Genomic DNA, 114,566 nt, shown 5'->3' with positions numbered 1-114,566 from the left:
CGCGGTGGCCGGCGCTCCACGGCGTGGGGGGAGCGCGGAACGGCCGGACCACCGCGGGGCGTGGTGCGAGCGGCCACCGCCACTGCTGCGCGGGCGCAGCCACCGGGGAGGGAGCAGCCAGGGGAAGTCCGCTCGTCACCGGGCTGAGCGCCGCGACAGCGGCGAGGAGCATCACTCGAACCATGCCGTCAGCCTGCGCGATCGCCGCCAGCAGCCGCAGCACCGTCGCAGCCGGCTGTGGACAACGGCTCTCACTTCGCGCCTGTGGACGACCGGCGCGCCCGCCACCCGGACTCAGCCCAGGCGAGCCAACCCCGCGAGCCGCTCGGCCGCCGCCTGCAGCACCTCCGGCCGCTTGCAGAACGCGAACCGCACGAGCGAGCGCCCGGCCTCGGGGTCGTCGTGAAACACCCGCACCGGCACACCGACGACGCCCGCCAGCCGGGGCAGCTCGCGGCACAGCGCCAGCCCGTCGTCGTAGCCGAGCGCCGCGCCGTCCACGAGCACGAAGTACGTCCCGGCCGGCACGAACGGCTCGAGCCCGGCCGCCCGCAGTCCCTCGCAGAGCAGGTCACGTCCGCGCTGCAGGCGGCCGGCGAGGTCCGCGAACACCTCGTCGGGCAGCGCCAGCCCCTCGGCCACCGCGGGCTGGAACGGCCCCGACGCCACGAAGGTCACGAACTGCTTCACGGCGCGGACGGCGTCCACGAGCTCGCGCGGCCCGTGCACCCAGCCCACCTTCCAGCCGGTCACGGAGAAGGTCTTGCCCGCCGACGAGATGGTCAGCGTGCGGTCGGCGAGCCCCGGCCGGCTCGCCACCGGCACGTGCCGGCCGCCGGTCGGCCCGTCGCTGAAGAGCAGGTGCTCGTAGACCTCGTCGCTCACCACGAGCGCTCCGTGCTCGCGCGCCAGCGAGCCGACGAGGTCGAGCTCCTGCGGCGTGAAGACCTTGCCCGTCGGGTTGTGCGGTGAGTTGAGCAGCACCACGCGCGTGCGGTCACTGAAGGCGGCCCGCAGCGCCGCCTCGTCGACGGCGAAGTCGGGCGCGCGCAGCACCACGGTGCGCCGCACGCCCCCGGCCAGCGCCACCGCCGCGGCGTAGGAGTCGTAGTACGGCTCGAACATCACCACCTCGTCACCGGGCTCGATCAGCGCGAGCAGCGTCGTGGCGATGGCCTCTGTCGCGCCAGCGGTCACGAGCACCTCGGAGTCCGGGTCGACGTCCAGGCCGTAGAAGCGCTGCTGGTGAGCGGCGATCGCCTCGCGCAGCTCGGGCACGCCCGGCCCCGGCGGGTACTGGTTGCGGCCCTCGCGGATGGCCCGCACCGCCGCCTCGAGCACCTGTGGGGGGCCGTCGGTGTCGGGAAAGCCCTGGCCGAGGTTGATCGCACCGGTGCGCTGGGCGAGTGCGGTCATCTCGGCGAAGATCGTCGTGCCGAAGCCGCGCATGCGCTCGACGAGAAAGGGGTGGCGCGCAGGGACGTCCATGCGGCGACACTACGACCGTGAGCAAGACCAGCGAGCGCTTCGGCCCCCTCGGCGAGCCGGTGTTCCGTCGGTACTTCGCCGGGCAGGCGGTGAGCCACCTCGGCGACCGCATGACACCGGTGGCGCTCGCGTTCGCGGTGCTGCGGCTGACCGGCTCGGCCACCGACCTGGGCGTCGTCGTGGCCGCGGGCACGGTGCCCCTCGCGGTGCTGCTGCTCGTCGGGGGCGTGTGGGCCGACCGGCTCGACCGGCGCGTCGTCATGCTCACCACGGACGCCGTGCGCGCGGTCGTGCAGGGCCTGCTGGCGGTGCTGCTGCTCACCGGGACGGCGCGCGTGTGGCACCTCGCGGTGCTCGCGGCCGCGGCGGGCGCCGCCCAGGCGTTCTTCGAGCCGGCGGCCACGGGCATGGTGCCCCAGGTCGTGTCAGGCGCTCGGCTCACCCAGGCCAACGCGCTCGTGGGGCTGAGCCAGAACGCCGCCATGATCGTCGGCCCGCTGGTGGCGGGCGCCATCGTGGCCACCACCTCACCGGGTGCGGCCATCGCCGCCGACGCGGTGACGTTCGTGGTCAGCGCCGCCTTCCTGTGGCGCCTGGGCTCGGTCGCCGCGGAACCGGCCGCGCGCACGACGTTCGTCGCCGAGCTCGCGGGCGGCTTGCGTGAGGTGGCGTCGCGCCCGTGGCTGGCGGCGATGGTGGGTGGCTTCACCGTCTACCACGCCGTGGTGCTGCCCGCCGTGCTCGTGCTCGGCCCCGTGACCGCCGAGCGTCGCTACTCCGGAGCCGCGACCTGGGCGGTCGTGTCGGCGTCCTTCGGGATCGGGGCGGTGCTGTCGGCCGTCGTCGCGCTGCGGGTGCGGCCGCGTCGTCCCATCGTGTGGTGTGCGCTGCTGCTCGTCGGTGGCTCGCTGCAGCCGGTCTTCGTCGGCGTCGCGCTGCCCGTGGCCGCGATCGCGGTGCTCATCGCCGTGTCGGGTGCCAGCGTCAGCGTCCTGTTCGTGATCTGGGACACCACGCTGGCCCGGCAGGTACCGCGCACGGCGCTCAGCCGGGTGAGCTCGTTCGACTACTTCGGCTCCACGGTCGGCATGCCCGTGGGGTTCGCCCTGGTCGGCCCGGCGTCCGAGCTGTGGGGGGTGGCCCCCACCATGGTGGGGGCGTCGCTGATCGGCGTCTCGTGGGCGGTGATGACTGCTGCGCTGCCCTCCGTGCGCAGCCTGCGCGATGCCGGGCCGGTGGCGTCACCAGCACCCACGGCGCTGGCGTAGACTGTCGGCACGACCGGTCTCAGGCCGGTCGAATTCGCGCGTCCGCAGACCGGCACCTCGTGCCGGGGCGCACACCCGGTCCGGGCAAGCCCGGCTCAGTGCGTCGCGGTCGCCAGGCGTGGCGGCCAACCGGCCGACCACGAGACAACCGAGCGACAAGGACTACCGGCATGGCCGTCGTCACGATGCGCCAGCTCCTCGAGAGCGGCGTGCACTTCGGGCACCAGACCCGACGCTGGAACCCCAAGATGAAGCGCTTCATCTTCACCGAGCGCAACGGCATCTACATCATCGACCTGCAGCAGTCGCTGACGTACATCGACAACGCGTACGAGTTCGTCAAGGAGACCGTCGCCCACGGCGGCACGATCCTGTTCGTCGGCACCAAGAAGCAGGCGCAGGAGCCCGTGGCCGAGCAGGCCACCCGCGTCGGCATGCCCTACGTCAACCAGCGCTGGCTGGGCGGCATGCTCACCAACTTCCAGACCGTGCACAAGCGTCTGCAGCGCCTCAAGGAGCTCGAGGTCATCGACTTCGACGACGTCGCCGCGAGCGGCATGACGAAGAAGGAGCTGCTCGTCCTGCGCCGCGAGAAGGACAAGCTCGAGCGCACCCTCGGCGGTATCCGCGACATGGCCAAGGTGCCGAGCGCGGTGTGGATCGTCGACACCAAGAAGGAGCACCTGGCGGTCGACGAGGCCAAGAAGCTGAACATCCCGATCGTCGCCATCCTCGACACCAACTGCGACCCCGACGAGGTCGACTACAAGATCCCGGGCAACGACGACGCCATCCGCTCGGTCACCCTGCTGACCCGCGTCGTGGCCGACGCCGTCGCCGACGGCCTGATGCAGCGTTCGCGCGGCTCCGAGGCTGGCGCCGCCGAGGGTGACCAGGTCGCCGCGAACGAGCCGCTGGCCGAGTGGGAGCGCGAGCTGCTCGAGGGCCAGCAGNACCGAGGCTCCGGCTGCCACCGAGGCTCCGGCTGCCACCGAGGCTCCGGCTGCCACCGAGGCTGCCACCGAGGCTGCCACCGAGACCGCTGACGCCGTGGAGTCGACCGAGGCCACCGAGGCGCCCGCCGCCGAGGCCGCGCCGGCCGACGAGACCCAGGCCTGAGCCGTCCGGACCAGCCCACACCCCAGCACCTGCGAGAGGGAGTACCACCCGAATGGCGAACTACACCGCCGCTGACATCAAGGCGCTGCGCGAGCAGACCGGCGCCGGCATGCTCGACGTCAAGAAGGCCCTGGACGAGGCCGACGGCGACCGCGCCAAGGCCACCGAGATCCTGCGGGTCAAGGGCCAGAAGGGCGTCGCCAAGCGCGAGGGCCGCAACGCCAGCAACGGCCTGGTGGCCATCCACGTCGACGGTGGCGTCGGCACGCTGGTCGAGGTCAACTGCGAGACCGACTTCGTCGCCAAGGGCGACAAGTTCCAGGCCGTCGCCCAGCGCGTCCTCGACCAGGCCGTGGCGATCAACGCCACGGACGCCGAGGCGCTGCTCGACTCCTCCATCGAGGGGCAGAGCGTGCGTGAGGTGCTCGACGAGGCCAACGCGGCCATCGGCGAGAAGATCGAGGTGCGTCGCGTGGCGCGCGTGGAGGGTGCGGCCGTCGCGTCGTACCTGCACCGCACCAGCCCCGACCTGCCCCCGCAGGTCGGTGTGATCCTGGCCACCGACGGTGCTGCGGACGTCGCCCGTGACGTCGCCATGCACATCGCCGCCATGCAGCCGAAGTACGTCTCGCGCGACGACGTGCCGGCCGAGGTCGTCGAGACCGAGCGCCGGATCGCCGACGAGACGGCCCGCAACGAGGGCAAGCCCGAGGCGGCGCTGCCGAAGATCGTCGAGGGCCGTCTGCAGGGCTTCTTCAAGGAGAACGTCCTCGTCGACCAGCCGTACGCCAAGGACAGCAAGAAGACCGTGGGCGCCGTGCTCAGCGAGGCCGGCGTGAAGCCGGTCGCGTTCGCGCGGTTCCGGGTTGGCGCCGACGCCTGACGTCGACCCCCGGCCCTGCACGACGGCGCCCCGCTCACCTCTCGGTGGGCGGGGCGCCGTCGTGCTCACCCGTCTCACCCGTCCGGCGTTGGCTCTGCTACCCCTCGGTAGGGCAGACTGCATGGGACGCTCTGCCCCGGCGTGGGTGCGTCGTGCAGGGGGCCGGCACCGACGCGCCCAGCGAGTCAGACAGGGGAGCAGCGAGTGGAGAGCACCGTGAGCCAGACCGCACCGGATCTCGAGGTACGCACCGGGGCCGACCCGTTCGTGTACAAGCGAGTGCTGCTGAAGCTGTCGGGCGAGGCGTTCGGCGGCGGTCGCATCGGCCTGGACCCGGACGTCGTGCGCGAGGTCGCGCGCCAGATCGCCGTCGCCGTGCGCTCGGGCGTGCAGGTGGCGATGGTGATCGGCGGTGGCAACTTCTTCCGCGGCGCCGAGCTGCAGCAGCGCGGCATGGACCGCGCGCGCGCCGACTACATGGGGATGCTCGGCATCGTCATGAACTGCCTGGCGCTCCAGGACTTCCTGGAGAAGGAAGGCATCGAGACCCGAGTTCAGACCGCCATCACGATGGGCCAGGTGGCCGAGCCCTACATCCCGCGCCGAGCGATCCGGCACATGGAGAAGGGTCGGGTCGTGATCTTCGGAGCGGGGGCGGGTATGCCCTTCTTCTCCACCGACACCGTGGCGGCGCAGCGGGCGCTGGAGACCAAGTGCGACGTCGTCCTCATGGGCAAGAACGGCGTGGACGGCGTCTACTCGGCCGACCCCAACACGGACCCCACGGCCACGAAGTTCGAGACGCTCACCTACTCCGAGGCACTGCAGCAGGGCCTGAAGGTGGCCGACGCCACCGCGTTCGCCCTGTGCATGGAGAACGGCATGCCGATGGTGGTCTTCGGCATGGAGGGCGAGGGCAGTCTGACCCGCGCGATCCAGGGTGAGAAGATCGGTACGCGCGTCGTCGTCAGCTGAGCCTGCCCCGCGCCGCCCCAGTCCCGCCAGCCCGACCCAGCCCCACCGCTGACCCGCACGGCCAGACCCAAGGAGCCCGAGTGATCGACGAGACCCTCTTCGATGCCGAGGAGAAGATGACCAAGGCCATCGAGGTCGCCAAGGAGGACTTCGGGGCGATCCGCACCGGTCGGGCCAACCCGGCGATGTTCACCAAGCTGGTGGTCGACTACTACGGTTCCCCGACTCCGCTCATGCAGCTGGCGTCGTTCCAGACGCCGGAAGCGCGCACGGTGCTCATCACGCCCTACGACAAGAGCTCGATGAGCGAGATCGAGAAGACGCTGCGTGACAGCGACCTGGGCGCGAACCCGGCGAACGACGGCAACGTCATCCGCGTCGTGCTGCCGCAGCTCACCGAGGAGCGGCGCAAGGACTACATCAAGCTCGCCCGCCACAAGGCGGAGGAGGCGCGGGTGTCGATCCGCAACATCCGCCGTCGGGCCAAGGAGGAACTCGACCGCCTGGTCAAGGACGGCGAGGTCGGCGAGGACGAGGGCACGCGCGCCGAGAAGGAGCTCGAGGCCGTGACGAAGAAGCACGTGGATCTGGTCGACGACCTGCTCAAGCACAAGGAGGCCGAGCTGCTCGAGGTCTGAGCCCTGCTCGCCCTCTCGCTCGGACCGCCCGGACGCCCGTGAGTGACCTCAGCCCCAGCCAGCCGCCGCTGACCCGTTCGGCGGCGCGAGCATCCCGGACGCCGCCGCGCGCCGGCCGCAACCTGCCGGCTGCCGTCGGCGTCGGCGTCGGTCTCGGCGTCGTGGTGATCGCCTCGCTGTTCATCCGGCGCGAGGCGTTCATCGCCGTCGTCGTGGTCGCGGTGTGCCTGGCGGTGTGGGAGCTGTCGCAGGCGCTGGCGCAGCGCCACGTGCACGTACCGCTGCCGCCCGTCGCCGTCGGCGCCGTCGCCATGCTGGTGGCGGCCTACAGCGCCGGAGGCCAGGCGCTGGCGGTCTGCTTCGTCCTGACCGCCGTGGGAGTGCTGGTCTGGCGCAGCGCCGAGACGCCGCAGGGCGCGTTGCGCGACGTCGCCGGGGGCCTGTTCACCGCCGCGTACCTGCCGCTGCTGGCGGGCTTCGTCATCCTCATGCTGGCCGAGGACGACGGCGCCTGGCGGGTGCTCACCTTCATGGTCGTCACGGTGTGCAGCGACATCGGCGGGTACGCCTTGGGCGTCGTGGCCGGACGCCATCCGATGGCACCGGCGGTGAGCCCCAAGAAGTCGTGGGAGGGCTTCGCGGGGTCGGTGATCGCCTGCGTCGTCGCCGGTGCGGTGCTCATGCCGCTGGCGCTCGACGCGCCGTGGTGGAGTGGCGTCGCGCTGGGCGCGGCCGTCGTCGTCGCGGCCACGGTCGGTGATCTCGCCGAGTCGATGATCAAGCGCGACCTGGGCATCAAGGACATGGGATCGGTGCTGCCGGGGCACGGCGGCGTGATGGACCGGCTCGACTCGCTGCTCGTCAGCGCGCCGGTGGCCTGGCTGCTGCTCCACCTGCTCGCCTGAGTCTGGGACACTGGGAGAGCCATGGCCCCCGCTCAGCTGACCTTCACCGCCCCCCGCCGCGCCAAGCCGCCGCGCCACCTCGCCGACCTCGCACCGGACGAGCGAGCGGACGCCGTGCGCGAGCTGGGCGTGCCGGCCTACCGCGCGCGCCAGCTCTCGACCCACTACTTCGAGCGCCTGGTCGACGACCCCGAGGCGATGACCGACCTGCCGAAGGCCCAGCGCGGCGAGCTCGTCGAGCAGCTGCTGCCCTCGCTGCTCACGCCGGTGAGCGTCCGCACGGCCGACCACGGCGCGACGGTCAAGACGCTGTGGCGGCTGTTCGACGGCGCCCTCGTCGAGAGCGTCCTCATGCGCTACCCCGGCCGGGTCACGATGTGCGTGTCCAGCCAGGCCGGCTGCGGCATGAACTGCCCGTTCTGCGCCACCGGCCAGGCCGGGCTGACCCGCAACATGTCGACCGCCGAGATCGTCGAGCAGGTGGTCGCCGGCGCTCGCTCGCTCACGCGCGGTGAGGTCGGCGAGCACGTGGACGCGCCCCTGCGGGTGAGCAACGTGGTCTTCATGGGAATGGGCGAAGCGCTTGCGAACTATCGAGCCGCTATTGGCGCAATTCGTAGGCTCACAGACCCGACACCAGACGGCTTAGGCATGAGCGCGCGCGGCATCACGATGTCCACCGTGGGTCTGGTGCCGGCGATCGACAAACTTGCGGCTGAGGGAATTCCTGTGACTCTGGCGCTGAGCCTGCACGCCCCGGACGACGAGCTGCGCGACGAGCTCGTGCCCATCAACACCCGCTGGAAGGTCGGCGAGGCGCTCGATGCGGCGTACCGCTACTTCCAGACCACCGGCCGTCGGGTCAGCATCGAGTACGCGCTGATCCGCGACATCAACGACCAGGCCTGGCGCGCCGACCTGCTCGGCAAGCTGCTGAACGCGCGCGGCAAGGGCTGGGTGCACGTCAACCCCATCCCGCTGAACCCGACGCCGGGCAGCAAGTGGACCGCCAGCGACCCGCGTGTCGAGCACGCGTTCGTGTCGGCGTTGCGTGCACGGGGGATCCCCACCACCGTGCGCGATACTCGCGGCCAGGACATCGACGGCGCGTGCGGCCAGCTGGCTGCCACGCAGATCACGGGGAGTGGTGCGTGAGCGCGCCCATGAGGTTTCGCAAGGTCGGGGCGCTTGGGCGCGGGTACGACGTCGGTCAGGTCGACGCCTTCATCGCCCGGGCGCTCGGCGGCGGCGTCAGCTCAGCCGAGATCCGCAGCGTCGGCTTCGACCTGCGGCTCGGTGGCTACCAGGTCAGCGCCGTCGACGCCGCGCTCGACCGGCTCGAGGACGACGCGCTGAACGGTGAGCGCGAGGGCGACCGTCGCGGCCTCGGCGAGCGCGGCTTCGTCCGCGACGTCACGGCCCAGGCTCAGGTGCTGCGCGCTCGGCTCGCGCGACCGCACGGCGACCGCTTCGCGCGCGGATCGATGTGGGAGCGCGCGTACGACGTCGAGCAGGTCGACCTGCTGTGCGACGACATCGCGGAGTACTTCGACGGCGGCACGGCGCTGTCGCCTGACGACCTGCGCGGCGCTGTGTTCGCCACCCGCCGCGGCTCGCGGGGGTACAGCGAGCGCGCCGTCGACCGGTTCGTCGACCGGGTCGTGGCCGTCATGGGCCGGGTCAGCTGATCAGCTGAGCCCGAGCATCTCGTCCACCTGGTCGACGTCGTCGATCAGGTGGACGCGGGTGGCCATCTCGCGTCCGGCGGCGAGGGCGGTCAGCAGCGGCCAGGCGGGCAGGGTCGCCGTCCAGTAGTCGACGCCCACCAGCACGATCGGCGCGATGCTTCCGGCCGTGCCGTAGTAGGCGCGCGTCGCGTTCTGGAAGATCTCCTGCACCGTGCCGGCTGCTCCGGGTAGCACCACCAGACCGGACGTGCTGCGTGACAGGAGCAGGTCCTCGCGCTGGGCGTTGGAGAAGAACTTGGCGATGGCGCTGGAGAAGACGTTGCTCGGCTCGTGGCCGTAGAACCACGTGGGGACGCCGAGGCTGGTGAGCCGGGGGTCGTCCAGCCGCAGTCGATCGCGAACGGCGAAGCCCGCCCGGGCCCAGGCCGTGACGTCCGTGAACGCGGGCACCCGAGCCAGCTCGGCTGCCGCCGCGACGAGGTCGTCGTCGGAGTGCTCGTGCAGCGCGGAGCCGAGCGTGGCCGCCTCCATGGCTCCCGGGCCGCCGCCGGTCAGCACCAGGGCGCCGCTGCGGGCGAGCCGCCGTCCGAGCCGGGCGGCGGCCAGGTAGGTGGGCTGGCCGCGCTCGATCGCGTGGCCTCCCATGACGCCGACGGCGCGACGTCCGGCGAGCGTCTCGTGCAGCGCGTCGCTGACGCTGTCGTCGTGCACCGCGCGCAGCATGGTGGCGAGGATGTCGTCGCGCAGCGTGCGGTCGAGCCACCAGCGGTAGGCCCGGGCGTCCGGCGTCGCCGGGTAGCCGTCGTCCAGGCCGTCGTACAGCTCGTCGGCGGTGTAGAGGCTCGAGCGGTAGGGGTCGACCGGTACGCCGGGAACCTCGGGGAAGACCAGTGCTCCACCGCTGCGCAGGTGGGCGTCGAGGCGCTCGCTCAGCCGGCCGCCCAGCACCACCAGACCGCGCGGGTCGGCGGCGAGCAGGCGGTTTTCCCGGGCGGTGAGATCGAGCGCCTGCAGGCGCAAGCCGGCGAGCGGCCGGCCGGCGTCGAGCCAGGCGTCCAGGGCGTCCAGGCTCTCGATCTCCATGGGTGGGCATTCTGCCCGACCCCTGGTGGCCGGCCGCCTCAGGTGAGGCCGGTGACGCGGTCGACCTTCACGGCCAGGACGACGCGCGCGGGGTTCTCGCGCGGGGTGCGGTAGCGCTGGGCGTAGCGCTGCTCGCCCTCCCGCACGGCGTCCGGGTGCACGAGCACGGACACCACGCCCTCGAGCGTCAGCCAGCGGCGGCCGTCGACCTGGCAGAGGGCCGCGCGGCCACCGTTGATCGCGTTGCGAGCCTTCACGCTGTCGCCGCTGGTGATCACCCGCGCGACGCCGGCGTCGTCGTCCCAGGTGAAGCCGACGGGTACGACGTGGGGCGTGCCGTCACGGCGCAGGGTCGTCAGGGTCGCGAGGTGCCGCTCACGCAGGAACTCCAGGACGGCGTCCGGCAGGGCAGCGGGGTCGAAGCGCACACCCCTAGCCTCCCAGCCCGCGTCCTGTTGATCACGTTGAGTGGGCGACACACCGCTTCACGAGGGTTGCAGCCCTCGGTAACCGGGCGGAACCCTCGGCAAGCGAGGTGGCTCGGGGCGTCAGGGGAGCAGCCCACCCAACGCGGCGACGACGCGGTCGACGTCGTCGATGGTCGAGTACGGCGCGAGCCCGAGCCGCAGGCCGCCGGCGTCGCCGAGCCCCAGCCGGCGCGAGGCCTCGATCGCGTAGAAGTTGCTGGACGGCGCGTTGATCCCCTGCTGTGCGAGGTGCGCCGAGACCTCCTTCGCTTCGCGCCCGTCGAAGGTCAGCAGCAGCGTCGGCGTCCGCTGCGCGGCACGCGACCACGACCGGACGCCGGGCAGCTCGGCGATCCCCGCCTCGAGCCGGTCGCGCAGGGCGTCCTCGTGCGCCTCGACGGCGGCCATCGCCCGCAGCAGGCGATCCCGGCGCCCGCCGTCGTCCGGGGCGAGGCCGGCGAGCACGTCGACGGCAGCCGTCGTGCCCGCGAGCAGCTCGTACGGCAGCGTGCCGAGCTCGAATCGCTCGGGCACCGCGTCGGACGACGGCAGCAGCTTGGCCGGGTGCAGCGACTCCAGCAGCTCGGGCGCGGCCGCGAGAACGCCGCAGTGCGGCCCGAGGAACTTGTACGGCGAGCAGGCGAGCAGGTCGGCGCGGAGCGTGGCCATGTCGACCGGCGCGTGCGCGGCCAGGTGCACGGCGTCGACGAACACCAGCGCGCCGACACCGTGCGCCACCTCGGCGATCTCGGCTACGGGCGGGCGGGTTCCGATGAGGTTCGACGCTCCCGTGATCGCCACGAGCCGGGTGCGCGGGCTGAGGACGGCGGCCACGTCGTTCGCGGTGAGCTCGCCGGTGCCCGGGTCGAAGTCCGCCCAGCGCACGGTGGCGCCCACCGCCTCGGCGGCCTGCACCCACGGCCGCACGTTGGCGTCGTGGTCGAGCCGCGTGACGACCACCTCGTCGCCAGCCTGCCAGGTGGCGGCCAGCGTGCGCGAGAGGTCGTAGGTGAGCTGCGTCATGCTGCGCCCGAAGACGACGCCGCGGGGGTCGGCGCCGAGCAGGTCGGCCATCGCCTGGCGCGCACCAACCACGACGTCGTCGGCGAGGCGCTCGGCGGCCGTGAGCCGGCCGCGGTTAGCGATCGAGCTCGTCATGGTGCGGGCGACCGCCTCGGCCACGGGAGCCGGTGTCTGCGACCCACCCGGGCCGTCGAAGTGCGCGATGCCGCTGCTCAGCGACGGGAACTGCGACCGGAAGGCGTCGACGTCGTAGGTCATGCGCCGATCCTCGCGCACGAGCCACCGTTCGCCGCAGGCGCCCTAGCGCGCTGCGCCGTCCGGGGAGAGGATGCCGCCATGAGCCAGAACGGATCCTGGAGACGAGCCCACGACCGCAGCCTCGCCGACCCAGCGGCGTTCTGGGGCGAGGCCGCCGGACTCATCGACTGGATCACCAAGCCGCCGCGCGTGCTGGACGACGACCGGCCGCCGTTCTACCGCTGGTTCACCGGCGGAGTGCTCAACACCTGCTACAACGCGCTCGACCGGCACGTCATCGCGGGCCGTGCCGACCAGCTCGCGCTCGTGCACGACTCGCCCGTGACCGGTACGCAGCGCAGCTTCACCTACGCTCAGCTGCTCGACCAGGTGGCCCGTTTCGGCGGCGTGCTGCGGGCGCTCGGTGTCGAGCAGGGCGACCGCGTCGTCATCTACATGCCGATGGTGCCCGAGGCCGTCATCGCGATGCTCGCCTGCGCGCGTATCGGCGCCGTCCACTCGGTGGTGTTCGGCGGGTTCGCACCCGCCGAGCTCGCGGCCCGCATCGACGACGCGCAGCCGAAGGTGATCGTCTCGGCGTCCTGCGGCATCGAGCCGTCGCGGGTCGTCGAGTACAAGCCCATGCTCGACGCGGCGATCGAGCGGGCCGAGCACAAGCCCGACAGCTGCGTGGTGCTGCAGCGGCCGCAGGCCGTCGCCGCCATGGGTGAGCGTGACCTCGACTGGGCGACCGTGATGCGCGAGGGCGCCGTGACGCCGGCCGAGTGCGTGCCCGTGGCCGCGACCGACCCGCTCTACGTCCTGTACACCAGCGGCACCACGGGCAAGCCCAAGGGGATCGTGCGCGACAACGGTGGGCACGCCGTCGCGTTGCGCTGGTCGATGGAGAACGTGTTCGGTGTGCGCCCGGGAGAGACGTGGTTCACCGCGAGCGACGTCGGCTGGGTCGTCGGCCACTCCTACATCGTCTACGCGCCGCTCCTCACCGGCTGCACGACCGTTCTCTACGAAGGAAAGCCGGTCGGGACGCCGGACGCGTCGGCGTTCTGGCGCGTCGTCGAGCAGTACGGCGCCAGCGCGATGTTCACCGCGCCCACCGCCATCCGCGCGATCAAGAAGGACGACCCCGACGGTGCCCGCATGCGCGACCACGACCTGACGAGCCTGCGCACGCTGTTCCTGGCGGGGGAGCGGCTCGACCCCGACACGTACGCGTGGGCGTCCGAGCGGCTGGGCGTGCCGGTCGTCGACAACTGGTGGCAGACCGAGACGGGTTGGCCCATCTGCGCCAATCCGCAGGGCCTGGAGCCCATGGCGATCAAGCCCGGTTCACCGACCGTGCCCATGCCCGGCTACGACGTCCGGGTGCTCGACGCCGAGGGGCACGAGGTGCCGGCCGGTCACGAGGGTGCCATCTGCCTCAAGCTACCCATGCCGCCGGGCACGCTGCCCACGCTGTGGGGGGACGACGACCGGTACGTCGCGTCGTACCTGTCGGCGCACGAGGGCTACTACCTCACCGGCGACGGCGGGTACGTGGACGACGACGGCTACCTGTTCGTCATGGGCCGCACCGACGACGTCCTCAACGTCGCTGGGCACCGGCTGTCCACGGGTGCCTTGGAGGCGGCGCTCGCGGGCCACCCGGCGGTGGCCGAGTGCGCCGTGATCGGTGTGCACGACGACCTCAAGGGCCAAGTGCCGCGCGGGCTCGTGGTGCTCAAGGGTGGCGCGGACGTCGACGCCGAGACCGTTGCGCGAGAGTGCATCGAGCGCGTGCGCTCAGAGGTCGGGCCCGTCGCCGCGCTGCACCGCGTGGACGTCGTCACCGCGCTGCCGAAGACCAGGTCGGGGAAGATCCTGCGGCGCACGATGCGCGAGATCGCCGACGGCCACCAGCCCGCCGTCCCCTCGACGATCGAGGATCCCACGGTGCTCGACACCCTCACGCCCGTCCTGCGCGCCTGACCCCCAGCCCCTCGTGATCATGCACGCTGGCGCAGGGCGTCTGCGCTGGTGACACTGAGGTGGGCCGGCATCGGGCTCAAGGCGGATCGACGAGAGCCCGACTAGAAACCCATGTCTGGAGTCCTTGGCGACTGGTTGATGCGCCGAGCGGCCCGGCGGCGTGCCGGTTCGCGTGCGCGAGAGAAGTACCGAGCGCAGCGGAAGGCTTGGTTGCGAGCCCAACCGTCGCGTGTGGGTGGTGCTCGTCGCTGCCTCGCTCACCGTGCTGGCAGGCTTCTATGCCGCTATGGCCTGGTACCCGGGAGACCAAGCCTGGATTTGCGGGTTCCTTGCCGGCGCGTTCGCGATGATGGTCTTCGCCGTTCGTCAGTACCCGCCCGGTGTCGTCGAGCGATGGCAGGAAGGAGCGTGGGGAGAGGAGTTCACGGCGAAGGAGCTGGCCCGACTTTCTCCATCGGCATGGTCGGTGATCAACGACGTCGGCAACGGTGACTTCAACTTCGACCACGTGGTCGTCGCGGACCACGGGATCTACTGCTTGAACTCCAAGAAGTCGGGATGCGACATCGTCGTCGACACGGCGACGGGTGGGATCCGTATGACGAATCGCTACGACCCCTCGCACTCCTGGTGGGACCGCAGCCTCCTGGCCCAGGCGCGCCGAGATGCCGCGACGCTGAGTGATCTCGTGTTCCGACGCAGCGGTCAGCGAGTGTGGGTGGAGCCCGTCATCGTGTGGTGGGGCGGATTCGCGCAGAAGGGCTGCACCGCGAGGGGGGTGGGCGTCGTGCATGGTCCAGAGCTGACAGACAGGCTGGAGCACGTCGCCAAAGTGCACCACGGTCGACCCGTCGACCGAGCGGCAGTGGTCGCTGCGCTGTCACCCGGCCGACGGCGCGCGGCCGGCGCGAACCGGTAGCGCCCCTCACTTCGGCAGTGGCGTCACCCCAGGGCATGCGCTGGCGTGCATGATCACGGGTCGGGAAGGGTGGTGTTGGGGTCGGGCGGTGGGCGAGTGGTGGGGACGGGGGATGACGGCGGTGCCGGCGTCGAGGTCGATACCGAAGGGCGGGGCACCGGTCTCGGGGATCTGCGCCTCGATGCGCTTGCGGTCGCGCTCCTGGCGCCAGTGCTTGTAGCCAGGCTGGAAGATCTCGATGAACCCGTCGAGCTCCATGGCCACCTCCCCACGTCGTGCTATCGAGCCTACGCCGACGCGGCGCCGGCGTGCATGATCACGAAGGGGTGGGGAGGGTTCAGTGGCCGGTGAGGGACGCGAGCACGCGCCCGAGCCGAGCCGGACGCCCGGTACGCGCCTCCTCGGCGTCGGCCAGCTCGGCGAGACGCAGGCCGGCGTTGACTCCCAGCCACCGCAACGGTTCGGGCTCCCAGCGACGTGAGCGGTGACCCACCCAGGGCAGCGTCGTCAGGCCCGTGCGTGTGCCGGTGATGAGGTCTGCGAGCGTGCGGCCGGCCAGGTTCGTCGTCGAGACGCCGTCGCCCACGTACCCACCGGCCGAACCGAGCCCGGTCGACCGGTCGTAGTGCACGCTGGCGTGCCAGTCGCGCGCGATGCCCAGTGGGCCGCCCCAGCGGTGGGTGACCTGGGCGTCGGCCACACCGGGAAAGAGATCGACGAGCGCGCGGTGCAGGGCGTCGAAGACCCTCGGCTCGAGGTCGAACTCGGGTCGCACCGCCGACCGGAAGTGGTACGGCGCGCCGCGACCGCCGAACACGAGCCGGTCGTCGGCGGTGCGCTGGCCGTAGACGATGACGTGCCGGTGCTCGCTGAACGTCTCGCCGTGCGCCAGGCCGGCGTCGTCCCAGAACGCCTGTGGCAGAGGCTCGGTGGCGATGATGAGCGAGTAGACCGGCGCGACGTCTCGGGCGTGCCCGGGCAGCGTCGGCGTCCACGCCTCCGTGGCGCGCACGACGTGCCGCGCACTCACCCGGCCCCGGTCGGTGGTGACCACCCTGGGCTGCACGGACGTCGCGCGCGTCCCCTCGACGATACGGCCGCCGTGGTGCTCCACGGCGCGGGCGAGACCCTGCACCAGCTTGGCCGGCTGGATGCGGGCGCAGTGCGGGGTGTACGTCGCTCCGAGCGCCCGCGTCACGCCGATGCGCTCGCGCGTCTGCTCGGCGTCGAGAAGCTCGAGCCCGTCGACGCCGTCCCAGGCCGCGTCGTGCGCGACCTCCTCGTGCGCCCGCGCGAGCTGGGCCTGGTTGCGGGCCACGACGACCGTGCCGCCCCGCACGTAGTCGCAGTCGATCTGCTCGCGCTCGACGACGGCGCCGATCTCGAGCACGGTGTCGAGCATCGCGCGGCGCATGGCCAGCGCAGCGTCCCGGCCGTGCGAGGCGGCGATGGCGTCGACGCTCTGCGGCAGCAGCGCAGAGCACCAGCCACCGTTGCGGCCGCTGGCCCCGAAACCGACGCTCTCGGCCTCGACGACGAGGACGTCGAGGTTCGGGTTGCGCCGCAACAGGTAGTAGGCCGTCCAGAGCCCGGTGAAACCCCCACCCACGATGCACACGTCGACCGCCGCGTCACCGTCGAGCGCCGGGCGCCGTGTCGGCTGCGCGGCGCGGTCGATGTCCCACTGCCACAACGTGTTCGATGGAGCGCCCACTCAGCACCTCCCGTCGGGCCAGGCCCGCACGTAGTCCGGCACCGCGACGTCGAAGCGCAGGTCGGGTGCGTCCACCGGCTCACCGAAGCGGTGCTCGATCGGCACGACGCCGGCCCACACCGGCAGGTCGAGGTCGTCCGCCGCGTCGTCCGGGGCGCCGTCCGACACCTTGAGCGACCACTCGTCGAGCGGCAGCGCAAGCACCTTGGTGGCAATCAGCTCCTTGGCGGACGCCGGCCGCGCTTCGCTCGCTCGTCCTGGCAGCAGGCGGTCGGTGAGGTGCTGCAGCGCAACGGCTTTCGCCTCGCCCTCCAGCTCGGTGCATCGGCCCAGCACCATGGCGCTTCGGTAGTGCATCGACGACTCGAACGCGCTGCGAGCCACCACCACGCCGTCGGTGATGGTCGCCGTGAGGCAAGTTGATGCGCCGTCCGCGAGCGTCCGGAACAGCCGAGAAGCGTTGCTGCCGTGGATGATCAGCCGATCGCCGTCACGCGCGAAGGCCACGGGCACCACGAAGGGCTGGCCGTTGTCGACCACGGCCACGTGCGCGACCAGCGCGGTGTCAAGGAGGCGATCGAGGGCCGCGCGGTCGCCGGACTGCTTCTCCGGCAGCCGGCGCACCCGCGTGCGGGACGCCGGCTGCCGGGGGCTCACAGGCGAGCCCACGCCTCCGTCAGGACGCCGCGCAGGCGCTGCTCGATGTCGTCGAACTCGGGCTGGCCGATGATGATCGGCGGCGCGAGCTGGATGACCGGGTCGCCGCGGTCGTCGGCGCGGCAGTACAGCCCGGCGTCGAACAGCGCCTTCGACAGGAAGCCACGCAGCAGCCGCTCGGCCTCGTCGTGGTCGAAGGTCTCGCGGGTCTCCTTGTCCTTCACCATCTCGATGCCGTAGAAGTAGCCCTCGCCGCGCACGTCACCGACGATCGGCAGGTCGAGCAGCTTCTCGAGCGTGGCCCGGAAGCGCGGTGCGTTCTCGTGCACGTGCTGGGTGAGACCCTCGCGCTCGAAGATGTCGAGGTTGGCCATCGCGACCGCGGCCGACACCGGGTGACCGCCGAAGGTGTAGCCGTGCAGGAACGACGTCGTGCCCTTCTTGAACGGCTCGAACAGCCGGTCGGAGGCGATCATCGCGCCGATGGGGGAGTAGCCGGACGTCAGGCCCTTGGCGGTCGTGATGATGTCGGGCACGTAGTTGAAGTCCTTGCAGGCGAAGATCTCGCCGATCCGACCGAAGGCGCAGATCGTCTCGTCGCTCACCAGCAGCACGTCGTACTCGTCGCAGATCTCACGCACGCGCTCGAAGTACCCGGGCGGCGGCGGGAAGCAGCCACCGGAGTTCTGCACCGGCTCGAGGAACACGGCGGCGACCGAGTCGGGACCCTCGAACTCGATGGCCTCGGCGATGCGGTCGGCGGCCCAGCGCCCGAAGGCCTTCGGGTCGCTGCGCAGGTGCTCGGGTGCGCGGTAGAGGTTGGTGTTCGGCACCTTGTGCGCGCCGGGCACGAGCGGCTCGAACGGCACCTTGGCGTCCGGGATGCCCGTGATCGACAGCGCGCCCTGGGGCGTGCCGTGGTAGGCCACCGCGCGGCTGATCACCTTGTGCTTGGTGGGCTTGCCGACGAGCTTGAAGTACTGCTTGGCCAGCTTCCAGGCCGTCTCGACGGCCTCGCCACCACCGGTGGTGAAGAAGACGCGGTTGAGGTCGCCGGGAGCCTCGTGGGCCAGCCGCTCGGCGAGGTCGATGGCCATCGGGTGCGCGTACGACCACAGCGGGAAGAACGCCAGCTCGGCCGCCTGCTTGGCCGCCGCCTCGGCGAGCTCCGTGCGGCCGTGACCCACCTGCACCGTGAACAGGCCGGCGAGGCCGTCGATGTACTCCTTGCCGTTGGCGTCGTAGATCTTCGCGCCCTCACCGCGCACGATGATCGGCACGTGGCCGCCACCCTCGTACACCGAGTGCCGGGTGAAGTGCATCCAGAGGTGGTCGCGGGCGGCGTCCTCCCGGTGCGTGCCGCGCGGCGTGGTGCCCGGCTCGTCGGGGCCGGAGATGTCCTGCGGAGTGGTGGTCATCGAGTTCCCCAGTTGTAGAGCTGCTTACGCAGCTTCAGGTAGACGAACGTCTCGGTGGTGCGGACGCCCGGGGTGGTGCGGATGCGCGTGCTGATGAGGTCGAGCAGGGCGTCGTCGTTCTCGCAGACGGCCTCGACCAGCAGGTCGAAGCTGCCGGCCGTGACGACGACGTAGTCGACCTCGGGCATGTCAGCGAGCTGGTCGGCGACAGCGGTGAGGTCGCCTTCGGCGCGGATGCCGATCATGGCCTGGCGGCTGAAGCCCACCTGGAGCGGGTCGGTGACCGCCACGATCTGCATGACTCCGGCGTCGAGCAGCCGCTGCACGCGTTGGCGCACGGCGGCCTCGGACAGGCCGACCGCCTTGCCGATCGCGGCGTAGGGACGGCGGCCGTCCTCCTGCAGCTGCTCGATGATGCGCTTCGACACCTCGTCGAGCGCGCTGCCGTTGCCGGCCCTGGAAGTCACGGCCCGATCCTCTCGTACCCGTGCCGCAAAGGCAAGTGATTCCGTCGCTGATCGCGGAGTTGGCGACTGATTCCTATGGGTTGCGGGCCGTAGACTGTCGATACCGGCGTCCGCACGCTAGTGTCGCGAGAGGCCGCCGACGTCCGGCGGCTACCCGTGCCACGACAGGAGCCGCAGTGAGCCAGCCGAGCACCGTCACCCCCCGTCGCCTGCGCAACTTCGTCGGCGGCGAGCACGTCGACCCCGACGCCCGCACCAGCCTCGAGCTGGTCAACCCGGCCACCGGCCAGGTCGTGGCCGAGGCGCCGGTGTCGAGCGAGCAGGACGTCGACCGTGCCTACCGGGCGGCGGCGCAGGCCTTCGAGACGTGGGGTCAGACCACGCCGAGCGAGCGCCAGCAGGCCCTGCTCAAGATCGCCGACGCGATCGAGGCCCGCGCCGACGAGCTCATCGCCCTGGAGTCGGAGAACACCGGCAAGCCGCGCGCCCTGACCGCGAGCGAGGAGATCCCGCCGATGGTCGACCAGATCCGGTTCTTCGCCGGTGCTGCGCGGGTGCTCGAGGGCCGCTCGGCCGGCGAGTACCTGAAGGGCCACACGTCGTGGGTCCGCCGCGAGCCCATCGGTGTCATCGGCCAGGTCACGCCGTGGAACTACCCGATGATGATGGCGGTCTGGAAGTTTGCGCCCGCCCTGGCGGCCGGCAACACGGTGGTGCTGAAGCCGAGCGACACCACACCCGAGACGACCCTGCTGATGGCCGAGATCGCGGCCGAGTTCCTGCCCCCGGGGGTGCTGAACGTCATCACGGGCAACCGCGACACCGGCCGTGCGCTGGTGGAGCACGAGATTCCGGCCATGGTGTCGATCACCGGCTCGGTGCGCGCCGGCATGGAGGTGGCGGGCTCGGCCGCGCGCGACGTCAAGCGGGTGCACCTCGAGCTCGGCGGGAAGGCGCCGGTGGTGGTCTTCGACGACGCCGACCTCGAGGCCGCGGCCGAGGCGATCGCCGTCGCGGGCTACTTCAACGCCGGCCAGGACTGCACCGCGGCGACGCGCGTGCTCGCCGCCCCCGGCATCCACGACGACTTCGTGGCCGCGCTGGCCGAGCAGGCGCGTGCGGCCAAGGTGGGCCTGCCGGACGACGAGGACGCGCTGCTCGGCCCGGTCAACAACGTGCACCAGCTCGGCCGCGTCGCGGGCTTCGTCGACCGGCTCCCCGACCACGCGCGCATCGCGGCGGGCGGCGCACGGGTCGAGGGGCTCGGTGACGGCTTCTTCTACCAGCCGACGGTGCTCGACGGCCTGCGCCAGGACGACGAGGCGATCCAGAACGAGATCTTCGGCCCGGTGATCACGGTGCAGCAGTTCAGTGACGAGGCCCAGGCCGTCGCCTGGGCGAACGGCGTCAACTACGGCCTGGCGTCGTCGGTGTGGACCAAGGACTTCGGCAAGGCGATGCGGATGAGCAAGGCGCTGGACTTCGGCTGCGTCTGGATCAACACCCACATCCCGCTGGTCGCCGAGATGCCGCACGGCGGCTTCAAGCACAGCGGGTACGGCAAGGACCTGTCGATGTACGGATTCGAGGACTACACGCGCCTCAAGCACGTCATGGCGAACCTCGACTCCTGACCTGCCACCGGCGTGTGGGGCCCCTGCGACGTCTGAGGGCCCGGCCGGGCGCGACGACGTTGCTGGCGTTGCGCTTCGTCCAGTCTGTCGGCGGCTGGCTCTAGCGTGGCGGCCATGTACGAGACCGAGGCGGAGATCGAGGCCCTGCAACGACTGCTGGACGCGTCGTACGGCGAGGCGACTGACCACCTGCGCGGCATCATCGGGGACGATCGCCGCCTCACGGCGCGCGACCTCGTCGGCCTGCTCACCGGCATGAAGGTCATCACGGTGGCCACCGTGACGGCGCGGGGGGAGCCGCGGATCAGCGCGCTCGACGGGCACTTCCTGCACGGCACCTGGTCGTTCGGCACGAGCGGCACCGCGGCCAAGGCGCGGCACATGGCCGCCCGGCCGGCCGTCAGCGTGGCGCACGTCGACGGCGAGCAGCTGGCGGTGTTCAGCCACGGCCGGGTCGAGCGGATGCAGCCGGCGGACGCCGACTGGGCGCCCGTGCTCGAGCACTGGACGGCGCACTACGGCAGCTCGCCGCTGGAGTGGGGTGACGGGCCCGACGACATCGCGATGTACCGGTACCGCCCCACGTGGATGGTCGGCTACGCCGCCGACCGCTCAGAGCTGCTGGCGGCTCGGGGCGTCGACGGCTGAGCGCGGCTGCGCCGGTCGCAGGCGCACGGGCAACGACTCGATGCCGTACACCACCGACAGCTCCCGAAACGTCAGGTCGTCGGGTGAGCAGGCCAGCTCGACGTCCGGGAAGCGCTCGGCGATGGCGCGAAACGCCGTCCGCAGCTCCATGCGCGCGAGCTCGGACCCCACGCAGCGGTGGAAGCCGTGGCCGAACGCCAGGTGCGAGCCCGGCTCGCGCGTCGGGTCGAAGCGAACCGCCCCCGACGCCAGGCGCTCGTCGCGGTTGGCGCCGCTGAGCGAGACGAGCACGACGTCGCCGCGACGCACCTCGTGGCCGAACAGCTCGAGGTCGTACCGGGCGAAGCGGGGGAAGGCCGTCTGCACCACGCCGAGGTAGCGCAGCAGCTCCTCGACGACGGCGTCGAGCTCCGCGCCGCCGCGCCGGGCGAGCTCGAGCGCCTCGGGGTGCTGGGTGAGCACGAGCGTGCCGAGCGCCAACATGCTCGCCGACGTCTCGTAGCCACCGAGGAACACACCGTCGGCCAGGCCCGCGAGGTCGACGTCCTCCAGCTCGTCGCCGTGGTCGCGGATGAGGGCGCCGATGAGCCCGTCGCCGGGCTCGGCCCGCTGCTCGGCGACCACCTGGAACAGGAACTCGCGCGACTTCGAGGCCGCACCGAACAGCCCGGCCCCGCCCTGCGACAGGTCGAAGCGGGCGGCGCCCATCGCGCGGAACTCCTCACGCTCCTCCAGCGGCACACCGAGCAGCTCGCAGATCACCTGGAACGGCACCGGGAACGCGAACGCGCGTACCAGGTCGGACACTTCGCCGGCCTCCTGCGCGACGTCGAGCTGGTGGTGCACGATCTGCTCGATCCGCGGCTGCAGCCGGGCCAGTCGCCGCTTGGTGAACTCGGGGGTGAGCAGGCCGCGCAGGCGCGTGTGCACCGGCGGGTCGGTGAAACCCAGGCCGCCGATCGAGTGCACTGGCGTGCTGCCGGCGCTGGCCACCATGGGCCGGATGTCGTTGCTGTAGCTCGTCGTGTCGGCGAGCACCGCCCGCGCCTCGGGGTAACCCGTGACGAGCCAGACGTTGAGCCCGAACACGTGCATGAGCCGGCTCACCGGCGGCCGCTCCCGGCGGGCGCCCACGCGCACCCGAGGGTCGAGCCCCTCGCGCTGGAAGGGCACCTTGAACGCCTTCGGGACCACCGAGATCCGTGACAGGTCAACACCACCGGACGACGCCGCCCGGGTGAGCAGCCGACGTCCGATCCACCGGCTCACCGGTGCGGTCAGGCTGACCATGTGACCCCCTCGCTGACGAGCACCCCACTGCCGGCGGGCTGCCGGCTGCACCCCCGACGGGCGCACCTCACTGTGCGGCAGAGCGCACGCACGACGCTATCGGGGATGTCCCCGAGATCCGGCCCGAATTCGCGCTCTGGTCAGGCAGTGTCGCGGGCCAGCAGCGCCACGTGCAGGGCCAGGCAGGTCTCGACGTCGTCGAGGTCGACGCCGAGCACCTGGCCCAGCCGCGTCAGGCGGTCGTAGAAAGCCGGTCGCGACAGGTGCAGGGCGCTCGCGGCCGCCGACTTGTTGCGGCCGGCGTCGAGGTAGGCGCGCAGCACGCCCACCAGGTCGTCGCCCCGCTCGAGCAAGGGCCCGAGCTCGCGCTCGACGAAGGTCTCGATGCGGGCGTCCCCGCGCAGCAGGGCGAGCAGCCCCCGCACGCCCACGTCGTGCAGCCGCACGAACCCCGGCGCCCACGGCAGGTGCGACGCCGCGTCCGCCACCTGCTGGGCCTCGACCACGCTGCGGCGGGCGTCGCGCAACCCTGCGACCACCGTGCCGGCTGCCAGCAGCAGCTGGCGGTTGTCGGCGCCCGCGAGGCGGTAGCGCACCACGCGCTCCACGGCGTGGGCCAGCCGGCCGAGCAGCGCGGAGTCGTCGTCGCGCCGGTCGAGTGCCACGAGCACGCCCACGCTGCGCTCGTCGATCGACCCGATGAGGGCGGCGGTGCCGGCGTCGCGGGCCGCCTGCGCCACGGCGTCGGCGAGATCGCGCAGCCGCGCCTGCGTGGCCAGGGTGGCGGCCGACCTGGGCTCGCGCCAGCGCACCACGGCACCCAGCAGGCGGCGGCCCTCCAGCGGCACCCCGAGCGCCCGGGCCCGCAGGCCGATCTCGGCGTCGGGGTGCTGGTGCTCCATCAGGGCCGTGAGCAGCGTGCGGTGCGTCTGTCGCTCCAGGCCCTCGCGGTCGCGGGCGATCAGCCGCTGCAGGGCCAGCGTGGTGGCCGTGCGCTCGACGAGCATGAGGTCGTGCGGGTGCGGGTCGTCCGGAGGGCGTACGAGCACCAGCCGGCCCCAGTCCTCGCCGCGCGCCCCCACCGTGGCCACGACCCACCCGGAGAGGGGGTCGACCCCGGCCCGACCGGGGACGCGCACCGCGCGCGAGCGCTGCTGCCAGCGCGACAGCAACGTGCTGTCGTCGTGTCCCGCGGCATCGTGCTCCACCACCAGGTGACCGGGCGTCTCCAGGACGACGGGTGCGCCGGCCATCCGGGCGGCCTGCCGCACGATCTCGGCGGTGTCGGCGCCCTCGACGGCGAGCTCGGTGAAGGTCTCGTGCAGCGCCTGCGCCTGGCGCAGCGAGCTGATCTGCCCGTCGATGACCAGGCTGTGCACGGCCTCGGTGACCTCGATGAAGGCGACCGGCTGGGTGAGCTCGATCAGCGGCAGGCCGCTGCGCTCGGCCGCTCGCACCATCGCGCTCGGCACCCGCCCGGCGTACGCCCGGCCGAGCTCGACGACCAGGCCGGCGACCGGCAGGGCCGCCAGCGTGCGCACGAACTCCACGATGCCCTCGTCGGTGCGCGGCAGCGCCACGCCGGTGGTGAGGATCAGCTCGTCACCGCGCAGCAGCTCGCTGATGTCGGCCACCTCGGCGACGTGCGCCCAGCGCACCGGGTGGTCGAGGTGGTCGGCGCCTGCGACGACGTGCGGGCGACCCGCCGCGAGCACCGGCAGCTCGAGGACGGCACCGAGGGTGGGCAGCACGGGTGCTCCTTTCGCGCACGACCGGGGGAGGTGAGTCCCGACAGTCTGTACTGGCCGCCCGCCGACAGCAGGCAGTCTGTCGCCCACGGTAGCCGCCATGGTCGCCGCTGACAGCACGCGGGGTCAATCGTGCTTCGTGTCAAGCACGCTAGATTTCGTTGAGGTAACGGCTTGCGGCGACGGAATCCCTTGAAAACCCTTGTCTGCCCTGACCCCGCGTGTCACGATCATCCAGTTGCAGGAACACACAGTGCACAGGAGGCGGCGTGGCGGATCTGAGCGCGGGCCACCAGTGGATCGACGGGCGCCGGCGCAGTGCGCTCGCTGGTGACGCCGCCCCGCGGCACGACGTGGTCGACCCCTCGACCGGCGAGCGGGTCGAGACCGCGGCGCTCGCGGGACCGGCGGACGTCGACGCCGCCGTCGCGGCCGCGGTGAGCGCACAGGCCGACTGGGGCCGCGCGACGCCGGGGGAGCGGTCGAGCGCCATGCTCCGCCTCGCGGCCGAGCTCGACGCGGCGGCTGAGGATCTCGCCCAGACCGAGACGTCCCAGACCGGCAAGCCGATCCGGCTCAGCCGTGAGTTCGACGTGCCCGGCACCATCGACAACACGGCCTTCTTCGCCGGCGCCGCGCGCCTCCTCGAGGGCCGCGCGACGGGCGAGTACTCGCCCGACCACACGTCGTCCGTGCGTCGCGAGCCGCTCGGCGTCGTCGGGTCGATCGCTCCCTGGAACTACCCGCTGCAGATGGCTGCCTGGAAGGTCCTGCCGGCGATCGCGGCCGGCAACGCCATCGTGCTCAAGCCGAGCGAGCTGACGCCGCTGACCGCGCTGATGATGGCCGAGGCGGCCCAGCGGGCGGGCATCCCGGACGGTGTCGTCAACGTCCTCACCGGAGCCGGTCAGGGCGCGGGCGAGCACCTCGTGTCGCACCCGGACGTCGCGATGGTGTCGTTCACCGGCAGCTCGGCCGTCGGGCAGCGCGTCATGGCCCTGGCCTCGGCGAGCGCCAAGCGGGTGCACCTCGAGCTGGGTGGCAAGGCTCCGTTCGTGGTGTTCGACGACGCCGACCTGGAGGCGGCCGTGCACGGCGCGGTGGCCGGAGCGCTCATCAACACCGGTCAGGACTGCACGGCTGCGACCCGGGCGATCGTGCACCGCTCGCTGTTCGACGCCTTCGTGGCCGGCGTGGCCGACCTGATGACCGCCGTCCGGCTCGGCGACCCGCGCGACGAGGCGACCGACCAGGGGCCGCTCATCAGCCGCACGCACCAGGAGCGGGTGGCCGCGCACGTCGAGCGCGCCCGCGCCGCCGGCGCCAAGATCGTCTGCGGTGGCGCCGTACCGGGTGGCGCGCTGGCGCGCGGCGCCTACTACGAGCCGACCCTGGTCAGCGGCGTCGACGCCTCGGCGGCGATCTGGCGCGACGAGGTGTTCGGCCCGGTGCTGGTGGCCGTGCCGTTCGACACCGACGACGAGGCGATCGCCCTGGCGAACGACACCGTCTACGGCCTCGCCGCCTCCGCCTGGACGCGCGACGTCGTCCGGGCCGCTCGCGCGACGCGCGAGATCCAGGCCGGCTGTGTCTGGGTCAACGACCACATCCCGATCGTGAGCGAGATGCCGCACGGTGGCGTGAAGGCATCTGGCTTCGGCAAGGACATGAGCGCCTACTCGCTCGAGGAGTACACCAGCATCAAGCACGTCATGACGGACGTGACCGGCGTCGCCCGAAAACCCTGGCACCGCACGGTCTTCAGTACCCCCTGACCCTCTCGGCGACCCTCTCGCCCCGCACGACGACCGACTGGCACGACCGCCCCCACCGGAAGGACACCTCATGAGCCCCCGTAAGACCCCTGACCCCCAAGCGGTCGCGCTGGCCCGAGGCATGCTGAGCCGTCGCACGCTGCTCAGCTCGATGGGAGCGCTGGGCGTCGCCGGCGTCCTCGCGTCCTGCGGCACCAAGGGCACTGCCAGCAAGACCGCGCCGTCGAACCAGGCCGCGGCCACGGACCTGTCCGAGACCGAAAAGGTCGTGAAGTGGTCGAACTGGCCCGAGTACATCGACGTCGACGACAAGACGCAGGCCCACCCGACGCTGGACGCGTTCGAGAAGAAGACCGGCATCAAGGTCGCCTACACCGAGGACTACAACGACAACGACGAGTTCTTCGCCAAGGTCAAGCCTCAGCTGCAGGCCGGTCAGGACACCGGCCGTGACGTGTGGTGCAGCACCGACTGGATGGTCGCCCGCCTGATCCGGCTGAACTGGGTGCAGAAGCTCGACAAGGCCAACATCCCCAACGCCCAGAACCTCGAGCCCTCGCTGCAGAACGTCGAGTTCGACCCGGGCCGCCAGTACTCCCTGCCCTGGCAGAGCGGGTTCACTGGCATCGCCTACAACCCCAAGGCCACGGGCGGCAAGAAGATCGAGAGCGTCGACCAGCTGCTCACCGACCCCTCGCTCAAGGGCAAGGTCACGCTGCTCACCGAGATGCGCGACACCGTCGGCCTGGTGATGCTCGCGATGGGCAAGGACCCCGCGAAGTTCACCGACGCAGACTTCAACGCCGCCATCGACGAGCTCAAGAAGGCCAAGGACTCCGGGCAGCTGCGCGGGTTCACGGGCAACGAGTACGGCAAGCCCCTGGCTGCCGGCGACATCGCCGCCTGCTTCGCCTGGACCGGCGACGTCGTGCAGCTGCAGGCCGACAACCCCGCCCTCGGCTACGCCCTGCCTTCCACGGGCCACATGATCTGGTCGGACAACTTCGTCATCCCCAACAAGGCCCAGCACAAGAAGAACGCCGAGAGGCTCATCAACTACTACTACGACCCCGCCGTCATGGCTCAGGTCGAGGACTACGTGAACTACATCGCGCCGGTGAAGGGCACGAAGGACGCCCTGCTCAAGCAGGACCCGTCGGTGGCGAAGAACCCGCTGATCTTCCCGAACGACGCCGTGCTCGCGCAGTCCCACGTCTTCCGCGGCCTGTCGGAGGCCGAGGAGACGAAGTACACCCAGGCCTTCCAGTCCCTGATCGGAGCGTGACGATGGCGGCCCAACGCAACGACCCCGGGGGAGACCTGCGGATGGTCGGCCTGACCAAGCGCTTCGGGGACTTCACGGCGGTCGACGACCTCGACCTCGTGATCCCGCAGGGGTCGTTCTTCGCCCTGCTCGGCCCCTCCGGCTGCGGCAAGACCACCACCCTGCGCATGGTGGCGGGGCTGGAGCGGCCGACGTCCGGGCAGGTGCTGATCGGTGACGACGAGATCACGAACGCCAAGCCGTACCAGCGCCCGGTCAACACGGTGTTCCAGAGCTACGCGCTCTTCCCGCACCTCAACATCGTCGAGAACGTCGAGTTCGGGCTACGGCGACGCGGGGAGAAGGACACGCGGCAGCGGGCGATGGAGGCGCTGGAGCTGGTCCAGCTGGCGCACCTGGCCACGCGCAAGCCCGGGCAGCTGTCAGGTGGGCAGCAGCAGCGCATCGCCCTGGCCAGGGCCATCGTCAACCGGCCGTCGGTGCTGCTGCTGGACGAGCCCCTCGGCGCGCTCGACCTCAAGCTGCGTCGGCAGATGCAGATCGAGCTCAAGCGGATCCAGCTCGAGGTGGGCCTGACGTTCGTCCACGTGACGCACGACCAGGAGGAGGCCATGACCATGGCCGACACCATCGCCGTCATGAACGCCGGGGTCATCGAGCAGCTGGGCGACCCGGCGTCCCTCTACGAGCGGCCGAGCACGACGTTCGTGGCCAACTTCCTCGGGCAGTCGAACCTGTTGCCCGGCAAGGTGACCGGCTCGGACGGCGACGATCTCGTGATCGACGTCCAAGGGCAGTCGCTGCGCCTGCCGCGTGGACGCAGCGCGTCTCACGACGGCAACGTGTGGTTCGGCGTCCGGCCCGAGAAGCTGGTGATCCGCACCGAGGCCACCGCCGCTACCGGCAACCAGCTCACGGGGACGGTCACCGACACCTCGTTCACCGGGGTCTCGACGCAGTACCTCGTCAAGATGCCGTGGGGCCAGGAGCTCAACGTGGTGCAGCAGAACGACGGCACGCCGCCGCTGCGTCCCGGGCAGCAGGTCACGGTGCAGTGGGCTCCCCAGCACGGCTTCGCGCTGGATGCGGCCCAGGACGCGCACGCGGGCGAGGAGCGGGAGACGGACGGCCAGGCCGTGCTGGCCGGCAGCGCCTCATGAGCGCCCTGGCCCACGGCGGGGCTGCGCCGGGCGCCGGCGCGCCTCAGGTGGAGGCGCCCGCTCGCAGCCGCAAGACGCCGTACCTGCTGCTGCTGCCGGGCATCTTGTGGCTCACGGTCTTCTTCGTCGTGCCCATGGTGTTCTTGGCCTCGACGTCGCTGCAGCAGGGGTCACTGGAGCAGGGCTACGCCCTCACCTGGCACTTCGGCACCTACGTCGACGCGTTGAAGAACTACTACCCCCAGTTCATCCGCTCGCTGGGCTACGCGGCCTCGGCCACGATCCTCGGCGCGCTCATCGGTTACCCGCTGGCCTACGCCATCGCGTTCAAGTCCGGGCGGTGGAAGAACTTCCTGCTGGTGCTCGTCATCGCGCCGTTCTTCACCAGCTTCCTCATCCGCACGCTGGCGTGGCAGACCATCCTGTCCAACGGCGGCCCCGTGGTGCGCTTCGTCAACTGGAGCCACCTCATCGACGTCCTGCAGTTCCTGGGACTCACCAGCAACGACCAGCTGATGGCGTCGAAGTTCGCGGTGATCACCGGTCTGACGTACAACTTCCTGCCGTTCATGGTGCTGCCGCTGTACGCCAGCCTCGAGCGGCTCGACCCGCGACTGCTCGAGGCCGCCGGTGACCTGTACGCCAGCCCCTTCACCGGCTTCCGCAAGGTGACCCTGCCGCTCTCGCTGCCAGGTCTGGTGGCCGGCACGCTGCTCACGTTCATCCCGGCGGCCGGTGACTACATCAACTCCAAGCTGTTGGGCAGCACGAACACCACGATGATCGGCCAGGTCATCGACGGGGAGTTCCTGCGTGTGCTCGACTACCCGACTGCGGCAGCGCTGTCGTTCGTCCTGATGCTCACCATCGTGGTGCTGGTGTCGGTGTACGTCCGGCGGGCCGGTACGGAGGAGCTCGTCTGATGCGCCACAACCTCATGACGTGGTTGCTCGTCGTCGTCGTCGCGGTCGACGTCCTGGTCCTGGCGGCGCTGCTCATCCGTGCAGCCGCCCGCGGTCAGGGGCCGATCTCGTGGGTGCGCGAGCACGTCATCTCGCTGGTGGCCGCGGCGGTCTTCGAGTACATGCTGCTGCCGAACGTCGTCGTCGTGCTGTTCTCCTTCAACAACCCCACCGGGCGGTTCAACTACGAGTGGGCGCGGTTCTCGTTCAACGCCTGGCTCCACCCGTGCGGCGCCGCCGGCCTGTGCAGCTCGTTGTCGCTCTCGCTGAAGATCGGCCTGCTGGCGACGCTCGGGGCGACGGTGCTCGGGACCCTGGCGGCGTTCGCTCTGGCGCGGCACCGCTTCCGCGGGCGCGCGGCGACGAACCTGCTCATCTTCCTGCCCATGGCCACGCCCGAGGTCGTCATGGGTTCGAGCCTGCTGACGCTGTTCATCGGGATGGGCCTGCCGCTGGGGCCGCTCACGATCCTGATCGCGCACATCATGTTCTGCCTGTCGTTCGTCATCGTGACGGTCAAGGCGCGCATCGCCGGGCTCGACCCGCGGCTGGAGCAGGCCGCGATGGACCTCTACGCCAACGAGACGCAGACGTTCCTGCGCGTCACGCTCCCGCTGGTGGCGCCGGGCATCGCGGCCGCCGCGCTGCTGTCCTTCTCGCTGTCGTTCGACGACTACATCATCACGAACTTCAACGCGAGCTCGTCGTCGATCACCTTCCCGATGTACATCTGGGGTGCAGCGGCGCGCGGAACACCGGTGCAGATCAACGTGATCGGCACGGTCATGTTCGTGGTCGCCCTGCTCGCAGTCGGTGGCAGCCAGCTGGTGAGTGCCCGCCGCAACCGGCACGTGTGAACGCGGCACTGGGGCTCGACGGCGCGAGCTCGACGCCGTACTGGCTGGACTCCGCGCAGCGACCAGCTGCTCGCCCGCGGCTGATGGACGACGAGGCCGCTGACCTCGTCGTCGTCGGCGGCGGCCTCACAGGGCTCTGGGCCGCGCTCATCGCCCTCGAGGAGCAGCCCGGGCGCGACGTCCTGGTGATCGAGGGGCACCGGCTGGCGTGGGCGGCGTCCGGGCGCAACGGCGGCTTCTGCGCGGCGTCCCTGACCCACGGCGTGTCGAACGGGCACGACCGGTGGCCGTCCGAGCTGTCGGTGCTGGCGCGCCTCGGCCGCCAGAACCTCGACGCCATCGAGGAGGCCGTCGAGCGGTACGGGATCGACTGCGACTTCCGGCGTTCGGGTGAGCTCGATGTCGCCGTCGAGCCGTGGCAGCTCGACGGGCTGGCCGAAGAGCACGAGCTCGCGACGGCGGTCGGTGAGTCGTCGCAGCTGCTCGACGCGCGTGGGACGCGGGCACTGGTTGACTCGCCGACGTACCTCGGCGGTCGGTACGACGCGCGCGGCGTGGCGATGGTCGACCCGGCACGGCTCGTGTGGGGTCTCGCGGACGCCGTGGAGCGACTCGGCGGGCGGATCCGCGAGTCGACACGAGTCCTCGACGTCCTCGACCTGGGCGCGCGGGGCGGCGGGGGCGTCGTCGTCCGGACGCCGGACGCCAGCGTGCGTGCGCGGCAGGTAGTGCTCGGCACCAACGTCTTCCCGTCGCCGGTGAAGCGCTACCGGCCCTACGTCGTGCCGGTGTGGGACCACGTGATCGTCACCGAGCCGCTGAGCGACGACCTGCTCGCCACCATCGGCTGGGAGGGGCGGCAGGGCGTGGGCGACGCCGGCAACCAGTTCCACTACTACCGGCTGACCCCTGACCGGCGTCTGCTCTTCGGTGGTTACGACGCGCTGTACTACTTCGGCAACGACATGACGGCCCGGCGGGCGCGCAACGAGCGCACCGAGCACCTGCTGGCCGACCACCTCGTGCAGGCGTTCCCCGCGTTGCGCGGCCTGCGGGTGACGCACGCGTGGGGTGGCGCTATCGACACCTGCACGCGGTTCAGTGCGTTCTGGGGTCTCAGCCACGGCGGCCAGGTGGCGTCCGTGCAGGGGTACACCGGGCTGGGCGTCGGCGCCAGCCGCTTCGGCGCCCAGGTGTGCCTCGACCTGCTCTCCCAGCGTGAGAACGAGCGCACGGCGCTGGAGATGGTGCGCCGCAAGCCGGTGCCCTTCCCGCCCGAACCCTTGCGCTGGACGGGGATCCAGCTCACCCGCCGCGCGATCGCCCGCGCGGACGCGCGCCAGGGACGCCGTGGCCTGTGGCTGCGGGCGCTCGACCGCACCGGCCTGGGCTTCGACTCCTGAGCCGGTCCACCCCACCCCCCACCGTCCCCACCCCGCCCCACCGTCCCACCCCACGCCGTCCCCACCCCTCAGGTCACCGGGCGTTGATCACGTTCAGTGGGGGACACACCGCTTACCGAGGGGTGCAACCCTCGGGAAGCGGTGTGTCACCCAGGTAACGTGATCAACGTCGGAGCGGCTCGGGTGGCTCGGGTGACAGGGTGACGGGTACAGGCCGGGTTTAGCCGACACAGTGTCGGGTCGAAGGGCGTCGCGTTCCGCCCAGACTGGACGCATGACGACGCGCATCACGCACTGGATCGACGGCAAGCCCTACGGCGGCACCACGGAGCGCAGCGGGGACGTCTTCGACCCCGCCACCGGTCAGGTCACCGGACGCGTCGACCTCGCCGACGCGGCGACGGTCGACCAGGCCGTCGCGAGCGCGGCGTCCGCCGCCGAAGTCTGGGCCAACACCTCGCTCACGGCCCGCACGCGCGTGATGTTCGCCTTCCGCGAGCTGCTCGCCGCGCGCAAGGACGACATCGCCGCCGCCATCACGGCCGAGCACGGCAAGGTGCTCTCGGACGCCGCTGGCGAGGTGAGCCGTGGCCTCGAGGTGGTCGAGTTCGCCTGCGGCATACCGCATCTGCTCAAGGGCGACTTCAGCGAGAACGTCTCGACCAAGGTCGACGTCTACTCGATCCGGCAGGCCCTCGGCGTCGTCGCGGTGATCTCGCCCTTCAACTTCCCGGCCATGGTGCCGCTGTGGTTCGTGCCTGTGGCGATCGCCGCCGGCAACGCCGTGGTGCTGAAGCCGAGCGAGAAGGACCCCTCGGCGTCCCTGCTGATCGCTCAGCTGTGGGCCGAGGCCGGTCTGCCGGAAGGCGTCTTCACCGTCGTCCACGGTGACAAGGTGGCCGTCGACCGGCTGCTCGAGCACCCCGATGTCGCAGCGGTCTCGTTCGTGGGCTCCACACCCATCGCGCGCTACGTCTACGAGACGGGCACCCGCAACGGCAAGCGCGTGCAGGCCCTGGGGGGCGCCAAGAACCACATGCTCGTGCTGCCGGACGCCGACCTCGACCTCGTCGCGGACGCCGCCGTCAACGCCGGCTTCGGCTCGGCGGGTGAGCGGTGCATGGCGATCTCGGCGCTCGTCGCCGTCGAGCCCGTCGCCGACGACCTCATCGCCCGCATCCGCGAGCGCATGGCCACGCTGAAGATCGGTGACGGCCGTCGCGGCTGCGACATGGGTCCGCTCGTCACCCGCCAGCACCGCGACAAGGTGGCGTCGTACATCGACGCGGGCCGCGAGGCGGGCGCCACCGTGGTGGTGGACGGCCGCGGCCACGAGGTCGACGGGGCTGCCGAGGGCTTCTGGCTCGGGCCGACCCTCCTCGACCACGTCACGCCCCAGATGAGCGTCTACACCGACGAGATCTTCGGGCCCGTGCTGTCGGTCGTCCGCGTGCAGTCCTACGACGAGGGCCTCGCGCTCATCAACGACAACCCCTATGGCAACGGCACGGCCATCTTCACCAACGACGGGGGTGCCGCGCGGCGGTTCCAGAACGAGGTGCAGGTGGGCATGGTCGGCGTCAACGTGCCGATCCCCGTGCCGGTGGCCCAGTACTCGTTCGGCGGCTGGAAGGACTCGCTGTTCGGTGACAGCCACGCCTACGGTGAGGACGGCATCAAGTTCTTCACGCGCGGCAAGGTCGTCACCTCGCGCTGGCTCGACCCCAGCCACGGCGGCCTCAACCTCGGGTTCCCCCAGAACACCTGACCCCGCCACGGTGGAGGGGCCCAACTAGGGTGAGGCCATGACCCGGTACGGCGCGCAGTTCGGTCCTGACGTCACGTTCCTCGGCGTGGACCGTTGCGACCTCGACGACCCCTCCACCTACGAGGGGGCGGACGTGGTGATCGTCGGCGCGCCGTTCGACGGGGGGACGTCACACCGCCCCGGCACGCGCTTCGGCCCGCAGGCGATCCGGATGACCGACTACCTGCCGCACGACGGCTCGCGCCCGAGCCTGGCGCTGCGCACCGACGGGTTGCAGGACCTGCGCGTGGTCGATGCCGGCGACGTCGAGATGTACTCCGGCGACATCGAGACGGCGCTGCCCGCGCTCGAGGCGGCGGTCGAGAAGGTGGCCCGAGCCGGTGCCATCCCGGTGGTGCTGGGCGGCGACCACTCCATCGCCTACCCGGACGCCAAGGGCGTCGCGAACGTGCTCGGCCACGGTCGGGTCTCGATGATCCACTTCGACGCCCACGCCGACACCGGCGACATCGAGTTCGGCTCGCTGTGGGGGCACGGCCAGCCGATGCGCCGGCTCATCGAGTCGGGCGCGCTGCGCGGCGACCGGTTCCTCCAGGTCGGGCTGCGCGGCTACTGGCCGCCGCCCGAGACGCTCGACTGGATGGCTGGGCAGTCGATGCGCTCGTACGAGATGACCGAGATCGTGCACCGCGGCCTCGACGACTGCCTCACCGAGGCCTTCACCATCGCCACCGACGAGTGCGAGGGAGTGTTCCTCTCGGTCGACATCGACGTCTGCGACCCCGGGCACGCTCCCGGTACCGGCACCCCTGAGCCCGGGGGCCTGAGCGCCCGCCAGCTGCTCGACGCCGTCCGCCGGATCTGCCTGGAGCTGCCGGTGGTGGGGGTCGACGTCGTCGAGGTGAGCCCTCCGTACGACCACGCCGACATCACGGCGGCACTGGCGAACCGCGTGGTGCTCGAGGCGCTGAGCGCGATCGCCCGGCGGCGCCGCGACGCAGCAGGCGGCACGCCGTGGGACCCCTCGCTCCCGCTGCTCGACGGGCGGTAGTGGCCCAGCCGCGCTAGGAACGGTGGGTGCAGACCCAGGAGGCGCCCGCATGAGGATCACCAACACCAGCGACCTGTGGTGGAAGACCGCCGTGGTCTACTGCCTGGACGTCCAGACGTTCATGGACTGGAACGACGACGGCCAGGGTGACCTCCCGGGCCTGGCGCAGCGCATCGACTACCTCGCCGACCTCGGCGTCACCTGCCTGTGGCTCATGCCGTTCTACCCGACGGCGAACCGCGACGACGGTTACGACATCACCGACTTCTACGGCGTCGACCGGCGGCTGGGAACGCACGGCGACTTCGTCGAGGTGGTGCGCACGGCGCGCGACCGCGGCATGCGGGTCATCATCGACCTCGTCGTCAACCACACCTCCGACCAGCACCCGTGGTTCAAGGAGGCGCGGCGCAGCCTGGACTCGCCGCTGCGCGACTACTACGTCTGGCGCGCCGACCCACCGCCCGACACCTCCGACCAGGTGGTCTTCCCCGACCAGGAGGACAGCATCTGGGAGCTCGACGAGCGCACGGGCGAGTGGTACCTGCACCACTTCTACCGCTGGCAGCCCGACCTGAACGTCACCCACCCGATCGTGCGTGACGAGATCGCCAAGATGATGGGGTTCTGGCTCGAGCTGGGCGTCAGTGGCTTTCGGGTCGACGCGGTGCCGTTCCTCATCGGCGTCGACAACATCAGCGAGCAGGACCGTCGGCGCATGGGCGACCCGCACGACTGGCTGCGCGCCCTGCGCCAGGTGGTGAGCCGGCGTACCGGCGACGGCGTGCTGCTCGGCGAGGTCAACCTGCCGCACGACGGGCAGCTGGAGTTCTTCGGCGGTGACGCCGGCGACGAGCTGACGATGATGTTCGACTTCATCAGCATGCAGAACCTCTACCTCTCGCTGGCCCGGCAGGACGCGCGCCCGCTGGCGCAGGCGCTGACCCAGCGCCCGCAGATCCCGGACGACTGCCAGTGGGTGACGTTCGTGCGCAACCACGACGAGCTCACCCTCGACAAGCTGAGCGACGCCGAGCGCGAGGAGGTCTTCGCCGCCTTCGGGCCCGAGCCCGAGATGCAGCTCTACGGCCGCGGGCTGCGTCGCCGCGTACCACCGATGCTCGACGGCGACCCGCGCCGCATTCGCATGGTCTACAGCCTGCTGTTCTCGCTGCCTGGCACGCCGGCGCTGTTCTACGGCGAGGAGATCGGGATGGGGGAGGACCTCTCGGTGCCGGGCCGGCTCGCCGTCCGGACGCCGATGCAGTGGACCAGCGAACCCAACGGCGGGTTCTCCCAGGCGCAGCGCCGGCGCCTGGTGCGGCCGGTGGTCGAGGGAGGCTACGCGCCGGAGCACGTGAACGTGGCCGACCAGCGCACCGACCCCGAGTCGATGCTGGGGTTCGTCTCCCTGCTGATCCGCCGCTACCGCGAGTGCCCCGAGCTGGGCTGGGCGGACTTCGAGGTGATCGACCAGCCGCACGCCTCGGTGCTCGCGCACCGCTGCACCTGGGACGACGCGTCCATGGTGGCGCTGCACAACCTGTCACCCGAGGCGGTGGAGGTGCCGCTGCGAGTCGAGGGCTGCGGCGACGGCCACCGGCTGATGGACCTGCTGCAGGACGGCGGCCTGCGGCCCGACGCCAAGGGGCGGGTCGACGTCCGGCTCGACGGCTACGGCTACCGCTGGTTGCGGGTCGTCGAGCCGGGTAGCCGCCGCCTCATCTGAGCGGCCCGCCTCAAGGGGTCACCGCGCCTAAAGGGGTCACCGCGCCTAGAGGGGCCGCAGCGCCAGGGGGGTGGGGACGCCCGGATCGAGCACGCGCAGGTGCTCGTCGAGCCCCGCGTCGACGAAGGCGCGGACGACGTCGTCGACGCCCTCGCTGAAGTGCGCCCACGAGTCGGCGTGCACGGGTACGACCAGCGCATCGCCCAGCAGGCGCGCGGCCTCGACCGCGTCGGCGGCCGTCAGTGTCAGCGGTGCGTCGATCGACGGCGTCCGCGCCGCCCCGGCGAACAGCAGCGCGACGTCGATCTCGCCCACCCGCTCGGCGATCTCGTGCACGAGCTCGACGGCGGCGTTGTCGCCCGAGACGTACACGGTGGGCAAGCCGGCACCGCTCAGCACGAAGCCGGTGACCGTGCCGGTCTTCGGCTCGCAGCCTTCTGGTCCGTGCCGCGCCGGCACCGCAGTGACCACCAGCGCGCCGCCGTCCGGGCGCTCGAGCACTGCCCGCTCCCAGGGCGCCAGGCCGTGCACCGCGGGCTGCCGCTCAGCGGCCTCTGGTGTCGAGAACGCTACGGGCACCTGCGCGAGCAGGGCCTGGCCCGACGGGTCGAGGTTGTCAGCGTGCTGGTCGTGTGAGAGCAGGACGACGTCGACCGGGAGCACCGCTGCCGCGGTCAGCGCGGCGGGCGCCGTGCGCCGCAGCACGGCCCCCGACGGCGCGCGGTACTCGCCCGGCGGGTCGAAGGTGGGGTCGACGAGCAGCCGCAGGCCGCCCAGCTCGACGAGCGTCGTCGGGCCGCCGACGTGGGTCAGGGTGAGGTGCATGGGGGCAGGCTCCATCACGGGGTCGGGCGCTGTCCGTCAGCGCAGGAGGTCACGGTACGCGGGCCACGTACCCGCAGGCGTAGTGGTGCGTTCGGCGGCGAGCACCGCGCGGACGACGGCCCGCGTGGTGCAGTCGGCGGCTGCCGTGAGCACCGCGTGCAGCTCGAACGGGCCGGGCGCAGGGAGCTCACCCGTCGCCAGCGCGAAGGCGGTGTCGCCGTCGAACATCGTGTGCACCGGCGAGATCGCACGGGCCAGCCCGTCGTGGCTGACACCGGCCACCTTGGCGCACTGGGCCTTGGTGAGCGTTCGGTCGGTGGCCACGACGACGAGCGTCGTCGCACCGGCGACGGCGGCCGCCCGCTGCGCCATCAGCCCCTGTTGAAACCCTTGCACTGCAACGAGATCCGGGGAGCCGACCGCCGCCTCGTCGGGCAGCAGGTGACGCGCTCCCCACAGCTCACCGCTGGTGGGGTCGAACGCCGAGCCGACCGCGTTGACCACGACGAGCGCGGCGACGGTGGTGCCGTCGTCCAGCACCTGGCTGGCCGAGCCGACGCCGCCCTTGAGGCCACCGGCGACGGCGCCCGTGCCCGCACCGACGAGGCCCTCCGCCACCGCCTCGGACGACGCCGCCTCGCAGGCGGCCACGCCGGAGTCCGCGTCCGGTCGGTGGGCGACGTCGCCGCCTCGGCCGAGGTCGAACACCACCGCGGCGGGCACGATCGGCACGGGAGGGCCGCCTGGGCCGACCTCGTACCCGATGCCGTGCCGCTCCAGGTGCGCCATCACGCCGTCGGCTACCGCGAGCCCGAACGCGCTGCCGCCGGTGAGCACCACGGCGTGCACGCGGTCGACCGCGTTGCGCGGGTCGAGCAGGTCGGTCTCGCGCGTGCCCGGCCCACCGCCGCGCACGTCGACCCCGGCGACGGCTCCGCCCGGCGGCGCGAGCACCACGGTCGCACCCGTCAGCCAGCCGTCACCCGTGTGCGTCGCGTGGCCGACGGCGAGACCCCCGACGTCGACCAGCGAGTTGGTGATTCCGGTGCGGGCGCTCATGCCCGCATCATGCCTCGCCGGTTCCGGCCGCGTGCCGCGGGACGCCGTACCCCAGGCCGCGACGCGACGGTGGCGCCGGCTCCGCTCGCTCCACCGGGCACCGGTCGTCGGGGCACGCCAGCTCGTCGCACAGCCGGCACATGGACTCACCGGTGAGCAGGTCGTCGGTGAGCGCGCCGAGCATCGCCTCCAGTGCCGGCACCAGCCCGGCGAGCCCGGCGTCGTCTAGGGCCGAGATGGCCTGCGCGGCAACGGTTCTGCGCGCTTCGAGCACCCTGAGCGCGACGCGTTCACCGGCGGGAGTCAATGCCAGGAGCGTCACCCGGCCGTCCGCCGCCGGCACCCGCTCGACCAGGCCGTCGTCAGCCAACCGCTGGGCCAGCTGGACGGCGCCCGGTGGGCTGATCCGCAGCCGCTCGGCGAGGAAGCCCACCGGCCGGTCCGGGTACCACAGCAGCGTCGTGACGGCTGCGGCCGCGTGGCGCGTGCGGCCCAGCACGGCGCGGGTGGCCAAGTCGCTCCGGTCGTCGACCGTGCGGGAGAGTGCGGCGAGCAGGTTTCCGGCGTACGCCCGCTCTGCCGCAAGGGGATCGGGCCCCGGCCGAACCGCGCCGTCCGGCACGACGAACGGGTACCCCTCCTCGTCGTGGACCACGCTGGGCGTCGTCATGTAAGCAGGTTACCGGCCTCGGCCGGCCCTCGTACGGTGGTGCCATGCGCATCCTCCTCGTCGGTTCCGGAGGCGTCGGTGACGCCTTCGCCCGCATCGCAGCCCGTCGGGACTTCTTCGATCTGCTCGTCGTGAGCGACTACGACCTCGCCCGAGCCGAGCGCACCGTCGCGGCCGTGCGTGAGCGGCATCCCGGAGAGCAGCGCCTCGTCGCTGCCCGCGTTGACGCGTCGTCCGCGCAGTCGGTGGCCGCGCTGGCGCGCGAGCACGGCGTGACGCACGTGATGAACGCCGTCGACCCGCGCTTCGTGATGCCGGTGTTCGAGGGGGCGTTCGCCGCCGGCGCCGACTACCTCGACATGGCGATGAGCCTGTCGCACCCGCACGCCGACCAGCCGCACGCGCAGACCGGTGTGAAGCTCGGCGACGAGCAGTTCGACGCGGCGGCGCAGTGGGACGGCGCGGGCCGCCTCGCGCTGGTAGGCATCGGCGTCGAGCCCGGCCTCTCCGACGTCTTCGCCCGCTACGCCAGCGACCACCTGTTCAGCCGCATCGACGAGCTCGGCACGCGCGATGGCAGCAACCTCACGGTCGAGGGCTACGACTTCGCGCCGTCGTTCTCGATCTGGACGACGATCGAGGAGTGCCTGAACCCGCCGGTGGTGTGGGAGAAGGGCCGCGGCTGGTACACGACGGCCCCCTTCAGCGAGCCGGAGGTGTTCGACTTCCCCGAGGGCATCGGGCCGGTCGAGTGCGTGAACGTCGAGCACGAGGAGGTGCTCCTCATGCCGCGCTGGCTCGAGGCGCAGCGGGTGACGTTCAAGTACGGGCTCGGCGACGAGTTCATCGAGGTGCTCAAGACGCTGCACAAGCTCGGCTTGGACTCCACCGACCCGGTGCGCGTCGGCGGCGTCGAGGTCAGCCCGCGTGACGTGGTGGCCGCCTGCCTGCCCGACCCCGCCCAGCTCGGCGACCGCATGCGCGGCAAGACGTGCGCCGGGTTGTGGGTCACCGGCACGGGCACCGACGGCGCACCGCGCGAGGTGTACCTCTACCACGTGGTCGACAACGAGTGGTCGATGCGCGAGTACGGCGCCCAGTGCGTCGTGTGGCAGACCGCGGTGAACCCCGTGGTGGCGCTCGAGCTGCTCGCGAGCGGCGCGTGGTCGGGGGCCGGCGTCCTGGGGCCGGAGGCGTTCGACGCCGTGCCGTTCCTCGACCTGCTGCGGGACGGCTACGGGTCACCGTGGGGCCTGCGCGAGCAGACGCCGGCCTGAGCCGGGAGGGAATGCCCGGCAGGCGGCCTGCGCTGGCACCGTCGTGACCTCCGACGCCGCCCGCCTGCCGCTGTCCGTACTCGACCTGTCGCCCGTGCCGTCCGGCAGCGTGCCGTCGTCCGCGCTGCACCGGACCATCGAGCTGGCCCAGGCCACGGAGTCGTTGGGGTACAAGCGGTTCTGGGTCGCCGAGCACCACTCGCTGCCGAGCGTCTCGAGCTCGTCGCCCGCAGTGCTCATGGCGGCTGTCGCTGCGGCCACGCGCACCATCCGGGTCGGCTCGGGCGGCATCATGCTGCCCAACCACTCGCCGCTCACCGTCGCCGAGACCTTCCGCGTGCTCGAGGGCCTGCACCCCGGGCGGATCGACCTCGGACTCGGCCGGGCGCCGGGCACCGACCAGCTCACCGCGTTCGCGCTGCGCCGCAGCCGTGAGGCACTGACGGCCGACGACTTCCCGCAGCAGTACGCCGAGCTCATCGCCTACGTCGACGGCTTCGCGCCCGACCACCCGTTCGCGGCGATCAGGGCCATGCCGGACGACGTCCCGCTGCCGCCGGTGTGGATCCTCGGTTCCAGCCTGTACGGCGGTCAGGCGGCGGCGGCGTTCGGCACCGGCTTCGCGTTCGCCGGCCACTTCGGCAGCGTCGACCCGGCTGAGGCCGTCGACGGTTACCGCGAGTCCTTCCGCCCCTCGGGCCGGCCCGGTGCGCCCACCGAGCCGCGCGTGATCCTCGCGGTCGCGGCCATCGTCGCCGACACCGAGGAGCGCGCCGAGCAGCTGGCCCGCGCGCACGACCTGTCGATGGTGCGCCTGCGCAGCAACCGGCCCGGGCCGTTCCCCAGCCCGCAGGAGGCGGCGGCCCACCCGTGGACGGACGCCGAGCGCGACCTCGCCGCGTCGGGTCGCCGCTTCGTCTCGGTCGGTACCCCGGACGCCGTCCGCGAGCAGCTGCTGCGGCGGGCCGAGCGCGCCGGCGCCGACGAGCTCATCGTGACCACGAACATCCACGACCCCGCCGAGCGGCGGCGGTCCTACGAGCTCCTCGCCGGGGCGTTCTCGCTCGCCTGAGCGGGGTGCTGGCGGTCAGGAGCGGCGGTCGGCGTGCCGGTCGGAGGCCTGGACGCGCCGCGACTGCCAGCCGATGCGCGCCAGCAGCACCAACGCGCCGACGGCCGACACGACGAAGACCGCGAGCGCGATCCGGCTCTCCACCGTCGGGCCGTCGACTCCCGGTCGCGCGAGCAGGGCCGCGCCGATCATCAGCGCCGCCAGCACGAGCCCGGCGGCGATGACGTTGGCCAGCTTGTGCAGCCCGCGCAGGAACTCGGTCTCGTCGAAGACCTTCACGCGCATCTCGAAGCGACCGCTCGCCACGGCGTCCATCGCCCGGTTGACCCGGCCGGGGAGCGCCTCGACGAACTCCTTGGCCTCCATGAGGCCGGCCATCACGCTGGCCGGCGACATGCTCATGCCGGCCCGCATCGCCTCGGCGGTGTGCCGCTGCAGCGCCTGCTGCGGGCTGAACGTCGGGTCGAGCGTGCGCGCGACCTGGTCGAGGTTGAGCATCGCCTTGCCGAGCATCGACAGCTCGGGCGCGAGCTGCAGCCCGGCGCGCGCCGACTGGCGCGCCAGCTCGAGCATGACGGCGCCGGTGTCGAGGTCGGCGATCGAGGTCTGGGTCGCCCGCAGGACGACGTCGGTCACCGACCGCTCGAACGCGAGCTCGTCGAAGCCGGGCAGCTCGGTGCCGAGGGTGCGCGCGACCCGACTGACGTCGTCCGGTCGCCCCGAGAGCAGCGCCATGATCAGCTTGATCAGCTGGTCGCGCATGGGCACCGGGATGTGGCCCACCATGCCGAGGTCGATGAGCGCCAGGCGCCCGTCTGGGGTGAGCAGCACGTTCCCCGGGTGGGGGTCGGCGTGGAACACCCCCGCCACGAGCACCTGCTGGGTGAACGCGCCGATGAGCGCGTCCGCCAGCCCGGCGCCGTCCAGGTCGAGCCGCCCGAGCGGGCCGAGGTCGGTCACCTTCTTGCCGGGCACGTAGTCCATCGTCAGCACGCGACTGGTCGTGTAGTCCTCGATCGGCGACGGGACGACGATCAGAGGTCGCTCGCTCACCAGGTCGCGCAGCAGCACGAGGTTGCGCGCCTCGCGCTGGTAGTCGAGCTCGTCGACCAGTGACTTGCGGAACTGCTCGAGCAGGTCGGCGACGGCGTAGCGGCGCCCGGTCTCGCTGTGGGCCTCGACGAAGCCCGCGATCTCGCCGAGCACCTCCATGTCGTCGAGCACCTGCTGGCGGATGCCCGGCCGCTGCACCTTGACGACCACCTCGCGACCATCGCGCATGGCCGCGCGGTGCACCTGGCCGAGCGAGGCGGCGGCGATCGGCACGTGGTCGAACCGGCAGAACGCCCGCGACAGCCGCACGCCCAGCTCGCTGCTCACGATCTGCTCGACCTCGTCGAAACCGAACGGCTCGACGTCGTCCTGCAGCCGGGCGAGCGCGTCGGTGTACGCCTGCGGCAGCAGGTCGACGCGCGACGACAGCAGCTGCCCGAGCTTGACGAAGGTCGGTCCCATCGCCTCGAGCTCACTGGCCAGGCCCTCGGCGGCTGCGACGTCGCCGGGGGGCAGCTCGTCCGGGCTCAGGATGTCGTCGAGTCCGGAGCTGCTGACGAGGTCGCCGCGGCCGTGGCGCAGCAGCAGCATCGCGATCTGGCGGTAGCGGCCGACGTGGCGCGGGTTGAGCTGCACGCCCCGGAGGTTACTGCGTTGCGAACAGCTCGCCAGCGCACTCGGCGAAAGCCTCGGTGTGCCGGTCGACGTCCGCCTCGGTGGTGGCCGGGCTCATGAGCGCCATGAGCACCTCGGTGAGCGTCGTGGCCACTGCGGCGAGCGAGAGCGCGTTGCCGGCAAGGGTGCCGCCGATCCCGCCGACGTCGATGTCCTCGAGCTCGACCGAGCGCCGGATCCGCTCCGACAGCTCGCTGGTGAAGCCGAAGGCACCCGCGGGGATGCCGGCCCCGATCGTCTTTCCGACGACGACCACGTCGGGCTCGAGCCCCCACGCGGCCGTGCAGCCACCGGGGCCGGCGCACAGCGTGTGCGTCTCGTCCATCACCAGCAGGGTGCCGTGCTCGCGCGTGAGGCGCCGCAGGGCCTGGTGGTAGCCGTCGTCGGGCAGGACGATGCCGATGTTCGTCATCGCCGGCTCGAGCAGAACGCACGCCACCTCGCCGGTGGCCAGGGCCCGTTCGAGGGCGGGGACGTCGTTGAACGGCACCACGACCGTCGTCTCGGACGGCGGCACCGGGGCGCCGATGTTGCCGCGCCGCGGCACCACCTGGTCACCGTCGAGCGTCGCGAAGGTCTCGTCGACGGTGCCGTGGTAGCACCAGTCGATGACGAGCACCTTCGCCCGCCCGGTGACGTGTCGCGCGTAGCGGATCACGTGCCGGTTGGCGTCCGTCGCCGAGAGGGTGAACTGCCACTGCGGCAGCCCGAAACGGCGTGAGAGCTCTTCTGCGGCAACGGATGCGTCGGCGGTTGGCAGCATGGCGGTGATGCCGCGTTCGACCTGTTCGCGCACCCGCGCGACGGTGGCGTCGGGGGAGTGGCCGACCATCGCCCCGGTGTCGCCGAGGCACAGGTCGACGTGGTCGATGCCGTCGACGCAGGTGAAGTGCGCGCCGTGCGCGCTCTGGACGAACACGGGGTACGGGCCGGGCCACTTGGCCATCCACGACATGGGGACGCCGCCGTGCAGGTGCTCCTTCGCGTGCTCGAACATCGCGGCAGACTGGGGCCGCTCGGCGATGAACCGCTCGACCTCGCGCTGGTGCAGGGCGGCCAGGCGCCCGGCGTCCACCCCGGTCGTCATCGCCCGGCCACCCCGGTCGTCATCGCCCGGCCACCGCGGCCGCGATCACGTCGAGGCCCTCGGTGAGCAGCTCGTCGCTGATGACCAGCGGGGGCAGGAAGCGCAGCACGTTGCCGAACGTGCCGCAGGTCAACGTGACGACTCCCTGCTGGTGGCAGGCGGCGCTGATCCGCCCGGCCTCGGCGGGGTCGGGGTCGGTGGTGCCCGGGGTCACGAGCTCGATGGCCACCATCGCCCCGCGGCCGCGGACGTCGCCGATCTGGGGGTGCTCGGCGGCCAGGGTGTGCAGCCGCTCGAGCATGACCTCGCCGATGTGCTGCGCGCGCTCGGCGAGGTGGTCGCTCTCGATCGCCTCGATGGCGCCGAGCGCGGCGGCGCAGGCCACCGGGTTGCCGCCGTAGGTGCCGCCGAGGCCACCCACGTGGACGGCGTCCATGAGCTCGGCCCGGCCGGTCACCGCAGCGAGCGGCAGGCCACCGGCGATGCCCTTGGCGGTGGTGATGAGGTCGGGGACGACGCCCTCGTCGTCGCAGGCGAACATCGAGCCGGTGCGGGCGAAGCCCGTCTGGATCTCGTCGGCCACGAACACCACGCCGTTCTCGCGGCACCAGGCCGCCAGCGTGGGCAGGAAGCCCTTCGCGGGGACGACGAACCCGCCCTCACCCTGGATCGGCTCGATGACGACGCACGCCACCTCGTCGGCGCCCACCTGCTTCTCGATGATCGAGATCGCGCGCTGAGCGGCCTGCTCGCCGGTGATCGGGGCCGCCTCGCGGAACGGGTAGCTCATGGGCGCGCGGTAGACCTCGCCGGCGAAGGGGCCGAAGCCGTGCTTGTAGGGCATCGACTTGGCGGTCATGGCCATCGTGAGGTTGGTGCGGCCGTGGTAGGCGTGGTCGAACACCACGACGGCGTCACGGCCGGTGGCGACCCGGGCGATCTTGACGGCGTTCTCGACGGCCTCGGCACCGGAGTTGAACAGCGCCGACTTCTTGGCGTGGTCGCCGGGCGTCAGGCGGGCGAGGGCCTCGCAGACCTCCACGTAGCCGTCGTACGGCGTCACCATGAAGCAGGTGTGGGTGAACTGGGCGACCTGCGCCTGCACCCGGGCGGCGACGCGCGGGTTGGCGTTGCCGACGTTGACCACGGCGATGCCGGAGCCGAAGTCGATGAGCGAGTTGCCGTCGACGTCGACGATGACGCCCCCGCCGGCGCGCTCGACGTAGACGGGCAGCGTCGTGCCCACACCGTCGGCCACGGCCGCCTTCTTGCGCTCGTGCAGCGCTCGCGACCGGGGGCCGGGGATCTCGGTCACCAGCTGGCGGCGCTGGGGCACCGCCTCGTCGCCGAGGGAGAGGCTGGGGGCGGACTCGCGCAGATCGCTCATGCTTTGCAGACTAATGACCTGGCCGACGGCACAGTGACGGCGCGCGAGCTTTCCCGTTGACACAGTGACGGCAGGTCGCGCCCGGCCCTCGACTAGCGTCGAGACCGCAGCGGTGCCCGCGCCTGTCCACCAGACACCCTCCCGAGCTAAGGAGCAGCCCGTGACCCAGCAGGACGAGCGACGCGTCGTCGAGTCGGTGCAGCGAGGGCTGTTCATCGGCGGCGAGTGGCGTGCGGCCAGCGGAGGCGCCGAGCTCGACGTGATCGACCCCTCGACCGAAGAGGTGCTGACGTCGGTTGCCGACGCCACCGTCGACGACGGGCGGGCCGCCCTCGACGCCGCCGTGGCCGCCCAGGCGAGCTGGGCCGCCACCGCCCCGCGCGAGCGCGGCGAGATCCTGCGGGCTGCCTTCGAGAAGATCACCGAGCGCGCCGAGGACCTCGCGCTGCTCATGACCCTCGAGATGGGCAAGCCCCTCAAGGAGGCGATGGCCGAGATCACCTACGGCGCCGAGTTCTTCCGGTGGTTCTCCGAGGAGGCCGTGCGCATCGCCGGCCGGTGGTCGACGTCCCCGAACGGCGCCACGCGGCTGCTCACGATGAAGCAGCCCGTCGGCCCGGCGCTGATGATCACGCCCTGGAACTTCCCGCTCGCCATGGGCACGCGCAAGATCGGGCCGGCCGTGGCGGCTGGCTGCGCGATGATCGTCAAGCCGGCCTCGCAGACGCCGCTGTCGATGCTGGCGCTCGCGCAGATCCTCACCGAGAGCGGCCTGCCGGACGGCGTGCTCAACGTCGTGACGACGTCCCACACCGGTGACGTCATGGAGCCGCTGATCCGCGACCCGCGCCTGCGCAAGCTGACCTTCACCGGCTCGACGCCGGTGGGCCGCAAGCTCGTCGAGCAGTCGGCCGAGGGCCTGCTGCGGGTGTCGATGGAGCTCGGCGGCAACGCGCCGTTCCTGGTCTTCGGCGACGCCGACCTCGACAAGGCCGTCGACGGTGCGATGCTCGCCAAGATGCGCAACATCGGTGAGGCGTGCACGGCGGCCAACCGGTTCATCGTCCACGAGTCGGTGGCGGACGAGTTCTCCCAGCGGCTGGCCGAGCGGATGGGGGCGCTCACGGTCGGCCGCGGCACCGAGGACGGCGTCGACGTCGGCCCGCTCATCGACGACAAGCAGCGCGACAAGGTCGCCGAGCTCGTCCAGGACGCCATCGACCACGGCGGCCGCGTGCTCACCGGTGGCGGTCCCACCGGCGACAAGGGCTTCTACTACTCGCCGACCGTGCTCGCCGACGTCCCGAGCGACGCCCGCGTCTTCGACGAGGAGATCTTCGGCCCGGTCGCGCCGGTCACGTCCTTCAGCACGGACGACGAGGCGCTGACCCTCGCCAACGACACCGAGTACGGCCTGGTCGCCTACGCCTTCACCACCGACCTGTCGCGCGCGCTGCGCGTCAGCGAGGGCCTGGAGACCGGCATGGTCGGCATCAACCAGGGCGTGGTGTCGAACCCGGCGGCGCCGTTCGGCGGCGTCAAGGCGAGCGGCTTCGGGCGCGAGGGCGGCGCTGAGGGCATCGAGGAGTACCTCGAGACCAAGTACGTCGGCATCGCCCTCTGACCCTGCCGGGGGGCGTGGGAGGGTGAGCGCATGCGTCGCGTCGTGCTGCTCGGGTCCACGGGGTCGATCGGCACCCAGGCGATCGACGTCATCACCCGCAACCCCGACCGGTTCGAGGTCACCGCGATCGCGGCCGGCGGCTCCGACGTCCGCACGCTGGCGCAGCAGGCGCTGAGCCTGGGCGTCGAGCAGGTGGGCGTCGCCGACCCCGGCGCCGAGAGCGCCCTGCGTGACGAGCTCGCCCGCCAGGCGGACGGCGCCCGGCTGCCCGAGGTGCTCGCCGGCCCGGACGCCGCCACTGCCCTCGCCGGCCGCGGCGACGACGTCGTGCTCAACGGCATCACCGGCTCGATCGGCCTGCGCCCGACGCTCGCCGCGCTCGAGGTGGGCAGCGTGCTGGCGCTCGCGAACAAGGAGTCGCTCATCGTCGGGGGCCCGCTGGTCACAGCGGCGGCCTCGCCCGGCCAGATCGTGCCCGTCGACTCCGAGCACTCGGCGATCGCGCAGTGCCTGCGCTCCGGCGCCGCCACCGAGGTACGGCGCCTGGTGCTCACGGCCAGCGGGGGGCCGTTCCTCGGCCGTGACCGCGCGTCGCTGCACGACGTGACCCCCGAGCAGGCGCTGGCCCACCCCAACTTCGCCATGGGCCGGGTGGTCACGACGAACTCCGCGACCCTGGTCAACAAGGGCCTGGAGGTCATCGAGGCCCACCTGCTGTTCGACGTGCCGTTCGAGCGCATCGAGGTCGTGGTGCACCCGCAGCAGCTGATCCACTCGATGGTCGAGTTCGTCGACGGCTCGACCATCGCCCAGGCCGGACCGCCACGCATGCTCGTGCCCATCGCCCTCGGGCTGTCGTGGCCCGAGCGGCTGGCCGACGTCGACGCGCCCATCGACTGGACGCAGGCCCAGTCGTGGCAGTTCCTGCCGTTGGACGACGACGCGTTCCCGGCCGTGTCGCTGGCCCGCCGCGCCGGCGCCTCGGGCAGCACCTACCCGGCGGTCTTCAACGCCGCCAACGAGGAGTGCGTCGAGGCCTTCCACGACCGGCGGATCCGGTTCACCGAGATCGTCGAGACGGTGCGGCGGGTGGTCGACGAGCACGAAGCGCCCTCTGGCCAGCTGAGCGTCGACGCGGTGCTGGCGGCTGAGCGGTGGGCCCGCCACCGCGCCCGTGCGATCCTGGGTGCGTGACTGCTCTGGCCTGGACCCTCGGCGTCGTCGTCTTCGTCGTCGGCATCGGTGCGTCGATCGCGCTGCACGAGATCGGGCACCTGGTGCCGGCCAAGAAGTTCGGCGTGAAGGTCACGCAGTACATGGTCGGCTTCGGGCCGACGATCTGGTCGCGCCACCGCGGTGAGACCGAGTACGGCGTCAAGTGGATCCCGCTCGGCGGTTACATCCGGATGATCGGGATGTTCCCTCCCAAGCCCGGCACCGACCCGCGCTTCGTGCGCTCGTCGTCGACCGGTCGCATGGGCATGCTCGTCGAGTCCGCGCGCCAGCAGTCGCTGGAGGAGATCCAGCCCGGCGACGAGCACCGCGTCTTCTACCGGCTGTCGGTGCCGCGCAAGATCGTGGTGATGCTGGGCGGTCCGACGATGAACCTCGTCATCGCGGCCGTGCTGCTCACCGTGACGATGGCCGGGCTCGGCGTGCAGAGCCTCGTGCCCACCGTGTCGAGCGTCTCGCAGTGCATCCTGCCCGCCGGCACGCCCGACCGTGAGTGCACGCCGAGCGACCAGCCGGCCCCGGCAGCCGCGGCCGGTCTTCGCCCCGGCGACCGCCTGGTGTCGTTCGACGGACAACCGATCCGCACGTGGGACGACGCCACGCAGGCGATCCGGGGCGCGGGCGGGCGCACCGTCGACTTCGTCGTCGAGCGCGACGGCAAGCGGCTCACCCTCTCGGCGGCGATCCCCCTCAGCCAGCGCCCCGTGCTCGACGACCAGGGCAACCCCGTGACGGCAGCCGACGGCACCCTGAAGACCACGCAGGTCGGCTTCCTCGGCGTCTCGCCGTCGGTGGGCATGGAACGCCAGCCGATCACGGCGGTGCCGGGTGCGCTGTGGAACGGCTTCACCCAGACCGCGGCGGTCGTCGTCCGGATCCCGCAGAAGATGGTCGGCATCGTGCAGGCCGCGTTCGGCTCCGGCGAGCGCGACCCCAACGGCCCGATCAGCGTCGTCGGCGTGACGCGCGCCGCCGGTGAGATCGCGAGCAGCGACTCGATCCCGTTCGTTCAGACGCCGCGCGAGCGCGTGTCGTTCTTCCTCAGCCTGCTGGCCTCGCTCAACCTCGCGCTGTTCGTGTTCAACCTCATCCCGCTGCTGCCGCTCGACGGCGGCCACGTCGCCGGTGCGATCTGGGAGGGCCTGCGTCGCGCCGTCGCGCGGATGCGGCGGCGTCCGGACCCCGGCCCCGCCGACGTCGCCCGCCTGCTGCCCATCGCCTACGCCATGAGCACGGTGCTGATCGTGATGTCGGTGCTGCTGATCTACGCCGACATCGTCAAGCCCGTGAAGCTCGGCGGCTGACCCGCTCGATCCGGGTGCGTTTCGCCGGCCGTCGGTGCCGGGGAGATACTTGAGGCATGAGCGTCTCCCTCGGTCTGCCCGCCCTGCCCCCGCCCGTGCTCGCCCCACGGCGTCCGTCGCGCAAGATCAAGGTGGGCTCGGTCGAGGTCGGCGGTGACGCGCCCATCAGCGTGCAGTCGATGACCACCACGCTCACGGCCGACGTCAACGCCACGCTGCAGCAGATCGCCGAGCTCACCGCCACCGGTTGCGACATCGTGCGTGTGGCCTGCCCGAGCCAGGACGACGCCGACGCGCTGCCCGCGATCGCCAAGAAGTCGCAGATCCCGGTGATCGCCGACATCCACTTCCAGCCCAAGTACGTCTTCGCCGCGATCGACGCCGGCTGCGCGGCCGTGCGCGTCAACCCCGGCAACATCCGCAAGTTCGACGACCAGGTGGGTGCCATCGCCCGCGCCGCCAAGGACGCCGGCGTGTCGCTGCGCATCGGCGTCAACGCCGGCTCGCTCGACCCGCGGCTGCTGGAGAAGTACGGCAAGGCCACGCCCGAGGCGCTCGTGGAGTCCGCGGTGTGGGAGGCGTCGCTGTTCGAGGAGCACGACTTCCACGACTTCAAGATCTCGGTGAAGCACAACGACCCGGTCGTCATGGTGCGCGCCTACGAGCTGCTCGCCGAGCGGGGTGACTGGCCGCTGCACCTCGGTGTCACCGAGGCCGGCCCGGCGTTCCAGGGCACCATCAAGTCGGCGACGGCGTTCGGCGCGTTGCTGTCGAAGGGCATCGGCGACACCATCCGCGTCTCCCTGTCGGCGCCTCCGGTCGAGGAGGTCAAGGTCGGCATCGCGATCCTGCAGTCGCTCAACCTGCGCCCGCGCAAGCTCGAGATCGTGTCGTGCCCGTCGTGCGGGCGGGCGCAGGTCGACGTCTACAAGCTGGCCGAGGAGGTCACCGCCGGGCTCGAGGGCCTCGAGGTCCCGTTGCGCGTGGCCGTCATGGGCTGCGTCGTGAACGGGCCGGGGGAGGCCCGCGAGGCCGACCTCGGGGTGGCGTCCGGCAACGGCAAGGGGCAGATCTTCGTCAAGGGCGAGGTCATCAAGACCGTGCCCGAGTCGGCCATCGTCGAGACGCTCATCGAGGAGGCCATGCGCCTTGCCGAGACCATGGACGCTGAGGGTGAGCCGTCGGTCAGCGTCTCCTGACGCGGTGCAGGCCGGGGCAGCGCGCCGGGGGCGCGCGTCCGCAGTGAGGACGTCGGTCGACACGGCCTTGGCGTGCACGGCAGGCTGACGTCGTGCTGCGCAGCGCCACCGCCATGCGGACCCTGGAGCGTCGAGACCGCGACGCGATCCTCGAGCTGTGCGCCCGCGACCCGGTCGCCAACGTCATGGTGGCCGAGCGGGTCGAGCTCGTCGGCAGCGAGCCGGTGCGCCTGGGTGGCGAGATCTGGGGGCTGTTCGAGCACGGGGAGCTGACGAGCGCCTGCTGGTCGGGGGCCAACCTCATCCCGATCGAGGTGCGCACACCGGCCGCCATGGACGCCTTCGCGAGCCGGGCGCGCCGGGCCGGCGGTACCTACTCCTCCCTGTTCGGTGAGGCCGCGGCGGTCAACGGCATCTGGGCGCGGCTGCAGGCGATGGGTTGGCGGGCGCGCGAGACGCGCCCGTGCCAGCCGCTCTACAGCATCGAGGCACCACCGTTGGTCGAACCCGACCCGCACGTGCTGCGGGCCCTGCCCGAGGACGTCATCGCGGTGCTGCCGGCGTCGGTGGCGATGTTCACCGAGGAGGTGGGGTACTCCCCGGTCGGCGCCGACGGCGGCATGGCCTACCGGCGCCGGGTCACCGACCTGCTGCGCCAGGGGCGCACGCTCGTGCGACTCGGACCGGCGGGTGAGGTGGTCTTCAAGGCCGACCTGGGCTCGGTGAGCTCGCAGGTGGCGCAGGTGCACGGCGTGTGGGTCGACCCGCGTTGGCGCGGCCAGGGACTGGCCGCGCCAGCCATGGCCGCCGTGGTGGAGGCGGCGCTGCGCGACAACGCCCCGATCGTGTCGCTCTACGTCAACGACTACAACGCCCGCGCGATCGCCGTCTACGAGAAGGTCGGGTTCGAGCGCGTCGGCACCTTCGCCACGATCCTGTTCTGACCCCCACCGGCTAGAGTGCTAGCATCCTAGGCATGGGTGAGACTGCCGCCAAGGTGCAGTTCAACGTGTACCTCCCGCGAGAGCTGGTCCGCCGGGTCAAGCACCTGGCGATCGACGACCACAGGAGCCTGTCGGCGCTCGTCGAGGACGCGCTCACCGAGTACGTCGACGAGCACGAGGGAGCCTGACCGTGGAGCCTGACGTCACCCTGCGACCGGTGCGGTTCACCGCCGACGTCCGGGGCGGTCAGCAGTTCGCGCAGCTGCTGGGCCTGGCCAGCCGGGTCGAGAGCGGGCGGGGCGGCTGGGTCGACCTCGTCGCCGGTGGCGGCGGCATGCTCGCCCTGCACGACGCCACGACCAGCGCGTCGCGCCAGCCGTCGGGACGTACGACGCTGTCGGCGGAGTGCGACGACGCGGACGCCCTCGCCGAGCGGCTGCGCTTCGCGGGGTTCGACGACGCGACCGTGTACGACGAGGCCTACGGCCGCGTGCTCGTGGTCACCGACCCCAACGGTGCCCAGGTGGCCGTCGACCAGCGGGCCAGCGACCTGCACGGCTACCGCGAGCGCGACGCCAGTGGCGCCGACCCGCGCTGGCGGGTGCGGGTGCTGGTGCGGGCGCAGGACCCCGCGGCCTACCGGGCGTTCACGCAGGCGCTCGGCGTCGACGGGCTCGTCGACGTCCTCCCGGGAGCCCCGCAGGTCGCCTCTAGCCTCGGCCCGGACGGCGCCCGGCACCGCGCCGCCGTCGTCGAGCTCGTCCTGGTCACCAGCGAGCCGCTCGTGCAGGTCGAGGCGCGTCTGCGCGGTGCCGGGCACGACGACGCCATGGAGGGTGACGACGACGCGCTGGAGGTCATCGACCCCGACGGCGTGCGGCTCGTCGTCCGCGCCGCGCAGGTCCCCGGGTGAGCCCGCTGCGCGTGGAGCCGCTCGACCTCCTCGCGCACACCGTGGCGGCCCGCACGCTGCAGGCCGCAGCCCTGGCCACCGTGGTCGAGGCGACCGGTGTCGGCGGGGCGGACGACGCTGAGCCGCCGTACGCCCGGCACGCCGAGCGCGAGGGGTACTGCTGCGTGGGCGCGTGGGACGACCAGCGGCTTGTGGGCTACGCCTACGGCATGACGACGCAGCCGGGGTCGTGGTGGGACACCTGGGTGAGGGCTCCGCTGGCCGGCGTCGGTGCCGACGCCGTGCTCGACGACGCCTTCGAGCTGTGCGCGGTGTTCGTCGACCCGCCGTCTCACGGGCAGGGCCTGGGCCGGTGGATGGTGGCGAGCCTGCTCGGCGCCGTCGACCACCCCCGAGCGGTGCTCACCACCCAGGGCGGGGCCAACCCGGCGCGCGGCTTCTACCGCCGCCTGGGCTTCACCGAGCTGCCGGCGCGGCTCGAACACGACGGCGTACCGTTCGTGGTCCTGACCGCCGACCTGCCGCTCGGCGCGGCCCGTGAGCGTGGCCTCGCCGCCCACCTCGGCACCCGGCCGCGGGTCGCCGACTAGGCTCTCGTCGTCCCCGCACCACCCGAGGAGCCCTCGTGATCGCGCGCCTGTCGTCCCTGTTCCTGCGCACCCTGCGCGAGGATCCGTCGGACGCCGAGGTGCCGAGCCACCGTCTGCTCGTGCGGGCGGGGTACATCCGGCGTGCGGCTCCCGGGGTGTACACCTGGCTGCCGCTCGGCCTGCGCGTGCTGCGCAACGTCGAGCGGATCGTGCGCGAGGAGATGGACGCCGCCGGCTTCCAGGAGCTGCAGTTCCCGGCGCTGCTGCCGCGCGAGCCCTACGAGGCCACCGGTCGCTGGACCGAGTACGGCGACAACCTGTTCCGGCTCAAGGACCGCAAGGGCGGCGACTACCTGCTGGGCCCGACGCACGAGGAGATGTTCACCCTCGTCGTCAAGGACCTCTACTCGTCGTACAAGGACCTGCCGCTGTCGCTCTACCAGATCCAGACGAAGTACCGCGACGAGGCGCGGCCGCGCGCCGGCCTGCTGCGCGGGCGCGAGTTCGTCATGAAGGACTCCTACTCCTTCGACGTCGACGACGCGGGCCTGCAGCGCTCGTACGACGCGCACCGGGCGGCGTACATCCGCATCTTCGACCGCCTGGGTCTCGACTACGTGCCCGTGTCGGCGATGTCGGGCGCCATGGGCGGTAGCGCCAGCGAGGAGTTCCTCGCCCGCGCCGAGCACGGCGAGGACACCTATGTCCGCTCGCCGGGGGGTTACGCCGCGAACGTCGAGGCCGTCGTGACGGTGCCGCCGCCGGTGCGCGGGTGGGACGACGTCCCTGCGGCGCACGTCGAGGACACCCCCGACACCCCGACCATCGACTCGCTCGTCGCCCTTGCGGCACAACGCTTCCCGGAGCGTGAGTGGTCGGCCGCCGACACGCTCAAGAACGTCGTCTTCATGCTGGTGCAGCCCGACGGAACCCGTGAGCCGCTCGTGATCGGCCTGCCCGGCGACCGCGAGGTCGACGCCAAGCGCCTCGCCGCGCAGGTCGAGCCCGCCGAGGTCGAGCCCTTCACCGACGACGACTTCGCCAAGCACCCCGCCCTCGTCAAGGGCTACATCGGCCCCCAGGCCCTGGGAGAGAACAGCTCCAGCGGCATCCGCTACCTCCTGGACCCTCGGGTGGTCGACGGCACCGTGTGGATCACGGGAGCCAACGAGCCGGGCAAGCACGTCTTCGACCTGGTCAAGGGCCGCGACTTCGACGCCGACGGCACGATCGAGGCGGCCGAGGTGCGTGCGGGTGACCCCGCACCCGACGGCTCGGGCCCGCTCGAGCTGGCCCGGGGCATCGAGATCGGCCACATCTTCCAGCTCGGTCGCAAGTACGCCGAGGCACTCGGCCTGAAGGTGCTCGACGAGAACGGCAAGCAGGTCACGGTGACCATGGGTTCCTACGGCATCGGCGTCTCACGTGCTGTGGCCGCTGTGGCCGAGCACAGCCACGACGACGCCGGCCTGGTGTGGCCGCGCGAGCTCTCGCCGTACGACGTCCACCTGGTGGCCACGGGCAAGGACGACGCGGTGTTCGTCGAGGCCGAGCGGTTGGCCGGCGAGCTCGAGCGTCAGGGGGTGTCGGTGCTCTACGACGATCGCCCGAAGGTCTCGCCCGGCGTGAAGTTCAAGGACGCCGAGCTCATCGGCGTCCCGACGATCGTCGTCGTGGGCAAGGGGCTCGCCGACGGCGTCGTCGAGGTCAAGGACCGCGCGACCGGGGAGCGCACCGACGTGCCGGTCGCGGACGTCGTCACCCGGGTCATCGAGGTCGTGCGCGGCCGCTCGTGAGCGCCGCCGCGTGGGCGGGCCTACCCGACCACGTCGGCTGGGGCACCGTCGTCCTGCTCCTGCTCGCGGCGCTCGTCGCGGGCTGGGTCGATGCCGTCGTGGGCGGCGGGGGCCTCGTGCAGCTGCCCGCGCTGCTGATCGCGCTCGGGCCAGGTACCGCGGCCGTGCACTCGCTGGCCACCAACAAGATCGCGTCGATCTGCGGCACCAGCACGAGCGCCGTCACGTACTACCGACGGGTGCACCCGGACCTGCGCACGGCGCTGCCCATGGCCGCTGCCGCCCTCGTCGGCGCGCTGGCCGGGGCGGGCCTGGCGCTGGTGCTGCCGTCGGCGGCGATCCGGCCGGTGGTCGTCGTGGCGCTCGCCGTGGTGCTGGTGTACACCGTGCGTCGTCCCGGGCTCGGTGCGGTGACGGCCCTGCGGCACAGCGGGCGTCGCCATCACGCGACGGCGGGGGCCATCGGGCTCGTGATCGGCGTGTACGACGGCGCGGTGGGCCCGGGCACCGGCTCGTTCCTCGTCTTCGCGCTCGTGAGCCTCGTCGGCTACGCCTTCGTGGAGGCGAGCGCGAAGGCCAAGATCGCCAACGTCGCCACCAACCTCGGTGCCCTGGTGGTGTTCGTGCCGCAGGGCGTGGTGCTGTGGAAGCTCGGCCTGCTCATGGGGGCGGCCAACGTGGTCGGCGGGTACCTCGGCGCGCGCACCGCCGTCGCCCGCGGGGCCCGATTCGTGCGGGTGGTGTTTATCGTCGTGTCGTCGGTGCTCCTGCTGCGGCTGACCTACGACGTCCTGCGCCCCTGACCCGGCGTGGGTCAGCGGGGGTCAGCGGGTGAGGAGCTCGGCGAGCGTGAGGTGCCGGGCCACCTCGGCGTCGTCGGTTGCCTCGGCCGCCCACTCGGCGTTCTGCACCTCGCGCACGATCGTCCAGGCGGCGGCCCGCTCGGGGTCGATCCCCGCGTGGTCGCAGGCCAGGCGCAGCCGGCGGCGGGCGGCTTCGGCCGGGCCGGCGGAGGAGGTGACCTCCTCGAACCGGTTCCACAACAGCGGTGCGATCTCGTACGCAGGGTCGCCGCGCCGCGGCTTGGGATCGATCGCCAGCCACGGCTCGCGGTCGGCGGCGAGCACGTTGGTGTAGTGCAGGTCGCAGTGCAGCAGGGCGCTGTCGTGCGGGTCGGCCACCAGGTCACGCGCCAGCCCAGCGGCGTGCTCGCGCAGCCGCACCGGCACGACGTCGGACGACGGCGGCTGCGCCCACCGCTCGACCAGACGACCCAGCTCGTCCGACACCGGCTGGACGAACGACGGCGCCGGGGTGCGGTGCAGCCGGGCCAGCAGGTCACCGATGACCGCGACGGCCGACTCCACCGGCTGGCGCGTGAGGTCGCGGCCCGCGTGCAGCCGCTCGAGCAGGAGCGTCCACGCGCCGTCGGTCTCCAGGCAGCGGACGGCACCGTCGCCGTCCCAGGCCAGCAGCCCCTGCGCCTCGTGGGTGGCCTCCCAGTGCGGCCAGCTGACCTTGAGCGCGGCCGGTGTGCCGTCGTCGCGGCGCACGGGGACGACGAGCGCCGCGAACCCGTGCCAGGCCGGCTCGTCCGGGGCGAGGTCGACGGTGAGCGACCAGCGCGCGCAGGCCTGGCCGACCGCTTCGGGCAGCGCGTCGAGCCACGGCCTCGCCTCGGGCTCCCCGGCGAACGAGCGGCGCAGGCCGGCCGGCACAGCCACCGTCACGACGAGCGCTCTGGCAGCCCGGGGAACGCGATCGAGCGCGAGCGCCAGGTGCGGGCGGCGAGGGCGTTCTGCGCCAGCCAGCGAGCGGGCTCCAGCCGCCGCTCGGGCGCCGTGGCGGCGACGAGGTCGGCGTTCGCCGCGGCCACCGCGAGCTCGACGTGCGCGGCGAGGTCGCGGGCCTTCGCCGGCGAGTCGACGGTGAACGGCAGTCCGTAGGCGGGCGCCGCCGGCGGCGGCGTGCGTCGCGCCGTCGTCAGCCTCGCGGCGAGCAGGTCGCGGCGCGCGGCGTGCTGCTGCAGCCGTTGCTCGGCGAGGTCGCGGTGGGCTTCGTCGCACTGGGCACCCACGACGCCGTAGGCGTAGACCGCGGCGTGCTCGGCCGCGAGCACCTGCACCAGCGCGCCTGCCTGCGCGTCGGGCAGGCTCGTGGGTGCCGAGCTGGGTGTGGTCGCCGGCGTGGTGGCGGTCGACGACCCCGACGGCGTCACGAGCGTCCCTTCGCGCCGCTGCCGGCACGCTCGGCCAGCTGACCGAGCAGCGCCACGTGCGTGCTGCGGCAGGCAGCCACGGAGGCGAGCAGCCGCGCCAGCGAGCCGTCGACCGCGGCCAGATCGGCCTCGAGCGCCGTGACCGTCTGCTGCTCGCGGGCGGCGAGCGCGGTCAGGGCCGCAGCGGGCGAGCGGGGAGAGGCTGTCGAGGTCGAGGTCGAGGTCGAGGTCGAGGTCGGCGTCGACGACGCGCTCGGCGACGAGGTGGCCGCCGCACCGCCGGCCCGCAAGGCGGCGGCGTGGGCCCGGTGCTCGTCCGCGATCGTGCGCAGGGTGCGCGCTGCGGACGGCGCCAGGCGGGCCGTGCGCACGACTGCGGCAGCCAGCGCCTCGGCGTCCGCTGCTGCGCGCCCGCGGGCCAGCTCGTCACGGCTCGGCCCGGTCGGTGTGGACACGGTGGTGGGCTGGCCCACGCGCACGGAGCAGGCGGCGAGCCCGGCGGCCGGGACGGCGGCAGCAGCCGCCAGCAACGATCGCCGGCGCCACGCGGTCGGGCCCCCCACGGGCCGCAGGTCAGCAGGCACGCGACGATCCTCGCACGCCCCGGATGTGGGTAGGGTTGGGGTCGCGGCGCCGGTGCGTCGCACGACTCGAGAACAGCGGCAGGAGGCTCCCAGTGGCCAGGCACCACCAGGCAGGCGGGGGAAGTGACTCGTCGTTGCAGGACGCTGTGCGAGACGCCATCGCGCCGGCCGCGGCCGATCTCGGTCTCGTGGTCGAGGAGGTCGTCGCCGCGCCTGCGGGCAGCCGCCGGCTGCTGCGCGTCGTGGTCGACCTCGCCGACGACAGGGCGGACGACGCAGCCGCGCTCTCGCTCGACGCCGTGGCCGAGGCCTCGCGGCGCATCTCCGAGGTGCTCGACGCTGACGACGTCGTACCCGGCGCCTACGTGCTCGAGGTGACGTCGCCCGGCGTCGATCGCCCGCTCACCGATCCGCGGCACTTCCGGCGCAACCGCCGGCGCAAGGTCGAGGTGCGGCTGCGCGACGGCTCGAGCGTGACCGGCCGCGTCGTCGAGGCGGGCGAGGCGCTCGAGCTCGACGTCGAGGGGCCGAAGAAGGGCACCACCGCCCGGCGACAGATCGCCTGGGACGACGTGCTGCGCGGGCAGGTGCAGGTGGAGTTCAAGCCGATCGACGGCGCCCGCGATCACGACGACGAGAGCGACGTCGACAGCGAGCAGGAGGACTGACGTGGACATCGACCTGGCGGCTCTGCGCATGATCGAGCGGGAGAAGGAGATCCCGGTCAGCGTGCTCATCGCGGCCATCGAGCAGGCTCTGCTCGTGGCGTACCACCGCACCGACGGCGCCCAGCAGCACGCGCGCGTCGAGCTCGACCGGCAGACCGGTCACGTCGTGGTGTGGGCCACCGAGACCCTCGACGACGGCACGACCCGCGAGTACGACGACACGCCGGCGGGCTTCGGCCGCATCGCGACGTCGACGGCGCGCCAGGTGATCCTGCAGCGCCTGCGCGACGTCGAGGACGAGCAGGTGCTCGGCGAGTTCCGTGGGCGCGAGGGCGACGTCATCGGCGGCGTCATCCAACAGTCCAGCGACCCGCGCACGGTGCTCGTCGACCTCGGCACCGTCGAGGGCGCGCTGCCGCAGACCGAGCAGGTCCCCGGCGAGCAGTACGTGCACGGTGAGCGGCTTCGGTGCTTCGTCGTCGCGGTGCGCAAGGGCCCGAAGGGGCCCCAGATCCAGCTGTCGCGCACGCACCCCAACCTCGTGCGCAAGCTCTTCGCGCTCGAGGTGCCCGAGATCGCTGACGGCAGCGTCGAGATCATGGCGCTGGCGCGCGAGGCAGGGCACCGCACGAAGATCGCGGTGCGCACCCAGGTCGCCGGGCTGAACGCCAAGGGCGCCTGCATCGGCCCGATGGGCCAGCGAGTGCGCGCCGTGATGTCGGAGCTGCACGGCGAGAAGATCGACATCGTCGACTGGGACGACGACCCCGCGACCTTCGTGGCCCACGCGCTGTCGCCGGCGCGGGTCACCGAGGTCACGGTGGTCGACCGCGCGGCGCGCTCGGCGCGGGTCGTGGTGCCCGACTACCAGCTGTCGCTCGCGATCGGCAAGGAGGGCCAGAACGCCCGCCTGGCCGCCAAGCTCACCGGTTGGCGGATCGACATCCGGCCCGACACGGCGCCCGGTGACGAGGCGAACGCCGCCACTGGCGGCGCCCCCGCGTCGTCCACGACGGCGGGGGAGCCGTGACCGGCGCGAGCAGTGAGCGCCCGGCGCGCTAGACTGGGGGCGACCGAGCGTCCTGAGGCGGTGTCCTCCGGGGTCGTCGGCGGCGCGGCTCACGAGCCGCAGCGCCGGTGCGTCGGATGTCGTCGCTCGGGTCGTCGGTCGGTCCTCCTGCGGTTCGCGGTGGTCGAGCGTGACGGTGCCCGCACCGTGGTGCTCGACGAACGGCGGATCCTGCCGGGGCGTGGCGCGTGGCTGCACCCCGACCTGGAGTGCTGGGAGCTCGCGACACGCCGGTCGGCGCTGCTGCGGGCCCTGCGCACGACAGCGAGGATCGAGCAGGATGGAATCACCAGTGCCCTTCAGGCGCTGTGCACTGTGAACGAGCCCGCTCCCGACCCCGGGAGCGGGGACAGCACGTCCGCGTCGCCGTCGGCGCGGGCGCGATCAACCGGAAGCGGGTCAGAACGCTGATGAGCACCCGATGAGCACCCAGCGATGAACACCCCCCAGCACTAACGACGGTCCGCGCCTGCTCTGGCCCGGACCACCAGACAGGGAGAAACGTGGCAAAGGTCCGGGTCTACGAGCTCGCCAAGGAGCTTGGAGTCGAGAGCAAGGTCATCATGACCAAGCTCCAGGAGATGGGTGAGTTCGTCCGGTCGGCGTCGTCGACCGTCGAGCCCCCCGTGGTGCGCCGCCTGCGCGAGCAGATGCCGGCCGCCGAAGCCGCACCGGCCAAGAAGGCCGCGGCGAAGAAGACGGCCAAGAAGGCTGCGCCGGCACCGGCTGCCCCGGTCGAGGCGCCGGCGCCTGAGGCCGCGCCGATGGTCGAGGCCCCTGCGGCGGCTCCGGCGCCTGCGGCTGCTCCGGCGGCCAAGCCCGCGCCGGCCGCACCAGCTGCCCCCGCTGCGGCGGCACCTACCCCGGGTCCGGCCAAGCCCGCTGCCACGAAGGCGGCACCCGAGCAGGCACCCGCCCAGGCACCCANCCCGCCGCACCTGCGGCTCCGGCGGCTCCGGCGGCGCGCGCCGAAGGCGGCGCGCGTCCTGGCGCCCCGCGCCCGGGCAACAACCCGTTCGCGCCGAGCCAGGGCATGCCGCGTCCCGGCGCCCCCCGCCCGGGCAACAACCCCTTCGCGGCCGAGCAGGGCATGCCGCGCCCGCAGGGCGGCCCGCGCCCCCCGCGTCCGGCTGCCGGCCCCGGTGGCGCGCGCCCGAACCCCGGCATGATGCCGGCGCGGCCGAGCGTGGGTCGCCCGGGGGCGCCGGGTCGTCCCGGTGCGCCGGGTGGTCGTGGCGCCGGCGGCGGTCGCCCCGGTGGCGGCGGTGGCGGCGGCTTCGGCGGTCGCCCCGGTGGCGGCGGCGGTTTCGGCGGTCGTCCCGGTGGCGGCGGCGGTCGCGGCCCCGGTGGCCGCGGTGGCACCCAGGGTGCGTTCGGCCGTGGTGGTGGCCGTCCGGTCCGCGGGCGCAAGAGCAAGCGCGCGAAGCGTCAGGAATTCGAGCAGATGCAGGCGCCGTCGCTCGGCGGCGTCTCGGTTCCCCGCGGTGACGGCTCCACGGTCGTGCGCGTGCGTCGCGGCTCGAGCCTGAGCGACTTCGCCGACAAGATCGGCGCAAACCCGGCGAGCCTGGTGACGGTGCTGTTCCACCTCGGTGAGATGGCCACGGCCACGCAGTCCCTCGACGAGGACACCTTCCGCGTGCTCGGCGCCGAGCTCGGCTACGACATCCAGGTCGTCTCGCCCGAGGACGAGGAGCGCGAGCTGTTCGACGCGTTCAACATCGACCTCGAGAGCGGTATCGCGGGCGAGGACGACGAGGACCTCGAGGCGCGCCCGCCGGTGGTCACGGTCGTGGGTCACGTCGACCACGGAAAGACCCGACTGCTCGACGCCATCCGCAACGAGGACGTCGTCGGCGGCGAGGCCGGCGGCATCACCCAGCACATCGGTGCCTACCAGGTCCACCGCGAGCACGAGGGCATCGAGCGGGCCATCACCTTCATCGACACCCCGGGCCACGAGGCGTTCACCGCCATGCGAGCCCGTGGTGCGAAGGTCACCGACATCGCGATCCTCGTCGTCGCTGCCGACGACGGCGTGATGCCGCAGACCATCGAGGCGCTCAACCACATGCAGGCGGCCGACGTGCCGATCGTCGTCGCGGTCAACAAGATCGACGTCGACGGCGCCAATCCCAGCAAGGTGCGCCAACAGCTCACCGAGTACAACCTCGTGGCCGAGGAGTACGGCGGCGACACGATGTTCGTCGACGTCTCCGCCAAGGCGGGTCAGAACATCGACCAGCTGCTCGACGCCGTCCTGCTGACCGCGGACGCCGCACTCGACCTGCGCGCCAACCCTGACCGCGACGCACGCGGCGTGGCGATCGAGGCGAACCTCGACCGCGGCCGCGGCGCCACGGCGACGGTGCTCGTGCAGGCCGGCACGCTCCACGTCGGCGACGCGATCGTCACCGGCTCGGCGTACGGCCGAGTGCGCGCCATGCTCGACGAGCACGGCAAGAACGTCGACGAGGCCACGCCGTCGCGTCCGGTGCAGGTGCTGGGTCTGTCGTCCGTGCCGCGCGCCGGTGACACCTTCGTGGTGGCCCCCGACGACCGCACGGCCCGCCAGATCGCCGAGCGCCGCGAGGCGGCCGACCGCCAGGCGTCCCTGGCCAAGGCCCGCAAGCGGATCAGCCTCGAGGACCTCAACGAGGCGCTCGCGGCCGGCAAGGTCGAGACGCTCAACCTCATCCTCAAGGGCGACGTGTCCGGTTCGGTCGAGGCGCTCGAGGACGCGCTGCTGCAGATCGACGTCGGCGAGGAGGTCGAGCTGCGCATCATCGACCGCGGCGTCGGTGCGATCACGCTGAACAACATCAACCTCGCGATGGCGTCCGACGCGATCATCATCGGCTACAACGTGCGAGCCGAGGGTCAGAACGCCGACGTCGCCGAGCGCGAGGGCGTCGAGATCCGCTACTACTCGGTGATCTACCAGGCCATCGAGGAGGTCGAGGCGGCGCTCAAGGGCCTGCTCAAGCCGGAGTTCGAGGAGGTCGAGCTCGGCAGCGCCGAGATCCGCGAGATCTTCCGGTCGAGCAAGTTCGGCAACATCGCCGGTTCGATCGTGCGTTCGGGCGAGATCCGGCGCGGCACCCGCGCGCGGATCACCCGCAACGGCGTGGTCGTGGCCGAGAACATCGAGATCGCCGGTCTGCGTCGCTTCAAGGACGACGTCACCGAGGTCCGCGAGGGCTTCGAGTGCGGCATCAACCTCGGGTCGTACAACGACCTGCAGCTCGGTGACCTCATCTCCACCTACGAGATGCGCGAGAAGCCGCGCGACTGAGCCGGCACGCCGCAACACCGCACGCCACGGGAGGCACCTGACGACCACGCGTCGGCAGGTGCCTCCCGTGCTCACCACCCCACCCCAACCCGCGACAGGACGACGTCATGAGCGAGAACCCCCGCGCCCGCAAGATCGCCGACCGCATCAAGGTGATCGTGGCCGAGACGCTCGAGCACAAGGTCAAGGACCCCCGGCTCGGCTTCGTCACCGTCACCGACGTCCGGGTCACCGGTGACCTGCAGCACGCGACGATCTTCTACACCGTGTTCGGCTCGGAGGAAGAGCGCGTCGGCACGGCCGCAGCGCTCGAGAGCGCGAAGGGCGTCATCCGTCGCGAGGTCGGTCAGGGCGTGACCCTGCGGCTCACGCCGAGCCTGGAGTTCATCGCCGACGCGATGCCCGAGAACGCCGCCCACATCGACGACCTGCTGCGTCGAGCCGCCGAGCTCGATGCCGCCGTCGCGGCGCAGGCGAACGGCAAGGCCCCGGCCGGCGACCCCGACCCCTATCGCAAGGCGGCGGACGCCGACTCCGACGAGGCTGCCGACGCCGGCCCTGACTCCAACTCCGACTCTGACGACTCCGACGAGGCCGCCGACGCCCGTCCGTGATCATGCACGCCAGCGCCGCACCTGAACCGGATGCGGCGCTGCCGTGCATGATCACCAGCGAGGGGGAGGGGTCAGGTGAGAGCGGGCGCCAGCGGTGCGTCGTCCTCGGCGGCGCTGTCGAGCGTGCTCACCGTCCGTGCGTGGCGGGGTAGCCAGCGGGCGGCCAGTGCGGCCAGGGCCACGACCGCCGCCCCGGTGAGCACCGCCGGCCGCAGCGCGTCGGCGTAGCCCGTCGGCGTCACCGTGCCACCGGCCCCCTCGAACACCGCCACCAGGACGGCGACACCGAGCGCCACACCGATCTCGCGCAGTGTCGCGTTGGTCGAGCTCGCCGTCGCGTGGTCGGCCTCGGCCATGTCGGCCAGCACCGCCGTCGAGCTGGGCGCGAAGGTCAGCCCCATGCCGACGCCCGCGAGGACGAAGGCGGGCACCAGACCGGCGTACGTCGACCCCGGGCCGGTGGCCAGCGCGATCCACGCCAGGCCGGCCGCCTGCAGCGCGAGGCCGGTCGACAGCAGCGCCCGCACACCGACGCGCGGCGCGAGCAGGCCCGCGATGGGGGCCACCACCATCGGAGCCGCCGTCCAGGGCAGGGTGCGGACACCGGCTTCGAGCGGTGAGTAGCCCTGCACGACCTGCAGGTACTGCACGAGCAGGAAGACCGCGCCGAACATGCCGAGCGAGAAGCCGAAGCCGGCGACGTTGGCGATGGTGAAGCTGCGCGAGCGGAACAGCCGCAGCGGCACCAGCGGGTGCGGGGCCCGGCTCTCGCGGACGACGAACGCGACCAGCAGCAGGCCACCGAGTATGAGAGCGCCCAGCACCGGCGTTGACGTCCAGCCGTCGTCGTTGCCGCGCACGATGCCCCAGACGGTGGCGAGCACCCCGGCACCGACGAGCACGAGGCCCGCGACATCGAGGGGCTCGCGGCGTCCGTAGCTCTCGGGCAGCGCCCGCAGCACGAGCGGCACCGCGACGAGCGCGATCGGGACGTTGATCCAGAAGATCGCCTGCCACGACACGCCTTCGACGACCGCGCCGCCGATCAGCGGGCCGATCGCGACGCCCAGGCCGGCCACGCCGCCCCAGACACCGATGGCCATGGCGCGCTGGGCCTTGGGCACCGCTGCAGCCAGCAGCGTGAGCGACAGCGGCATGATCGCGGCGCCGCCGACGCCCTGCAGCGCGCGGGCGCCGATGAGCATCGCCGGCGTCGTCGCGAGGGCCGACCCGATGGAGGCGAGGGTGAACAGCGAGATGCCGCTGACGAAGAGGCGTCGGCGTCCGAACCGGTCGCCGAGCGTCGAGGCTCCGAGCATGAGGGTCGCGAAGGTCAGCGTGTAGGCGTTGACGAACCACTGCAGGTGCTCCAGCGTGGCGCCCAGGTCGGCGCGGATCACCGGCAGGGCGCTGGTGATCACGAGGTTGTCGAGGGTGGCCATGAACATCGGCAGGGACGCCGCCAGCAGGGCGACCGCGACCCGCCCGCGGGAGGGGCGGGTGTCGGGTGAGGTGAGACTCATCGTGGCTCCTGTAAGCATTGATTGATTACTAACTGAGGAAGATAGGCATCGACTGATAACATGTCAACCATGAAGGCGACGACGAGCCCGCGGATGTCCTCGGACCAGCGCCGCGAGCAGATCCTGCAGGCGGCGCTCGCCGTGTTCGCGCACGGCGGGTTCACGGGCACCAGCACCGACCAGGTGGCCCGCGCGGCCGGGGTGTCGCAGCCCTACGTCGTCCGGCTCTTCGGCTCCAAGGCCGAGCTGTTCGCGCAGGTCTACGCGCACGCGTCGCAGCGGGTGCTCGAGGCCCTCGCGGCCGTGCCGCCCGGCCCCGACGCCGGTGAGGCGATGGGCCAGGCCTACGTCGACCTGCTGCAGGACCGCGACCTGCTCATGGTGGTGATGCACGGCTTCGTGGCCGGTGCCGACCCCGCCATCGGCGCGATCGCCCGGCACACCCTCGGTGAGGCCTTCCGGCTCTTCCGCGAGCGCACGGGGGGTTCGGAGGAGGAGGCGCGCGTGTTCGTGGCGCACGGGATGCTCATCAACGTGCTCGTCGCGAGCCAGGCGCCGCAGCACGTCGGCGACGACCCGGACGTCGACGCGCTGACCATCTGCACCATGGGCGACAAGCTCGTCGCCGCCGCTCGCGCCTCGTGAGCCGCCCCTCGGACGCTCCGGACGGGCTCGTCGTCGTCGACAAGCCCGCCGGGTGGACCAGCCACGACGTCGTCGCCCGGGTGCGCCGGCTCGCCGGCACGCGCAAGGTCGGGCACGCGGGCACGCTCGACCCGATGGCCACGGGCGTGCTGGTGGTCGGGGTCGAGCGCGCCACCCGGCTGCTCACCTACCTCGTCGGAGCCGACAAGACGTACACCGCGACGATCCGGCTCGGTGCGGCCACCGTCACCGACGACGCCGAGGGCGACGTGACGTCGTGGGCCGAGGCGGGCCGGGTCGACGCGGTGACGGCAGCGGACGTCGACGCCGCGGTCGCCCGGCTCACGGGCCCGATCGAGCAGGTGCCGAGTGCGGTGAGCGCGATCAAGGTGAACGGCCAACGGTCGTACGCGCGGGTGCGCGGGGGAGAGCAGGTCGAGCTCGCCGCGCGGCCCGTGACGGTGCATCGCTTCGACGTCCTCGACCGCCGTGCGGCGCATGCCGACGGGCGCGACGTGCTCGACCTCGACGTCGAGGTGGAGGTGTCGTCCGGCACCTACGTCCGCGCGCTCGCGCGCGACCTCGGCGCTGCGCTCGGGGTGGGCGGCCACCTGACGGCGTTGCGCCGCACCGCCGTCGGGCCGTACGCGCTCGACGTGGCGCGGTCGCTGGAGGCGCTCGGCGAGGACTTCACCGTGCTGCCGCTGGCCGACGCCGCTCGTGCGGCCTTCACGGCTCGCGAGCTCACGGACGACGAGGAGCGCGCCTTGCGCTACGGGCAGCGGATCGCCGCCACCGGCACCACGCGGGTGCCGGTGGCGGCGTTCGCGCCCGACGGCTCGCTCGTCGCGCTGGTCGAGGACCGCGGGGAGCAGGCGCGCTCGCTGCTCGTGGTGCCTGAACGCTGAGGGCGGACCATCCGGCCGTGACTCACTCCTCGTGGCGGTCGGCGTTGGCGTGGATCGCGTCGCGCAGGTACTGCGCGAGGCCAGGGGCGACGTCCTCGTAGTGCAGGGTGAACCTCTGGTCGGCGAGGTACATGTCGCCGAGCCCGCGGTGCATCGCGTACGGGCAGTCGTAGAACGTCTCGATCCCGAGCCGGTGGCGCTCGGCGAGGTCCATGGCATGCGGGTCGTTGGCCGGCACACCCGCCGCCAGGGCCTCGGCGAGCCCGCGCTCGAGCGCGTCGGTCGACGCCTTCACCTCAACCCAGTCGTCCTTGCTGAGCGTCGCCGTGCGGCGCTGGCTCTGCTGCCAGGCCTCGGTGTCGCCCCACTTCGCCTCGGCCTCGGCCGCGTACTGCTCGCCCAGCCAGTTCTCGCCGAACACCTCGAGCTGCTCCTCCGGCGTCAGGTTGATGCCCATCTGCTCTGCCTCCATCAGCTTCTCCAGGTGCGAGAGCACGTCGTGCAGTCGGTCGATGCGCTGCTGCACGAGACGGTGCTGCTCGCGCAGGTGCGACACGGTGTCGCCCCGCGGGTCGTCGAGGATCTGAGCGATCTGCTCGAGCGTGAAACCCAGCTCGCGGTACGACAGCACGTCGCGGAGCCGTTCCAGGTCCGCCGCCTCGTACAGGCGGTACCCGGCGTCGGTGCGCCCGCTCGGCCGCACCAGGCCCACCTCGTCGTAGTGGTGCAGCGTGCGGACCGTCACGCCCGCGAGCCGCGCCACCGCGCCGACCGTGTACCCCGTAGCCGTGGTCATCTCGCTCCTTCGGGGTTCGCTTCCTCGACGACCACCACCGTGCTGCCTCACGTCGCGTGAGGGTCAAGCGAAAAGCCTTAGGTGGCAGCGCAACAGCCAGACTAGGTTGCCCGCCATGCCCATGACCGTGCGCGCGATCGGCCCGGACGACGCCTCCGACGTCCGCCTGCTCGACGACCTCGGCGCGCTGCTGGCTCACCGGCACCGGCGCCATCGACTCGCTTCGCCGCTGCTCGACCCGGCCTGGGAGCGGCCGGAGCACGCGCGGTCTGTGCTGGCCGAGCAGCTCGCCGATCCCGAGACGTCGGGCGCGGTCGCTCACGACGGCGAGCGCGCCGTGGCGTACCTGTTGGCGAAGGTCAGCGACAACAGCACGTGGGGAGCCAGCGCGTGGGTGGAGTCGGCCGGGATCGCGACGGCTGGCCTGGACGGCGACGCCGAGACGCTGCGCGACCTGTACGCACTCGCAGCGCAGAGCTGGGTCGACGGCGGCCACCCAGTGCACTACGCGCTCGTGCCGGCCAGCGACGCCGCGCTGGTCGACGGCTTCTTCCGGCTCGGCTTCGGCCTGCAGCACGTGCACGCAGCGCGCGTGCCGGCACCGGCGTCGGCGCCGTCGTCCGGGGTGGTGGTGCGGTCGGCCCGGCGCGAGGACGTCCCGGTTCTCGCGCGGCTCGACCGCGAGCTGCCGCTGCACCAGGGGCGCTCGCCGGTCTTCTCTGCGGGTCACCTGCCCACTGAGGACGAAGCCCTGCAGGAGTGGGAGGAGAGTTTCGACGACGAGCGCTTCGCGACGTTCGTCGCCGAGGTCGACGGCGAGGTGGTCGGCTCGGCCATCGGGTGCGCGCTGGAGGTCTCGAGCTCGCACGCGGGGCCCGCGCGGCTCGACCACGCGGGCTTCCTCGGCTTCGCGGCCGTGCTGCCGTCGGCGCGGGGGCACGGAGCCGGCCGGGCGTTGGGGGAGGCCGTCATCGGCTGGTCGCACGCGCAGGGGCACCGCAGCGTGGTCACCGACTGGCGGGCCACCAACCTGCTGTCGTCGCGCACCTGGCCGAAGCTCGGGTTCGAGCCGACCTTCCTGCGCCTGCACCGCGTCGTCGGCTACTGACCCACGCTCTGGCGGGGGTGGGTGGTCAGGCGTGGACGTCGCGACGCCGGAAGCCCCATACCGCGACGGCGGCCAGCACCACGACGGTCGCCACGGCCACGCCCACTGAGGGCCACGACACCCCGTGCCGCAACGGGTCGTGCCCGACGTACTGGTAGAACGGCGACAGCTTCTGCACCGGCTCGAGCCACGACACGATGGGCGCCAGGCCGTTGACGACGTACGCCACCACCGCGACGACCGCGGGTACGGCGCGGCTCAGCGTCCCGTGACCCGTCACACCTCCGACGGCGAGGGCCAGGGCGCCGAAGACGAGCGCCAGCAACGCCATGTGCAGCATGGCCGCGGTGACGTTGCCGAGGGGGAGTCCCATGTCGGCGAGCGCGCCTTCGCCCACCAGCGCCAGGACACCCACCCCGCCGAGCACCAGCGCGCCCACGCTCATCGCGAGGAGCTTGTGGAGCACCACGCGCGTGCGGCTGACCGGGCTGGCCAGCAGGAGGTCCATCGTTCGCCGGTCCTCTTCACCAGCGACCGCACCGGCGCCCGCCGTGACGGTGTAGAGCAGCAGCACGAGCGGCCCCATGAACGACAGCAGCTCGACCTGCAGGTAGCCCACCGGCGTCGACATGTCCGCACCCGTCGTCGCGAACAGCGACCGCATCGCCTCGGGCATCTGGTTGAGGAACTCGCTCATCGACGGCTGCCCCCGCATGCTCGGCCAGATGGCGACGTACATCGCGATGAGCAGGGCCAGGCTGAGGGTCCAGCCGAGCAGGGCCCGTCGCTGGTCGAAGAGCGTCTTGGCCGCGACGTTACGCAACATGGCCGACCTCGCTCCGCGGTGGCGTCTGGGACGTCTCGTAGTAGGTCAGGAAGGTCTCCTCGAGCTCGGCCTCGGCGCACTCGAAGTCGACGACGGCGTGCCGGCTGACCTGCTTGATCAGCTCGTCGAGCGACGACTGCGGCGCGCTGCAGGTCAACGTGCCGTCGGCGACGTGCAGGTCACGGACGCCGGGTAGGCCGCTGAACTCGGCGGCGTCGGCCCGGTCTGCGAAGGTCGCGCTGACGTGGTGAAGAGACTTGGCGCGCAACGACTCCAGTCGCTCGACGGCGATGAGCCGGCCGGCCCGGACGACACCGATGCGGTCGGCCAGGCGCTGCACCTCACCGAGCACGTGGGACGACAGCAGCACGCTGCCGCCGGCGTCCGTGTGCTCACGCAACATCGCCTGGAACTCCTGCTGCACCAACGGGTCCAGGCCGCTCGTCGGCTCGTCGAGGAGCAGCAGCCGGGGCTTGTTCATCAGGGCGAGCACGACGGCGAGCTTCTGGCGGTTGCCCTTCGACAGCGCGGTCGCCTGCCGTGTGAGGTCGAGGTCGAGGCGCGCGCTGAGCGCCCGCCCCCGGGCGGTGTCGCCGTCGCCGTGCAGGTGGGCGACGTACTCCAGGTGCTGGACGCCGGTCATGCGCCGGTAGAACGCCGGCTCGCCTGACAGGTAGCCGACGTCGCGATGCACCCGAACGCTGTCACGCCAGGCGTCGAGCCCGAGCACCTCGGCGTGCCCGGACGTCGGTCGCAGCAGCCCCATGAGCAGCCGCAGCGTCGTCGTCTTGCCGGCCCCGTTGGGGCCGAGGTACCCGAAGACCTCGCCGGCCTCGACGCTCAGGTCGAGGTCGCGCAGCGCGAGCGTGCGCCCGTAGGCCTTCGTCAGCCCGACGGTGCGGATCACCGGCGCCTCTGCCACGTACTCACGGTCGCCGCCGCGCGAGCCGCCCGGCTACGGACGAACGTCCCACCCCTTGAGCCTCAGTCGGCCGCCAGCCGCTCGAACAGCGGCGCGAGGCGCTGCAGCTCGGCCAGGTGCACCTCCGACAACGCCCGGACGGCGGACCGGCCGCGGGCCGTCAGCTGCACCCGGACGACGCGGTGGTCGTGAGTGTCGTGCACCCGGCTGACGAAGCCGAGCTCCGCCGCGCGGTCGACCAGCTCGACCGCGGAGTGGTGCCGCACCAGCAGGTACTCGGCCAGGTCGCCGATGGTGGGTAGCTGCTCGCCGTCGTGGCCGCGCACGGCGAGGAGCAGCTGGTGCTGGGCGCTGGTGAGGCCGTGTCGGGTTGCCTCTGAACGACTCCACGCCTCGAAACGCCGCAGCTCGGTGCGAAAGCGCAGCAGTCGCGCGTACTCGGGCTCGGTGAGTGGCGACCGCTTCGAGCGCGAGGTCACGACGAGCCTGCCTGGTAATCTCGAAACATCGCCCCACGATACTTCTGGAGGACTGCTGTGCCCGCAGCCCCTGCCGAGCCGGCGCGTCCCGTGCGCGACGTACGCCATCTCGGTGACTTCTCGACCACGCCGCGGATGCTGCTCATCACGGCGCTCGCCCTTCCCGTCGGAGCCGCCGGCGCAGGCCTGGCCTGGGTGCTGCTCAAGCTCATCGGACTGGTCACCAACGCGGTCTTCTACCAGCGCGTCGACACCGCGCTCGTCGCCCCGGGCGCCGTCCACCACCACCCGCTGCTCGTCCTGCTCGCTCCGGTGGCCGGTGGGCTCGTGGTCGGGCTGATGGCCCGGTACGGGTCGGAGAAGATCCGCGGGCACGGCATGCCGGAGGCCATCGAGGCGATCCTCACCGGCGGCAGCAAGGTGCAGCCGCGGGTGGCGGCCCTCAAGCCGATCTCTTCGGCGATCGCCATCGGCACGGGCGGCCCGTTCGGTGCCGAGGGGCCCATCATCATGACCGGCGGCGCCGTGGGGTCGCTGTTCGCCCAGTTCCTGCACCTCACGGCGGACGAGCGCAAGACGCTGCTCGTCGCCGGCGCCACGGCCGGCATGGCCGCGACGTTCAACGCCCCGCTCGCCTCGATCCTGCTGGCCGTGGAGCTGCTGCTGTTCGAGTGGAGGCCGCGCAGCTTCGTGCCCGTGGCCGCTGCGGTCAGCGTCGCGACGATGCTGCGAGCGCCGTTGCTCGGCTCCGGGCCGGTGTTCCCGTCGGTCGGTGAGCTGCACCTGTCGGCCGCCGCGTACGGCCTCTGCGTCGTCTCGGGAGTCATCTCGGGACTGCTCGCGATCCTCGCCACGGTCCTCGTCTACGCGGCCGAGGACGCGTTCCGCCGGCTGCCCGTGCACTGGATGTGGTGGCCCGCGATCGGCGGTCTGATCATCGGAGCCGGGGGCCTCGTGGTGCCGCAGGCGCTCGGCGTGGGGTACGACGTCATCGGCGCCGAGCTGGCCGGCACGATCAGCCTGGGGCTCGTCGTCGGCATCCTGGTCGTCAAGACGCTCATCTGGTCGCTGTCGCTCGGCTCCGGCACCTCCGGCGGCGTGCTCGCCCCCATGTTCATGATCGGCGGGGCTCTCGGTGCCGTCGAGGCACAGGTGTTCCCGCACGTGGGCCCGGGCTTCTGGGCGCTCGTCGGCCTCGCCGGGGTGCTGGGTGGCGTGATGCGCTCGCCGCTCACCGGCGTGGTCTTCGCCATCGAGCTGACCCACCGCTTCGACGCGCTCCTCCCGCTCGTGGTCGGCGCCTCGGCCGCCTTCGCCGTCTCGGTGCTGCTGCTCAAGCGCTCGGTGCTCACCGAGAAGGTGGCGCGACGCGGGTTCCATCTCACGCGCGAGTACGACGTCGACCCGCTGGAGGTGCTGTTCGTCGACGAGGTGGTGGACGACGACGTCGTGACGTTCGCACCCGAGCTGAACGTGGCGGACGCCGTCGCGCGCCTCGACGCCGATGCGGTCGCGAGAACGCAGCGGTTGTTCCCCGTGCTCCGCGACGGCCGGCTGGAGGCCGTGGTGTCGGAGAACACGCTGCGGGCCGCGCTCGAGCAGCAGAGGGGAGCCAGCACCGTGGCGTCCGTCGCCACCCTCGAGCCGGTGAGCGTCTTCGCCGACGACACGCTGCGCACGGCGGCGCACATCATGGCCGACGCCGGACACACGCGGCTCCCCGTGATCCGGCGCGACGACCCGACGGAGCTCGTGTCGGTGGTCTGCCTGCAGCAGCTGCTCGCCGGCCGCGTGAAGGACCTGCAGGAGGAACGCGACACCGAGCGCGTGCTGCGCCTGCGCACGCCCCGGCTCGCGCGCCTGTCCGCCCGGACAGCGCGCGAGTGAGCGCTCGCCGTACGCTGTCGGCCGTGAAGCGCTGGAACGGTGTGGCCGACGTCCCGTCCGACCTCGGGGCGAGCGTCGTGACGCTCGGCAACTTCGACGGCGTGCACGCCGGGCACCGCGCGGTGCTCTCGCGGGTCGTGGAGCGGGCGCGCGAGCAGGACGCCACCGCCGTCGCGATCACCTTCGACCCGCACCCCGCTCAGGTGCTGTTCCCCGAGCGCGCGCCGGCGCTCATCACCGGGCTGCACCAGCGCCTCGACCTCATGGCCGCCGTCGGGCTCGACGCCACGCTGGTCATGGAGTTCACCCGCGAGCTCTCGCAGTGGTCGCCGCAGGAGTTCGTCGTCCGGGTGCTCGTGCAGACCCTGCACGCCGCGACGGTCGTCGTCGGCGCGGACACCCGCTTCGGCCACCGCAACTCCGGCGACGTCCAGACCCTGCGCGACCTCGGTGAGGTGCACGGCTTCACCGTCGAGGTCGTGCGCGACCTCGCCCCCCGCGAGTCCGGCCCCCGCTGGTCGTCGTCGTGGGTGCGCGAGGCGCTCGAGGAGGGCGACGTCGTCCGCGCGGCCGAGGCGCTCGGGCGCCCCCACCGCATCACGGGCGTGGTCGTGCACGGTGACCACCGCGGCCGCGAGCTCGGGTACCCCACCGCCAACCTCGAGCCCGCCGCCGAGGGGCTCGTGCCCGCCGACGGCGTCTACGCCGGCTGGATGCTGCGCCCGCAGGCCGGGGACGACGTCGCCGACGTCGACCGGCTGCTGCCCGCTGCCGTGTCGATCGGCACGAACCCGACGTTCGACGGCACCGCGCGGCGGGTCGAGGCGTACGTGCTCGATCGCACCGACCTCGACCTGTACGGCGAGCGGGTGAGCCTGGAGCTCGTCGAGCGCCTGCGACCCACCGTGCGGTTCGACTCGGTCGAGGCGCTGGTCGAGCAGATGCGCGCGGACGTCGACCGCGCGCGAGAGCTGCTGAGTGCGCAGGTGGTGCCGTCGTCGTTCGGGACCACCTCCGCGGACTGATACCCTGAAGATCGCCGTCTGAACGGCCGCGGATCCAGAGAGCCCGGGTGGACAAGCCCCGGAGCACCGCGCAACGACCCCCAGGGAGAACCTCAGTGCCGCTCGATGCCGCCGTGAAGAGCCAGATCATGTCCGAGTACGCGACGCACGAGGGCGACACCGGTTCGCCCGAGGTGCAGGTCGCGATGCTCACCCAGCGCATCAAGGACCTCACCGAGCACCTCAAGGAGCACAAGCACGACCACCACAGCCGTCGTGGTCTGCTCCTCCTCGTGGGCCAGCGCCGCCGGCTGCTCGGCTACCTGCGCCAGAAGGACATCAGCCGCTACCGCGCGCTGATCGAGCGCCTCGGTCTGCGCCGCTAACCGTCGACGGGGAGCGGCCCCGCACGTCGGGGCCGCTCCCTTCGTCATGTCGGGCCCTGCGCCCGGCGACCACAACTGAATACCCCCGTCCAGGGGGAACCCAGCGATACGACGGCACGTTCGGAGCGCCGGTCCTCGGTAGTGGCTTCCGGAGCGAGGTTCTCGCTCCGTGGGCCTCGATCGAAGACCGGGACCACGCGCCGCTCACGCCGTCGCCACCAGGTCGCCCGCGTCGGGTGACCTGTCGACGATGACTGATGAGATGAACGGAGAGTGACCCCGCCATGGAGGGTCCCGAGATCCAGTTTTCCGAGGCCGTGCTCGACAACGGCAGCCACGGCAAGCGCACGGTGCGCTTCGAGACCGGCCGCCTGGCCAAGCAGGCCGCCGGCTCCGCCGTCGCCTACCTCGACGACGACACGATGCTGCTGTCGGCCACGACGGCCGGCAAGCACCCCAAGGAGCACTTCGACTTCTTCCCCCTGACGATCGACGTCGAGGAGAAGATGTACGCCGCGGGCAAGATCCCCGGCTCCTTCTTCCGCCGCGAGGGGCGCCCCAGCACCGACGCGATCCTCACCTGCCGCCTGATCGACCGCCCGCTGCGCCCGTCCTTCGTCAAGGGCCTGCGCAACGAGGTCCAGGTCGTCATCACGGTGCTCGCGCTCAACCCCGACCACCAGTACGACGTGCTGGCGATCAACGCCGCGTCGATGTCGACCCAGCTGTCGGGCCTGCCGTNCCACAGCGAGATGGAGCGCGCGGTCTTCGACATGGTCGTGGCCGGCCGCGTCGTCGACGACGGCGACGTCGCGATCATGATGGTCGAGGCCGAGGCCACCGAGAACGCCTGGGCGCTGGTGAAGGGCGAGAACGTCCCGGCCCCCACCGAGGAGGTCGTGGCCGAGGGCCTGGAGGCCGCGAAGCCGTTCATCGCCGAGCTGGTGCGCGCCCAGCGCGAGCTGGCCGAGCGCGCGACGAACACGCCGCTGACCTTCCCGACGTTCCCCGACTACCAGGACGACGCGTACTCCGCCGTCGAGCAGGCCACCTCGGCCGACCTGGAGCAGGCGCTGCAGATCGCCGGCAAGGCCGACCGCGAGACCCGCATCGACGAGATCAAGGCCGCGATGGTCGAGCAGCTCGCCGGGCAGTTCGAGGGCCGCGAGAAGGAGCTGTCCGCCGCCTACCGCAGCGTGCAGAAGAAGCTGATCCGCCAGCGCATCCTCAAGGACGGCGTCCGCATCGACGGCCGCGGCCTGGCTGACATCCGCCAGCTGGCCGCCGAGGTCGAGGTCGTCCCGCGCGTCCACGGCTCGGCGCTGTTCGAGCGCGGCGAGACCCAGATCCTGGGCATCACCACGCTGAACATGCTGCGCATGGAGCAGCAGCTCGACACGCTGTCGCCCGAGACGCGCAAGCGCTACATGCACAACTACAACTTCCCGCCGTTCAGCACCGGCGAGACCGGCCGCGTCGGCTCGCCCAAGCGCCGCGAGATCGGCCACGGCGCCCTCGCCGAGCGCGCGCTCATCCCAGTGCTGCCGAGCCGCGAGGAGTTCCCCTACGCGATCCGCCAGGTCTCCGAGGCGCTGAGCTCGAACGGCTCGACGTCCATGGGCTCGGTCTGCGCCTCGACCCTGTCGCTGCTGAACGCCGGTGTGCCGCTCAAGGCACCGGTGGCCGGTATCGCGATGGGCCTGGTGAGCGACACCGTCGACGGTGAGCCGCGCTACGCCGCGCTCACCGACATCCTCGGCGCCGAGGACGCGTTCGGCGACATGGACTTCAAGGTCGCCGGCACCAAGGAGTTCGTCACGGCGATCCAGCTCGACACCAAGCTCGACGGCATCCCCGCCTCGGTGCTCGGTGGCGCGCTGACCCAGGCGCGCGACGCGCGCCTGCACATCCTGGACGTCATGGCCGAGGCCATCGACAGCCCGGACGAGATGTCGCCGTTCGCCCCGCGGGTGATCTCGGTGAAGGTCCCCGTCGACAAGATCGGTGAGGTCATCGGGCCCAAGGGCAAGATGATCAACCAGATCCAGGACGACACCGGCGCCCAGATCTCGATCGAGGACGACGGCACGGTCTACATCGGCGCCACCGACGGCCCGTCGGCCGAGGCGGCCCGGTCGATGATCAACGCCATCGCCAACCCGACCATGCCGGAGGTCGGCGAGCGCTTCCTGGGCACCGTGGTCAAGACCACGACGTTCGGCGCGTTCATCAGCCTGCTGCCCGGCAAGGACGGCCTGCTGCACATCTCCGAGATCCGCAAGCTCGTCGGCGGCAAGCGCATCGACTCCGTCGACGACGTCCTCTCGGTGGGCCAGAAGGTGCAGGTCGAGCTCAAGGAGATCGACCCGCGCGGCAAGCTCAGCCTGGCCGCCGTGCTGAACGAGGAGGCGGGCTCCGGCGACGCGTCCGCCGAGTCGGGCGAGGCGTCGGCCGACGCTCCGGCCGAGGCCTGAGCGAGGTTCGTGGTTTGGCTCTGCACGCGGTCCCGCTGCCGCTGAGCGGTGAGACCTCCAGCACCCTGTCCGGGGAGGCCGGTGGCGCACTCGTGCGCCGCACGGTCCTCCCCGGCGGGGTGCGCGTGCTGAGCGAGCACGTCCCCGGCGTCCGGTCGGCCACGCTCGGCTGCTGGGTCGGGGTGGGCAGCCGCGACGAGGCACCCGGCTACCACGGCGCCACGCACTTCCTCGAGCACCTGCTGTTCAAGGGCACCACCCGCCGCTCGGCGCTCGATATCGCGGTGGCCTTCGACGCGGTCGGTGGCGAGGCCAACGCCGTCACCGGCAAGGAGCACACCTGCTACTACGCGCGCGTGCTCGACGACGACCTGGTGCTGGCCGGTGACGTCATCACCGACATGGTCACCTCGGCCACGCTGCTGCCCGAGGACGTCGACGCCGAGCGCGGCGTGATCCTCGAAGAGCTCGCGATGAACGACGACGACCCCGCCGACGTCGTCCACGAGCGCATCGCCGAGGCGGTGCTGGGCGACCACCCGCTCGGCCGGCCGATCGGCGGCACCCCGCAGACCATCGCCTCGATCGACGCCGGGCGCATCGACGAGCACTACCGGCAGCACTACACCTCCGACACCCTCGTCTTCACGGCGGCGGGATCGGTCGACCACGACGCGCTGTGCGCGCTCATCGAGCGCGAGCTCGACCGCTCGGGCATCACGCGCACCGCGGCCGTGCCCGGCCCTCGCCGCGTGGGCACCAAGGTCACCGCCGGCCACGGAGCCGGCCGCACCGTGGTCGTGCGCCGGCCCACCGAGCAGGCCAACGTCATCCTGGCCACCACCGGCATCACCGCCACCGACGACCGCCGCTACGCGCTGTCGGTGCTGAACGCGATCCTCGGTGGCGGCATGAGCAGCAGGCTGTTCCAGCAGATCCGCGAGCAGCGGGGCCTCGCGTACTCCGTCTACTCCTTCGCGGCCAGCTACGCCGACTCCGGCTACTTCGGCCTGTACGCCGGCTGCACGCCCAGCAAGGCGCACCAGGTCGTGTCGCTCATGAGCGCCGAGCTCGAGCGCATCGCCGAGCAGGGGGTCGAGGGCGACGAGCTCGCCCGGGGCATCGGCCAGATGCGCGGCGGGCTCGTGCTGGGCTTGGAGGACACCGGCTCGCGGATGACCCGCCTGGGCAAGGCCGAGCTCGTCTACGGCGAGTACCAGACCATCGACGACGTGCTCGCCCGCATGGACGCCGTGACCGCTGAGCAGGTGCGTGACATCGCTGCCGAGCTGGCCGGCCGCCCGCGCTCGCTCGCGGTCGTCGGGCCGTTCGACGAGGACACCGCCTTCCCGCTGTGACCACGCCCTAGGCTGGTGGCGTGAGCGAGACGCTGAAGGTCGCGGTGATCGGCGCCGGCGGGCGCATGGGCCGGCAGGTCTGCGAGGCGGTAGAGGCTGCTGACGACCTGGAGCTGGTGGGGCGCTTCGGCTCCGGCGACGCGTTGGGCGACCTGGCCGGTGCCGACGTGGCCGTCGAGTTCTCCGTGCCCACGGCCAGCCTCGACAACGTCCGGCACTGCGTCGAGGCCGGTGTCCACACCGTGGTCGGCACGACGGGCTGGGACGCCGACCGCCTCGACCGCATCCGGCACGCGCTGCACGGCCACCCTGAGGTGGGGGTCATCGTGGCGCCCAACTTCGCCGTCGGTGCGGTGCTCACCCAGCACTTCGCACAGGTCGCGGCGCGCTTCTTCGAGTCGGTCGAGATCGTCGAGCTGCACCACCCCGACAAGCTCGACGCCCCCAGCGGGACGGCGGTGAGCACCGCCGCGGCGGTGGCCGCGGCACGTGAGCGGGCCGGCCTCGGGCCGGTGCCCGACGCCACGACGTCCGACCCGCACGGCGCGCGCGGCGCCACGGTCGACGGCGTTCACGTCCACGCGGTGCGGCTGCGCGGCCTGGTGGCGCACGAGGAGGTGCTGTTCGGCGGCCCGGGGGAGCAGCTGACGATCCGCCACGACTCCTTCGACCGGGCGTCGTTCATGCCGGGCGTGCTGCGCGCCGTCCGCGCGGTGCCGCAGCGCCCGGGGCTCACGGTGGGCCTCGAGCACCTGCTCGANGTGCATGATCACGCCCGAACCTCTGGCGTGATCATGCACGTCAGCGCAGTGACGGGGGGGTGGCGCCGATGAGGACCAAGCTGGTCATCGCGGCGATGCTCGCGATGTTCGCCTTCTACGCCGTGACGATCGGCTGGCGCGGTGTGCTGCTCGTGCGCGACGGTCGGGCGGCCGCCGTCGCGCTCGGGCTCGGCGTCCTCGTGCTGCCGGTGGTCGCCGGGTGGGCGGTCTGGAAGGAGGTGCGCTTCGGCCTCGCCACGCAGCGGCTGGCGCGCATCCTGGACGCCGAAGGTGGCCTGGCCGTAGACGACCTGCCGCGGCGGCCGAGCGGGCGGGTCGACCGGGCCGCCGCCGACGCGGCGTTCGAGAGCTACCGGGCCGACGTCGAGCGGGAGCCGGGGGACTGGCGCGCCTGGTACCGCCTGGCCACCGCCTACGACGCGGCGGGCGACCGTCGTCGGGCCCGGGCCGCCGCCCGGCAGGCCATCGCGCTGTCAGCCGACGCAGCGCCGCTCTGAGCCAGTCCGCCGGATCACGGCAGCCGGCGCGCGCGCGGGTCGATGTCAGACGGTGGGGGTCAGCCGAGGGGTTCTCTCGCCGTGCCCGCACGCGCGCGCGGTAGCCGGCTTCGAGGAAGACTGCGCTGATGCGCTCGCCTCGTCCGGCGTCGAACCGGTAGCGCTGGACGACCCAGCGCTCGCGGGAGTCGTCGTCGTCCACGGCAGCCACCGGTCGAGCCTAGGTCGCCCGGTCGGCGTGGATGGAGCATTTGCGACATCTCGGCCGCGCCCTATCGGCTGAGATGACAGCGCGGCTAAGTCCACGTTGCGTAATCGTTACCCGGCCTGAGCCGAAGGTCCGTAGACACGCGTGGTGCAAGCGCTTAGATTCTCGGCTCAACACCCGTGTCCGGCAGCCGTGCCGGTCGGGGAACTCGATGGGAGGCGGGCTTGATGGCCCTTCGCGTGTCTCGGTCTACCAAGGCCGTCGCCCTCACGGCGGCGGTCGGTCTGTCGCTGGCGCTCAGCGCCTGCGGCAGCAGCGACACCGGCAGCAGCAACAACGCCGCCGGCAACACCGACTGCTCGCAGTACAAGCAGTACGGCGACCTCAAGGGCAAGACGGTGTCGGTGTACACCTCGATCGTCACCCCCGAGGACCAGCAGCAGATCGACTCCTACAAGCCGTTCGAGCAGTGCACCGGCGCCAAGATCAAGTACGAGGGCTCGAAGGAGTTCGAGGCCCAGCTGCCCGTGCGCGTCAAGGGCGGCAACGCCCCCGACATCGCGATCGTCCCGCAGCCGGGTCTGCTCAAGACGCTCGTGGCCACCGGCAAGGTCGTCAAGGCGCCGGACGCCGTCGCCGCCAACGTCGACAAGTTCTGGGGCAAGGACTGGAAGGGCTACGGCACGGTCGACGGCACCTTCTACGCCGCGCCGCTCGGTGCGAACGTGAAGTCCTTCGTGTGGTACTCGCCGAAGGCCTTCTCGGAGAAGGGTTACCAGGTCCCGCAGACCTTCGACGAGCTGATGGCGCTCACCGAGAAGATCGCGAACGACGACAAGAAGGGCAAGCCGTGGTGCGCGGGCATCGGCTCCGGTGACGCCACCGGCTGGCCGGCCACCGACTGGCTCGAGGACATGCTCCTGCGCACGGCGGGGCCCGAGGTCTACGACAAGTGGGTCAACCACGAGATCCCGTTCAACGACCCGCAGGTGGCTGAGGCGTTGGCCAAGGTCGGCAACATCCTGAAGAACCCGAAGTACGTCAACGGCGGCTTCGGTGACGTCAAGACGATCGCGAGCACCACCTTCCAGGAGGCCGGTCAGCCGATCCTTGACGGCTCGTGCTGGATGCACCGCCAGGCGTCGTTCTACGCCGCCAACTNCCCGGCCAAGGGCAAGCCGGTGCTCGGTGGTGGCGAGTTCATCGCGGCCTTCTCCGACCGTCCCGAGGTGCAGGCGTTCCAGACCTACCTGAGCACCGACACCTGGGCCAACAACAAGGCCAAGGCCACCCCGAACGGCGGCTGGGTCAGCGCGAACAAGGGCCTGGACGTCAACAACCTGGTCAGCCCGCTCGACAAGCTGTCGGCGCAGATCCTGCAGGACCCCAAGGCGCAGTTCCGCTTCGACGGGTCCGACCAGATGCCGGGCGCCGTGGGTGCGGGCACCTTCTGGAAGGGCATGACCGACTGGATCGTCGGCAAGTCCGACGCCGACGTGCTCAACTACATCGAGCAGTCCTGGCCGAAGAGCTAGTCACCGCACCAGTAGGGCATGGACCCGGAGCCCGGACTCCGGTTTCATGAGCAGCAGACGCAAGGCTGGTCGGGGGCACCTCCGCGAGGTGCCCCCGACCGGAACACCCCGGACGGTGAAGGTGGTGGGCGTGCCGTGACCACGGCTGGCAAGTTCGGCGAGATGATCTTCGCTCTCGCGCTGTTCGCGTTCGTGTTCATCGGGATCCTGTTGCTGGCCAGCCTGGTCAAGGGGCGGCGAGGTGAGCGCTGGCAGGTCGTGGCCTTCGCCGGCCCAGCACTGCTGCTGCTGGCTGTCGGCCTGGTCTACCCGGCGCTCAACACCATCTGGCAGTCGATCCACAACGCCGACGGCAGCAAGTTCGTCGGGTTGCAGAACTTCGTCGACATCTTCACGCGGTCCGAGCAGCTGATCGTGGTGCGCAACACCGCGATCTGGGTGCTGCTGGTGCCCACGCTCGCCACGGCGATCGGACTGCTGTACGCGATCCTGGTCGACAAGGCGAGGGGCGAGGCGTTCGCCAAGGCGCTCATCTTCCTGCCCATGGCGATCTCCATGGTGGGCGCGTCGATCATCTGGAAGTTCATCTACGACTACCGTCCCGCGAGCCGCCCGCAGATCGGGCTCGGCAACGAGATCCTCGTCAAGCTGGGCATCGAGCCCCAGCAGTTCCTCCTCGATGCACCGTGGAACACGGTGTTCATCATCATCGTCATGATCTGGATCCAGGCCGGATTCGCGATGGTCATCCTGTCGGCCGCCATCAAGGCGATCCCCGACGACATCGTCGAGGCCGCGCGGCTCGACGGCGTCATGGGCTTCAAGATGTTCCGCTACATCACCGTGCCGAGCATCCGCGGCTCGTTGGTCGTCGTGCTGACCACCATCTCGATCGCCGCGCTCAAGGCCTTCGACATCGTGCGCACCATGACCGGCGGCCAGTTCAACACCAGCGTCGTGGCGAACGAGTTCTACAACCAGACGTTCCGCTACAGCAACACCGGCCTCGGCGCCGCGCTGGCCGTCGTGCTGTTCGTCCTGGTGATCCCGATCATCATCTACAACGTGCGGCAGCTGCGACGTTCGGAGGGACGATGAGCACCTTGACCCCGGCGATCACGCCGGAGCAGACGCCTCCTCCGAAGAAGGCGCGGCTCGGCGCCACCTCCACCGCGCGCAAGGCCCTGACCTCGCGGGTGGCGTCCTTCGTCGCCGTCATCATCGCGGTGCTGTGGACGATCCCCACCGCGGGCCTGCTCATCACCTCGTTCCGCGCCCCGAAGGACATCAACACCTCGGGCTGGTGGACCGCCTTCTCGAACCCGAACTTCACGCTCGACAACTACCGCGCCGTCCTCGGCGAGGGGACGTCCAGCCTGACGGGTGCCTTCGTCAACAGCATCGTCATCACGGTGCCCGCGGTGCTGCTGCCGATCCTGCTGTCGACGCTCGCTGCCTACGCGTTCGCGTGGATGAACTTCAAGGGCCGCGACGCCCTGTTCGTGGCGGTCTTCGCGCTGCAGGTCGTGCCGCTGCAGGTCGCGCTCATCCCGTTGCTGTCGCTGTACGTCAAGCAGCTGCACTTCGCGAACACCTACTGGAGCGTGTGGATCTCGCACACGATCTTCTCGCTGCCGCTCGCCATCTTCCTGATGCACAACTTCATCAAGGAGATCCCGGGTGAGCTCATCGAGGCCGCACGCGTCGACGGCGCGGGTCACGTACGCATCTTCTTCCGCATCATGCTGCCGCTGCTCACCCCGGCCCTGGCGTCGTTCGGCATCTTCCAGTTCCTGTGGGTCTGGAACGACCTGCTGGTGGGCCTGGTGTTCCTCGGCGGCACGCCGGACGTGGCGCCGATCACGGTCGTCCTGGCGTCGCTGTCTGGCACCCGGGGCAGCGCGTGGTACCTGCTGAGCGCCGGCGCGTTCGTGGCGATGATCGTGCCCATCGTGGTCTTCATGGCCCTGCAGCGCTTCTTCGTCCGCGGCCTGCTGGCGGGTGGGCTGAAGGGGTGAACGACGCCGGACGCCGGCGTCCGCGGCCATGGTGAGCCGCATCGAAGACGTCGCGCAGGCCGCCGGGGTGTCGACGGCCACCGTGTCGCGCGCCCTGCGCGGCTTGCCGAAGGTCAGCGACTCGACGCGCGCCAAGGTGCTCAAGGCGGCTGCCGACCTGCAGTACGTCGCCTCGCCCACGGCCTCGAGCCTGGCCAGTGGCAAGACGCACGTCGTCGGTGTCGTGGTGCCGTACGTGACCCGGTGGTACTTCGCCCACCTCATCAGCGGCGCCTCGGAAGTGTTGCGGGAGCAGGGTTTCCACGTCCTGCTGTTCGACGTCGGCGACGAGGGGCCGCACCGCGCGCTGCTGCTCGACTCGCGCATGCTGTTCAAGCGGGTCGACGCCGTGCTGATCCTCTCGCTGCGCCTGCACGACGCCGAACGCGAGCTGCTGCGCCGCCTCAACGTGCCGGTGGTCACGGTAGGCGTGCCGGACGACGACTGGCCCTGCGTGCGGATCGACGACTACGAGACGACGCGCCAGGCCACCGAGCACCTGATCGGGCTCGGTCACCGCCACATCGGCTACGTCGGCGGCGACACGGTGCCCTCGATGGACTTCCCGACGCCGGCCGACCGGGCGCGGGGCTTTCGCGAGACCATGCAACGGCACGGGCTCACCGTCTCGGCCCACTCGGTGGTGATGGGGGACTGGACGGCGGTCAGCGGTCGCGAGGTCGGCCGCGAGCTGCTGGCGCGACCCGACCGGCCCACGGCCGTCGTCGCCGCCTCCGACGAGCTGGCCCTCGGAGTGCTGGCCGCGGCGCGCGAGCTCGGCCTCGCCGTGCCGGCCGACGTGTCGGTCATCGGCATCGACGACCACGAGATGGCCGACCTCAACGGCCTGACCACGGTGGCCCAGCCTGTGGTGGAGCAGGGGCGCATGGCCACCCAGCTGCTGCTGTCGGCGGTGGCCGGGCACGACCTCGGGCACGAGGTGGCCACGGTGCCGACGCGGCTCGTCGTCCGGTCCTCGACCGCCGCGCCGCCCGCGAGCGCTGCGGCCGTGGCCGAGCCGGTGCGGGCCTCAGCGCGCTGAGCGGCTGACCGCACGCGCCGCCAAGGCGCTCGCCGTGTGCACCACCTGCTCGAGCGGCCCGCGCTTGGCCACCGACAGCCAGGCCGAGGCCACCACGACCGCCACGGTGACGTGCGCCAGCAGCAGGGTCGAACGATGCGCCAGCTCCTGCTGGGTGTCGGCCGCGACGACGTGGACGCTGTAGAGGGTGAGCGTCATGGATCCGGTGCGAGCAAGCGCCTCCAGGGCGCCGTTGGCCGCCGCAGCCGCAGTGCCGGGTCGGCGCTCGACGGCCCGGCACACGAGCAGCGCCAGCCCCAGCACGGCCAGCGCTGAGCCGATGGTCTGGGCGAGGTCGAACGGCGTGCCCGAGTGCGGACTCACCACGGCCTGCCACCACCACGTGGTCGTGGGCGTGGTGCCGTAGAGGCCGCGCAGCTGCAGCCGGCCGAGCCCGAGCCACGGCGCCACCACCTGAGCCGGACCGCTGCGGACGAGCTGCGCCCAGCCGCCGCTGGCGAGCAGCGCCTGCGACACCAGCCACGCCGCCCCGGCGAGCGTGGTGCCTGCCGCGACGAGCGCCTCGGCGACGCCGGTGCGCCGCAGCGGCAGGCGGCCGACGGCGATGCCGACCATGAGGTAGGCGAGCCAGGTGAGCACGGGGTAGTAGCCGGTGAGCGCCAGGCGGGTCAGCAAGCTGGCCGGATCAGCGAGGTCGGCGAAGCCGATCTGCGCGCCCGGACCCGGCGGCAGGTGGCCGCGCCAGGCCTGGCTCACCAGCGGCACGACGAGCACCCACGCGGCGGCGAGCCCCAGCAGCGTTCGCGAGCCCAGCCGTAGAAGGGGCAGCCCGAGCACGAACAACAGGCCGTAGTTGGTGAGGATCACGGCGATCGGCGGGTCTAGCCGCACCAGCGCCATGCCGAGCGCCGCGATGAGCAGGGCCCGGGTCGCGATCCGCGTGGCCGTCGCTCGCCAGGGGAGCAGGCGGGGTTCGCTGCCCCCGGTGGCCAGGGCGAGGCCGACACCGGCCAGCAGCGCGAACAGCGCGGATGAGCGGCCCGCCGCGAACCAGAACCACGGTGTGAGCCGGCCCTGCGCGCCGTACTCGGGCAGCAGGTGGGTGCCCATCATGCCGATGAGCGCCACGGCCCGCGCCACGTCGACCCCGCGCAAGCGTCCCGTCATGCGGCCCACCCCAGCGCGCGCAGGCCGGCCGCCACCAGCGCGGCGACGACGATGACGATCAGGAACGGAGCCCGCAGCAGCAGCGCCACCACCGCGGCAGCCAGGCCCGCGGCCCGCGCGTCGACCACGAGCCCGCCGCCGTCCGCCCCGAAGGTCTGGGCGGCCACGAGCCCGGCGAGCAGTGCCACCGGTAACAGGGCCAAGGCTCTCGTGGTCACCGGCCCCTGCAGCAGTCGCTGGGGCACGGTGAACCCCGCCAGCTTGGTGAGGTAGGCCAGGGCGCACGCGGCCGCCACGGCGAAGCCCAGGGTCATCGAGCACCGTCTCCTGTTCGCCCGGCGCGGGCCGCCGCGACGACGGCGGCCCCCACCGCCACGAGCGCCGCCGCGAGCACCGGCAGCCCGGCGGGCAGGGCGGGCACGGTGACGAGGGCCACCACCGCCGCCAGCACCGCGACGGCGCGTGGCTCGTGCGCGGTGAGCCGGGGCCACAGCAGCGCGACGAACGCCGCCGCGGCCATGGCGTCCAGGCCGTAGCGCCGCGGGTCGCCGAGGGCGTCGCCGACCACCGCCCCGATCGCGGTGGCGAGGTTCCACCCCACGAACACCGCGAGGCCGGTGGCCCAGAAGCCGAGGCGGCGTCCCGCGGGCTCGGGCTGAGCCAGGCCGACCGCCGTCGACTCGTCGATCGTGAGGTGCGCGGCGGCGACCCGGCGGGGCCCGTGCGCGCCCAGCCACCGGGCGACCTGCATGCCGTACAGGCCGTTGCGCACGCCGAGCAGCGTCGAGGTGGCGACGGCCACCGGCAGTGACCCGCCGCCCGCGACCACGCCGACGAACGCGAACTGCGACCCACCACTGAACAGCAGCAGTGACAGCGCCATGGTGGGCCAGAACCCGACGCCGGCGGCCGTCGACAGCGCGCCGAAGCTCACGCCGTACGTCGCGGTCGCAGCCCCCACGGCCACGGCCTGGCGCAGCACGGCTCGACGGCGGTCGGGCGGCAGGGCCGCTGCCGAGTCGTCCACGGGACCGGTCAGGGCAGGGGTTCGAGCCGCGCCGACCACCGCACCTCGCGCACGGTGCTCGCACCGTCGCCCGAGGCGTCGAGCACGCGCGTGGCGCCGTCGGCAGCGAAGCCGGCCTGCTGGAAGAACGCCTGGCGGTCGGAGTCGGCCTCGGGCACCCAGGCCCGCAGGACGGCGGTGCCGCGCTCGCGAGCGGTGTCGGCGCAGGCGTTCAGCAGCCGCGACCCGTGGCCCTCGTGCTGGTGGTCGGGGTCGATGAGGAGCACGAGCAGCTCGACCTCGGTGGCCGGGTCGGTGTCGGCGTCCGACGTCGGGGCCAGAGCCACGAAGCCCATGACGTCGGCGCCGCTGGTCGCGACGAGCAGCCGGTGGTCGCGCGTGGGCGGGTCGACGACAGCGGCGCGCCACGACTGCGCCAGGCTCTCCGGAGCGAGGGCGGGGGCTGCGGTGTCGGGCAGCAGCTCGCCGTACGACGCCTGCCAGGCCCGGGCGTGCAGCGCGCCGAGGGCGTCTGCGTCCACCTCGCGGGCGGCACGCACGCCGGCGTCGGGCTGGGGGCTCGGCTGCGGGGTCACCCGGCCATCCTCGCAGGCGCGCCGGGTGGGCCCCGAGGCGCGTTGTCAGCATCGGGACATAAGGTCTACGCCGTGACTGCGTTGACGACCGACCGCGCCGCCCTCGACGGGCTGGACGACCGCACCTTCGCCGCGGTGCTGTTCGACCTCGACGGCACGCTCGTGGACTCCACGGCGGTCGTGGTGCGCTGCTGGCTCGCCTGGGCCGCGGAGCGGGGGATCGCTCCCGAACGCCTGCAGGGCTATCACGGTGTGCCCGCCGCGGACATCGTGCGCGACCTCGTGAGGGAAGACGACGTGCCGGCCGCGCTGGCTCGGATCAACGAGCTGGAGCTGCTCGACGTCCGGGGCATCACGCTGCTGCCCGGGGCGGCCGAGGCGCTCGCGGCCCTGCCGGCCGGCCGCGCTGCGNCACCGACGCGCTGGCGGCCGCGCGCATGGCGGCGACCCGCCTCGACGCGCCGTCGGTGCTGGTGGCGGCCGACCACGTCCACCGCGGCAAGCCCGACCCCGAGCCCTTTCTGCTCGGCGCCGAGCGGCTCGGCGTCGACCCCGAGCTCTGCCTCGTGGTCGAGGACGCGCCCAGCGGCCTGGCGGCGGCGCGCGCGGCCGGCATGGCCACGCTCGCGGTCACGACCACGACGCCGCCGCAGGAGCTGCACGCCGACGCCGTGGTGAGCACGCTCGCCGACGTCGTCCTCAGCGCCGACGCCGAGGGAGTGCGGGTGCGGCCGGCGGTGTCGGCTGCCTGAACGCTCCGGCGCGCCGGTGTCGGTGCGCCGGGCCGCCGTGTCGATCTACGGGCCGTCGGCGATCTGGGGCGTCGGCCAGGGCGCGATCGTGCCGGTCGTCGCGCTCTCGGCCCGAGAGCTGGGCGCATCAGTGGGCGTCGCGGCCTTCGTCGTCGCGCTGAGCGGACTCGGAGCGCTCGCCGGCGACCTACCGGCCGGCGCCCTGGCCCACCGCGTCGGGGAGCGGCGGGCGATGCTGTGGTCGACCGGTGTGGCCGCCCTCGCCCTGGTCGGCTGCGTGGTGGCCGCTGGTGTGGTGCAGCTCGGCCTGTCGGTGGCCGCGCTCGGCGCGGCGAGCGCGGTGTGGGGCCTGGCCCGGCAGGCCTACCTCGCCGAGGTCGTGCCGGTCGGGCAGCGCGCGCGAGCCCTGTCGACGCTCGGTGGCACCCACCGGATCGGCGTGTTCCTGGGCCCCTTCGCCGGCGCGTGGGCCATCGGTCGGTGGGGTCTGGACGCCGCCTACGGCCTGCACGCGGTGGCCGCCGCCATGGCGTGCGTCGTCCTGCTGGCGGTGCGCGAGGTACCGCGGCCGGCCGTCGCCGAGCAACCGTCGGCGAGCACGTGGACGGTCGTGCGGGCACACCTGCCGGTGCTGCGCACGCTGGGGCTCGGGGTGGTGGTGCTCGCAGCCGTGCGCGCCAGCCGACAGGTCGTGCTGCCACTGTGGGCCGAGCACCGCGGGCTCGACGCGACGGCCACCAGCCTGATCTTCGGGGCCTCAGGAGCGGTCGACATGCTGCTCTTCTACCCCGCGGGGCACGTCATGGACCGCCTCGGACGGCGCTGGGTGGCCGTCCCGAGCACCGCGCTGCTGGGGCTGGGTCACCTGGTGCTGCCGTTCACCACCGGCGCCGGGGGGATCCTCGGCGTGGCGCTGCTCCTCGGACTGGCCAACGGCGCCGGCAGCGGCATCGTCATGACGTTGGGCGCTGACGCGTCCCCGGCCGTCGGGCGCTCGCAGTTCCTCGGCGCGTGGCGGCTCTGCGCCGACGCCGGTAACGCCGGGGGTCCGCTGGTCGTCTCGTTCGCGACGGCGGTCGCCTCCCTGGCCACCGGGGTCTGGGTGATGGGACTGGTCGGCCTGCTGGGAGCTGCGGCGATGCACCGCTGGGCGGGAGCCGTCGATCCCGTGCGCCGCGCCCGACCTGCGGGTAGGAGCGGCTAGGAGCGGGTAGGAGGGGCTACGTGCGGCGGCGGTAGTCGCAGAAGCGGTACCGCAGGCCGGAGGCGGAGGTGTGCCACCCCTGCGCCGGGTCCCGGCTCGCCAGCAGCCACTCCTCGTCGATCGACGGCGCGTAGGCGTCGCCGTCCACCGTCTCGTCGATCTCGGTGACCACCAGACGGTCGGCGTCGGCGAGCGCGGCGGCGTAGACCTGGGCCCCCCCGATCACCCACACGGTGGCGTCCGGCGCGTCGGCCAGCGCCGTAGCGAGGTCGGCGCGCACGTCGGCGCCCTCGGCCCGAAAGCCCGGACGGCGCGACAGCACGACGTTGCGCCGCCCGGGCAGCGGCCGGAAGCGATCGGGCAGGGACTCCCACGTGGTTCGGCCCATGACCACGGTGGCACCGCGGGTCAGCGCCCGAAAGTGCGCCATGTCCTCGGGCAGGTGCCAGGGCAGCACCCCGTCGCGGCCGATCACACCTGCTCGGGCCTGCGCCCAGACCAGCGCGACGCTCACACGGCCACCGGCGCCTTGATGGCCGGGTGGTGCTGGTAGCCGACGATCTCGACGTCGTCGAGGTCGTACTCGAACAGCGACGGTGCCTGACGCAGGCTCAGCGTCGGGAAGGCGAAAGGCTCGCGCGACAGCTGCTCGGTGACCTGCGCGACGTGGTTGTCGTAGACGTGACAGTCGCCGCCGGTCCAGATGAAGTCGCCGACCTCGAGCCCGACCTGCTGCGCGACCATGTGCGTGAGCAGCGCGTAGCTGGCGATGTTGAAGGGCACGCCGAGGAACAGGTCGGCGCTGCGCTGGTAGAGCTGGCACGACAGCCGGCCGTCCGCCACGTAGAACTGGAAGAGCGCGTGGCAGGGCGCGAGCGCCATCTGCGCGATCTCGCCCACGTTCCAGGCCGAGACGACCATCCGGCGCGAGTCCGGATCGCTGCGCAGCGTGTCGAGCACCTCGCTGATCTGGTCGACGTGGCGGCCGTCGGGCGTCGGCCACGCTCGCCACTGGACGCCGTACACCGGCCCGAGCTCACCCTCGGCGTCCGCCCACTCGTCCCAGATCGTCACGCCGCGCTCGTGCAGCCAGCGCACGTTGCTCTCGCCACGCAGGAACCACAGCAGCTCGGCCACCACCGACCGCACGTGCACCCGCTTGGTCGTCACGAGCGGGAACCCGGCCGCCAGGGAGTAGCGCAGCTGGTGTCCGAAGACGCTGCGCGTGCCGGTGCCGGTGCGGTCGCTCTTCGGCGTGCCGGTGGTCATGACGTGCCGGAGCAGGTCCTCGTACTGGGTGTCGTGCTGGGTCTCCACGGCCCGAGCCTAACCGCGCCGTGGGCACCCGCCGGATCGCGGCACTCGGGGCTGGGAAAAAAGTTCCGCGACCCTGTAACGCCTCCGGGGGCGGCGGCGATAAGCCGGTGGAACGCGTCGTTGCCCGGACCCCCGAGCGGGCAACGACGCGTTCTGTGTGTCCGGGGCCGGTGCGCACGTCGCTCCGGCTGCACCCGCGCGGGGCGGTAGGTTGGTGGCCATGCCCAGCACACCCTCGGCGGACCTCTCGCCGGCCCCGTTCGGGCGCGTCCTGACCGCGATGGTCACGCCGTTCACCGACGACCACCGGCTCGACCTCGGCGCGGCCGCACGCCTGGCCGAGCACCTGGTCGACCACGGCAGCGACGGACTGGTCGTCAGCGGCACCACGGGGGAGTCGCCGACGACCACCGACGAGGAGAAGGTCGAGCTGCTGCGCGTCGTGCTCGACGCGGTCGGCGGTCGCGCCACCGTCGTGGCCGGCGTCGGCACGAACGACACCCGTCACACCATCGAGTCGGCACGGGCCGCCGCGGCGGCGGGCGCCCACGGCCTGCTCGTCGTCACGCCGTACTACAACAAGCCGCCGCAGGCGGGCGTGCTCGCGCACTTCAGGGCCGTCGCGGACGCGACCGACCTGCCGGTGATGCTCTACGACATCCCCGGCCGCACGGCGACGAAGATCGCCGCTGACACGTTGGTGCGTGCGGCCGAGCACGAGCGCATCGTCGCGGTGAAGGACGCCGTGGGTGACGTGTTCGAGGGCACCTGGGTCATGTCGCGCAGCGACCTCGCCTACTACTCCGGCGACGACGCGGCGAACCTCTCGTGGCTCGCGCACGGCGCGTCCGGCCTCGTGAGCGTCGTGTCGCACGTGGCCGGCCTGCAGTACCGCGCCATGGTCGAGGCCGTGCTCGAGGGTGACCTCACGACCGCTCAGCGCGTCTACCGTGAGGTGCTGCCCGCCGTCCGGGGCATCATGACCATCACCCAGGGCGCGATCATGGCCAAGGCCGCACTGCAGCTGCAGGGCGTCCTGGCCACCCGCGCCGTCCGGCTCCCGCTCGTCGAGGCGACGGCCGAGCAGGTGTCGCTGCTCAAGACCGATCTGTCCGACTGCGCCCTCCTGGAGGCCCGCGCGTGACCCACCCGCACCCCGAGCTCGGCCTGCCCCCGTCACTCGCACCTGGCGCCCTGCGCGTCGTGGCGCTGGGCGGCCTCGGCGAGGTCGGCCGCAACATGGCCGTGCTGGAGTACGACGGCAAGCTGCTCGTCATCGACTGCGGGGTGCTCTTCCCCGAAGACCACCAGCCCGGTGTCGATCTCATCCTGCCCGACTTCAGCCACATCGCCGACCGGCTCGACGACGTCGTCGCCGTGGTGCTGACCCACGGGCACGAGGACCACATCGGCGCGGTGCCCTACCTGCTGCGGTTGCGTCCTGACATCCCGCTGGTGGGCTCGCAGCTCACGCTGGCGTTCATCGAGGCCAAGCTCAAGGAGCACCGCATCACGCCCTACACCTTGGGCGTGCGTGAGGGGCAGGTCGAGCAGCTCGGGCCGTTCCGCTGCGAGTTCGTGGCGGTCAACCACTCGATCCCCGACGCCCTGGCCGTGGCGGTCACCACGGGTGCGGGCACGGTGCTGCACACCGGTGACTTCAAGATGGACCAGCTGCCGCTCGACGGCCGGATCACCGACCTGCGCGCCTTCGCCCGGCTGGGTGAGCAGGGCGTCGACCTGCTGATGATCGACTCCACCAACGCCGAGGTGCCCGGCTTCACGGTCTCCGAGCGCGAGATCTCGCCCGTGCTCGATCGCGTCTTCGCCGGTGCTGACCGGCGGCTCATCGTGGCGTCTTTCGCCTCGCACGTGCACCGCGTGCAGCAGGTGCTGAACGCGGCGCACGACCACGGCCGTCGGGTGGCGCTGGTCGGCCGATCGATGGTGCGCAACATGGGCGTCGCCCGTGACCTCGGCTATCTCGACGTGCCCGACGGCGTCCTGGTCGACCTGAAGGCCGTCGGCGACCTGCCCGACGACCAGGTGGTGCTCATGTGCACCGGCTCGCAGGGCGAGCCCATGGCGGCCCTGTCGCGCATGGCGAACAACGACCACCAGGTGCGGATCAACGAGGGCGACACGGTGGTGCTGGCGTCGTCGCTGATCCCCGGCAACGAGAACGCCGTGTTCCGCGTGATCAACGGGCTGACCCGGCTCGGCGCCCACGTCGTGCACCAGGGCAACGCGCGGGTGCACGTGTCCGGGCACGCGAGCGCCGGCGAGCTGCTGTACTGCTACAACGTGATCCGGCCTCGCAACGTCATGCCGGTGCACGGCGAGACGCGGCACCTGGTGGCCAACCGCGACATCGCGATGCTCACCGGCATCCCCCGCGAGCGGGTGGTGCACGCCGAGGACGGCGTCGTCGTCGACCTCAAGGACGGCCTGGCCGAGGTCGTCGGCGCCGTGCCGTGCGGGTACGTCTACGTCGACGGGTCGAGTGTCGGGGAGATCACGGACGCCGACCTGAAGGACCGCCGCATCCTCGGCGAGGAGGGGTTCATCTCGATCATCGTGGTCGTCGACTCCGAGACCGGAAAGGTCGTCGCGGGGCCGGAGATCCACGCCCGGGGCTTCGCCGAGGGCGACGCGGTCTTCGAGGGCATCCTGCCGCAGATCGAGGCGGCCCTCGCCGAGTCGGCCGGCCAGGGGTCGGCCGACACCTACCAGCTGCAGCAGGTCGTGCGTCGCGTCGTGGGGCGCTGGGTGGGTGGCAAGCTGCGCCGGCGTCCGATGATCATCCCGGTGGTCGTCTCCGCCTGACGGCGTTAGCCCGCACGGGTGGCGCCGCCCGGCGCACACCGCGTGGTGAGGTCAAGGGCTGGTCAAGTGACGGCATCCTCCTGCCGACACTGACGCCACCAGCGCGGTGCGTCGGTGTTCGAGGAGGAACCATGGCGGGTCGTCGCGTCGTGCGACGTGGGCTCGTCGTGCTGCGCCGCCTGCGCCGCCTGGGCCCCGGCGGCCGACGCGCCCGCGAGACCAGCCTGGCCGTCGTCGTCGACCGCAGCTTCCGGGTCGTGATCGTGGGCTCGGTCGCGCTGGTGCTCGTGGTCGCCACGCTCCTGGCCTGGCTGAGCCTGGTGTCGCAGCCGCAGGTCGCCCACCTCGAGCGGGCGCTGTCGGCCATCCAGGCCGAGCACACGGCGATGCTCGACCAGGAGACCAGCCTGCGCGGCTTCGTCAGCACCGACGACCTGTCGTTCATGCTGTCGTACGCGCGGGCCCGCGGTGACATGGAGCGCGCCGACCAGCTGCTGCAGACCACCGGCGGCGACGGCGCCATGACCCAGGCCATCGTCGACCTGCGCCTCGCCCAGCAGCGGTGGGTCAGCGAGTGGGCCCAGGTGGCGGCCGGAGGCCTCGCGCCCGGAGGTGTCGGTAGCGACGAGCGCACGTCGTTCCTGCTGCGCGACAAGGTGCTCTTCGACCAGTACGGCGAGGCCCGGGCCACGGCGGTCGACGTCACCACCGAGCGGCTCACCGCGAGCCGGGAGGCCCAGCGCCGCGCCCTCGTGCTCGTCGCCGCCGCCGCGGTGCTCACGGCCCTCGCCATCTTCGGGGCCGCCGTCCGCCGCCGCCGTCGCCTGCGCCGCGACGTCCTCGTGCCGGTCAACGCCGTCCTGGCGGGACTCGAGGCGGTGGCTCAGGGCAGCTACGAACGCCAGGTGCAGGCAGACGGCGCTCGCGAGCTCGTGAACGTCGTCGACGGGCTCAACCGGATGACCACCCGGCTCGCCGACGCCCGCGAACGCGCCGCGGCCCGCGAGCAGCACATCGTCGAGCAGGCCGAGCGGCTGCGCAGCATCCTCGCGATGGTGCGCGAGATCGGCGGCAGCCTCAACGTCGACTACGTCGTCGACGCCGTCGCGGCCGGTGTGGGGCGCATCGTGGGCGCCGGCCGGGTGGCGATCTGGCTCACCAGCCCCGAGGGTGGCGAGCTCGTCGAGTCGTGCGGCTCGCGCGGTCGCGACGATCGCCCGAGCGGCCGGCCGCCGGTCGAGCTCGGCAGCGGAGCGGTGGGGCGGGCGGCGAAGTACAGCCGCCTCGTTCGCGAGGAGGTCGACGGCGGCCAGCGCCTGGCCGTGCCGCTCGTGGTCGGCTCGCGCGTCGTCGGGGTGCTCGACCTGCACCTGGACTCGGCCGAACCGCTCACCGACGCCATGGTGGAGGTGCTCGAGACCCTCGCCGTGCACTCGGCCACCGCCGTCGAGGCAGCCCGACTGCACGAGGACGCCGCGCACGCGAGCGAGCACGACGCCCTCACCCAGCTGCCGAACCGCCGACGGCTGGACGCCGACCTCGCGCTGGAGTGCGAGCGCAGCTCGCGGTACGCGCGACCGCTCGCCTTCGTCATGCTCGACCTCGACCACTTCAAGCAGATCAACGACGCCCTCGGCCACACGCGAGGTGACGAGGTGCTCCAGACGGTGGCCGACGTCATCAGCGGGGCGCTGCGCGCCTCAGACACCGCCTACCGCTACGGCGGCGAGGAGCTCGCGATCATCGTGCGCGAGAGCGACCTGCACGGTGCGCTGCTGCTCGCTGACCGGCTGCGCGAGCGCGTCGCGTCGGTGTTCGCCGCGGCGGGGGAAGTGGCGGTGACGGCGTCCTTCGGCGTGGCCGCGCTGGGTCCGGGCACCGGGCTGCCTTCGGCGCTCGTGGCCGCCGCCGACGCCGCGCTCTACCGGGCCAAGCGGGAGGGGCGCAACCGGGTGTGCGCCCACGAGCCCGAGCCCGTCCCCGCCTCCGCCTGAGCTCCGCTCTTGTCGCGCGGTGGCACCCCGCCGCCCTAGGTTGGCGGCGGGGCGCCCCAGTCGCCTTCGGCGACGTCGCCGCTGGGGCACCCAGCTGCCATAGGTTGGCGACGGGGTGCCACCGCGCCACCGGGGAGAGGTCCGGGGGTGGGGCGGGTGTGGCGCAGGTGAAATCTGGGGCCAGGGGGGTACGGTGGCCAGCATGGCGACCCGTACGTCTTCCCCCGTACGCCGGTCGGGCAGCACCCGCACGAGCAGCACGAGCCGTTCGAGCGCGACCCGCCCGCGCGGCAGCACCCGTCCGGCCGGACGCGCCGCGAGCGGCTCGCGCGGGGGCCTCCCGCTGCCGCTGCGCGCCCTGCGCGGGCTGTGGATGGGGACGGCCCACCTCGCCGGCGGGACGGCGCGCCGCATCGGACACAGCGCGCGTGACCTCGACCCCGCCCACCGCCGCGACGGCTTCGGGTTCACGCTCATCGCCCTGGCCATCGTGGTGGCCGCGCGCGAGTGGTGGGGCCTCGACGGCTTCGTCGGCGACGTCGTCCACGCCGTCGCCGCAGGCACCTTCGGCCGGGTCGCGCTGGCGCTGCCGATCGTGCTGGTCGCCCTGGGCGTGCGCATGCTCCGCCACCCCGACGCGACGTCGGCCAACAGCCGCGTCTCCATCGGCCTGACCACGCTGGCCGTCGCCGCCTGCGGCCTGGTGCACATCAGTCGCGGCCTGCCCGACGTCAGCGACGGCTGGCGCGCGCTGCGCGACGCCGGCGGCATGATCGGCTTCCTGGCCTCCAGCCCGCTCGAGCAGGCCGTGACGCGCTGGGGCGCAGGCCTGCTGCTCGCGCTGCTCGGTTTCTTCGGGGTGCTGGTCATCACCGCGACGCCGGTGCACGCGATCCCGCGCCGGCTGCGCGAGCTCCTCGACCGGCTCACCGGCCACGACCGCGAGCCGCAGGACACCGCGGGGGAGGGGACGACGGACGACGAGGCCCCGGTGCCGCTGCGACGCGGCCGCACCGCCCGCCGCAAGGTCGCCGCGCTGGCGGACGGTGAGCGCGCCGGTGACGAGGCGTTCGAGACGCCGGTGGCCACGGACGCCGCGGGCCGCCGGCTGCGTCCTGGCCAGAAGCGTCCCGTCGGGGACGACGCCGCCACGGTGCCGCCGGTCGAGAACGGCGTCGAGACGACGCCTCCGGCCGCCACCGCGCCGCCCCCCACGACCCCCATCCCGCAGCGCACCGAGCAGCTGGCGCTCGCAGGCGACGTCACGTACACGTTGCCGTCCAACGAGATCCTGGCTCCGGGCAGCCCCCACAAGGCGCGCTCCGCGGCCAACGACCGCGTGGTCGAGGCGTTGTCGGGGGTCCTGGACCAGTTCGACATCGACGCCCAGGTCACCGGCTTCATGCGGGGCCCGACCGTGACGCGGTACGAGGTCGAGCTGGGCAAGGGCACCAAGGTCGAGCGCGTCACGGCGCTGAGCAAGAACATCGCGTACGCGGTGGCCAGTGCCGACGTCCGCATCCTGTCGCCGATCCCCGGCAAGAGCGCCATCGGCATCGAGATCCCCAACACCGACCGTGAGAAGGTCAGCCTCGGCGACGTCCTGCGCAGCTCGACGGCGCGCGACAACCACCACCCGATGGTCATGGGTGTCGGCAAGGACGTCGAGGGCGGTTACGTCATCGCCAACCTCGCGAAGATGCCGCACCTGCTCGTCGCGGGCGCCACGGGCGCCGGCAAGTCGAGCTTCGTGAACTCGATGATCACCTCGATCCTCATGCGCTCGACGCCGGACGAGGTGCGCATGGTGCTCGTCGACCCCAAGCGCGTCGAGCTCACCGGGTACGAGGGCATCCCGCACCTGATCACGCCGATCATCACGAGCCCCAAGAAGGCGGCCGAGGCGCTGCAGTGGGTCGTGCGCGAGATGGACACCCGCTACGACGACCTGGCGGCGTTCGGCTTCAAGCACATCGACGACTTCAACAAGGCCGTCAAGGCCGGCAAGGTCACGCCACCGCCGGGCAGCGAGCGCGTCGTCCACCCCTATCCGTACCTGCTGGTGATCGTCGACGAGCTGGCCGACCTGATGATGGTGGCCCCCCGCGACGTCGAGGACTCGATCGTCCGCATCACCCAGCTGGCCCGCGCGGCGGGCATCCACCTGGTGCTGGCGACCCAGCGACCGAGCGTGGACGTCGTCACCGGGCTGATCAAGGCCAACGTGCCCAGCCGCATGGCGTTCGCCACGAGCAGCCTCGCGGACAGCCGGGTCGTGCTCGACCAGCCGGGAGCCGAGAAGCTCATCGGTCAAGGTGACGCGCTGTTCCTGCCCATGGGTTCGAGCAAGCCGATGCGCGTGCAGGGCGCCTGGGTCACCGAGTCCGAGATCGCCAAGGTCGTCGAGCACGTCAAGACCCAGCTCAAGCCGTCGTACCGCGACGACGTCGTGGTCGCTCAGGCCAAGAAGCAGGTCGACGAGGACATCGGCGACGACCTCGACCTGCTGCTGCAGGCCACCGAGCTGGTGGTCACGACGCAGTTCGGGTCGACCTCGATGCTGCAGCGCAAGTTGCGCGTCGGCTTCGCCAAGGCCGGGCGCCTCATGGACCTCATGGAGTCGCGGGGGATCGTCGGCCCGAGCGAGGGCAGCAAGGCCCGCGACGTACTGGTCAAGGCGGACGACCTTCCCGCGACCCTGGCCGTTCTGCGCGGCGAGGAGCCCGTGGGGGCCGCACCCTACGACGACCTGGCCGACGTCGACGGCGCTGCCGACGGTGCCGGCGAGGACGCCTGGCAGCTCACCGACCGCGCCTGACGCCGTGGTGCCGCGGGCACTGCGGGCACTGCGGAAAAGTAGGGCTTTCGGCCTATGCGTCGGCAGTCCGTTTCGCCCGTAGAATGGCCTGACTCGAGGGAAGAGACGGTGGGGCGATGAGCGAGCAGGGGCCGGCGGCCGAGCGCGAGCCGCTCGGGCGCTCGTTGGCTTCCGCCCGCGAGGCCAGCGGGCAGTCGGTGGCCGACGTCGCCGCAGCCATCAACCTGCGCGAGACCGTCGTGCGCGCGATCGAGCGCGACGACTTCTCGCTGTGCGGGGGCGACGTCTACGCGCGCGGCCACGTGCGGGCCTACGCCCGTCAGGTCGGCCTCGACCCCGCTCCCTTGCTCGCGACGTACGCGGCGCAGCACGGTGGCGTGCGGCGCGTGCCGACGTCCGAGGAGCCGCCGGTTTTCGCCGCCGGTCCAGTGCCCGTCGCACCGCTGCGCGCGCGCGAGCGGGCCGGTGGAGTGCCGCTCGAGCGGTCGGGGCCGAACTGGTCGCTCGTCGTGGGGGCGGTGCTCACGGTCGTCGTCGTCCTGCTCGTGGTGCAGCTGGTGAGCGACCTGCGGGGGCCGAGCCGGCCGACGAGCGAGGTCGCGGGGCCGGTGGCGACGGCGAGCCCGACGTCCGGTGCCACGCCGTCGGCAGGTCCGACACCCGGGGGGACGCCGGGTGCGACCGCACCTGCCGCCACCGCGTCCACGACGGCGCAGCCGAGCCCTTCGGTGACCCAGCAACCACGCGGCGTGGCCATCGCGCTGCGGCTCACCGGCGACTCGTGGGTGTCGGTGCGCGACGCCGCCGGTCGCACGGTGTTCTCCGGCCTGCTGTCGAAGGGTGACGCGCGACGCTTCACCGACGGCAAGGGCCTGCGGCTGACCTTGGGCAGCGCGGGAAACGTCGAGCTCACGGTCAACGGCAAGGCCATCGGGGCGGCCGGTGACAAGGGGCAGGTCGTGCGGCTGAACTTCGGGCCCGGTGACCCCGCCTAGACTGGAGCGCATGGCTTCTCGCACGGTCGCTCTGGTGACGCTCGGCTGCACCCGCAACGAGGTCGACTCCGAGGAGCTCGCCGGCCGCCTCGAGGCCGAGGGCTGGACCCTCGTCGACGACGCCGAGTCCGCCGACGTCGCCGTCGTGAACACGTGCGGGTTCGTGGAGTCGGCCAAGAAGGACTCCGTCGACGCGCTGCTCGAGGCCAGCGACCTCAAGGACGACGCCAGCGCCCGCACGCGCGCCGTGGTGGCGGTGGGCTGCCTGGCCGAGCGCTACGGCCAGCAGCTGGCCGACTCGCTGCCCGAGGCCGACGCGGTGCTGGGCTTCGACTCCTACGCCGACCTGTCGTCGCACCTGGACTCGATCCTGCACGGCGGCCGGCCGGGGTCGCACGTGCCGCGCGACCGGCGCACGCTGCTGCCGTTGAGCCCGGCCGCGCGGCAGGACACCGCGGCCGCAGTGGCCGTGCCGGGGCACGCGGTGGCCGACCTGCCCGCCGGGGTCGCTCCGGCGTCCGGGCCGCGCGTGGTGCGTCGCCGGCTCGACGGCCGTCCGTGGGCGCCGCTGAAGATCGCGTCGGGCTGCGACCGGCGCTGCGCGTTCTGCGCGATCCCGGCTTTTCGCGGGTCGTTCCTGTCGCGCCGCCCGACCGACGTGCTGGCCGAGGCGCGCTGGCTGGCCGAGCAGGGCGTGCGCGAGCTGTTCCTCGTGAGCGAGAACTCCACGTCGTACGGCAAGGACCTCGGCGACCTGCGCCTGCTGGAGCAGCTGCTGCCCGAGCTGAGCGCGATCGAGGGCGTCGACCGGGTGCGCGTGTCGTACCTGCAGCCGGCCGAGATGCGCCCCACGCTGCTCGAGGCCATGACCCAGACGCCGGGCGTGGTGCCGTACTTCGACCTGTCGTTCCAGCACGCGTCGCCGGGCCTGCTGCGTCGCATGCGGCGGTTCGGAGGCACCGACCCCTTCCTGGCGTTGCTGGATCAGGTGCGCGAGCAGGCTCCGCAGGCGGGCGTGCGATCAAATGTCATCGTCGGCTTTCCCGGTGAGACCGACGAGGACGTCGCCGAGCTCGAGCGCTTCCTGGTGGCGGCCCGGCTGGACGTCGTGGGCGTGTTCGGCTACTCCGACGAGGACGGCACCGAGGCCGAGACGTACGACGCCAAGGTCGACCCCGACGTCGTCGCCGAGCGGGTGCGCCGGGTCACCGACCTGGTCGAGCAGCTCACCGACGAGCGGGCGCGCGAGCGGGTGGGTGAGCACGTCGAGGTGCTGGTCGAGGAGATCGTGGACGGCGAGGCCGAGGGCCGCGCAGCCCACCAGGGCCCTGACGTCGATGGTGTCGTCCGGCTGTCGGCCGGTGACCTGGCGGTCGGTGACCTGGTGCCAGCAGTGGTCGTCGACCACGTCGGGGTCGACCTCATCGCTCGCGCTCGGTGACTAGGGTGAGGTGGTGACGTCGTCCACGCCGAGCTCGCGGCGGGCTCACCCGGTGGCCGCCCCGGCGGCGGGTGGCGCCGCGCCCTCGACGTGGAACGTCGCCAACGCGCTGACCGCACTGCGGCTCGGCCTGGTGCCGGTGTTCGGGTGGTTGCTGCTGCACGGCGGCGACCAGCCGCGGTGGCGGCTGGCGGCGTTCGTCGCCTTCGCGGTGGCCTCGGTCACCGACCGCTTCGACGGTGAGCTCGCGCGCCGGCGCGGCCTGGTCACCGACGTCGGCAAGATCGCCGACCCCATCGCCGACAAGGCGCTCATCGGTACCGCGCTGGTCGGACTCTCCCTGCTCGACGAGCTGTGGTGGTGGGTCACGGTGGTCGTCATGGCCCGCGAGATCGGCGTCACCGCGCTGCGCCTGGTCGTGATCCGACACGGAGTGATGCCCGCCAGCCGTGGCGGCAAGGTCAAGACGCTGTTGCAGGGTGTGGCCATCGCGCTGTACCTGCTGCCCGAGGCCTGGGTGCCCCGCGAGGTGCCCGCGGTGGTGATGGGCGTCGCCGTGGTGGTCACGGTCGTCACCGGGGTCGACTACGTGGTGCGCGCGGTGCGCCTGCGCCGCACGAGCCCCCGGGCGCTCGCCAAGCGCGCTCGACGGCGCGCCGGGGCCTGACACCGTGCCCGAGCCGGCTCCGGACCCCGCCCTCGACGCGCTCGCGCAAGCGGTGGTGCGGCTGCTGCACGAGCGGCAGCTGCGCCTGGCGACCGCCGAGTCGCTCACCGGTGGCCTGCTCTCGGGCGCGGTCACGAGCGTGCCTGGTGCCTCGAGGGTCTTCGTCGGCGGGATCGTGGCCTACGCGACCGAGCTGAAGCACGCCCTGCTCGGGGTCGACGCCGAGCTGCTGGCGCGGGTCGGCCCGGTCGATCCGGACGTCGCGGCGCAGATGGCCGACGGCGTGCGCCGCCGCCTCGGTGCCGACGTCGGCCTCGCGAGCACCGGGGTGGCCGGCCCCGACTCGCAAGACGGCCACCCTCCGGGCACGGTCTACGTCGGTGTCGCCACGCCCGAGCGGGTGTGGTCGTGCAACGTGTCGCTCGCGGCGCCGGACGTCGAGGGCAGGGCGCAGGTGCGCGCTCACACGGTGGGGGCGGCGCTGCGCGCGCTGGCCGACGTCCTGGCCGGCTGACGACTGGTCCGAACGGTGCGCTCCGGCGGGGTTGCCCGCCGTTCGCTGGCATCACGGGGTACGGTGGTGTGTGCGGTTCTCCTCACCATCACGTGCTGAGGCCGCCACGCGAACCACCCAGGGAGGCGACATGGTGCTGCTCCGGCAGGAGATCGGCGACGTGCTGCGCGAGCAGCGCCGGCAGCAGAGCCGCACCCTGCGCGAGGTCTCGGCCAAGGCGCGCGTGTCGCTGGGCTACCTCAGCGAGGTCGAGCGCGGGCAGAAGGAGGCGTCGAGCGAGCTGCTGGCCTCGATCTGCGGCGCGCTCGACGTGCCACTGTCTCGAGTGCTCAGCCAGGTCAGCGAGCGGGTGGCGGACGCTGAGCGCGTCCAGACCCCTGTGGCGGCGCTGCCCGTGGCTTCGGCTCGGGCGAACAGCCTGGTGTCGGCTGCCTGAGCGCGACGAGCGTCAGCTCGCCGCCGGCTCCGCAGGAGGCTGGCAGCGCGGGCAGTAGAACGCGACGCGGTCCTGCGGGGCGACGCCGATGGGGTCGACGCGCACCGGCTCACCGCAGCGGCGGCAGGGCTGGCGGTGACGGCCGTGGACGTACGTCCGCTGACCGTGCCGCGTGTCGCCCGTGGTGGTCTGGATCGCGCCGCCGAGGTTGCGGCGCATCAGCTGCTGCGTGCGGGTGATCACGCCCGCGAGGTCAGGCACCCGCGCGGTGGGCGTCCAGGGGTTGACCCGTCGGGCGAACAGGCCCTCGGCCATGAACATCGTGCCGATGCCCGCCAGGTTGCGCTGGTCGAGCAGGGCCTCGCCGATCGGTCGGTCAGGCTGCTGGGCGAGGTTGGCCAGCGCCCGCTCGAGGTCCCAGTCGGCGCCCAGCAGGTCGGGGCCCAGGTGACCGACGAGCGTGTGCTCCTCGGCGGTGGCGACCAGGTCGAGCATGCCGAGCAGGTGCCCCACCGCCGTCCAGTCGGCAGTGGAGACGATGGCCCGGATCCCGTCGCGGCGTCGGGCTGAGCCCCACGGCTGGCCGGTGGCGTGAACGTGCCACGAGCCCTCCATGCGCAGGTGGCTGTGGAGCGTGACGGGCGGGTCGCCGTCCAGCCGCATGAGCAGGTGCTTGCCGCGCGGCACCACCTCGAGCACCGTGCGCCCGCTCAGGTCGACCGTGGCCAGCGACGGCCACCGCAGGTCGCTCGCCACCACCTCGCGTCCGGCCAGCGCCGCGTGCAGCCGCTGGGCCGTGCGGTAGACGACGTCGCCCTCAGGCACCTCGTGCTCGCTGCCTCATCGGCGCAGCCGCAGGCCGCGCGGCGTGGCGTGGAAGCCGGCCGACTCCAGGGCGCTGACCACAGGGTGGTCCGAGCCCAGCAGGCCCGCGCCGTCGGCCCGCTCGACGGTGAGCCGGCCCAGAGCGCCGTCGCGGACGGCGAGGGCCAGCGCGTCGGCGGCCGCAGCCAGCACGGTGGGATCGTCACTGAACGACAACAACGTGCGGCCGCCGCGCTCGACGTAGAGCGCCAGCTCGCCGTCGTGCAGCACGACCAGCGCGCCGGCCTTGCGTCCGGGCTTGTGACCCGTGGTCGGCTCGCTACCGGCGACGCTCGCCCGCTCGGGCCACGGCAGCGCGGCCCCGAACGGGTTGGCCGGGTCGGCAGCGGCGACCACCAGGGTGCGGGCCGGGCTGTCGTCGGTGGCGCGCAGCCGGTCGACGGCACCGGACGTGGCGAACTGGGCCGCACCCAGGCCTTCGACGTAGTAGCCCCGGCGCACGCGCCCGGCGTCCTCGAACGCCGACAGCACGCGGTAGACGGCGGCGAAACCGCCCGCGGCGCCTTCGGCCATCACGGCGCCTCGCGTGAGGACGCCGTGGCGGTCGAGCAGCGTCTCGGCCAGTGCCGCGGCGCGGACGGTGGCGTCGACCTCAGGCTCGGGCAGCAGCGACCACCGGCCCGCGCCGGTTGGCGGGCCGGTGCGCGCGGGGAGGGCGGCACGCCCGAGCGCCCCAGGCCGGCCGGCGTACCTGCTGCGGCGTGGTGCGCTGCGCGTGGTGCGGTGGGCGGTGCGGCCACCGGCCAGCCGCGCCCGCAGTGGCGCCAGCGTGTCGCCGGTGACCCGGCCGGCCCACACGAGGTCCCAGAGCGCGGCCAGCAGCGCCTCGTCGTCGGTGGACCCCACCACCTGCGACAGGGGACGGAAGAAGAACGCCCCGCCCCCGGCGAGCGCCTGCAGCACCTGCTCGTGCATCGGCGAGAGCTCGAGCTCGGCCGGCTCGGGCAGGGTGAGGTGCGCGGTGTCGGCCAGGTGCAGCGACACCCAGCCGTCGTCGCCCGGCAGTGCGCCGTGGCCGCTCCACAGCACCTCGCCCGACGACGTGAGCTCGTCGAGCAGGGCCGGCGACCAGTCGTCGACGCGCCCCGGCAGCACCAGCGTCTCGAGCGCGCTGGCGGGAACGACGGCTCCCGCGAGCTGCTCGACCGCGCGCAGCAGGCCGCCGGCGCCGCGGGCCTGCCGACCACGACCGGTGAGCCCCTGCCAGCGGGGCAGGAACCGCGCGAGGTCACTCGCCGGCACCGGTTCGACCTGCTGACGCAGGGCGGCGAGGGACCGGCGGCGCAGCGAGCGCAGCACCTGCGCGTCACACAGCTCAAGGCCCTGGCCCGACGGCCGCAGCTCGCCCTCGACCAGCCTGCCGGCCGCCACCAGCCGGGTGAGGACCCCGGCGGCGACCGCGGACCCGAGCCCGAACCGCGTGGCCGCCTCGGCGACGGTGAAGGGCCCGTGGGTGCGCGCGTAGCGCGAGAGCAGCTCGCCCAGCGGGTCGCTGACCGGGGCGAGGAACGTCTCGGCGATGCCGACCGGCAACGGCACCCCGAGCGCGTCGCGCAGGCGGGCGGCGTCCTCGACGACGGCCCAGCGCGCCTCGCCGGCGATCCGCACCGCGATCACCCGCCGGCTCTGCTCGAGCCCGGTGAGCCACTGCGCCGCCGTGGCCTCGTCGGCGTCGCGCGAGCGGGCGGCGACCTCGGCCGCGCTGAGCGGGCCGAGCACGCGCAGCAGGTCGACGACGTCCTCGGCGTCGCGCGCGGCGCGCTCGGGCACGAGGTGCTGCAGCTCGGCTTCGGTGCGCTCGATGGCTGCGGGGTCGAGCAGGTCGCGCAGGGCGGCCCCCTCGCCGCGGCCGAGCAGCTCCGACAGCAGCGTCGGGTCGAGCGACAGCGCGGCCGCTCGCCGCTCGGCCAACGGGGAGTCACCCTCGTAGAGGAACTGGGCGACGTAGCCGAACATCAGGCTGCGCGCGAACGGCGACGGCTGGCGCGTCTCGAGCTCGACCACCTGGACGCGCCGCGCGGTGATGTCGCGCATCAGCTCGACCAGGCCGGGGACGTCGAAGACGTCCTGCAGGCACTCGCGCACGGCCTCGAGCACGATCGGGAAGTCGGGGTAGCCGCTGGCCACCTCCAGCAGCTGGGCGCTGCGCTGCCGCTGCTGCCACAGCGGTTGGCGCTGACCGGGCCGGCGCCGCGGCAGCAGCAGCGCCCGCCCCGCGCACTCACGGAACCGCGAGGCGAACAGCGCCGAGCCGCCGATCTGCTCGGTGACGACGTCGTGGACGTCGTCAGGGTCGAGGCACACCAAGGACGCGACGTCGGGCGCCGGGCCGTCGTCGAGCTCGACGTCGGGCAGCCGCAGCACGAGGCCGTCGTCGCCGTGCATGGCCTGGACGTCGACGCCGTGCCGCTCGCGCAGCCGCGCCGCCACGGCGAGCGCCCAGGGCGCGTGCACCTGCGCCCCGAAGGGCGAGTGCACGACGACGCGCCAGTCGCCCAGCTCGTCGCGGAACCGTTCGATGATGATGGTGCGGTCGTCGGGCACGTGACCGCAGGCCTCGCGCTGCTCGTCGAGGTAGGCGAGCAGGTTGTCGGCGGCCCACTCGTCGAGCCCGGCCGCGCGCACGCGCTCGCGGGCGGCGGCGGGCTCGAGCGCCGTCACCTCCCGCACGAAGGCGCCCACGGCCCGGCCGAGCTCAGCCGGACGGCCGAGGGCGTCGCCGTGCCAGAACGGCAGCTTGCCCGGCTGACCCGGGGCGGGGGTGACGAGCACCCGGTCGTGCGTGATGTCCTCGATGCGCCACGACGACGAGCCGAGGGTGAACACGTCGCCGACGCGCGACTCGTAGACCATCTCCTCGTCGAGCTCGCCGACCCGGCGGCCGGGGCCTTCGCCCGTGGCGAGGAACACGCCGTACAGCCCGCGGTCGGGGATGGTGCCGCCGCTGGTGACCGCCAGGCGCTGGGCTCCAGGGCGCGCGGTGAGCAGGTCGGTGTGGCGGTCCCAGACGATGCGCGGGCGCAGCTCGGCGAACTCCTCACTCGGGTAGCGGCCCGACAGCATGTCGAGCACGGCCTCGAGCACGCTGCGTGGCAGCGCGGCGAAAGAGGCCGTGCGGGCCAGCAACGCGGCGAGGTCATCGACGGTCCAGTCGTCCATGGCGCACATGGCCACGATCTGCTGGGCGAGCACGTCGAGCGGGTTGGCCGGAAGCCGCAGCGCCTCGATCGCGCCGTCGCGCATGCGCTCGACCACCACGGCGGTCTGCACCAGGTCACCGCGGAACTTCGGGAAGACGACGCCGCGCGACACGGCGCCGACCTGGTGGCCGGCGCGTCCCACGCGCTGCAGTCCCGACGCGACGCTGGGCGGCGACTCCACCTGGACGACCAGGTCGACCGCGCCCATGTCGATGCCGAGCTCGAGCGAGCTGGTGGCGACGACGGCGGGCAGCCGCCCGGCCTTGAGGTCGTCCTCGATCAGCGCCCGCTGCTCCTTGCTTACCGAGCCGTGATGTGCTCGGGCCAGCACCGCAGGAGCGCCGCTCGCCGCCCCGGCCTGCGCCATCAGCTCGGCCGGTGCCCGGCCGGACGGGGGAGGAGCCGCTGCGGCGCCGTCCGCGACCTGGGCGCCCGCTTGCTGCTCGGCCGTCTGCTGGCGCTCAGCCCACACCTCGTTGAGTCGAGCCGTGAGCCGCTCGGCCAGCCGCCGGGAGTTGGCGAAGACGAGGGTGGACCCGTGGTCGGCGACGAGGTCGACCACGCGCTCCTCGACGTGCGGCCAGATCGACGTCCGGCGCGGGTCACCGGCCGCTGGGCCCGACAGGTCACCGGTGGGCTCGCCGATGTCGCTGAGGTCGGGCACCGGCACGACCACCTGGAGGTCGAGCTCCTTGCGCGAGCCCGGCTGCACGACGCTCACCGGACGCCCCCCGGCGAGGTAGCGCGCGACCTCCTCGACCGGCCGGACGGTGGCCGACAGCCCCACGCGCTGGGCCGGCTGGGGCAGCAGCGCGTCGAGCCGCTCGAGGGTGAGCGCGAGGTGCGCGCCGCGCTTGGTGCCGGCGACCGCGTGCACCTCGTCGATGATCACCGTCTCGACGCCGCTCAGCGCCTCACGCGCGCGTGAGGTGAGCAGCAGGAACAGCGACTCGGGCGTGGTGATGAGGACGTCGGAGGGCGTGCGCGCGAAGGCCCGGCGGTCGGCGGCCGGCGTGTCACCGGACCGCACGCTCACCTCGACCTCGGGGCGCGGCAAGCCCAGCCGGGCCGCCGCGTGCGAGATGCCGGTGAGCGGTGCGCGCAGGTTGCGCTCGACGTCGACGGCCAGGGCCTTGAGCGGTGAGACGTAGAGCACGCGGCAGCGCTTCAGCGGCTCGTCGGGACGCGGCCGGCTGGCCAGCCGGTCGAGCGCCCACAGGAACGCCGACAGCGTCTTGCCCGAGCCGGTGGGGGCGACGACCAACGCGTGCTGGCCGCTGCTGATCGCGTCCCACGCGCCGGCCTGCGCGGCGGTGGGCGCGGCGAACGCGCCCTGGAACCACTCGCGCGTGGCGGGGGAGAACCGCTGCAGGACGTCGACCACCCCCTGATGGTGTCACCGACGTCCGACAGCGGCGCGCGTGCGATGCTGGCGGGCGTGCGACACAGCGAGTTCTGGCAGCTGATGGAGGACGAGTTCGGCGCCGGCTACGCCCGCAGCGTGGCGCGCGACCAGGTGGTGGCGGCGCTCGGCGGGCGGACGGCGGACGAGGCGCTCGCCGCGCACGTCCCTCCCCGCCAGGTGTGGTTCGCCCTGTGCGACGTCATGGACGTCCCCAGCGAGCGGCGGTGGGGACGCGCCGACCGCAAGCCCGACCGGCGCGGGCCGGGTCGATAGCGCTCAGTACACCCAGACGGTGCGCCCGATCGGCGCCACGCCGGACGACCACAGGAAGTCGATGGCGGGGTTCGACAGCCGCACGCACCCGTGCGAGGCGGGGAAGCCGGGCACGCTCGGCGAACCGTGCAACGCGTAGCCGCCGGTGAAGTACTTCGGCCGCCACAGCTCGCCGAGTCGGCTCACCCGCAGGCCGTCGATCTGCCGCTGCACGCTGAACCGGCCCTCGGGCGTCGTCGCGACGTACGTGTGCCCGTCGGAGGTGTACGGCCGACCGCTGCCGGTCGAGGTGTTGAGCACGTAGCGCAGCCGGCCGTCGAGCACCACGAGCACGAGCTGGTGGGTCTTGTCGACCTCGATGGCCGAGCCCGAGCGGGTACGGGCGTCCGGGCGCACCCCGCGCTCGAGCGCCGCCTTGGTCTTCGGGCCCAGGATGCCGTCGCGACCGAGGCCCGCAGCCTTCTGCAGGGCCATCACCGCCTGGCTCGTGAGGTAGCCGTACTCACCGTCGGCGCTGCCGAGCCAGTAGCCCAGCGCGCTGAGTCGTTGCTGGGCCCGCAGCACGTAGGGCCCGCTCATGCCAGGGCGCAGCGTGGTCTTCTCGGTGACGGGCGGCGGCGCCTTCGTCGTGGTGGTGGTCGCCGGTGTCGAGGTCGTGGTCGAGGTCGTGGTCGACGTGGGGGACGCGGGAGTGGTCGACGTCGGGCTCGTCGTCGGTGAGGTGGCCGTCGTCGGGCTCGTGGTCGTGCTCGTCGTCGGCGACGTGGTCACCGGGTCTGCGACGGTCGTCGTGGATGACGACGCCGTCGGGTCGCCCCCGCTGCCGCAGGCGCTGAGCCCGAGCGCGAGCGCAGCCACGGCCGCTGCGGCCGTCGGAACGCGGAACGTGCTTCGCATGTGGTCCCCCCGTGAGTGAGCGCCTCCGTCACCAACACAGACGCGCCAGCAGCGGCTCGGGTTGCATCTCGAGCCTAGGTTCGTCCGCTGACGGCTGACGGGCGACCCGCCGAACGGGGAGATAACAGTTCGCCCGTTGTCGGTGGGGGTGTCTAGGGTCGTCGACGTGACAGGGGCGGATGCGGTGGCGAGCGCGACGGCGCAGGGCACGGGCCAGCAGCCGGGTGAGGCGCTGATCGAGGCCCGCGGGCTGCGCAAGCAGTTCGGCGACTTCGTGGCCGTCGACGGCATCGACGTCACGGTGACCCGCGGCGAGGCCTTCGGCTTCCTGGGGCCGAACGGCGCCGGCAAGTCCTCGACGATGCGCATGGTCGGTTGCGTCTCGCCGCCGTCGGGCGGCGAGCTGCAGATCCTGGGGCTCGACCCGCGTCGGGACGGTCCGCGCATCCGCGCGCGGCTGGGCGTCGTCCCCCAGCAGGACTCCCTCGACGGCGAGCTGACGGTGCGCGACAACCTGCTCATCTACGGCCGGTACTTCGGGCTCAGCCGGGCTGAGTGCCGCAGCCGCGCCGACGAGCTGCTCGAGTTCGCCAACCTCACCGAGCGCGCCGACTCGCTCGTCGAGCCACTGTCTGGTGGCATGAAGCGCCGGCTCACCATCGCCCGCGCCCTGATCAACCGTCCTGAGATCCTGCTGCTCGACGAGCCCACGACCGGCCTGGACCCCCAGGCTCGCCACGTGCTGTGGGACCGGCTGTTCCGGCTCAAGCGGCAGGGGGTCACCCTCGTGCTCACGACGCACTACATGGACGAGGCCGAGCAGCTGTGCGACCGGCTGGTCGTGATGGACGGCGGCAAGATCGTCGCCGAGGGCAGCCCGCGCTCGCTCATCGAGACGTGGTCGACCCGGGAGGTGCTCGAGCTGCGGTTCGCCGACGACGACCTGACGCCCCACGCCCGCCGGCTGGACGGCATCGCCGACCGCGTCGAGGTGCTGCCCGACCGCCTGCTGCTGTACGTCGACGACGGCGAGGCCGCCACGGGCGCCGCGCACCAGCGGGGCGTGCAGCCACTGTCGTCGCTGGTGCGCCGCAGCACGCTGGAGGACGTGTTCTTGCGGCTCACCGGCCGGACGCTGGTCGACTGATGGCGGGCGCGACGGCCACCGCGGTGCGGCCGCCGGATGCCTCCGGTGCGCCGGCTCGGGTCCCGCACCCCGCCGTGCGGGTGCTCGACTACTTCCTCGTCCTGCTCCGGCGCACCTTCCGCGGCACGATCTTCGGCAGCTTCGTCTCGCCCCTGCTCTACCTCGTCGCCATGGGCTACGGGCTCGGCTCGTTGGTCGACCGCGGCGGGTCCACGGCGATGGGTGGCGTGCCGTACATGCAGTTCATCGCGCCCGGAGTGCTCGCGGCGACGGCGATGCAGACCGGCGTCTTCGACGCGTCGTGGCCGGTGCTGGGGGCCATCAAGTGGCAGCGTCAGTACCACGCGATGCTGGCCACACCGATCGGCGTGAGCGACATCGTCGTCGGCAACCTCACCGCGATCGTGCTGCGCTCGCTGCTCAGCTCCGTGGTGTTCCTCGCGGTCGCGGCGGCACTCGGCGCGGTGCCCTCGGCCTGGGGTGTGGTGTCTCTGCTCGCCGTCGTGCTGGTGACCCTGGCCTACGCGGCGCCGATGTTCGCCATCTCCGCGCACGCCGAGACCGACACGACCTTCAACCTCGTGTTCCGGCTCGGCATCGTGCCGATGTTCCTGTTCTCCGGCACCTTCTTCCCGGTCGAGCAGCTGCCGGCCTGGATGCACCCGGTGGCCTACGTCGTCCCGCTGTGGCACGGGGCCACGCTGGCGCGTGACGCCACGTTGGGCACCGTGCACCTGGCGGCGGACGCCGGCCACGTGGCCTACCTGCTGCTGTGGATCCTCGTCGGTGGCTGGCTGGCGATCCGCACCCTGCGCCGTCGGATGGTGGTGTGATGTCCGCGCTGGGGCTGGCCGGCGTCGTCGTCGAGCGCAACGTCCTGACGTACCGCCGACAGTGGGTGGCGTTCCTCACCGGGTTCCTCGAGCCGGTGTTCTACCTGTTCTCACTCGGGGTGGGCCTGGGGGCGCTCATCGGTCGCATCCCGCTGGCCGACGGCCGCCTGGTGACGTGCGCGCAGTTCATGGCGCCGGCCATGCTCGCGATGTCAGCCATGAACGGCGCGGTCTTCGACGCCACCTACAACATGTTCTTCAAGCTGTGTACCAACGGCAAGAAAATCTCGCGGGGCCTCGGGCTGCTTCGGGTCGAGCGATGGAGGGTGGCCTAATGTCGGCGCTGGGGCTGGCCGGTGTCGTCGTCGAGCGCAACGTGCTCACCTACCGACGGCAGTGGGTGGCGTTCCTCACCGGGTTCCTTGAGCCGGTCTTCTACCTGTTCTCGCTGGGCGTGGGGCTGGGTGCGCTCATCGGGCGCATCCCGTTGGCCGACGGTCGGCTGGTGACCTACGCGCAGTTCATGGCGCCGGCGATGCTCGCGATGTCGGCCATGAACGGCGCCGTCTTCGATGCCACGTACAACATGTTTTTCAAACTTCGATTCATGCACACGTTCGACGCAATGCTGGCGACTCCCGTGGGGCCGCGCGACATCGCGCTAGGTGAGATGCTCTGGTCGCTCCTGAGGAGTGGCGCGTACGTCATCGGTTTTCTTCTGATCTCGGTCGCGATGGGGCTCACGACGTCCTGGTGGTCGGTTCTAGCGGTCCCCGCGGCCACACTGATCGGCTTTGTGTTCTCGTCAGTCGGCATGGCGGCGACCACGTGGATTCGTAACTTCCAGGACTTCGACTACATCCAGATGGCCCTCGTTCCGCTCACCCTGCTGTCGGCGACGTTCTTCCCGGTCGAGGCCTACCCCGCCGGCCTGCGCTGGGTGGTCGAGCTGTCGCCGCTGTACCACGGAGTGGCGATCGAGCGGGCGCTTCTCCTCGGCACGGCGGGGTGGTCGCTGGTGTGGCACGTCGCGGTATTGGTGGCGATGGGAGCCGTCGGCCTGGCCGTCACGCGTCGCCGCCTTGCGGCACTGCTATTGAAGTAGCTCTAGCTCGAGCCGGTGGACTTGGTGGTCGAGCGACATCACTCGAGAAGTTGCTACGGCTCGCTATGGCAAGCGCGCAGCGCTACATCGAGTGGGCAAGCCTAGGGTGAGTTGAGGAGCGAATGGCCGTCCCCGGCCCCCACACCTGCCGAGCCGGTGTTGCCGACGCACTCCGAGTTGACCGCTGCCGAAGGCGACGGTGGAGTCGACTCCAAGTCACTACTCGTGGCTGTGGCCGGACTTGCGGCGCACGACAGCCTCACGCCACGACTCGGCGTTCGGATCGAGCTGAAAGCTCAGCGGGCTTGCGAAGCCGTCGTTGCGCCACTGCATTTCCTTGCGGAGGATTCTCTCCGCGTACGAGCCAAAGTCGATTGCGTACGCGTCGTATAGAGCGCCACCGCCTGGGGGCCGAAGGCCGCTCCGGATCAAGTGGATGAGACGGTGATCATTGAGTCGGTCAACGGCGACGCGTCTCTTGTCGCTCCGCTCGAAGAGAATCGTGCGTACGCCGCGACTGAAGGAATTCGTGACGAACGCTTCGAACACCTTCTCGAGTTCTCGGGTGCCTTCGATGTTCTTGTACTTCGTGTTCCAGAAGTAGTCTTCGGCGGACCGAAGGACGTGCTCCCTCGTGACCAAACTGTCCATGGCCTTCCGGGCGGCCTTCGATGTGAGGTTGATTGCATCGCGGGGATTACCCTCTGAAGCGAGAACCAAGACGTCGAAGGCGTCACGGCCGAAGGATGCACGGATAGGGTCATCCGGCGACACAGCACCGGCCGCCGTGCACGCGATGCGGAAGTGCTCGGACAGGAGTTGAGACAGGAAAGCGCGCGACGGCCGCGGATCGGTTCTGATCACCAATTTCGAGTCGAGGCTTAGAGACTCCGCGGTGTCGGACCCCAACTCTAACCCCACGTACTCGACGTTGCTTGCCTCCGTGATGAAGCGCGATCGATGTTCGATAGCACCAATCTTGACTATTACTCCAGGCGCACTGATGAAGCTGCGTCGAAGCATGTCTGCGAGGATGGGCTGTAGATCGTAAGGCACTCCTCCCGACCATTCGTCGATTAGGAGCCACAGCCTTTTTCCATCCAGGGAATCGACAATGCGGCGGATAGCACTATCAAGGCGGCCCAAATGGACGTAGATACTGGGGTGGCCGGTGTGTCTTTCGAGGTAGGCTCTCGAGGCTTTGCGAATACTCTTTCTGGCCCTGGAGATTGTCGCCGACGGCTTTTGTGAGAAGGTCGCAAGAGAGCTGCCTGACTGTTCGTGCGTGCCTTCGGCACTGGCGTCGACTTGCACTACTGTCTCACCAGAGACTCGCACCTCCGTCACGGCGTCTCCGAGTTCATCAAGCGCAGGCCCGACAACGTGAAGGTTCTCGTTGAGAATCTCACTGCCACCGAGGACGGCTAGCCGATACAGCTCCTCATGTACTTCATTGACGACGTCAACCAGTATGTTCGTCGCCCTTGAACCGAACGCCATGGTGTCGTCAGCATATATCCCGGCATTTGATGACAATTTCCGCATATCGATGTATACGACAACGTCGCCCGAATTCTCGACTTTTCGTCGTAGGTGCAGCAGGGTATGCGTCTTGCCAGCGCCCCGCCGCCCAAAGATCACCATTGACGTGGCGTCGAATGTGGGATTGATGTCCTCCAGCTCGACCAGCTCGGCTAGGTGGTCATGGCCATCGGCATTCTCGGCCCGGCGTTCGATGGACGCCCACACTAGGTTCGCTTCTCGTGTCTCCACGGTCCCTCCTCCACCCCGCCGGACCACCCTCGCATCCAGCCGGGACTATGTTGGCGCACTGCATGCATGTTGCGCCAGCGGGACCCGCCAACAGGCATGAGGATCACAGCGCGAGGACGAGCGCATGGCCGCTAGGGTGCTGAGCGTGAACGCGCAGACGACGCTCGATCGGCGGCACCAGGTATTCGTGAGTTCGACATATCTGGACTTAGTCGAGGAGCGGCGCGCCATAATACAGGCTCTTTTGGAGCTCGATTGTATTCCCGCTGGTATGGAGATGTTCCCTGCAGCAAGCGAGGATCAGTGGACACTCATTCGCGAGGTTATCGACCTGAGCGACTATTACATTGTCGTGGTTGGTGGCCGCTATGGGTCCGTAACCTCAGACGGCGTAAGTTTCACCGAAATGGAATATGACTACGCTGTCGCCAAGGGCATTCCCGTGCTGGGCTTCGTGCACTCGGACCCGGGATCGATTCCAGTGAACATGTCGGAAATTGACGCCACCGCCAGGGTGCGCCTAGATGCGTTTCGAGCCAAAGTAATGCAGCGGATGGTCAAAGAGTATCGAACCGCAGAGGAATTGGCGTCCGTCGTGTCCCGTGGCCTGGTTAGGGCAATGAAGCGGAACCCCAGACCCGGATGGGTGCGAGGGGACCAGGCGATGACCGACGCTGTACGAGCTGAAGTGGCTGAACTGCGTGCAGCGCTGGCGCAGGCGGAACAGCGGCGAACGGAATTGGCTGCGCGGGATGGTGGAAATGAAATCAACGAATCATTCGAACACGGGAGCGATGAAGTTGAACTTGAATTCGTAGTCTCGCACGGCACGTATACCAGAGAATCGCAGGCGGTCGAACTCGAATTCACATGGGATGAGATTGTCGACGCATTAGGTCCGTCTATGATCGACGAGGCTGCGGAGCCCGCACTCCGAGCGACGTTTTGCTCGTACGCATGGAAGTATTTGCTCGAAATTCCCGATAGTAACTGGGATGGTGCTGCGGCCCCACGAATGACAATCACGAACGACTCGTGGGGTCGAATCCTCGTGCAACTTCGAGCCTTGGGAATCATCACCACGGGAAGTAAGAAGCGGACTGTATCCGACAAGGCTGTCTATTGGACGCTTACGCCGGCGGGGGATGAGTACTTGGTGCGGCTGAAGGCGACCAAGCGGCCGGAGACGGCATAGGTGACCAACAGCCGCAGCGCGGCCTTCTATTGTGCGGGAACGCACTGAGCCGTGCGATGAAGTTCGCTGACCCTCTCGCGAACCGCCAGTTGGTTTGTGGCGCCGAACGCATTGTCTTGCCCGTGTGCTGGGACTTGAGTGCCACCGCGTGCCGGTATCCGGGAAGGAGGGATGCGTCCCACAGGCAGGTCAGGAGACGTCGCCGATGTCATGTTCGAGGTCCCGCACTGCCCTACTCACAATGCGGAAGAACTTGTCCTGGACCTGCTGGTCGGTTCC

Annotated in this window: 104 protein-coding genes and 7 pseudogenes (2 of these 111 only partly in view); 74 read left to right on the top strand and 37 right to left on the bottom strand. The window is 72.0% G+C overall.

Annotated features, from left to right (window positions below; genetic code table 11):
• Together ASD06_RS13315 and ASD06_RS13310 are read right to left on the bottom strand one after the other, a co-directional pair.
• A protein-coding gene (locus ASD06_RS13315; RefSeq protein ID WP_056678447.1) for a M23 family metallopeptidase crosses the window boundary here: on the bottom strand, positions 1–223 show its start. Its footprint begins 323 nt before the window's first position; only the first 223 of its 546 coding nucleotides appear in the window; it begins with the start codon at positions 221–223; its stop codon lies off the left edge, out of view.
• Positions 224–294: 71 nt separating this feature from the next.
• Positions 295–1,488, bottom strand: coding sequence for a pyridoxal phosphate-dependent aminotransferase (locus ASD06_RS13310; protein WP_056678444.1), 1,194 nt, complete (start codon positions 1,486–1,488; stop codon positions 295–297).
• Between the two features lie 17 nt (positions 1,489–1,505).
• Between ASD06_RS13310 and ASD06_RS13305 the strand changes: the two genes are divergently transcribed.
• The 8 genes and pseudogenes from ASD06_RS13305 (at position 1,506) to ASD06_RS13270 (ending at position 8,964) form a co-directional block, all read left to right on the top strand.
• Complete coding sequence (locus ASD06_RS13305; RefSeq protein WP_162248080.1) at positions 1,506–2,756, top strand: MFS transporter; 1,251 nt, start codon at positions 1,506–1,508, stop codon at positions 2,754–2,756.
• Between the two features lie 170 nt (positions 2,757–2,926).
• A pseudogene (gene rpsB, locus ASD06_RS13300) lies at positions 2,927–3,709 on the top strand (30S ribosomal protein S2); the annotation flags it as partial.
• A 218-nt stretch (positions 3,710–3,927) separates the two neighbouring features.
• Positions 3,928–4,758, top strand: a complete 831-nt coding sequence (gene tsf, locus ASD06_RS13295; RefSeq protein WP_056678438.1) for a translation elongation factor Ts — start codon at positions 3,928–3,930, stop codon at positions 4,756–4,758.
• A gap of 216 nt (positions 4,759–4,974) precedes the next feature.
• Positions 4,975–5,733 carry a UMP kinase gene (pyrH, locus tag ASD06_RS13290; protein ID WP_056678602.1) on the top strand — a complete coding sequence of 253 codons (759 nt, stop codon included), beginning with the start codon at positions 4,975–4,977 and terminating at the stop codon, positions 5,731–5,733.
• Positions 5,734–5,813: 80 nt separating this feature from the next.
• Positions 5,814–6,371 carry a ribosome recycling factor gene (gene frr, locus ASD06_RS13285; RefSeq protein ID WP_056678437.1) on the top strand — a complete coding sequence of 186 codons (558 nt, stop codon included), beginning with the start codon at positions 5,814–5,816 and terminating at the stop codon, positions 6,369–6,371.
• Positions 6,372–6,409: 38 nt separating this feature from the next.
• The gene (locus ASD06_RS13280; RefSeq protein WP_235502338.1) at positions 6,410–7,276 is read left to right on the top strand and encodes a phosphatidate cytidylyltransferase; all 867 of its coding nucleotides are present in this window, start codon (positions 6,410–6,412) and stop codon (positions 7,274–7,276) included.
• 21 nt (positions 7,277–7,297) lie between these two features.
• On the top strand, positions 7,298–8,431 hold the full coding sequence (gene rlmN, locus ASD06_RS13275) for a 23S rRNA (adenine(2503)-C(2))-methyltransferase RlmN (RefSeq protein WP_056678434.1): 1,134 nt from the start codon (positions 7,298–7,300) through the stop codon (positions 8,429–8,431).
• A complete protein-coding gene (locus ASD06_RS13270) occupies positions 8,428–8,964 on the top strand; it encodes a DivIVA domain-containing protein (protein WP_157371709.1) in 537 nt (178 codons plus the stop codon). The genes rlmN and ASD06_RS13270 overlap by 4 nt, the downstream gene beginning before the upstream one ends.
• Here ASD06_RS13270 and ASD06_RS13265 read toward each other — a convergent pair whose 3' ends face one another.
• The 3 genes from ASD06_RS13265 to ASD06_RS13255 form a co-directional block, all read right to left on the bottom strand.
• Positions 8,965–10,047 (bottom strand): LOG family protein, encoded by a 1,083-nt coding sequence (locus tag ASD06_RS13265; protein ID WP_056678429.1) that lies wholly within the window; start codon positions 10,045–10,047, stop codon positions 8,965–8,967.
• A gap of 38 nt (positions 10,048–10,085) precedes the next feature.
• Complete coding sequence (locus tag ASD06_RS13260; RefSeq protein WP_056678426.1) at positions 10,086–10,475, bottom strand: pyridoxamine 5'-phosphate oxidase family protein; 390 nt, start codon at positions 10,473–10,475, stop codon at positions 10,086–10,088.
• A gap of 120 nt (positions 10,476–10,595) precedes the next feature.
• Entirely contained in the window at positions 10,596–11,795 is a 1,200-nt protein-coding gene (locus ASD06_RS13255; protein WP_056678422.1) for a cysteine desulfurase-like protein, read from the bottom strand.
• A gap of 78 nt (positions 11,796–11,873) precedes the next feature.
• Here ASD06_RS13255 and ASD06_RS13250 point away from each other — a divergent pair, with 78 nt between their 5' ends.
• Positions 11,874–13,763, top strand: a complete 1,890-nt coding sequence (locus ASD06_RS13250) for a propionyl-CoA synthetase (RefSeq protein WP_056678420.1) — start codon at positions 11,874–11,876, stop codon at positions 13,761–13,763.
• Between the two features lie 238 nt (positions 13,764–14,001).
• On the top strand, positions 14,002–14,682 hold the full coding sequence (locus ASD06_RS13245; RefSeq protein ID WP_157371708.1) for a nuclease-related domain-containing protein: 681 nt from the start codon (positions 14,002–14,004) through the stop codon (positions 14,680–14,682).
• 6 nt (positions 14,683–14,688) lie between these two features.
• Here the strand turns inward: ASD06_RS13245 and ASD06_RS13240 are convergent, their stop codons facing one another.
• The 5 genes from ASD06_RS13240 to ASD06_RS13220 all read right to left on the bottom strand — a co-directional run bounded on the left by ASD06_RS13240 (position 14,689) and on the right by ASD06_RS13220 (position 18,938).
• Positions 14,689–14,940 (bottom strand): DUF6191 domain-containing protein, encoded by a 252-nt coding sequence (locus ASD06_RS13240; RefSeq protein WP_056678412.1) that lies wholly within the window; start codon positions 14,938–14,940, stop codon positions 14,689–14,691.
• Positions 14,941–15,019: 79 nt separating this feature from the next.
• Positions 15,020–16,396 (bottom strand): FAD-binding oxidoreductase, encoded by a 1,377-nt coding sequence (locus ASD06_RS13235; RefSeq protein ID WP_082538020.1) that lies wholly within the window; start codon positions 16,394–16,396, stop codon positions 15,020–15,022.
• Positions 16,397–17,053: a pyridoxamine 5'-phosphate oxidase family protein gene (locus ASD06_RS13230; protein ID WP_200942170.1), complete on the bottom strand. Its 657-nt coding sequence runs from the start codon at positions 17,051–17,053 to the stop codon at positions 16,397–16,399.
• Positions 17,050–18,471 (bottom strand): aspartate aminotransferase family protein, encoded by a 1,422-nt coding sequence (locus ASD06_RS13225; protein WP_056678409.1) that lies wholly within the window; start codon positions 18,469–18,471, stop codon positions 17,050–17,052. Before ASD06_RS13225 ends, ASD06_RS13230 begins: the two co-directional genes overlap by 4 nt.
• Positions 18,468–18,938: an Lrp/AsnC family transcriptional regulator gene (locus ASD06_RS13220; RefSeq protein ID WP_056678405.1), complete on the bottom strand. Its 471-nt coding sequence runs from the start codon at positions 18,936–18,938 to the stop codon at positions 18,468–18,470. Before ASD06_RS13220 ends, ASD06_RS13225 begins: the two co-directional genes overlap by 4 nt.
• A 176-nt stretch (positions 18,939–19,114) precedes the next feature.
• Between ASD06_RS13220 and ASD06_RS13215 the strand changes: the two genes are divergently transcribed.
• Together ASD06_RS13215 and ASD06_RS13210 are read left to right on the top strand one after the other, a co-directional pair.
• On the top strand, positions 19,115–20,572 hold the full coding sequence (locus ASD06_RS13215; RefSeq protein ID WP_200942169.1) for a gamma-aminobutyraldehyde dehydrogenase: 1,458 nt from the start codon (positions 19,115–19,117) through the stop codon (positions 20,570–20,572).
• 114 nt (positions 20,573–20,686) lie between these two features.
• Complete coding sequence (locus ASD06_RS13210; RefSeq protein WP_056678403.1) at positions 20,687–21,220, top strand: pyridoxamine 5'-phosphate oxidase family protein; 534 nt, start codon at positions 20,687–20,689, stop codon at positions 21,218–21,220.
• On the opposite strand, the gene ASD06_RS13205 is transcribed toward ASD06_RS13210, so the two are convergent.
• A complete protein-coding gene (locus ASD06_RS13205) occupies positions 21,185–22,510 on the bottom strand; it encodes a cytochrome P450 (RefSeq protein ID WP_082538018.1) in 1,326 nt (441 codons plus the stop codon). The genes ASD06_RS13210 and ASD06_RS13205 overlap by 36 nt on opposite strands.
• A gap of 140 nt (positions 22,511–22,650) precedes the next feature.
• Positions 22,651–24,261 carry a PucR family transcriptional regulator gene (locus tag ASD06_RS13200; RefSeq protein WP_056678401.1) on the bottom strand — a complete coding sequence of 537 codons (1,611 nt, stop codon included), beginning with the start codon at positions 24,259–24,261 and terminating at the stop codon, positions 22,651–22,653.
• Between the two features lie 266 nt (positions 24,262–24,527).
• Here ASD06_RS13200 and ASD06_RS13195 point away from each other — a divergent pair, with 266 nt between their 5' ends.
• The 9 genes from ASD06_RS13195 (at position 24,528) to ASD06_RS13155 (ending at position 36,248) form a co-directional block, all read left to right on the top strand.
• Positions 24,528–26,033, top strand: coding sequence for an aminobutyraldehyde dehydrogenase (locus tag ASD06_RS13195; RefSeq protein ID WP_056678398.1), 1,506 nt, complete (start codon positions 24,528–24,530; stop codon positions 26,031–26,033).
• Positions 26,034–26,103: 70 nt separating this feature from the next.
• Entirely contained in the window at positions 26,104–27,318 is a 1,215-nt protein-coding gene (locus ASD06_RS13190; protein WP_056678395.1) for a spermidine/putrescine ABC transporter substrate-binding protein, read from the top strand.
• Between the two features lie 2 nt (positions 27,319–27,320).
• On the top strand, positions 27,321–28,478 hold the full coding sequence (locus tag ASD06_RS13185; protein ID WP_056678584.1) for an ABC transporter ATP-binding protein: 1,158 nt from the start codon (positions 27,321–27,323) through the stop codon (positions 28,476–28,478).
• Positions 28,475–29,401 (top strand): ABC transporter permease, encoded by a 927-nt coding sequence (locus tag ASD06_RS13180; protein ID WP_056678392.1) that lies wholly within the window; start codon positions 28,475–28,477, stop codon positions 29,399–29,401. The genes ASD06_RS13185 and ASD06_RS13180 overlap by 4 nt, the downstream gene beginning before the upstream one ends.
• 161 nt (positions 29,402–29,562) lie before the next feature.
• Positions 29,563–30,297 (top strand): ABC transporter permease, encoded by a 735-nt coding sequence (locus tag ASD06_RS13175; RefSeq protein WP_369853749.1) that lies wholly within the window; start codon positions 29,563–29,565, stop codon positions 30,295–30,297.
• Entirely contained in the window at positions 30,294–31,700 is a 1,407-nt protein-coding gene (locus ASD06_RS13170; protein ID WP_056678391.1) for an FAD-binding oxidoreductase, read from the top strand. The genes ASD06_RS13175 and ASD06_RS13170 overlap by 4 nt, the downstream gene beginning before the upstream one ends.
• Before the next feature lie 274 nt (positions 31,701–31,974).
• Entirely contained in the window at positions 31,975–33,468 is a 1,494-nt protein-coding gene (locus ASD06_RS13165; protein ID WP_056678388.1) for a CoA-acylating methylmalonate-semialdehyde dehydrogenase, read from the top strand.
• A 37-nt stretch (positions 33,469–33,505) separates the two neighbouring features.
• Entirely contained in the window at positions 33,506–34,519 is a 1,014-nt protein-coding gene (gene speB, locus ASD06_RS13160; RefSeq protein ID WP_056678385.1) for an agmatinase, read from the top strand.
• Positions 34,520–34,568: 49 nt separating this feature from the next.
• Positions 34,569–36,248 (top strand): alpha-amylase family protein, encoded by a 1,680-nt coding sequence (locus ASD06_RS13155; protein ID WP_056678383.1) that lies wholly within the window; start codon positions 34,569–34,571, stop codon positions 36,246–36,248.
• Between the two features lie 45 nt (positions 36,249–36,293).
• Here the strand turns inward: ASD06_RS13155 and ASD06_RS13150 are convergent, their stop codons facing one another.
• Genes ASD06_RS13150 through ASD06_RS13140 form a run of 3 tightly spaced genes read right to left on the bottom strand, consistent with a single transcriptional unit; the run spans position 36,294 to position 38,802 of the window.
• On the bottom strand, positions 36,294–37,073 hold the full coding sequence (locus ASD06_RS13150) for an MBL fold metallo-hydrolase (protein ID WP_157371707.1): 780 nt from the start codon (positions 37,071–37,073) through the stop codon (positions 36,294–36,296).
• A gap of 36 nt (positions 37,074–37,109) precedes the next feature.
• Positions 37,110–38,132 carry a P1 family peptidase gene (locus ASD06_RS13145; protein ID WP_056678376.1) on the bottom strand — a complete coding sequence of 341 codons (1,023 nt, stop codon included), beginning with the start codon at positions 38,130–38,132 and terminating at the stop codon, positions 37,110–37,112.
• 7 nt (positions 38,133–38,139) lie between these two features.
• Positions 38,140–38,802, bottom strand: coding sequence for a MarR family winged helix-turn-helix transcriptional regulator (locus ASD06_RS13140; protein WP_056678373.1), 663 nt, complete (start codon positions 38,800–38,802; stop codon positions 38,140–38,142).
• A 44-nt stretch (positions 38,803–38,846) separates the two neighbouring features.
• Between ASD06_RS13140 and ASD06_RS13135 the strand changes: the two genes are divergently transcribed.
• Together ASD06_RS13135 and ASD06_RS13130 are read left to right on the top strand one after the other, a co-directional pair.
• Positions 38,847–40,079 (top strand): saccharopine dehydrogenase family protein, encoded by a 1,233-nt coding sequence (locus ASD06_RS13135; RefSeq protein ID WP_056678370.1) that lies wholly within the window; start codon positions 38,847–38,849, stop codon positions 40,077–40,079.
• A 43-nt stretch (positions 40,080–40,122) separates the two neighbouring features.
• Complete coding sequence (locus tag ASD06_RS13130) at positions 40,123–41,151, top strand: LLM class flavin-dependent oxidoreductase (RefSeq protein ID WP_200942167.1); 1,029 nt, start codon at positions 40,123–40,125, stop codon at positions 41,149–41,151.
• A 15-nt stretch (positions 41,152–41,166) separates the two neighbouring features.
• Here ASD06_RS13130 and ASD06_RS13125 read toward each other — a convergent pair whose 3' ends face one another.
• From ASD06_RS13125 to gabT, 3 genes are read right to left on the bottom strand one after another with little or no spacing between them, the layout of a single operon-like run.
• A complete protein-coding gene (locus ASD06_RS13125; protein WP_056678367.1) occupies positions 41,167–42,840 on the bottom strand; it encodes an AarF/ABC1/UbiB kinase family protein in 1,674 nt (557 codons plus the stop codon).
• Between the two features lie 10 nt (positions 42,841–42,850).
• A complete protein-coding gene (locus ASD06_RS13120; protein WP_056678365.1) occupies positions 42,851–43,966 on the bottom strand; it encodes a transaminase in 1,116 nt (371 codons plus the stop codon).
• Between the two features lie 19 nt (positions 43,967–43,985).
• Positions 43,986–45,353 carry a 4-aminobutyrate--2-oxoglutarate transaminase gene (gene gabT / locus ASD06_RS13115; RefSeq protein WP_056678362.1) on the bottom strand — a complete coding sequence of 456 codons (1,368 nt, stop codon included), beginning with the start codon at positions 45,351–45,353 and terminating at the stop codon, positions 43,986–43,988.
• 160 nt (positions 45,354–45,513) lie between these two features.
• Between gabT and ASD06_RS13110 the strand changes: the two genes are divergently transcribed.
• From ASD06_RS13110 to ASD06_RS13065, 10 genes are all read left to right on the top strand, one after another.
• Entirely contained in the window at positions 45,514–46,977 is a 1,464-nt protein-coding gene (locus ASD06_RS13110; RefSeq protein WP_056678359.1) for an NAD-dependent succinate-semialdehyde dehydrogenase, read from the top strand.
• Between the two features lie 30 nt (positions 46,978–47,007).
• Positions 47,008–48,171 carry a 1-deoxy-D-xylulose-5-phosphate reductoisomerase gene (dxr, locus tag ASD06_RS13105; protein ID WP_056678356.1) on the top strand — a complete coding sequence of 388 codons (1,164 nt, stop codon included), beginning with the start codon at positions 47,008–47,010 and terminating at the stop codon, positions 48,169–48,171.
• Positions 48,168–49,514: an RIP metalloprotease gene (locus ASD06_RS13100; RefSeq protein WP_200942165.1), complete on the top strand. Its 1,347-nt coding sequence runs from the start codon at positions 48,168–48,170 to the stop codon at positions 49,512–49,514. Before dxr ends, ASD06_RS13100 begins: the two co-directional genes overlap by 4 nt.
• A 56-nt stretch (positions 49,515–49,570) precedes the next feature.
• On the top strand, positions 49,571–50,713 hold the full coding sequence (gene ispG / locus ASD06_RS13095; protein ID WP_056678354.1) for a flavodoxin-dependent (E)-4-hydroxy-3-methylbut-2-enyl-diphosphate synthase: 1,143 nt from the start codon (positions 49,571–49,573) through the stop codon (positions 50,711–50,713).
• 95 nt (positions 50,714–50,808) lie between these two features.
• Positions 50,809–51,657, top strand: coding sequence for a GNAT family N-acetyltransferase (locus ASD06_RS13090; protein ID WP_056678572.1), 849 nt, complete (start codon positions 50,809–50,811; stop codon positions 51,655–51,657).
• A 32-nt stretch (positions 51,658–51,689) separates the two neighbouring features.
• Positions 51,690–51,845, top strand: coding sequence for a ribbon-helix-helix domain-containing protein (locus ASD06_RS13085; protein WP_056678352.1), 156 nt, complete (start codon positions 51,690–51,692; stop codon positions 51,843–51,845).
• 2 nt (positions 51,846–51,847) lie between these two features.
• Positions 51,848–52,570 (top strand): VOC family protein, encoded by a 723-nt coding sequence (locus tag ASD06_RS13080; protein WP_056678349.1) that lies wholly within the window; start codon positions 51,848–51,850, stop codon positions 52,568–52,570.
• Positions 52,567–53,160, top strand: coding sequence for a GNAT family N-acetyltransferase (locus ASD06_RS13075; protein ID WP_056678347.1), 594 nt, complete (start codon positions 52,567–52,569; stop codon positions 53,158–53,160). The genes ASD06_RS13080 and ASD06_RS13075 overlap by 4 nt, the downstream gene beginning before the upstream one ends.
• Positions 53,161–53,195: 35 nt before the next feature.
• The gene (locus ASD06_RS13070) at positions 53,196–54,956 is read left to right on the top strand and encodes a proline--tRNA ligase (RefSeq protein WP_056678344.1); all 1,761 of its coding nucleotides are present in this window, start codon (positions 53,196–53,198) and stop codon (positions 54,954–54,956) included.
• The gene (locus ASD06_RS13065; protein ID WP_056678342.1) at positions 54,953–55,759 is read left to right on the top strand and encodes a TSUP family transporter; all 807 of its coding nucleotides are present in this window, start codon (positions 54,953–54,955) and stop codon (positions 55,757–55,759) included. The genes ASD06_RS13070 and ASD06_RS13065 overlap by 4 nt, the downstream gene beginning before the upstream one ends.
• Positions 55,760–55,780: 21 nt before the next feature.
• Here the strand turns inward: ASD06_RS13065 and ASD06_RS13060 are convergent, their stop codons facing one another.
• From ASD06_RS13060 to ASD06_RS18950, 3 genes are read right to left on the bottom strand one after another with little or no spacing between them, the layout of a single operon-like run.
• Positions 55,781–56,686: an aminoglycoside phosphotransferase family protein gene (locus ASD06_RS13060; RefSeq protein WP_162248079.1), complete on the bottom strand. Its 906-nt coding sequence runs from the start codon at positions 56,684–56,686 to the stop codon at positions 55,781–55,783.
• Positions 56,683–57,174, bottom strand: coding sequence for a ferritin-like domain-containing protein (locus ASD06_RS13055; RefSeq protein ID WP_056678337.1), 492 nt, complete (start codon positions 57,172–57,174; stop codon positions 56,683–56,685). The genes ASD06_RS13060 and ASD06_RS13055 overlap by 4 nt, the downstream gene beginning before the upstream one ends.
• On the bottom strand, positions 57,171–57,758 hold the full coding sequence (locus ASD06_RS18950; protein ID WP_056678333.1) for a hypothetical protein: 588 nt from the start codon (positions 57,756–57,758) through the stop codon (positions 57,171–57,173). Before ASD06_RS18950 ends, ASD06_RS13055 begins: the two co-directional genes overlap by 4 nt.
• A gap of 146 nt (positions 57,759–57,904) precedes the next feature.
• On the opposite strand from ASD06_RS18950, the gene rimP reads away from it, so the two are divergent.
• The 6 genes and pseudogenes from rimP to rbfA all read left to right on the top strand — a co-directional run bounded on the left by rimP (position 57,905) and on the right by rbfA (position 63,404).
• On the top strand, positions 57,905–58,426 hold the full coding sequence (gene rimP, locus ASD06_RS13045) for a ribosome maturation factor RimP (protein WP_200942162.1): 522 nt from the start codon (positions 57,905–57,907) through the stop codon (positions 58,424–58,426).
• A 1-nt stretch (position 58,427) separates the two neighbouring features.
• A complete protein-coding gene (nusA, locus tag ASD06_RS13040) occupies positions 58,428–59,456 on the top strand; it encodes a transcription termination factor NusA (RefSeq protein WP_056678327.1) in 1,029 nt (342 codons plus the stop codon).
• Positions 59,457–59,468: 12 nt separating this feature from the next.
• Complete coding sequence (locus ASD06_RS18580; protein WP_369853745.1) at positions 59,469–59,906, top strand: YlxR family protein; 438 nt, start codon at positions 59,469–59,471, stop codon at positions 59,904–59,906.
• A gap of 92 nt (positions 59,907–59,998) precedes the next feature.
• Positions 59,999–60,422: pseudogene (locus ASD06_RS19695) on the top strand (translation initiation factor IF-2 N-terminal domain-containing protein); the annotation flags it as partial.
• Position 60,423: 1 nt separating this feature from the next.
• On the top strand, positions 60,424–62,790 hold a 2,367-nt coding region (infB, locus tag ASD06_RS13035; protein WP_304438691.1), incomplete at its 5' end, for a translation initiation factor IF-2.
• Positions 62,791–62,897: 107 nt separating this feature from the next.
• Entirely contained in the window at positions 62,898–63,404 is a 507-nt protein-coding gene (gene rbfA, locus ASD06_RS13030) for a 30S ribosome-binding factor RbfA (protein ID WP_056678324.1), read from the top strand.
• A gap of 71 nt (positions 63,405–63,475) precedes the next feature.
• Here rbfA and ASD06_RS13025 read toward each other — a convergent pair whose 3' ends face one another.
• The gene (locus ASD06_RS13025; RefSeq protein WP_082538014.1) at positions 63,476–64,927 is read right to left on the bottom strand and encodes an MFS transporter; all 1,452 of its coding nucleotides are present in this window, start codon (positions 64,925–64,927) and stop codon (positions 63,476–63,478) included.
• Positions 64,928–64,996: 69 nt separating this feature from the next.
• Here ASD06_RS13025 and ASD06_RS13020 point away from each other — a divergent pair, with 69 nt between their 5' ends.
• Both ASD06_RS13020 and truB read left to right on the top strand, forming a co-directional pair.
• Complete coding sequence (locus tag ASD06_RS13020) at positions 64,997–65,572, top strand: TetR/AcrR family transcriptional regulator (protein ID WP_200942161.1); 576 nt, start codon at positions 64,997–64,999, stop codon at positions 65,570–65,572.
• Positions 65,569–66,480: a tRNA pseudouridine(55) synthase TruB gene (gene truB, locus ASD06_RS13015; RefSeq protein WP_056678319.1), complete on the top strand. Its 912-nt coding sequence runs from the start codon at positions 65,569–65,571 to the stop codon at positions 66,478–66,480. The genes ASD06_RS13020 and truB overlap by 4 nt, the downstream gene beginning before the upstream one ends.
• 22 nt (positions 66,481–66,502) lie before the next feature.
• On the opposite strand, the gene ASD06_RS13010 is transcribed toward truB, so the two are convergent.
• Positions 66,503–67,276 carry a MerR family transcriptional regulator gene (locus tag ASD06_RS13010; RefSeq protein WP_056678316.1) on the bottom strand — a complete coding sequence of 258 codons (774 nt, stop codon included), beginning with the start codon at positions 67,274–67,276 and terminating at the stop codon, positions 66,503–66,505.
• A gap of 115 nt (positions 67,277–67,391) precedes the next feature.
• On the opposite strand from ASD06_RS13010, the gene ASD06_RS13005 reads away from it, so the two are divergent.
• Positions 67,392–68,384, top strand: coding sequence for a GNAT family N-acetyltransferase (locus ASD06_RS13005; RefSeq protein WP_200942160.1), 993 nt, complete (start codon positions 67,392–67,394; stop codon positions 68,382–68,384).
• 25 nt (positions 68,385–68,409) lie between these two features.
• Here ASD06_RS13005 and ASD06_RS13000 read toward each other — a convergent pair whose 3' ends face one another.
• The 3 genes from ASD06_RS13000 to ASD06_RS12990 form a co-directional block, all read right to left on the bottom strand.
• The gene (locus ASD06_RS13000; protein WP_056678315.1) at positions 68,410–69,210 is read right to left on the bottom strand and encodes an ABC transporter permease subunit; all 801 of its coding nucleotides are present in this window, start codon (positions 69,208–69,210) and stop codon (positions 68,410–68,412) included.
• Positions 69,200–70,132: an ABC transporter ATP-binding protein gene (locus ASD06_RS12995; RefSeq protein ID WP_056678312.1), complete on the bottom strand. Its 933-nt coding sequence runs from the start codon at positions 70,130–70,132 to the stop codon at positions 69,200–69,202. Before ASD06_RS12995 ends, ASD06_RS13000 begins: the two co-directional genes overlap by 11 nt.
• Positions 70,133–70,194: 62 nt before the next feature.
• The gene (locus tag ASD06_RS12990) at positions 70,195–70,611 is read right to left on the bottom strand and encodes a MarR family winged helix-turn-helix transcriptional regulator (protein WP_056678308.1); all 417 of its coding nucleotides are present in this window, start codon (positions 70,609–70,611) and stop codon (positions 70,195–70,197) included.
• A 135-nt stretch (positions 70,612–70,746) separates the two neighbouring features.
• On the opposite strand from ASD06_RS12990, the gene ASD06_RS12985 reads away from it, so the two are divergent.
• The 13 genes and pseudogenes from ASD06_RS12985 (at position 70,747) to ASD06_RS12935 (ending at position 83,841) form a co-directional block, all read left to right on the top strand.
• Entirely contained in the window at positions 70,747–72,498 is a 1,752-nt protein-coding gene (locus ASD06_RS12985; protein ID WP_056678561.1) for a chloride channel protein, read from the top strand.
• Between the two features lie 23 nt (positions 72,499–72,521).
• Positions 72,522–73,523, top strand: a complete 1,002-nt coding sequence (locus tag ASD06_RS12980) for a bifunctional riboflavin kinase/FAD synthetase (RefSeq protein WP_056678558.1) — start codon at positions 72,522–72,524, stop codon at positions 73,521–73,523.
• A gap of 95 nt (positions 73,524–73,618) precedes the next feature.
• Positions 73,619–73,888, top strand: coding sequence for a 30S ribosomal protein S15 (gene rpsO / locus ASD06_RS12975; RefSeq protein ID WP_056678305.1), 270 nt, complete (start codon positions 73,619–73,621; stop codon positions 73,886–73,888).
• A gap of 284 nt (positions 73,889–74,172) precedes the next feature.
• Positions 74,173–74,629 (top strand): annotated as a pseudogene (locus tag ASD06_RS19690) (polyribonucleotide nucleotidyltransferase); the annotation flags it as partial.
• A 1-nt stretch (position 74,630) separates the two neighbouring features.
• On the top strand, positions 74,631–76,362 hold a 1,732-nt coding region (locus tag ASD06_RS12970; RefSeq protein WP_235502336.1), incomplete at its 5' end, for a polyribonucleotide nucleotidyltransferase.
• Positions 76,363–76,376: 14 nt separating this feature from the next.
• Positions 76,377–77,720 (top strand): pitrilysin family protein, encoded by a 1,344-nt coding sequence (locus ASD06_RS12965; protein WP_056678298.1) that lies wholly within the window; start codon positions 76,377–76,379, stop codon positions 77,718–77,720.
• A gap of 20 nt (positions 77,721–77,740) precedes the next feature.
• Positions 77,741–78,480 (top strand): annotated as a pseudogene (gene dapB, locus ASD06_RS12960) (4-hydroxy-tetrahydrodipicolinate reductase); the annotation flags it as partial.
• A 69-nt stretch (positions 78,481–78,549) separates the two neighbouring features.
• On the top strand, positions 78,550–78,999 hold the full coding sequence (locus ASD06_RS12955) for a hypothetical protein (RefSeq protein WP_056678555.1): 450 nt from the start codon (positions 78,550–78,552) through the stop codon (positions 78,997–78,999).
• A gap of 435 nt (positions 79,000–79,434) precedes the next feature.
• A pseudogene (locus tag ASD06_RS20020) lies at positions 79,435–80,368 on the top strand (ABC transporter substrate-binding protein); the annotation flags it as partial.
• Position 80,369: 1 nt separating this feature from the next.
• A pseudogene (locus tag ASD06_RS20015) lies at positions 80,370–80,742 on the top strand (carbohydrate ABC transporter substrate-binding protein); the annotation flags it as partial.
• 135 nt (positions 80,743–80,877) lie between these two features.
• A complete protein-coding gene (locus ASD06_RS12945) occupies positions 80,878–81,840 on the top strand; it encodes a carbohydrate ABC transporter permease (RefSeq protein ID WP_200942157.1) in 963 nt (320 codons plus the stop codon).
• Positions 81,837–82,760 carry a carbohydrate ABC transporter permease gene (locus tag ASD06_RS12940; protein ID WP_056678292.1) on the top strand — a complete coding sequence of 308 codons (924 nt, stop codon included), beginning with the start codon at positions 81,837–81,839 and terminating at the stop codon, positions 82,758–82,760. The genes ASD06_RS12945 and ASD06_RS12940 overlap by 4 nt, the downstream gene beginning before the upstream one ends.
• A 28-nt stretch (positions 82,761–82,788) precedes the next feature.
• On the top strand, positions 82,789–83,841 hold the full coding sequence (locus ASD06_RS12935) for a LacI family DNA-binding transcriptional regulator (protein ID WP_369853742.1): 1,053 nt from the start codon (positions 82,789–82,791) through the stop codon (positions 83,839–83,841).
• Here ASD06_RS12935 and ASD06_RS12930 read toward each other — a convergent pair.
• The 4 genes from ASD06_RS12930 to ASD06_RS12915 are packed head-to-tail and all read right to left on the bottom strand — an operon-like array spanning position 83,830 to position 86,610.
• A complete protein-coding gene (locus ASD06_RS12930; RefSeq protein ID WP_157371706.1) occupies positions 83,830–85,008 on the bottom strand; it encodes a heparan-alpha-glucosaminide N-acetyltransferase domain-containing protein in 1,179 nt (392 codons plus the stop codon). The two genes, ASD06_RS12935 and ASD06_RS12930, sit on opposite strands and share 12 nt — an antisense overlap.
• The gene (locus ASD06_RS12925) at positions 85,005–85,322 is read right to left on the bottom strand and encodes an AzlD domain-containing protein (RefSeq protein WP_056678284.1); all 318 of its coding nucleotides are present in this window, start codon (positions 85,320–85,322) and stop codon (positions 85,005–85,007) included. Before ASD06_RS12925 ends, ASD06_RS12930 begins: the two co-directional genes overlap by 4 nt.
• A complete protein-coding gene (locus ASD06_RS12920; RefSeq protein WP_056678547.1) occupies positions 85,319–86,035 on the bottom strand; it encodes an AzlC family ABC transporter permease in 717 nt (238 codons plus the stop codon). Before ASD06_RS12920 ends, ASD06_RS12925 begins: the two co-directional genes overlap by 4 nt.
• 8 nt (positions 86,036–86,043) lie before the next feature.
• Positions 86,044–86,610, bottom strand: a complete 567-nt coding sequence (locus ASD06_RS12915) for a GNAT family N-acetyltransferase (RefSeq protein ID WP_056678281.1) — start codon at positions 86,608–86,610, stop codon at positions 86,044–86,046.
• 111 nt (positions 86,611–86,721) lie between these two features.
• Here ASD06_RS12915 and ASD06_RS19685 point away from each other — a divergent pair.
• The 3 genes and pseudogenes from ASD06_RS19685 to ASD06_RS12905 form a co-directional block, all read left to right on the top strand.
• Positions 86,722–87,021, top strand: a pseudogene (locus tag ASD06_RS19685) (HAD hydrolase-like protein); the annotation flags it as partial.
• 26 nt (positions 87,022–87,047) lie between these two features.
• A complete protein-coding gene (locus ASD06_RS19435; protein WP_200942156.1) occupies positions 87,048–87,362 on the top strand; it encodes an HAD-IA family hydrolase in 315 nt (104 codons plus the stop codon).
• Positions 87,363–87,378: 16 nt separating this feature from the next.
• Positions 87,379–88,566: an MFS transporter gene (locus ASD06_RS12905; RefSeq protein ID WP_200942155.1), complete on the top strand. Its 1,188-nt coding sequence runs from the start codon at positions 87,379–87,381 to the stop codon at positions 88,564–88,566.
• A 16-nt stretch (positions 88,567–88,582) separates the two neighbouring features.
• Here the strand turns inward: ASD06_RS12905 and ASD06_RS12900 are convergent, their stop codons facing one another.
• On the bottom strand, positions 88,583–89,080 hold the full coding sequence (locus ASD06_RS12900) for a dihydrofolate reductase (protein ID WP_056678270.1): 498 nt from the start codon (positions 89,078–89,080) through the stop codon (positions 88,583–88,585).
• Positions 89,077–89,835: a thymidylate synthase gene (locus tag ASD06_RS12895; protein ID WP_056678544.1), complete on the bottom strand. Its 759-nt coding sequence runs from the start codon at positions 89,833–89,835 to the stop codon at positions 89,077–89,079. The genes ASD06_RS12900 and ASD06_RS12895 overlap by 4 nt, the downstream gene beginning before the upstream one ends.
• Before the next feature lie 268 nt (positions 89,836–90,103).
• On the opposite strand from ASD06_RS12895, the gene dapA reads away from it, so the two are divergent.
• The 9 genes from dapA to ASD06_RS12850 all read left to right on the top strand — a co-directional run bounded on the left by dapA (position 90,104) and on the right by ASD06_RS12850 (position 101,574).
• Positions 90,104–91,027, top strand: a complete 924-nt coding sequence (gene dapA / locus ASD06_RS12890) for a 4-hydroxy-tetrahydrodipicolinate synthase (protein WP_056678541.1) — start codon at positions 90,104–90,106, stop codon at positions 91,025–91,027.
• Positions 91,024–92,709, top strand: coding sequence for a ribonuclease J (locus tag ASD06_RS12885; protein ID WP_056678267.1), 1,686 nt, complete (start codon positions 91,024–91,026; stop codon positions 92,707–92,709). The genes dapA and ASD06_RS12885 overlap by 4 nt, the downstream gene beginning before the upstream one ends.
• 131 nt (positions 92,710–92,840) lie before the next feature.
• Complete coding sequence (locus tag ASD06_RS12880) at positions 92,841–94,703, top strand: diguanylate cyclase (protein ID WP_056678263.1); 1,863 nt, start codon at positions 92,841–92,843, stop codon at positions 94,701–94,703.
• Positions 94,704–94,905: 202 nt separating this feature from the next.
• Positions 94,906–97,521, top strand: coding sequence for a DNA translocase FtsK (locus ASD06_RS12875; protein WP_082538033.1), 2,616 nt, complete (start codon positions 94,906–94,908; stop codon positions 97,519–97,521).
• Positions 97,522–97,637: 116 nt separating this feature from the next.
• On the top strand, positions 97,638–98,516 hold the full coding sequence (locus tag ASD06_RS12870; RefSeq protein ID WP_056678260.1) for a helix-turn-helix domain-containing protein: 879 nt from the start codon (positions 97,638–97,640) through the stop codon (positions 98,514–98,516).
• Between the two features lie 10 nt (positions 98,517–98,526).
• Entirely contained in the window at positions 98,527–99,957 is a 1,431-nt protein-coding gene (gene rimO / locus ASD06_RS12865; RefSeq protein WP_056678257.1) for a 30S ribosomal protein S12 methylthiotransferase RimO, read from the top strand.
• Positions 99,958–99,970: 13 nt separating this feature from the next.
• A complete protein-coding gene (locus ASD06_RS12860; protein ID WP_235502335.1) occupies positions 99,971–100,624 on the top strand; it encodes a CDP-alcohol phosphatidyltransferase family protein in 654 nt (217 codons plus the stop codon).
• Between the two features lie 4 nt (positions 100,625–100,628).
• Positions 100,629–101,138 carry a CinA family protein gene (locus ASD06_RS12855; RefSeq protein WP_056678254.1) on the top strand — a complete coding sequence of 170 codons (510 nt, stop codon included), beginning with the start codon at positions 100,629–100,631 and terminating at the stop codon, positions 101,136–101,138.
• A gap of 130 nt (positions 101,139–101,268) precedes the next feature.
• Positions 101,269–101,574, top strand: a complete 306-nt coding sequence (locus tag ASD06_RS12850; protein WP_056678252.1) for a helix-turn-helix domain-containing protein — start codon at positions 101,269–101,271, stop codon at positions 101,572–101,574.
• Between the two features lie 12 nt (positions 101,575–101,586).
• Here the strand turns inward: ASD06_RS12850 and ASD06_RS12845 are convergent, their stop codons facing one another.
• Together ASD06_RS12845 and ASD06_RS12840 are read right to left on the bottom strand one after the other, a co-directional pair.
• Positions 101,587–102,399, bottom strand: coding sequence for a DNA-formamidopyrimidine glycosylase family protein (locus ASD06_RS12845; protein WP_056678249.1), 813 nt, complete (start codon positions 102,397–102,399; stop codon positions 101,587–101,589).
• 15 nt (positions 102,400–102,414) lie between these two features.
• Positions 102,415–107,043: an ATP-dependent helicase gene (locus ASD06_RS12840; RefSeq protein WP_056678246.1), complete on the bottom strand. Its 4,629-nt coding sequence runs from the start codon at positions 107,041–107,043 to the stop codon at positions 102,415–102,417.
• Between the two features lie 6 nt (positions 107,044–107,049).
• On the opposite strand from ASD06_RS12840, the gene ASD06_RS12835 reads away from it, so the two are divergent.
• Complete coding sequence (locus ASD06_RS12835; protein ID WP_235502334.1) at positions 107,050–107,337, top strand: DUF3046 domain-containing protein; 288 nt, start codon at positions 107,050–107,052, stop codon at positions 107,335–107,337.
• Between the two features lie 3 nt (positions 107,338–107,340).
• On the opposite strand, the gene ASD06_RS19430 is transcribed toward ASD06_RS12835, so the two are convergent.
• Positions 107,341–107,916, bottom strand: coding sequence for a L,D-transpeptidase family protein (locus ASD06_RS19430; RefSeq protein WP_200942153.1), 576 nt, complete (start codon positions 107,914–107,916; stop codon positions 107,341–107,343).
• Here ASD06_RS19430 and ASD06_RS19425 point away from each other — a divergent pair.
• From ASD06_RS19425 to ASD06_RS12810, 5 genes are all read left to right on the top strand, one after another.
• The gene (locus tag ASD06_RS19425; protein WP_200942152.1) at positions 107,915–108,253 is read left to right on the top strand and encodes a hypothetical protein; all 339 of its coding nucleotides are present in this window, start codon (positions 107,915–107,917) and stop codon (positions 108,251–108,253) included. The two genes, ASD06_RS19430 and ASD06_RS19425, sit on opposite strands and share 2 nt — an antisense overlap.
• 165 nt (positions 108,254–108,418) lie before the next feature.
• The gene (locus ASD06_RS12825; protein ID WP_056678143.1) at positions 108,419–109,381 is read left to right on the top strand and encodes an ABC transporter ATP-binding protein; all 963 of its coding nucleotides are present in this window, start codon (positions 108,419–108,421) and stop codon (positions 109,379–109,381) included.
• A complete protein-coding gene (locus ASD06_RS12820; protein ID WP_082538008.1) occupies positions 109,381–110,214 on the top strand; it encodes an ABC transporter permease in 834 nt (277 codons plus the stop codon). Before ASD06_RS12825 ends, ASD06_RS12820 begins: the two co-directional genes overlap by 1 nt.
• Entirely contained in the window at positions 110,214–110,549 is a 336-nt protein-coding gene (locus ASD06_RS12815) for a hypothetical protein (RefSeq protein ID WP_056678142.1), read from the top strand. The genes ASD06_RS12820 and ASD06_RS12815 overlap by 1 nt, the downstream gene beginning before the upstream one ends.
• Positions 110,549–111,319, top strand: a complete 771-nt coding sequence (locus ASD06_RS12810; protein WP_056678139.1) for an ABC transporter permease — start codon at positions 110,549–110,551, stop codon at positions 111,317–111,319. Before ASD06_RS12815 ends, ASD06_RS12810 begins: the two co-directional genes overlap by 1 nt.
• 219 nt (positions 111,320–111,538) lie before the next feature.
• Here ASD06_RS12810 and ASD06_RS18945 read toward each other — a convergent pair whose 3' ends face one another.
• On the bottom strand, positions 111,539–113,092 hold the full coding sequence (locus ASD06_RS18945; protein ID WP_157371705.1) for an ATP-binding protein: 1,554 nt from the start codon (positions 113,090–113,092) through the stop codon (positions 111,539–111,541).
• A 145-nt stretch (positions 113,093–113,237) separates the two neighbouring features.
• Between ASD06_RS18945 and ASD06_RS18575 the strand changes: the two genes are divergently transcribed.
• Positions 113,238–114,287 (top strand): DUF4062 domain-containing protein, encoded by a 1,050-nt coding sequence (locus tag ASD06_RS18575; protein ID WP_162248078.1) that lies wholly within the window; start codon positions 113,238–113,240, stop codon positions 114,285–114,287.
• A 189-nt stretch (positions 114,288–114,476) separates the two neighbouring features.
• Here ASD06_RS18575 and ASD06_RS18570 read toward each other — a convergent pair whose 3' ends face one another.
• A protein-coding gene (locus ASD06_RS18570; RefSeq protein WP_162248077.1) for a reverse transcriptase domain-containing protein crosses the window boundary here: on the bottom strand, positions 114,477–114,566 show its 3' end. Its footprint extends 1,218 nt past the window's final position; only the last 90 of its 1,308 coding nucleotides appear in the window; the start codon falls outside the window, past its right edge; the stop codon is at positions 114,477–114,479.

It is taken from the genome of Angustibacter sp. Root456, assembly GCF_001426435.1.
Lineage (GTDB): Bacteria > Actinomycetota > Actinomycetes > Actinomycetales > Angustibacteraceae > Angustibacter.
This window is presented reverse-complemented; position numbering and strand designations above follow the sequence as displayed.

What these genes read in the sequence shown, in the direction of transcription:
- ASD06_RS13310 (WP_056678444.1), bottom strand. Translation starts at nt 1,488, where the DNA reads ATGGACGTCCCTGCGCGCCACCCCTTTCTCGTCGAGCGCATGCGCGGC.
- tsf (WP_056678438.1), top strand. Translation starts at nt 3,928, where the DNA reads ATGGCGAACTACACCGCCGCTGACATCAAGGCGCTGCGCGAGCAGACC.
- rlmN (WP_056678434.1), top strand. Translation starts at nt 7,298, where the DNA reads ATGGCCCCCGCTCAGCTGACCTTCACCGCCCCCCGCCGCGCCAAGCCG.
- ASD06_RS13265 (WP_056678429.1), bottom strand. Translation starts at nt 10,047, where the DNA reads ATGGAGATCGAGAGCCTGGACGCCCTGGACGCCTGGCTCGACGCCGGC.
- ASD06_RS13255 (WP_056678422.1), bottom strand. Translation starts at nt 11,795, where the DNA reads ATGACCTACGACGTCGACGCCTTCCGGTCGCAGTTCCCGTCGCTGAGC.
- ASD06_RS13250 (WP_056678420.1), top strand. Translation starts at nt 11,874, where the DNA reads ATGAGCCAGAACGGATCCTGGAGACGAGCCCACGACCGCAGCCTCGCC.
- ASD06_RS13240 (WP_056678412.1), bottom strand. Translation starts at nt 14,940, where the DNA reads ATGGAGCTCGACGGGTTCATCGAGATCTTCCAGCCTGGCTACAAGCAC.
- ASD06_RS13225 (WP_056678409.1), bottom strand. Translation starts at nt 18,471, where the DNA reads ATGACCACCACTCCGCAGGACATCTCCGGCCCCGACGAGCCGGGCACC.
- ASD06_RS13210 (WP_056678403.1), top strand. Translation starts at nt 20,687, where the DNA reads ATGTACGAGACCGAGGCGGAGATCGAGGCCCTGCAACGACTGCTGGAC.
- ASD06_RS13205 (WP_082538018.1), bottom strand. Translation starts at nt 22,510, where the DNA reads ATGGTCAGCCTGACCGCACCGGTGAGCCGGTGGATCGGACGTCGGCTG.
- ASD06_RS13190 (WP_056678395.1), top strand. Translation starts at nt 26,104, where the DNA reads ATGAGCCCCCGTAAGACCCCTGACCCCCAAGCGGTCGCGCTGGCCCGA.
- ASD06_RS13185 (WP_056678584.1), top strand. Translation starts at nt 27,321, where the DNA reads ATGGCGGCCCAACGCAACGACCCCGGGGGAGACCTGCGGATGGTCGGC.
- ASD06_RS13180 (WP_056678392.1), top strand. Translation starts at nt 28,475, where the DNA reads ATGAGCGCCCTGGCCCACGGCGGGGCTGCGCCGGGCGCCGGCGCGCCT.
- ASD06_RS13175 (WP_369853749.1), top strand. Translation starts at nt 29,563, where the DNA reads ATGCTGCTGCCGAACGTCGTCGTCGTGCTGTTCTCCTTCAACAACCCC.
- ASD06_RS13165 (WP_056678388.1), top strand. Translation starts at nt 31,975, where the DNA reads ATGACGACGCGCATCACGCACTGGATCGACGGCAAGCCCTACGGCGGC.
- speB (WP_056678385.1), top strand. Translation starts at nt 33,506, where the DNA reads ATGACCCGGTACGGCGCGCAGTTCGGTCCTGACGTCACGTTCCTCGGC.
- ASD06_RS13155 (WP_056678383.1), top strand. Translation starts at nt 34,569, where the DNA reads ATGAGGATCACCAACACCAGCGACCTGTGGTGGAAGACCGCCGTGGTC.
- ASD06_RS13150 (WP_157371707.1), bottom strand. Translation starts at nt 37,073, where the DNA reads ATGCACCTCACCCTGACCCACGTCGGCGGCCCGACGACGCTCGTCGAG.
- ASD06_RS13145 (WP_056678376.1), bottom strand. Translation starts at nt 38,132, where the DNA reads ATGAGCGCCCGCACCGGAATCACCAACTCGCTGGTCGACGTCGGGGGT.
- ASD06_RS13140 (WP_056678373.1), bottom strand. Translation starts at nt 38,802, where the DNA reads ATGACGACGCCCAGCGTGGTCCACGACGAGGAGGGGTACCCGTTCGTC.
- ASD06_RS13135 (WP_056678370.1), top strand. Translation starts at nt 38,847, where the DNA reads ATGCGCATCCTCCTCGTCGGTTCCGGAGGCGTCGGTGACGCCTTCGCC.
- ASD06_RS13120 (WP_056678365.1), bottom strand. Translation starts at nt 43,966, where the DNA reads ATGACGACCGGGGTGGACGCCGGGCGCCTGGCCGCCCTGCACCAGCGC.
- gabT (WP_056678362.1), bottom strand. Translation starts at nt 45,353, where the DNA reads ATGAGCGATCTGCGCGAGTCCGCCCCCAGCCTCTCCCTCGGCGACGAG.
- dxr (WP_056678356.1), top strand. Translation starts at nt 47,008, where the DNA reads ATGCGTCGCGTCGTGCTGCTCGGGTCCACGGGGTCGATCGGCACCCAG.
- ispG (WP_056678354.1), top strand. Translation starts at nt 49,571, where the DNA reads ATGAGCGTCTCCCTCGGTCTGCCCGCCCTGCCCCCGCCCGTGCTCGCC.
- ASD06_RS13085 (WP_056678352.1), top strand. Translation starts at nt 51,690, where the DNA reads ATGGGTGAGACTGCCGCCAAGGTGCAGTTCAACGTGTACCTCCCGCGA.
- rbfA (WP_056678324.1), top strand. Translation starts at nt 62,898, where the DNA reads ATGAGCGAGAACCCCCGCGCCCGCAAGATCGCCGACCGCATCAAGGTG.
- ASD06_RS13025 (WP_082538014.1), bottom strand. Translation starts at nt 64,927, where the DNA reads ATGAGTCTCACCTCACCCGACACCCGCCCCTCCCGCGGGCGGGTCGCG.
- ASD06_RS13020 (WP_200942161.1), top strand. Translation starts at nt 64,997, where the DNA reads ATGAAGGCGACGACGAGCCCGCGGATGTCCTCGGACCAGCGCCGCGAG.
- ASD06_RS13010 (WP_056678316.1), bottom strand. Translation starts at nt 67,276, where the DNA reads ATGACCACGGCTACGGGGTACACGGTCGGCGCGGTGGCGCGGCTCGCG.
- ASD06_RS13005 (WP_200942160.1), top strand. Translation starts at nt 67,392, where the DNA reads ATGCCCATGACCGTGCGCGCGATCGGCCCGGACGACGCCTCCGACGTC.
- ASD06_RS13000 (WP_056678315.1), bottom strand. Translation starts at nt 69,210, where the DNA reads ATGTTGCGTAACGTCGCGGCCAAGACGCTCTTCGACCAGCGACGGGCC.
- ASD06_RS12985 (WP_056678561.1), top strand. Translation starts at nt 70,747, where the DNA reads ATGCTGCTCATCACGGCGCTCGCCCTTCCCGTCGGAGCCGCCGGCGCA.
- ASD06_RS12955 (WP_056678555.1), top strand. Translation starts at nt 78,550, where the DNA reads ATGAGGACCAAGCTGGTCATCGCGGCGATGCTCGCGATGTTCGCCTTC.
- ASD06_RS12940 (WP_056678292.1), top strand. Translation starts at nt 81,837, where the DNA reads ATGAGCACCTTGACCCCGGCGATCACGCCGGAGCAGACGCCTCCTCCG.
- ASD06_RS12935 (WP_369853742.1), top strand. Translation starts at nt 82,789, where the DNA reads ATGGTGAGCCGCATCGAAGACGTCGCGCAGGCCGCCGGGGTGTCGACG.
- ASD06_RS12930 (WP_157371706.1), bottom strand. Translation starts at nt 85,008, where the DNA reads ATGACGGGACGCTTGCGCGGGGTCGACGTGGCGCGGGCCGTGGCGCTC.
- ASD06_RS12925 (WP_056678284.1), bottom strand. Translation starts at nt 85,322, where the DNA reads ATGACCCTGGGCTTCGCCGTGGCGGCCGCGTGCGCCCTGGCCTACCTC.
- ASD06_RS19435 (WP_200942156.1), top strand. Translation starts at nt 87,048, where the DNA reads ATGGCGGCGACCCGCCTCGACGCGCCGTCGGTGCTGGTGGCGGCCGAC.
- ASD06_RS12895 (WP_056678544.1), bottom strand. Translation starts at nt 89,835, where the DNA reads ATGACCACCGGCACGCCGAAGAGCGACCGCACCGGCACCGGCACGCGC.
- dapA (WP_056678541.1), top strand. Translation starts at nt 90,104, where the DNA reads ATGCCCAGCACACCCTCGGCGGACCTCTCGCCGGCCCCGTTCGGGCGC.
- ASD06_RS12880 (WP_056678263.1), top strand. Translation starts at nt 92,841, where the DNA reads ATGGCGGGTCGTCGCGTCGTGCGACGTGGGCTCGTCGTGCTGCGCCGC.
- ASD06_RS12875 (WP_082538033.1), top strand. Translation starts at nt 94,906, where the DNA reads ATGGCGACCCGTACGTCTTCCCCCGTACGCCGGTCGGGCAGCACCCGC.
- ASD06_RS12870 (WP_056678260.1), top strand. Translation starts at nt 97,638, where the DNA reads ATGAGCGAGCAGGGGCCGGCGGCCGAGCGCGAGCCGCTCGGGCGCTCG.
- rimO (WP_056678257.1), top strand. Translation starts at nt 98,527, where the DNA reads ATGGCTTCTCGCACGGTCGCTCTGGTGACGCTCGGCTGCACCCGCAAC.
- ASD06_RS12850 (WP_056678252.1), top strand. Translation starts at nt 101,269, where the DNA reads ATGGTGCTGCTCCGGCAGGAGATCGGCGACGTGCTGCGCGAGCAGCGC.
- ASD06_RS12835 (WP_235502334.1), top strand. Translation starts at nt 107,050, where the DNA reads ATGGTGTCACCGACGTCCGACAGCGGCGCGCGTGCGATGCTGGCGGGC.
- ASD06_RS19425 (WP_200942152.1), top strand. Translation starts at nt 107,915, where the DNA reads ATGCCAGGGCGCAGCGTGGTCTTCTCGGTGACGGGCGGCGGCGCCTTC.
- ASD06_RS19430 (WP_200942153.1), bottom strand. Translation starts at nt 107,916, where the DNA reads ATGAGCGGGCCCTACGTGCTGCGGGCCCAGCAACGACTCAGCGCGCTG.
- ASD06_RS12820 (WP_082538008.1), top strand. Translation starts at nt 109,381, where the DNA reads ATGGCGGGCGCGACGGCCACCGCGGTGCGGCCGCCGGATGCCTCCGGT.
- ASD06_RS12815 (WP_056678142.1), top strand. Translation starts at nt 110,214, where the DNA reads ATGTCCGCGCTGGGGCTGGCCGGCGTCGTCGTCGAGCGCAACGTCCTG.
- ASD06_RS12810 (WP_056678139.1), top strand. Translation starts at nt 110,549, where the DNA reads ATGTCGGCGCTGGGGCTGGCCGGTGTCGTCGTCGAGCGCAACGTGCTC.